72 protein-coding genes and 1 pseudogene (1 of these 73 cut by a window edge) are annotated in these 83,664 nt (G+C 42.7%); 16 read left to right on the forward strand and 57 right to left on the reverse strand.

What is annotated here, in order from left to right:
* Nucleotides 1-198, reverse strand: the 5' portion of a protein-coding gene (locus MKX35_RS31185) for a YlbF family regulator (protein WP_042186485.1). The gene continues 141 nt to the left of window position 1, outside the view; only the first 198 of its 339 coding nucleotides appear in the window; it begins with the start codon at nucleotides 196-198; its stop codon lies beyond the left edge, outside the window.
* Between the two features lie 331 nt (nucleotides 199-529).
* Between MKX35_RS31185 and MKX35_RS31190 the strand changes: the two genes are divergently transcribed.
* From MKX35_RS31190 to MKX35_RS31215, 6 genes are read left to right on the forward strand one after another with little or no spacing between them, the layout of a single operon-like run.
* The gene (locus MKX35_RS31190) at nucleotides 530-1,897 is read left to right on the forward strand and encodes a YheC/YheD family endospore coat-associated protein (protein WP_076283327.1); all 1,368 of its coding nucleotides are present in this window, start codon (nucleotides 530-532) and stop codon (nucleotides 1,895-1,897) included.
* A 10-nt stretch (nucleotides 1,898-1,907) separates the two neighbouring features.
* Nucleotides 1,908-3,086 carry a YheC/YheD family endospore coat-associated protein gene (locus MKX35_RS31195; RefSeq protein WP_052404216.1) on the forward strand — a complete coding sequence of 393 codons (1,179 nt, stop codon included), beginning with the start codon at nucleotides 1,908-1,910 and terminating at the stop codon, nucleotides 3,084-3,086.
* Complete coding sequence (locus MKX35_RS31200; protein ID WP_076283328.1) at nucleotides 3,087-4,460, forward strand: YheC/YheD family endospore coat-associated protein; 1,374 nt, start codon at nucleotides 3,087-3,089, stop codon at nucleotides 4,458-4,460.
* Nucleotides 4,457-5,569 (forward strand): YheC/YheD family endospore coat-associated protein, encoded by a 1,113-nt coding sequence (locus MKX35_RS31205; RefSeq protein ID WP_076283329.1) that lies wholly within the window; start codon nucleotides 4,457-4,459, stop codon nucleotides 5,567-5,569. Before MKX35_RS31200 ends, MKX35_RS31205 begins: the two co-directional genes overlap by 4 nt.
* Nucleotides 5,570-5,594: 25 nt before the next feature.
* Nucleotides 5,595-6,113 carry a GNAT family N-acetyltransferase gene (locus tag MKX35_RS31210; RefSeq protein ID WP_076300901.1) on the forward strand — a complete coding sequence of 173 codons (519 nt, stop codon included), beginning with the start codon at nucleotides 5,595-5,597 and terminating at the stop codon, nucleotides 6,111-6,113.
* On the forward strand, nucleotides 6,095-7,225 hold the full coding sequence (locus tag MKX35_RS31215) for a YheC/YheD family endospore coat-associated protein (RefSeq protein ID WP_076300900.1): 1,131 nt from the start codon (nucleotides 6,095-6,097) through the stop codon (nucleotides 7,223-7,225). The genes MKX35_RS31210 and MKX35_RS31215 overlap by 19 nt, the downstream gene beginning before the upstream one ends.
* A 613-nt stretch (nucleotides 7,226-7,838) precedes the next feature.
* Here MKX35_RS31215 and MKX35_RS31220 read toward each other — a convergent pair.
* On the reverse strand, nucleotides 7,839-8,564 hold the full coding sequence (locus tag MKX35_RS31220; RefSeq protein WP_076283333.1) for an HAD family hydrolase: 726 nt from the start codon (nucleotides 8,562-8,564) through the stop codon (nucleotides 7,839-7,841).
* Between the two features lie 194 nt (nucleotides 8,565-8,758).
* Between MKX35_RS31220 and MKX35_RS31225 the strand changes: the two genes are divergently transcribed.
* Nucleotides 8,759-9,922 carry a YhgE/Pip domain-containing protein gene (locus tag MKX35_RS31225; protein WP_076300898.1) on the forward strand — a complete coding sequence of 388 codons (1,164 nt, stop codon included), beginning with the start codon at nucleotides 8,759-8,761 and terminating at the stop codon, nucleotides 9,920-9,922.
* A gap of 96 nt (nucleotides 9,923-10,018) precedes the next feature.
* Complete coding sequence (locus tag MKX35_RS31230) at nucleotides 10,019-10,528, forward strand: PadR family transcriptional regulator (RefSeq protein WP_042186461.1); 510 nt, start codon at nucleotides 10,019-10,021, stop codon at nucleotides 10,526-10,528.
* Nucleotides 10,529-10,672: 144 nt separating this feature from the next.
* On the opposite strand, the gene MKX35_RS31235 is transcribed toward MKX35_RS31230, so the two are convergent.
* The 6 genes from MKX35_RS31235 to MKX35_RS31260 all read right to left on the reverse strand — a co-directional run bounded on the left by MKX35_RS31235 (nucleotide 10,673) and on the right by MKX35_RS31260 (nucleotide 16,347).
* The gene (locus tag MKX35_RS31235; protein ID WP_042125931.1) at nucleotides 10,673-10,930 is read right to left on the reverse strand and encodes an AbrB/MazE/SpoVT family DNA-binding domain-containing protein; all 258 of its coding nucleotides are present in this window, start codon (nucleotides 10,928-10,930) and stop codon (nucleotides 10,673-10,675) included.
* A gap of 540 nt (nucleotides 10,931-11,470) precedes the next feature.
* Nucleotides 11,471-12,493: a CapA family protein gene (locus MKX35_RS31240; protein WP_076300917.1), complete on the reverse strand. Its 1,023-nt coding sequence runs from the start codon at nucleotides 12,491-12,493 to the stop codon at nucleotides 11,471-11,473.
* 124 nt (nucleotides 12,494-12,617) lie between these two features.
* On the reverse strand, nucleotides 12,618-13,277 hold the full coding sequence (locus MKX35_RS31245; RefSeq protein ID WP_076283335.1) for a class I SAM-dependent methyltransferase: 660 nt from the start codon (nucleotides 13,275-13,277) through the stop codon (nucleotides 12,618-12,620).
* A gap of 153 nt (nucleotides 13,278-13,430) precedes the next feature.
* Nucleotides 13,431-14,453 carry an SDR family oxidoreductase gene (locus MKX35_RS31250; RefSeq protein WP_076300897.1) on the reverse strand — a complete coding sequence of 341 codons (1,023 nt, stop codon included), beginning with the start codon at nucleotides 14,451-14,453 and terminating at the stop codon, nucleotides 13,431-13,433.
* 82 nt (nucleotides 14,454-14,535) lie between these two features.
* Nucleotides 14,536-15,384 carry an NAD-dependent epimerase/dehydratase family protein gene (locus MKX35_RS31255; RefSeq protein ID WP_076283337.1) on the reverse strand — a complete coding sequence of 283 codons (849 nt, stop codon included), beginning with the start codon at nucleotides 15,382-15,384 and terminating at the stop codon, nucleotides 14,536-14,538.
* A 30-nt stretch (nucleotides 15,385-15,414) separates the two neighbouring features.
* Nucleotides 15,415-16,347, reverse strand: coding sequence for an aldo/keto reductase family protein (locus tag MKX35_RS31260; RefSeq protein WP_076300896.1), 933 nt, complete (start codon nucleotides 16,345-16,347; stop codon nucleotides 15,415-15,417).
* A 174-nt stretch (nucleotides 16,348-16,521) separates the two neighbouring features.
* Here MKX35_RS31260 and MKX35_RS31265 point away from each other — a divergent pair, with 174 nt between their 5' ends.
* Entirely contained in the window at nucleotides 16,522-16,866 is a 345-nt protein-coding gene (locus tag MKX35_RS31265; protein ID WP_076283339.1) for a winged helix-turn-helix transcriptional regulator, read from the forward strand.
* Nucleotides 16,867-16,942: 76 nt separating this feature from the next.
* Here MKX35_RS31265 and MKX35_RS31270 read toward each other — a convergent pair whose 3' ends face one another.
* From MKX35_RS31270 to MKX35_RS31315, 10 genes are all read right to left on the reverse strand, one after another.
* On the reverse strand, nucleotides 16,943-17,944 hold the full coding sequence (locus MKX35_RS31270) for an anti-sigma factor (protein ID WP_076300895.1): 1,002 nt from the start codon (nucleotides 17,942-17,944) through the stop codon (nucleotides 16,943-16,945).
* Complete coding sequence (locus MKX35_RS31275; RefSeq protein ID WP_042186445.1) at nucleotides 17,941-18,432, reverse strand: RNA polymerase sigma factor; 492 nt, start codon at nucleotides 18,430-18,432, stop codon at nucleotides 17,941-17,943. The genes MKX35_RS31270 and MKX35_RS31275 overlap by 4 nt, the downstream gene beginning before the upstream one ends.
* Nucleotides 18,433-18,612: 180 nt before the next feature.
* A complete protein-coding gene (locus MKX35_RS31280; protein ID WP_341044540.1) occupies nucleotides 18,613-26,229 on the reverse strand; it encodes an Ig-like domain-containing protein in 7,617 nt (2,538 codons plus the stop codon).
* Between the two features lie 251 nt (nucleotides 26,230-26,480).
* Complete coding sequence (locus tag MKX35_RS31285) at nucleotides 26,481-27,593, reverse strand: response regulator (protein WP_076301121.1); 1,113 nt, start codon at nucleotides 27,591-27,593, stop codon at nucleotides 26,481-26,483.
* Complete coding sequence (locus tag MKX35_RS31290; protein WP_076301122.1) at nucleotides 27,590-30,676, reverse strand: hybrid sensor histidine kinase/response regulator; 3,087 nt, start codon at nucleotides 30,674-30,676, stop codon at nucleotides 27,590-27,592. Before MKX35_RS31290 ends, MKX35_RS31285 begins: the two co-directional genes overlap by 4 nt.
* 168 nt (nucleotides 30,677-30,844) lie before the next feature.
* A complete protein-coding gene (locus MKX35_RS31295) occupies nucleotides 30,845-31,972 on the reverse strand; it encodes a hypothetical protein (RefSeq protein ID WP_076301123.1) in 1,128 nt (375 codons plus the stop codon).
* Nucleotides 31,973-31,977: 5 nt separating this feature from the next.
* Nucleotides 31,978-32,841, reverse strand: a complete 864-nt coding sequence (locus MKX35_RS31300) for an ABC transporter ATP-binding protein (protein ID WP_076301124.1) — start codon at nucleotides 32,839-32,841, stop codon at nucleotides 31,978-31,980.
* Nucleotides 32,831-33,655, reverse strand: a complete 825-nt coding sequence (locus MKX35_RS31305) for a hypothetical protein (RefSeq protein ID WP_076301125.1) — start codon at nucleotides 33,653-33,655, stop codon at nucleotides 32,831-32,833. Before MKX35_RS31305 ends, MKX35_RS31300 begins: the two co-directional genes overlap by 11 nt.
* The gene (locus MKX35_RS31310) at nucleotides 33,652-34,257 is read right to left on the reverse strand and encodes an RNA polymerase sigma factor (RefSeq protein WP_179086755.1); all 606 of its coding nucleotides are present in this window, start codon (nucleotides 34,255-34,257) and stop codon (nucleotides 33,652-33,654) included. Before MKX35_RS31310 ends, MKX35_RS31305 begins: the two co-directional genes overlap by 4 nt.
* A gap of 141 nt (nucleotides 34,258-34,398) precedes the next feature.
* Nucleotides 34,399-35,256, reverse strand: a complete 858-nt coding sequence (locus tag MKX35_RS31315; RefSeq protein WP_076301126.1) for a LysR family transcriptional regulator — start codon at nucleotides 35,254-35,256, stop codon at nucleotides 34,399-34,401.
* A 124-nt stretch (nucleotides 35,257-35,380) separates the two neighbouring features.
* On the opposite strand from MKX35_RS31315, the gene MKX35_RS31320 reads away from it, so the two are divergent.
* From MKX35_RS31320 to MKX35_RS31335, 4 genes are all read left to right on the forward strand, one after another.
* Nucleotides 35,381-35,890, forward strand: a complete 510-nt coding sequence (locus tag MKX35_RS31320; protein ID WP_076301127.1) for a GNAT family N-acetyltransferase — start codon at nucleotides 35,381-35,383, stop codon at nucleotides 35,888-35,890.
* Between the two features lie 363 nt (nucleotides 35,891-36,253).
* Nucleotides 36,254-37,210, forward strand: a complete 957-nt coding sequence (locus tag MKX35_RS31325) for an ROK family protein (RefSeq protein WP_081383106.1) — start codon at nucleotides 36,254-36,256, stop codon at nucleotides 37,208-37,210.
* 74 nt (nucleotides 37,211-37,284) lie between these two features.
* A complete protein-coding gene (locus MKX35_RS31330) occupies nucleotides 37,285-37,902 on the forward strand; it encodes a sugar O-acetyltransferase (protein WP_042186427.1) in 618 nt (205 codons plus the stop codon).
* Nucleotides 37,903-37,968: 66 nt separating this feature from the next.
* Entirely contained in the window at nucleotides 37,969-39,168 is a 1,200-nt protein-coding gene (locus MKX35_RS31335) for an MFS transporter (RefSeq protein WP_076301133.1), read from the forward strand.
* 156 nt (nucleotides 39,169-39,324) lie between these two features.
* Here the strand turns inward: MKX35_RS31335 and MKX35_RS31340 are convergent, their stop codons facing one another.
* Complete coding sequence (locus MKX35_RS31340; protein WP_076301128.1) at nucleotides 39,325-40,077, reverse strand: HAD-IIB family hydrolase; 753 nt, start codon at nucleotides 40,075-40,077, stop codon at nucleotides 39,325-39,327.
* Between the two features lie 80 nt (nucleotides 40,078-40,157).
* On the opposite strand from MKX35_RS31340, the gene MKX35_RS31345 reads away from it, so the two are divergent.
* Complete coding sequence (locus MKX35_RS31345) at nucleotides 40,158-40,847, forward strand: Crp/Fnr family transcriptional regulator (RefSeq protein WP_076301129.1); 690 nt, start codon at nucleotides 40,158-40,160, stop codon at nucleotides 40,845-40,847.
* A 12-nt stretch (nucleotides 40,848-40,859) separates the two neighbouring features.
* On the opposite strand, the gene MKX35_RS31350 is transcribed toward MKX35_RS31345, so the two are convergent.
* The gene (locus tag MKX35_RS31350; protein WP_076301130.1) at nucleotides 40,860-41,201 is read right to left on the reverse strand and encodes a hypothetical protein; all 342 of its coding nucleotides are present in this window, start codon (nucleotides 41,199-41,201) and stop codon (nucleotides 40,860-40,862) included.
* Between the two features lie 147 nt (nucleotides 41,202-41,348).
* Here MKX35_RS31350 and MKX35_RS31355 point away from each other — a divergent pair, with 147 nt between their 5' ends.
* The gene (locus MKX35_RS31355) at nucleotides 41,349-41,525 is read left to right on the forward strand and encodes a hypothetical protein (protein WP_179086756.1); all 177 of its coding nucleotides are present in this window, start codon (nucleotides 41,349-41,351) and stop codon (nucleotides 41,523-41,525) included.
* 71 nt (nucleotides 41,526-41,596) lie between these two features.
* Here MKX35_RS31355 and MKX35_RS31360 read toward each other — a convergent pair whose 3' ends face one another.
* From MKX35_RS31360 to essC, 28 genes are all read right to left on the reverse strand, one after another.
* The gene (locus tag MKX35_RS31360) at nucleotides 41,597-41,950 is read right to left on the reverse strand and encodes a hypothetical protein (protein WP_081383105.1); all 354 of its coding nucleotides are present in this window, start codon (nucleotides 41,948-41,950) and stop codon (nucleotides 41,597-41,599) included.
* Nucleotides 41,950-43,848 (reverse strand): zincin-like metallopeptidase toxin domain-containing protein, encoded by a 1,899-nt coding sequence (locus tag MKX35_RS31365; RefSeq protein ID WP_341044542.1) that lies wholly within the window; start codon nucleotides 43,846-43,848, stop codon nucleotides 41,950-41,952. The genes MKX35_RS31360 and MKX35_RS31365 overlap by 1 nt, the downstream gene beginning before the upstream one ends.
* 415 nt (nucleotides 43,849-44,263) lie before the next feature.
* Nucleotides 44,264-44,737 carry an SMI1/KNR4 family protein gene (locus tag MKX35_RS31370; protein WP_076287098.1) on the reverse strand — a complete coding sequence of 158 codons (474 nt, stop codon included), beginning with the start codon at nucleotides 44,735-44,737 and terminating at the stop codon, nucleotides 44,264-44,266.
* 574 nt (nucleotides 44,738-45,311) lie between these two features.
* A complete protein-coding gene (locus MKX35_RS31375; protein WP_076287097.1) occupies nucleotides 45,312-45,788 on the reverse strand; it encodes an SMI1/KNR4 family protein in 477 nt (158 codons plus the stop codon).
* 21 nt (nucleotides 45,789-45,809) lie between these two features.
* Nucleotides 45,810-47,957 (reverse strand): HNH endonuclease signature motif containing protein, encoded by a 2,148-nt coding sequence (locus tag MKX35_RS31380; RefSeq protein ID WP_341044543.1) that lies wholly within the window; start codon nucleotides 47,955-47,957, stop codon nucleotides 45,810-45,812.
* A gap of 944 nt (nucleotides 47,958-48,901) precedes the next feature.
* Entirely contained in the window at nucleotides 48,902-49,375 is a 474-nt protein-coding gene (locus MKX35_RS31385) for a hypothetical protein (protein WP_076301094.1), read from the reverse strand.
* Nucleotides 49,376-49,381: 6 nt separating this feature from the next.
* Nucleotides 49,382-51,559, reverse strand: coding sequence for a CdiA C-terminal domain-containing protein (locus MKX35_RS31390; RefSeq protein WP_256716438.1), 2,178 nt, complete (start codon nucleotides 51,557-51,559; stop codon nucleotides 49,382-49,384).
* Nucleotides 51,560-51,606: 47 nt separating this feature from the next.
* Nucleotides 51,607-51,984, reverse strand: coding sequence for a hypothetical protein (locus tag MKX35_RS31395; protein ID WP_076287102.1), 378 nt, complete (start codon nucleotides 51,982-51,984; stop codon nucleotides 51,607-51,609).
* A 14-nt stretch (nucleotides 51,985-51,998) separates the two neighbouring features.
* Nucleotides 51,999-54,254, reverse strand: a complete 2,256-nt coding sequence (locus tag MKX35_RS31400; RefSeq protein ID WP_256716439.1) for a hypothetical protein — start codon at nucleotides 54,252-54,254, stop codon at nucleotides 51,999-52,001.
* 109 nt (nucleotides 54,255-54,363) lie between these two features.
* Nucleotides 54,364-54,663 carry a WXG100 family type VII secretion target gene (locus tag MKX35_RS31405; protein ID WP_081383097.1) on the reverse strand — a complete coding sequence of 100 codons (300 nt, stop codon included), beginning with the start codon at nucleotides 54,661-54,663 and terminating at the stop codon, nucleotides 54,364-54,366.
* A gap of 126 nt (nucleotides 54,664-54,789) precedes the next feature.
* Entirely contained in the window at nucleotides 54,790-57,780 is a 2,991-nt protein-coding gene (locus MKX35_RS31410) for a DUF5704 domain-containing protein (RefSeq protein WP_179086752.1), read from the reverse strand.
* A 333-nt stretch (nucleotides 57,781-58,113) separates the two neighbouring features.
* Nucleotides 58,114-59,304 carry a copper amine oxidase N-terminal domain-containing protein gene (locus MKX35_RS31415; protein WP_179086753.1) on the reverse strand — a complete coding sequence of 397 codons (1,191 nt, stop codon included), beginning with the start codon at nucleotides 59,302-59,304 and terminating at the stop codon, nucleotides 58,114-58,116.
* Nucleotides 59,305-59,383: 79 nt separating this feature from the next.
* Nucleotides 59,384-60,364, reverse strand: a complete 981-nt coding sequence (locus tag MKX35_RS31420) for a hypothetical protein (RefSeq protein WP_076301095.1) — start codon at nucleotides 60,362-60,364, stop codon at nucleotides 59,384-59,386.
* Nucleotides 60,351-60,902, reverse strand: coding sequence for a hypothetical protein (locus MKX35_RS31425; protein ID WP_076287006.1), 552 nt, complete (start codon nucleotides 60,900-60,902; stop codon nucleotides 60,351-60,353). Before MKX35_RS31425 ends, MKX35_RS31420 begins: the two co-directional genes overlap by 14 nt.
* Before the next feature lie 14 nt (nucleotides 60,903-60,916).
* Entirely contained in the window at nucleotides 60,917-61,279 is a 363-nt protein-coding gene (locus MKX35_RS31430; RefSeq protein WP_076287005.1) for a hypothetical protein, read from the reverse strand.
* On the reverse strand, nucleotides 61,276-61,806 hold the full coding sequence (locus tag MKX35_RS31435) for a hypothetical protein (protein WP_076287004.1): 531 nt from the start codon (nucleotides 61,804-61,806) through the stop codon (nucleotides 61,276-61,278). Before MKX35_RS31435 ends, MKX35_RS31430 begins: the two co-directional genes overlap by 4 nt.
* Nucleotides 61,807-61,824: 18 nt before the next feature.
* Nucleotides 61,825-62,325: a hypothetical protein gene (locus tag MKX35_RS31440; RefSeq protein ID WP_076287003.1), complete on the reverse strand. Its 501-nt coding sequence runs from the start codon at nucleotides 62,323-62,325 to the stop codon at nucleotides 61,825-61,827.
* A gap of 57 nt (nucleotides 62,326-62,382) precedes the next feature.
* On the reverse strand, nucleotides 62,383-62,889 hold the full coding sequence (locus MKX35_RS31445; RefSeq protein ID WP_076287002.1) for a hypothetical protein: 507 nt from the start codon (nucleotides 62,887-62,889) through the stop codon (nucleotides 62,383-62,385).
* Between the two features lie 13 nt (nucleotides 62,890-62,902).
* Entirely contained in the window at nucleotides 62,903-64,984 is a 2,082-nt protein-coding gene (locus MKX35_RS31450) for a hypothetical protein (RefSeq protein WP_076287001.1), read from the reverse strand.
* Nucleotides 64,981-66,828, reverse strand: a complete 1,848-nt coding sequence (locus MKX35_RS31455; protein WP_081383100.1) for an ATPase, T2SS/T4P/T4SS family — start codon at nucleotides 66,826-66,828, stop codon at nucleotides 64,981-64,983. The genes MKX35_RS31450 and MKX35_RS31455 overlap by 4 nt, the downstream gene beginning before the upstream one ends.
* Complete coding sequence (locus tag MKX35_RS31460) at nucleotides 66,821-67,654, reverse strand: hypothetical protein (RefSeq protein ID WP_076287000.1); 834 nt, start codon at nucleotides 67,652-67,654, stop codon at nucleotides 66,821-66,823. Before MKX35_RS31460 ends, MKX35_RS31455 begins: the two co-directional genes overlap by 8 nt.
* 6 nt (nucleotides 67,655-67,660) lie before the next feature.
* Entirely contained in the window at nucleotides 67,661-68,239 is a 579-nt protein-coding gene (locus tag MKX35_RS31465; RefSeq protein WP_143759602.1) for a hypothetical protein, read from the reverse strand.
* On the reverse strand, nucleotides 68,236-69,285 hold the full coding sequence (locus MKX35_RS31470) for an SAF domain-containing protein (RefSeq protein WP_076208263.1): 1,050 nt from the start codon (nucleotides 69,283-69,285) through the stop codon (nucleotides 68,236-68,238). Before MKX35_RS31470 ends, MKX35_RS31465 begins: the two co-directional genes overlap by 4 nt.
* 21 nt (nucleotides 69,286-69,306) lie before the next feature.
* Nucleotides 69,307-69,654 (reverse strand): hypothetical protein, encoded by a 348-nt coding sequence (locus MKX35_RS31475; protein WP_076301096.1) that lies wholly within the window; start codon nucleotides 69,652-69,654, stop codon nucleotides 69,307-69,309.
* A gap of 21 nt (nucleotides 69,655-69,675) precedes the next feature.
* Complete coding sequence (locus tag MKX35_RS31480; protein WP_076286997.1) at nucleotides 69,676-71,133, reverse strand: hypothetical protein; 1,458 nt, start codon at nucleotides 71,131-71,133, stop codon at nucleotides 69,676-69,678.
* A gap of 27 nt (nucleotides 71,134-71,160) precedes the next feature.
* Nucleotides 71,161-71,412: a hypothetical protein gene (locus tag MKX35_RS31485; protein WP_076286996.1), complete on the reverse strand. Its 252-nt coding sequence runs from the start codon at nucleotides 71,410-71,412 to the stop codon at nucleotides 71,161-71,163.
* A gap of 20 nt (nucleotides 71,413-71,432) precedes the next feature.
* Nucleotides 71,433-72,140: a hypothetical protein gene (locus MKX35_RS31490; RefSeq protein WP_076301097.1), complete on the reverse strand. Its 708-nt coding sequence runs from the start codon at nucleotides 72,138-72,140 to the stop codon at nucleotides 71,433-71,435.
* A 21-nt stretch (nucleotides 72,141-72,161) separates the two neighbouring features.
* Nucleotides 72,162-76,148: a type VII secretion protein EssC gene (essC, locus tag MKX35_RS31495; RefSeq protein WP_076301098.1), complete on the reverse strand. Its 3,987-nt coding sequence runs from the start codon at nucleotides 76,146-76,148 to the stop codon at nucleotides 72,162-72,164.
* Nucleotides 76,149-76,825: 677 nt separating this feature from the next.
* Between essC and MKX35_RS31500 the strand changes: the two genes are divergently transcribed.
* Complete coding sequence (locus tag MKX35_RS31500; RefSeq protein ID WP_143759603.1) at nucleotides 76,826-77,161, forward strand: hypothetical protein; 336 nt, start codon at nucleotides 76,826-76,828, stop codon at nucleotides 77,159-77,161.
* A gap of 242 nt (nucleotides 77,162-77,403) precedes the next feature.
* Here the strand turns inward: MKX35_RS31500 and MKX35_RS31505 are convergent, their stop codons facing one another.
* From MKX35_RS31505 to MKX35_RS31545, 9 genes and pseudogenes are all read right to left on the reverse strand, one after another.
* A complete protein-coding gene (locus tag MKX35_RS31505) occupies nucleotides 77,404-77,538 on the reverse strand; it encodes a hypothetical protein (protein WP_341044545.1) in 135 nt (44 codons plus the stop codon).
* A gap of 481 nt (nucleotides 77,539-78,019) precedes the next feature.
* Nucleotides 78,020-78,487 carry a DUF6985 domain-containing protein gene (locus tag MKX35_RS31510; protein ID WP_076301100.1) on the reverse strand — a complete coding sequence of 156 codons (468 nt, stop codon included), beginning with the start codon at nucleotides 78,485-78,487 and terminating at the stop codon, nucleotides 78,020-78,022.
* Between the two features lie 17 nt (nucleotides 78,488-78,504).
* The gene (locus MKX35_RS31515; RefSeq protein WP_445671593.1) at nucleotides 78,505-79,311 is read right to left on the reverse strand and encodes an HNH endonuclease; all 807 of its coding nucleotides are present in this window, start codon (nucleotides 79,309-79,311) and stop codon (nucleotides 78,505-78,507) included.
* Nucleotides 79,312-79,371: 60 nt separating this feature from the next.
* Nucleotides 79,372-79,509 (reverse strand): hypothetical protein, encoded by a 138-nt coding sequence (locus MKX35_RS31520; RefSeq protein ID WP_341044546.1) that lies wholly within the window; start codon nucleotides 79,507-79,509, stop codon nucleotides 79,372-79,374.
* Nucleotides 79,510-80,688: 1,179 nt separating this feature from the next.
* Nucleotides 80,689-81,228 carry a DUF2247 family protein gene (locus MKX35_RS31525; RefSeq protein WP_076301164.1) on the reverse strand — a complete coding sequence of 180 codons (540 nt, stop codon included), beginning with the start codon at nucleotides 81,226-81,228 and terminating at the stop codon, nucleotides 80,689-80,691.
* 446 nt (nucleotides 81,229-81,674) lie between these two features.
* Nucleotides 81,675-81,911 (reverse strand): annotated as a pseudogene (locus MKX35_RS31530) (IS110 family transposase); the annotation flags it as partial.
* A gap of 181 nt (nucleotides 81,912-82,092) precedes the next feature.
* On the reverse strand, nucleotides 82,093-82,281 hold the full coding sequence (locus tag MKX35_RS31535) for a hypothetical protein (RefSeq protein WP_076287066.1): 189 nt from the start codon (nucleotides 82,279-82,281) through the stop codon (nucleotides 82,093-82,095).
* A 433-nt stretch (nucleotides 82,282-82,714) separates the two neighbouring features.
* Nucleotides 82,715-83,194: a DUF6985 domain-containing protein gene (locus tag MKX35_RS31540; protein WP_076287067.1), complete on the reverse strand. Its 480-nt coding sequence runs from the start codon at nucleotides 83,192-83,194 to the stop codon at nucleotides 82,715-82,717.
* The coding region (locus MKX35_RS31545; RefSeq protein WP_341044547.1) for an HNH endonuclease at nucleotides 83,181-83,664 on the reverse strand (484 nt) is incomplete at its 5' end. The genes MKX35_RS31540 and MKX35_RS31545, both read right to left, overlap by 14 nt.

Here is an 83,664-nt window from a genome sequence, read left to right on the forward strand (position 1 = left end):
CTCCATTTCTTCCTGTGGAGGCATATCTCCGCTCATCATCCGTTGTTGAAGCTCCAATTGGCCATTACGGAAGTTGTCGAGCATCGCCTTGGCTTCAGGATCTGTTTCTACCAGTTTCATCGCGTTGGTGATATCCGCTACCTCAGTGCTTTCTTTAATGGCTTTCGCCAGTTCATGTGCTTTGTCGTGAATACTCATTATGATTCCTCCTAAAAGTTTTGTAAGTCACTACTTCTCGATTCGTCTTCGTACAAAACTCACTTCGAAAGCGTTGCTTAAGTTTTGTTAGCGTTCGCTTCCTAGAGTTACTTCGTACAAAACTCGCACCGGAAGCATACGCTTAAGTTTCCAAATATTGATTCATCCCATGCTTGTTTCGCTTCTTGGGTCAGACTTATGAAATGATGCGGCAAGGTTTTTAAAGAGTAGGTCAATCACCAAGGGTCATATGTCTCCATATGATGAATGATATGTAACCCTTAGCTACCAAATTGCCGGCATCATGCTGCCTACCGGAAGGAGATCCACGATGTCCCAATTCAAGATCCCGGTCCATACGGTCCACACGGGCATCCTGCAGGAAAACGCTATAATGCTTGGCGAACGATCCATGAAAAGACTCAAAATCCCGGCTCACGGAACGCTCCAGCTGGCTTTCGGCTCTTTCCGGCAGGAGGTTACCATTATCCCGGCTCCCAAATCCGAAAGCCTGCGTGTAAGCGAAGGACTGGCGCGGCGGACCGGATGGAAACATCGGCAAACCCTCAACGCCTCATACAGCTCCGTAAGTCGTACCTTGCGACTTGGACCGTTGATCGGTGTACTCGTCAGCCGTGACCATCCAGATAATCTCGACAGGCTGTTTGGACCCATTACCATGTTCTGTCGAGAATTAACAAATGCCTGCCACTCACAAGGCGCCTATGTATATTTCTTTACCCCGGAAGCGCTGGAAACAAGCAGCTCTTCCATCCAGGGCTGGGTATACAACGAGGGTTGGAGGAAAATGAGTCTGCCCATCGCCGATGTAATCAACAATCGGCTAACGACGCGAAAGGTGGAGAATAAACCTAGCGTACAGCATTTTTTGGCGGATGTAAAATCACGGTATGGAACGCATTTCTTCAACGAAAAATTTCTTGACAAGACAGAAGTATTTGAAGCTTTAGCGCAAGACCCTTCATTGAAGCGGTATTTACCGGAATCGCATGCTTTAAACGGTTTTGCCGTTGTAAAGAAGATGTGCAGCCAATATCCAAGCGTGTTTCTAAAGCCTGTACGGGGCAGTCTCGGCAAAGGCATTCTCCGAATCTCCAAAGATGAAGGCGGAGGATACCGTTTGTTATCTACTACCTCAATAGGTACACGCAAGCAAAGCTACCCGACTTTAGCTAAACTGTACCAGTCCATTGCTCCCAAGATGAAGACAACGCGCTACCAGATTCAACAAGGATTACCTTTGATGGAGCTCGGTAAGCGTCCTGTAGATTTCCGAGCACTTGTACAGAAGAATGGTACCGGGAAATGGGGCGTTACCTCCATTGTCGCTCGCACCGCTGGTAGCAATCATTTCGTCTCCAATCTAGCAAGAGGTGGCAGTCTCAGTACTGTCCGTGAAGCCGTTAGCAAGAGCAGCCTTCCTCCAGGTACCAAGGATAGCGTACAGCTTCAGCTTCCAAGAGCAGCACTAGCCATTGCAAGAGGAGTAGAAACCTTTATCCCTGCTCATTTCGGAGAGCTCGGAATCGATCTGGCACTGGATCAATCCGGACGAATATGGCTCTTGGAGGTTAACTCCAAACCTTCCAAGAACGATAATACACCGCTAAACGATCAAAAAATCAGACCGTCCGTCAAGCAAATGATTCTGTATTGCCGCTATTTGGCCGGTTTATAAGGAGGACACAATGACTGAAACAGCTATGGGGTTCCTCGGCATTATGACGGGCCGTCGCCACGGGAATCCTCCGATTGCCGAGCCAGAATTTTGCAGTCATTTATGCCGTGCAGCTCCGCGCTATAACCTTAAAGTCCTCGTGTTTCATCCGGACGGAGTAGCGGCAGACGGGTCATCTATAACCGGTTATACATGGAAAGACGGAAGCTGGCACAATACGACCTCTACACCACCAGATATCATTTATAATCGTTGTTTTTACAATAGTCCGAAAGAAAGAAAAGAAGCCTCGTCTGCACTCTCTTTCCTTCACCGCTCACTACCTTGGTCAAGAGGTCTACCTGATAAATGGGGCGTATACGAGATCTTGAAGCGTAACCGAAGAGCCGCTATTTTACTGCCGGAAACTGTTCTTTATACCGGTACACGCAAGTTAAGCAATATGCTCGCTGAAAGAGAATACGGGGTCTTCCTAAAACCCAAAGCAGGCTCTCATGGCAAACGTACATTACATGCCATACTGCAGAACAGACGCTCTGGAGGAGGCATAAGAGTACGAGGGCGTGATGGGACAAATACACCCTTTCAATATGTATTCAGCTCGCAGGATGAAGGACTGAACTGGATTCATGAATTTATCGGCACACGCCGCTATATTATACAGCCTTATCTGCACCTAACTAATCGTAAGGGGCAACCGTTCGATGTGCGTGTATTGATGCAAAAGAATGGCCTCGGTCGCTGGGATCTTACTGGCATGGCCGTTCGGCTGGGTAATCATGGTTCACTGACTTCGAACCTGCATGGCGGTGGAACTGCGGTTCCTCCTTTGCCCTTTTTGCTTGCAGAATATGGTCAGGACGGAAAAGACATCATGCAGGAGCTTGCTGCAGAAGCTGCATACTTGCCTCCTCTTCTGGAGGCTGCATGCGGTAGGCTTGGAGAACTCGGCCTAGATTTCGGTATTGATTCGAGCGGTCGGATTCATTTACTTGAAGCAAATTCCAAGCCAGGGCGCACGGTATTCCGGCTGACGGGCGACCGCCGGGCTGCTAAGCTCGCCGCCGAGAATCCACTGTCTTATGCGCGCCATCTGCTACTCACACAGCGACGGATACCATCCCTATCTACGGACAGCTCCGTTATAAACGGGAGAATGATAACAATGGTTCCTAAGGAGGATTCATAAATGAGTCTCACTTTTTGCAATGTGCATTTTACTAAGCAGCCCCAAAGAGTTGTATATGTATCAGGTGCACTGATGAAAAGCTTGAAATTAACCGGGAAGAAGAACATTCGCCTTAGACTCGGTAAAGATGCCATCCCGACCATGATCAAGCCCATCAAGCGCGCCGGAAATCATCTATTCCTCGCCACTGGTGTAAAGAGTGCTATCAAGGTTCCGAAATCTGGTGGTATCTATTTACGCAATCTGCAAAACGACGAGGTACAGCTTGGACCTTTGGTCGGTGTATTGACCGATGGGCCAGCATCTCCAAATCAACCCTTCGGTTCTCGCACTGGCTTTATAAAGCAATTACTGCGGGAAGGCAGTAACAAATGTTATATATTTGCCTTTATGCCGCGTGATATCAACTGGCAACAGGAGCAGGTCTATGGTTATTTCTTAACCGCAGGCGGCAAATTCGAACGTAAAATGGTTCCTCTGCCTGATGTCGTCTACAATCGGCTACCCAGTCGGAGAGCGGAGACTTCACCTTATATCAACCAGCTTCGCGAACGCTTTATGCGCAAGAAAATCCCTTACTTCAACTGGAGCTTTTTCAATAAGTCCGATATTTATCGGTTGCTAGAGAATGACGGAGCTGCAAACCGTTACGTACCTGAGACACACAGCAATCCCTCCTCCGAAAAAATGAGAGAAATGCTGGATCACCACCATTTTGTATATTACAAACCTTCCGCAGGCAGCCTGGGTCACGGGATTTACCGACTTACCTATCTGCCGAAAAAAGGATATTTTGCCCGCTACCGCAAAGGTGGAAAAAACGTACTTCTGCGCTTCACTACCTTTGAAAGCCTCATGCGTATGCTTCGGTCACGACACGGTCAAGGCCTGCAAAATTATATCGTCCAACAAGGAATACGTTTGATTGAAATTGATGGCTGCCCCATTGACTTCCGATTCCATATGCATAAAAACGGCAGTAATCAATGGATTGTAGTCGGTATTGGCGCTAAGAAAGCCGGCCGGGGCAGTGTCACCACTCACCTCAAAAACGGGGGGGCATTGCTTACACCTGGGCAGGCGCTCGGGCGTGTATTCGGCAGCCGAGCAGATGAAGTATTACAGCGTGCGAAGAGTACAGCCATTAAGCTGGCAGAATCCTTAGAAATCCAGCATCGTCATTTGCTCGGTGAAATTGGCTTTGATCTCGGCATTGATCAGGATGAAGACATCTGGATGTTCGAGGCCAACGCCAAACCAGGACGTTCCATCTTCCGTCATCCTTCCCTGCGCGCTGAGGGCAAAGCTTCCATCGAGCACATTCTGGAGCATTGTCTATACCTCAGCAAATTCCGCAGGAGGGATGAGATGTGAACACCCATATTCCGGATGAAACAAAACCCGTTATTGCCATACTGACAACCAGCGATAAAGTAAGGCATTTTAATGGCAACCGTAATAATTTCCGGGACATCATTCGCACAGGCAAGGAACTGGGATTTCTTGTCTACGTCGTCACTGTCCGTGACTTGAAGCTTGAGGAACGGATGGTGAACGGTTATGTCCCATCATCCAGCGGAAGAATATGGTACAGCATTCCGGTACCTCTTCCACAAATCATATATAACCGAATTCCTACCCGTGAGGATGAGGAAAAACCTGCTGTCGTACGCAAAATAGCTCAATGCCTGGAACATCCAGGCATTAAGCTATATAATCCATATTTTTTCAATAAATGGAGTCTATTTGAATGGTTGAAAGGCTCATATGCTACCTCGAAGCATGTTCCAAAAACCAGACGTTTACGCAGTGCAAACACGCTTATTGCCATGCTAAATAATCATACCAGTCTCTATCTTAAACCTGAGAATGGCAAAGCAGGTAAAGGAATTATGCGTTTAAAATACCGTGCAGATACCACCTTACCCTATCGTCTGCAAATTCAAAGCGGCAAAAAAAATGTGACCTACAAAGCTGCCTCAGTAGAACGCCTCTGGGCACGGATAGGCAAAGAAAAGGGAAGCTCACGCTATATCGTACAGCAAGCTATTGAACTAGCAACTCACCGAGGACGACCATTTGATCTACGTGTACTTCTGCAGAAAAACGGCAGAGGCGGCTGGGCAATGACCGGCATAGGTGCGCGTCTAGCTGGTGCCCGCAGCATCACTACGCATGTACCTCGTGGCGGAAGTATCGAGGAGCCCTCCACCATGCTGGAAAGCACATTTGGAACCGAAAGAGCAGCCTCTATCTTAAAAAGTGTACCTACAACTGCTCTGTTAATTGCCAGACAAATTGAAAGAGCCTCTGATTCTATGCTCGGGGAGATGTCGATGGATCTCGGTGTCGATGAGAACGGCGGACTCTGGTTCTTTGAGGCAAACTCCCGGCCGATGAAATTTGATGAGCCTGCGATTCGCAAGCTTTCTTTGGAGCGAATCTTTCAATATGGCCAGCACTTAGCACGCCATATCAAATAGAATCCATTAAAGGATGTGACACAGCATGCAGATATCCTCTATCTACGACACTGATGCTAAAAAGTGGAAATCGCGGCTAACCGGACTGCTTGAGTTTATAAGAGAGCATGGGGAGCGTCGGATTACAAACCAAGCTTGCAAGGTAATGGCCCGATTAACTCCAGAACAGTTGTCAGAGCCGGGTGTCTCGCTGCTTGTCGCCACCGTACGCGGTCAGAATGGGCGCCAGCTAGCAGGAGTAAGCTTCGTATCCGGTTTCGGTGAAGAGGCTTGTCTCGTTGCCGTGCATCCCTTATACCGAAATAGGCATACCGGCACCGCCCTTATGGCCGCCCAGTTAAAGCGTTTAGGCCGTCTGGAATGCAGTGTTGCCAGCGATAATACGGCCAGTCTGAAAATGTGTTTCAATGTTGGTCTTGCCGCAGTAGCGCTTACTAGTGGCCCTACTGGCAAGCCAACTTTATTGATCCGGTCACTACAGAATACCGTCAGTACTACAAACTCTCCACAAGAAGGTGAACTCCTGTGCCAGAGCCCGTCTTAGGCATTCTTACTTTGTATATAAATGAAGCCAAGCAGCTTGAAGAAAAGGCCGTGTACCGGAGAATGATCATTGAGGGCAATCGAATGGGCTTGGATGTTTTTGTGTTTACCCCCATGGATGTCCATCCCAGCAAAGAGCAGATCCATGCCCTTGTCTTTGATCCAAAGAGCGGGAAATGGTCACGCAAATGGCGTTCCTTCCCGAACATGATTTATGACCGTTGCCGTATCCAGCGCAGCACGCGCTTTCAACAATTGCTTCGTTTCCGTGAACGCTATAAACATCTGCTGTTTCTGAATCGTCCACTGCGTAACAAATGGACCATACACCAAACATTCTCACAAAAGAGTCGCTTCCGGCAGCATATGCCAGAAACATTACTGTATCATTCCTCTGCCGATCTGCACCGAATGTTGAAGCAGAGCCCGGTACTCTATATCAAGCCAGCAAACGGCACAGGTGGACGCGGTATCCTTAGAATTGAGCGGGTAAAGGACAGTAAAGGGGGATTTGATATTCAAGGCCGTCGCCAAGATCGCCGGATTATTCCACCCCGAAAGGTCTCTGCCTCCCGATTGGATTCCATCGTTCGACAATGGTGTATTGGTGGACGTTTCCTCGTCCAACAGGGGATTCCACTACGTCTGCCTGGTGGACGTTTCCATGATTATCGCATGCTCGTTCAAAAGAATGGGCAAGGCGTCTGGGAACTGACAGGTATGGCAGCAAGGGTCGGTGCGGCGCGAAGCGTAACCTCCAATCTTCATGGCGGTGGGCACGCCGTTCGAGCTGAAACGCTCCTGAAGGAATGGCTGGGTAGTCAAGATAAAACCGATAAGGTTATGAAAACAGCCGAAAGGTTAGGTCTTGATGCCGCTGCCTTCTTGGAAGAAAGTTTCGGAGCCTTATGTGAACTTGCACTGGATCTTGCCATTGATCGAGAAGGAAAAATCTATGTGCTGGAGGTTAATCCAAAGCCTGCACGTGAAGTGTTTGCCCGATCAGGGGACGGCAACACCTATCGCAAAGCACTAGTGCGACCTTTAGAATATGCGTTATGGCTATATAATAACAAAGGTGCCCCAACCACAGCTAAGACTACTGAGGAATAAATTGATACTCAACAACAAAACGACCGCCTCTCTGCAATATGCAGAAAGTGCGGTTGTTGTATGACTTCTGATGTTCTGAGGAACTTATATTAGAAAAAATCGTTGTATTGAAGATTTTGATTAGCTGAGCCAAGGCGTTAGAAAAAAGAAGAGCATAGTTGTACCCACACAAATATGGAGTAAGAGCTGTAAGTCCTTCTCTAATAGATGTTTTATAAACAAAAGATAGCTCACGATACACAACAAAAAAACAGCAATATAAAAAAATAAGGAGTCATAATGAGTAACTATAAATAAGTCTCCGCCACCAATAGAAAAGACTATACCTATTACTAAAAACCACATGCCCACTCCAAGTGCAGCGCTTAAAGCAATAAAAATGAAGCTCATTATCATTTTTTATACTCCTTTAACATGCTTCTCGATTCCTTATCATCACATAGGAATAACCCCTTTCCATGATCTATCGGATCATCCCCTTTGTTTATGTATATCTTTTTAGCTTTGAGCTATTCCTGCATCTGCATTTAGAACCTTAACATTAAAAAAGGCAACCCTCTGCTTAGATGAGGTTTGCCTTTTATTCGTTTACCAAATATAAATCGCGATATTCCTATTCGCTAACCGATGCGTTGTCGTACAAGTCTATCAACTCATCGAAGGAAGTGATAATTACATCGGAGCCCTTTAGCTCATCCTGACGGCCAAAACCTGCATACGCACAGCCGATGACGGTTTGAGCATTTCCCTTACCTGCCTCCACATCGGACGAGCGATCGCCTACCATCCAGGCACTCTTGATTCCATGATTGTCCAGCAAAATGCGTAGCAATTCTGTCTTCGTCGCAGTGCCTTGACCACCCGCACTATACAATCCTTCAAATAACTCTTTAAGCTCATGCACCACAACTATACTGTGAATGTATTCCTCCAGCCCATTACTAGCCACAAACAACCGTACTCCCCGCTCTTTTAGAGCAGTCAGTGTTTCGACCACCTGAGGATACAGTAACGTCCCACCTGCTTCAAGTCCTTCGACCTCAAGCTGCAATAGCAGCTCATCTGCACGGCGGTGCACCGCCTCATCGGCATCAGGCATAACCTTCTTCCAAATATCTGCCAGCAGCATCCCTAAGCCGCTTAGAATAAGCTCTTCAGGCGGTGTTGGTCCTGAGTATAATCCCTCTTCCCGCAAAATATCGAACATTTTATGATATGCAGGTAATAAAAGACTTTCAGTCTGGAACAATGTTCCATCCATATCAAAAACAATCGCTTCCGGCTTGTTCAACTCCGAGTGAACCGCGTTCAGTTCTGTTCCTTGTACCTCTTTACTCATCTGTTGTTCCTCCCCATTCTCTTTTGCTTCAGGTAAGCACATTCATCTGCACGAAATTTCCAGTACAAGCCCTATGATATATGATATCACTTCGGAATGTCCATGCTCTCCACTTTTCTTGTTGCAGTTTATATTTCAACATGGTATATTACAGACTGTAATATACCATGTTGAAATATAAAGGAGAGATAACCATGTCACGTCCATTAATCATGCGCTTCCTCAAGCAGCCCGCTACCATTGTCGGGATTATAACTGCACTGTTGTTCCAAGTCTTTTTCAGCTTAATCTGGATTACAGGGTATGACCATGTAACTGATCGGGTAGATCAGTTGCCCATTGCTATTGTGAATGAGGATGGTGCGAATGCTCAGCCTGTAGTCGATGGTATTACCCAGTCCCTTCAGTTCGTAACCAGACAGGACCTTCCACTAAAAGCTGCCAAGGAAGCCCTTGAGCATAGAGAAATCCGCATGATTATCAATATTCCACAAGGGTTCACCGGAGCGATTAGCAATCCTTCCGCAAAGGCTGAACTCCGGTACCTCGTAAATGAATCCAATCCGCAAATGGTTAGCAATGTTATGCAGACTGTAGCCCTTAAAGTCACGGCTGCCATGAACACTCAAAGCAGTGATACAGCACTAAACCAAACCCTTGAAGCTATGAAGCTGCCGAAGGCACAAGCAGAGATCATCAAAAGTGCGGCAAGCAGCCGAATCTCCGCAAACGTTGAAGTCATCCATCCCACAACTAATTTTGCACAAACTATGGTTCCGTTAATGATTGTTACCGCCTCCTTTACCGGAGCTATGTTACTCGCCATGAATCTCCAAAAAGCATCTTCCAATTTATCGGGTCAATTTGGTAAATGGGATCGCCTTGCAGCCCGTTTTGCCATTATGAGTGCAACGGCTGTATTAACCTCTCTAGTGGGGACTATCATGGTTAACTCGCTCGGGATCCACTCCAGCCATGGCTTTCTGCTCATGTGGCTGTTCGAGTTCACTGTGATTCTCTCCTGCATGATTCTTGCACAGTTCAGTCTGCTGCTACTCGGCGACGCTGGCGCCTGGCTAAATATCGCACTTCTCTCCATACAAATGTTGGCTTCCGGAGCAACGATTCCTCGTGATGTGCTTTCTCCTTTTTATAGCTGGATCGGTCCCTTCTCACCTGCTTACTACGCGGTAAATGGCATGCTCGACCTAGTTATCGGAGGCAATGGTGTATGGAAAGATATGTTCTATCTACTCTGCATTGGTGCAGCAATAGCTGGATTAAGCATTATCCTAACCTTCATTCGCAAGGAAACTCAGTTATCACAAGAACAAGAGCCCGTACCAGCAAATGTGTAATTATTTAGTTTGCCTCCTTGGTTATGCCTTTTCAAATTGAGAGCGAAATGCAGTTGTGATATGGTAGGAGGTGAAAGAGAGGAGCGACAATGATTCATGAATATACAAGATGTCATTCTAGGGATATTAAGTGAAAAACCTCATTCGGGTTATGAGATAAAACGGCATTTCGAGGAATACTTTTCTTTTTTCTTTGATGCCAGCTACGGCACCATCTACCCAACCCTAAGCAAGATGGAGAAGCTGGACCTAATCACCAAAGAATCCATACGGCAGGAAGGCAAACCTGACAAAAATGTATTTACCATTACCCGTGCCGGCTTGGATCAGTTCCATGCTTACTTGCAAACACCGGCTGAAAAGGAAGTTCTGCGTTCAGACTTTTTTATGCATCTGTATTTCGGAGATAAGACCGATAAAGAGAACATAGATAATCTACTTCGGCAAGCATTGATAGAAAAGCAGGCAATGTACGATGATCTTGATCAGAAATTAAAGCAACTAGATTGCAAACTGTCCCCTTACCAAAAGCTGTGTATGGAATTGGGCCTTGTGCAATATGAAGCCTTTATCAAAAAAATTCAAAGTGTGCTGGAGTCTGAATAAGGATCATGTGGGCAGTAGGTTTCCTATTATTCTAGGGGATTTGCTGCTTTTTTTTGTTGTGCTATCATAAAAAAGAACCGGCAGCATGCACAAATTGTGCTTGCTGTACCGGTTCTTTTTTAGCAAAAATGTGTAATCTATCGATTATACTCTGTCAAAGCTGGAAATCAGCTCATCGAGAACATCTTTGCTTACCATTTTACCTTTGAAATTGATGAGGTTCTCTGCGCTTCCGGAGAAGATACAAGTTGGCTCGTATTTTCTAAGAATAATTTTCTCTCCATCTACAAAAATCTCGAGCGGGTCTTTTATGTCAATTCCCATCGTTCTACGTAGTTCAATAGGAATTACGATACGTCCCAATTCATCTACTTTTCTTACTATGCCTGTCGCTTTCATCATCGTACATCCTCCCTTGAATTCACATTAATAATCATTTTTGCTAAAAGCTATGTAGGCTTCTAAGTGATAGTAATGATTACGCTATACTCTAATATTAAAGTGCTATTCATTCCCTGTCAATTTTATTTCTACAAAATATGATATTTATCGACAATTATTCGACAAAAATATGTACACTTTCGACAAAATGCTGTAAAGCGATCCAAATTATTTGTCTTGAAATTAATAAATATCCAACATTGCGATTACAAATCAGCTTGCAGAGTATCCCAATTGATACCCTCATTTACCCAATACATCAAGTCTGGAAACACTCCGACGTATATCAGAGCAAAGAAACGTTTAGTAGAGTTAATACAGACTATTTATGCTTTATGCATCTACTTTTTTCGACAATCAAGCTTTCTACTATGTACTGATTTAATATAAGTATTACATATTATTAATAGAAAGATCAAATATTGGATAAATTTAGTACAATTAATTGAATTTAATTACAAAAAAAACCGACCAGTGATCTCTGGTCGATCTATTCTATCGTTATAATGGCTTCTCCGTAACCCTGCCATTCGCATCAATAATTGCATTATAAGATAGGCTATTCATTAGCTTGATCGTCTTCTTATTATAAGAATCGTCCATGAAGTTCGGCTGTCCACCAATAATTTTGACTGGCGTAATCTTACTAGTCACCTTGGCCTCATTAATCTCAAAATTCACCAGCATCGAGTGAAGTGTCTTTTCTCCACCACGTGTTGAACGATTAAACACAAAGTTTCCAAGTGAATAATAGATCGGTTTATTTTTGTAGTATTCGATGCCCATCAGGCAATGGCTGTGTGCGCCGAGTATGATATCTGCACCACTATCAATCATCTGTTTGGCTAGCTTGCGGGCGTATTGTTCAGGATAATCCTTAAACTCTTCATTCCAGTGAATGTACACAATCGTGTAATCATTCTCCTTAGACATCTTCTGGATAGCCGTAAGCATAGGCTGCGAGGTGTACGCTGAGGCAGCTCCCGGTTTATTGTTGCCGGCATACCAAGAAGGGCCTGAAAGCACTCGACTTACACCTAAGATAGCGATCTTCTTCCCCTTTACCGTCCTTGTATACGGTTTGAACGCTTCCTCTACATTTTCACCAGCTCCTGTATGGCCAATCTTGTTTCGATCCAGATGCACCAATGTATCGAGCATAGCGTCTGTTCCGAAATCTAAAATGTGATTATTAGCCAAAGAAACGCCGTCAATCCCAGCATAGGTTAAGCCACTAAGCACTGCTGGTTTAGACCTAAAGGCAAAGGTTTTCTCTGCTGCCTTCCCTCGAATAGACACTGGCGTTTCCAGATTCGCGAAGGCGATATCTGCCTTTTGCAAGGTAGGTGCGACTTTCACAAACGGAAAGTTCACTCCGTATTTCGCGATCTGATCACCCACAAAACCGTCCAAGAGAATATCACCAGCAAAAGCAAGTCTGATAGGTTCTGAAGATGGCGAAGCTGCACTAGATGCAATCGTCGAAGGGAGAATCAGTGATAATAGAAGTGTAGTAAGTAGCATGCTGCGCAGTACATTCGACCCTAATCTCAAAAAATACAGCCTCCTATCCTCATTATGGAATCTATATTAGCTATTATTCTAGCTTACTGGAAATAGATTACTAATTTAAGGGTAAGAAGACCTGTTATGCCTTTGATTTTTTCAAAACAGCCCGGAAGCATTGTAACCCACCCCACAAATCTGTGGACACAGCATCTGCAGGCAACTCAAAATCCGTCTCCCCCCAATATTGAAAACCAGCCTGCAGCAGCAAATCATTCATAAGATTTAAGTTTACCGTCGGGTAATCAAACGTTAGCACGAGTAGCCCCTCTTCATTCAACGTTCGGTGAAATTCCCGTAAAGTGCCGACCGTATCCTCTAAGGTCAAATGCTCCAGCACTGATATGCAAAAAATAGTGTCAAAGCTCTCATCCTCATATGGAAGAGCCGCAAGATTGGCCTGAGCAAGATGTAAGTTGTTCGTTCTTCTAGCTATAACCTGCTTTGCCGCTTTTTCCCCGATCTCATCAGTAATCGCATCTAGGATGTCCTCCCGGTAAATAACCCTGCTGTCCATATCGCAAGCATAAACCTCTGCACATACCCCAGCTAAATAAAATTTCAAGGGATGAGGAATTCCACAAGCAGCATCCAGCACCACACCATGTGGTGAAATAAAGTTAATACACCACTCATATTCAAAGGGACGGCTCCACCAGGATTCTGGCAAATCATAAATTAACTTCTCACGGCTTGCATCTGAGTTTACAAAAAAACGCGAGACAAAGGGATGTGTTGGCATGGCCAGGACTCCTTTTTAACGGAATTTAAGGTAGTGAGAGTATATTCATGATTTGCTGATTCATTCCATAACCTTACATTGAGCTAGACAAACCCAAAAAAAACGGCTGCTCCCTTAGGAACAGACCGTCTTTAAATATTAACCGTACAAATTTTATGAGTAAAAGGATAGAGGCTTGGCCTCAACTCCATGTTTCTCGATCAAATGATCTAGTAAAGCAGACCATTCCGCATCAACCGTGCATTGATCTGGATGAGCCTCGAACCAAGCAATTGACTGCTTTATCCCTTCAGAGAAAGGAACGGCAGCCTGGAAGTCAGGCACGAGACGTTTGATTTTACGATTGTCAAAAACACTGCTGACCGCTTGATCGCCGATCAAGCCATCCGCCGTCCCTGGAGGGGAGAAGGCTGTGATAAAGTCTGTAGAGATATGAACCACTTTCGGCTCCACACCTGCCGCTTGCCCAATGGCCGCATAGATCTGATTCCAGTTCAACACCTCATCAGAAGTAATATGAATGGCCTCCCCAATCGCTTCCGGATGCCCAAGCAATCCGACGAACCCTTTGGCAAAATCTGAGTTATGCGTCAGTGTCCACAAAGATGTTCCATCTCCATGGATGACTAAAGGCAAGCCACGACGGATACGATCAATCAAGGTCCAAGGATGCTGTCCGCTCGTGAGTGCCGCAGGGATGGCTGTATTTCCGTAAGTATGGGAAGGACGAACAATCGTAACCGGGAATCCGCTGTTCTTGTGTGCTTCCATCAATAGCTGCTCGCAAGCAATTTTATTTCTCGAGTATTCCCAATAAGGATTCTCCAGAGGTGTCTCTTCTGTGATTATATAATTACGCTGTGGCTTCTGATAAGCCGAGGCCGAGCTGATAAAAATGTACTGCTTCGTTTTACCTGTAAACAGGTCAATATCTGTCTGCACATGTTCCGGTGTAAAAGCAATCCAGTCTACCACTACGTCAAATTCATAATCTCGCAATACTTCGGCAGCCTCCGCCGGATTACGAATGTCACCTTGAATCACCTTCGCCCCATCCGGAACGAATTCGCCTCTTTGTCCTCTGTTGAACAAATACAGCTCTATTCCTTGTTCTACGGCGAGCGGGGATACAGCCTGACTAATCAGTCCCGTACCTCCGATAAATAATACCTTCATTTCACACGCTCCTTATAGAGGATGTTCAAAAAGCGTACTTTTTGAACTCTCATTTATAGTAAAAGTAAACCTGGCTCGTCATTTATTCGTTAACGTAATCTCGCCATAAGTGCTTTGGCTGCCAATTCAGCAGCTTCTTCGCCTTCGCATTGCTGAGTAACGACTCATGGCCTTCCAGCGGCTGGCGGAAATCCGTCACCTCTGGATAACGTGCGGCCATTAACTCTCTGCTAGGAACAGCCATACTGGTCTCATCTGCGCATATATTAAGAGCAACTGCGCCCAATCCGTCCGTTTCAATCGCCAATTGGCAAGCTGTCGCTACATCCCGTGTATCAATATAGCTCCACAGAATCCGATCACGCTGCGCGGGATCATGAATGAAGGAAGGGAAACGTTCATACGTCGATGGGTCAATGACATTTCCGATTCTTAGGGAAACGACTTGTATGCCCGTTCTGCGCTGGAACATCTCTGCTGTCTTTTCATTCACAACTTTAGATAGACCGTAGCTGTCTTCAGGAAGTTGTGGATGATCTTCATCCATCGGTACATACTGGGGTCCCAACGGGTTAACCGCAAAACAGATGCCATAAGAGGATTCACTGGAAGCAATAACTGCTTTGCGAATGCCTAGTCCAGCAGCAGCCTCCAGAATGTTATAGGTGGATACTACATTATTTTGAAAGGTGACTTCACTCGTCTTTATATTTGCGGCCGGGATCGCAGCCAGATGCACAACTGCATCAGCGCCTGCAAGTACGCCGTACACTTCACCTAAATTATTCAAATCAGCAATGATCGTTTGGCACAAGGAATCTGGAGATTTTTGCGTATCCACATTCACAACCTCATACCCTTGCTCAACAAAATGCCGGACCACCCATCTGCCGAGCATCCCGCTTCCGCCAGTAACAACTACTTTCGCCATGATCATATCTCCTTTTTTATGAATCTATCTCTAGTTAAGAATCTCTTCAATTTTCTTCAAAATATCCTCGGAAAGTTCTATTCCCGAAGCCTTAACATTCTCTTCGACCTGCTGCGGACGACTGGCACCCACTAGCGCACTAGAAACATTAGGCTGACGCAAAATCCAAGCCAAAGCCAGATTTCCCACAGTAATATTTAGCTCCGCAGCTACCCCGCTTAGTTGGCGAACCTTTTCAATCTTCTCTTCTGTAATCGCCTTTTTCAACCGATCCAGCTTAGCCGCACGGCTATCTTCAGGGATGTCCGCGTTATACTTACCAGTTAACAGCCCTTGAGCCAGTGGAGAAAAAACAACCTGTCCAATGCCACGTCGCTCGCCGAGCGGAATAATTTCTTTCTCAATATAACGTTCGAACATATTATAAATCGGTTGGTTAACCACGATATGATCCAGTAAATAGCGGTCTGCTACAGCTAGCGCATCTGTCATTTGCGCCGCAGTCCACTCACTTACACCGACATAATATACCTTGCCTTGACGAACCAGATCATCCAGCGCACGTAAGGTCTCTTCAATTGGAGTTTCCGTATCAAAACGATGGCAATACATAATATCCACGTATTCTACGCCGAGACGCTGCAAGCTTGCGTGACATTGTTCCGTAATATGCTTGCGGGATAGACCACGATCGTTAGGCCCCGTCCCCATTTCGCCAAATACTTTAGTGGCCAGCACATAGGATTCTCTCGGATAGTTCCGCAAGGTCTCGCCTAGCACTTTCTCAGCAGCACCCTTTTCGTAAACATTTGCCGTATCAAAAAAATTTACGCCTAGGTCGTAAGCGGTTTCAATGGCTTTAACAGCATTATCTCTTTCTACATATCCTCCGTATGTCAGCCAGCTTCCCAGACTAATCTCGCTAACTTTTAGGCCTGTTCCACCTAATCTACGATATTTCATAATAACTGCTCCTTCCATAGTTCCGTGTTATGATTTCGGCAGGTTGCCTAACGCACATATTCATTCTAGAATAGTTTGTATATAATAGGAAGAAGTGAAATTTAGTTTACTATATGATCTCTAGAGTAGTTACTATACAAGAGTATAGTGGCATCAAAAACAGGAGGAGATTCTTTGACAACAGCTAAATCTAGCAATAATCATATCCCTAAAACCCCACTTACTATTGAATGTAATGTAGAAAAAACACTTGAGGTATTGGGCGGAAAATGGGCTTTTCTCGTACTAAGAGAGTTATTCGACGGTACCCAACGCTTTGGAGCGCTTCAGCGAAAAATCACTAATGTCAGCCCTCGTGCTTTGACTAGTACTCTACGCCATTTAGAGGAACACGGTGTGCTAGAACGCCATGTTTTTCCTACCGTACCGGTAACAGTGGAATATTCTTTAACTCCAAAAGGTGAGGATTTGCATCAAATTTTGAAGGAAATGAAGCTATGGTCGGCCAAATGGACGTAGCATAAATGGTAGGTTGTGATATGATCAAAATAGCCCCGGGATCATCGTTCCCGGGGCTTCTTTTTTACTATACGATCTAGTATTTATCCACAACTGCGCCGAGTACTGCCGTATTTACATACGGTTTTCCTCTAAGGCTCTGCAGCTCCTTAGCAGTTCCTGTAACAACAACTCCCAATAGCTGTACGTCACTGGCATCCGGTGCCGCTTTATCCTTTTTCAAATAGTTCGAGATTCGCTCAAATTCTCCGTAATACTTGCCCTCTTTCTGAAGCCCATATGCTAGTGATTGTAAAAAATTCTCTGGTTTCGGTTTAAATAACCCTTCCCAATTGACACCGTAACCGTATACTTGTCTCGCTGATTCCGGTAATGCATATTTATTCGGGCTGCTGTCATTCGTAATAAACTCAAGCTTCTTTTTATTGTCATACGTATCTACCCAATACCACTTCTGTGTCAGCTCTGTTGGCAGCATCTTCTCTACTTCTGCTTGTGTATAGCTTTTATCCAATGAAACTGCCATTTCTACCAGCTTACCAGGTTCCATTTGATCAAGTGCAGGTAGGTCATTCAACACCTTTCCGTTATAATTCACCCCAGGTACGTAGAACATCATTTCCCGCTGTCCATTTTGACTGTTATATCCTCGGTAATATTCATAATTTTGGCTGGTCATTACTGGATCAGGAACATTTATACTAGAGTAACCCCTATTAAGCAGAGAAAAGCGGCTGCTCATACTGAATTCCAGCTTTTTAGTATCCCACACGACAGGTACACCCTCAACAACCTTGTACGTACTCAATTCAACTTTGCCCGATAAAAAGCCTAAATCCAGCTCAGTTCTCAGCTCATGAAGATTAGGACTGCTAATTTCCATCATAATCCTCTCCTCATCCAGACCACGCATCGCTAACCAGCTTGTCAGTTGAGTGATACCGAGCATGCCGCTAAGCAATACAATAATGGTCACGATCAGAGAAATGACCGTATTACGGATCATTGTTTTTCGTTTTGCTTTCTTAATTATTTTTGAAAGGTTTTGATCATCCTTTTGTTCCCATGGAGCCGTCATTCCGCTTCACCTCTGTATTTTTTTTGAAATTGCTTGCGGGCACGAAACAATGCCGATTTGACCGTATCCGTTGTGATCCCAAGGAGCTCAGCTATCTCCTGATAGGACAGCTCCAGCTCGTACTTCATAATAATGAGCTGTTTGTGGAGAGGAAGAAGCTCATCTAGTACACGTTCGATGTCCTCTCGTTTCTCTTTTAACAGCACATGATCCTCCGGCAGTTCCATATCTGGCACATCCACATAATCAATAGGAATGACTATCCGCTTGCTGCGGCGGCACAGATCATAATAACGATTAATCGCCACTTTATATAGCCATGCACTGAATTTGTTCTCATCAATGGAATCGATATACAAAAGCGCCTTATACACCGTATCCTGTACAATATCTTCAGCATCGGCTGCAGGTGCCCCGAGACGAATCAAGTATTTTTGAATTTCTAACATTTTCGGTTGAAGTATCTGATGTAGCTGCCCGGGCTTCATCCTGCACCTCCCTTCGTATGTATAACGGTTAACTTCTCGAAATGTTAGCTGATAGTAGAAAAAACTTATAAAAGAAAAGTTTCGCAAAAAAACCCCCTTACCGCTAACAGTATATAGATACCGTATAGCGTAAGGGGGTTCTCTTTTAAAAAAATATTTATTCACTTATAAAAGATTCATTTATTTTACCTCAGGAATGTATTGCTCTCCACCAATTTGCTGTCTCTCAAAGGAATGGTTCATACTAGCTTCCTGAATGTGTCCGTACGCCCAGTGTTTATCGCTGACGTCTTTCCACTTCTGCTGTGCTCCATGCAATGGTCCTCTGCCCAAAAGTCTGTTAATCATCACAACGGCTTCTGCACGAGTTAATGTCTGATTCGGACGGAATGTTCCATCCAAATATCCGTTGATAATACCAGCTGCTTTGGCCCCATCAATCGCATTTTTTGCCCAATGTCCACTATTAATGTCTTTAAAGCTGCTGGTCCCACTTTGTGCATTATCCAGCAAGCGCTCTACAATGATAGCCATTTCTGCACGAGTAATTAGCTGATTCGGCTTAAAGCTGCCATCTTCATACCCCTTCATTAATCCTTGTGCTGTAACTATACTAATAGACTGCAAAGCCCAATAAGTTGTATCTACATCTTTATAAGATGAGGAAACTTGTGCTTCATTCTTACCCCATAACCGTGCCAAAATCGTTGCCATTTCCGCACGGGTAATCATTCGTTCCGGGTTGAAGCTGCCATCCGCATAGCCTAAAATATATCCTTTATGCGATTCATGGACTACATTTGGATTGTTAGGTTGTTCCTTGTCCGTGCCACTATTTTTAGTAGGATTAGTGATTGTAGTGCCACCGGACGTGTTCGTTCCTTCCGAATTATTCTCTTTATTCGGCTGAGCGGAGAAACTGACGATTTGAAAACGACTGAACTTCGAAATCTCAAATTGGATCCCTTTTGCTACGCCGTTCTCATATTGAATAGTTCCTGATACCAACTCTGTCGTGCCATCCGTATGTTCAATGAACACCTTTAAAGCGTCTAGGAAAGCTTGTCTATTCTCAGTTGGAATGGTAATTCCACTTAATGGGAGAACAACCTTTGTGGTAAATCCACCAAAGTTTGTTTCAATCTTTCTTGGCAGACCCAGTAAGTTAATCTGATTCCCAGCAGCGGCTAAAGTAACCTTAGGATCAGTATTCGCTGCTTTTTTAGCCTCACTATCCTCTTGTGCGTTCTTAATCGGTACAATTCGGAAATAAAGATCTGTACCCTTAGCTGCTGCGTCTATTAAAGCTTCCTGACTCAACTTTACAGAACCTTCATCGGTAAAGATATTCATACCCGCATTTCTGTCAGCCAGTGCCGAAACAGCTGCAGCTGGAATCTCTATGGCAATCTCATCTGCCTTATCATCTGCTTGCTGCTTAATTTCAACAGTTAGCGTCCGGTTGTTAATATCTCCATCCTGAGGATTAAATGAATTCGTCAGACTTTCCACTTTTGAAGGATCAACGATAACAGTATCAATCTTAACCTGATTGCTGAGCGTTGTTCTGAGTATGTTCAGACTCTCCGTGTGAATCGTGTCATTTGCGTTTGCCTTTACATCAGCCGTTCTTCCACTCTCTTGGCGTGTATTTTCTTTTTCCTTCACTATGTTCTTGTTAGTAACAACCAGAAGGAAACTCTTTGTGATGTTGGCGGTACCCTTAGAGATCGTAGCGGTAACAATTACATTCTTATCACCAACTTCAGGTCTGTTCACGGTACCATGTTCCTCACCATCTTTGCTGGATAGCTTAAGAACATCGATATTGGTCGAGGTCCATGTAATCTTCGTTCCATGTTTTCCTGTACCAAGCAACAAGAATTCATTTGTAACTGACTCCCAAGTATCTCCATCCGAGAATTTAAAAGCCTTATCTACCCCTAATGCTTTAGCAGCATCTCTAACAGCATCCTCATCTGACATTCTGACAATGGTCACTTTAAATGTCTTTGTACGCTTCTCACCAGTCTCTTTATCAAGAATCGTTGCAGTTAAAGTGACTTCAATATCACTTTCATCAGGTCCAGGCTGAACTACTTTACCCGTTGCACTAACGACATCCGGTTTACTTGATTCCCAAGTGATTGATGTATTTCCAGAAGCACCTTTTTCAGTCAAATATAACGTTTTGGTCACATGTTTCGCATGATCCCCTGCACCATAGATAATATCCAACTTATTGTAATCATTTATTAGATGACTTAAGGATGGCTTCGTGGCATCCGTTGGGAACGGATCATCCTTATCGTTGATTCCATCGCCGTCTGTATCCGCCTTTTTTGGATCTGTTCCGAGCACGATTTCCTGCTCATCTGTCAGACCGTCGTTATCATCATCTGGATCTAGACTATCTGGAATACCATCTCCATCTGTATCCAGTTCACCACCGTTACCTGGCTTCGTTGGATCCGTTGGGAATGGATCATCCTTATCATTGATTCCGTCATGATCTGTATCTGGATGCTTCGGATTGGTGCCTAGCACGATTTCTTGTTCATCGCTCAGGCCATCATTATCATCATCCGGATCTAGACTATCCGGAATACCATCTCCGTCGGTATCCAACTCGTCACCGACTTTTCCCGGTTTCGTTGCATCCGTCGGGAAGGGATCATCCTTATCATTGATTCCATCGCCGTCTGTATCCGCCTTTTTCGGATCTGTGCCAAGCACGATTTCCTGCTCATCTGTCAGACCGTCGTTATCATCATCTGGATCTAGTCTATCTGGAATACCATCTCCGTCTGTATCCAGTTGACCGCCGTTACCTGGCTTTGTCGGATCCAATGGGAATGGATCATCCTTATCATTGATTCCGTCATGATCTGTATCTGGATGCTTTGGATTAGTTCCGTTAATGAGTTCCTGTTCATCGGTCAGGCCATCATTATCATCATCTGGATCTAGACTGTCCGGAATGCCATCTCCGTCGGTATCCAACTCATCACCGACTTTTCCCGGTTTCGTTGCATCCGTCGGGAAGGGATCATCCTTATCGTTGATTCCATCGCCGTCTGTATCCGCCTTTTTCGGATCTGTTCCAAGCACTATTTCCTGTTCATCCGTCAGGCCATCGTTATCATCGTCTGGATCTAGTCTATCTGGAATACCATCGCCGTCGGTATCCAGCTCACCACCACCGTTACCTGGCTTTGTCGGATCTGTTGGGAATGGATCATCCTTATCATTGATTCCGTCATGATCTGTGTCTGGATGCTTCGGATTGGTGCCTAGCACGATTTCTTGTTCATCGCTCAGGCCATCATTATCATCATCTGGATCTAGACTATCTGGAATGCCGTCTCCATCTGTATCCAGCTCATCACCGACTTTTCCCGGTTTCGTTGCATCCGTCGGGAAGGGATCATCCTTATCGTTGATTCCATCGCCATCCGTATCTGCCTTCTTCGGATCTGTTCCGAGCACGATTTCCTGCTCATCTGTCAGACCGTCGTTATCATCGTCTGGATCTAGACTATCTGGAATACCATCACCGTCTGTATCCAGTTGACCACCGTTACCTGGCTTCGTCGGATCTGTTGGGAACGGATCATCCTTATCATTGATTCCGTCATGATCTGTGTCTGGATGCTTCGGATTAGTTCCGTTAATGAGTTCCTGTTCATCGCTCAGACCATCATTATCATCATCTGGATCTAGACTATCTGGAATGCCGTCTCCATCTGTATCCAGCTCATCACCGACTTTTCCCGGTTTCGTTGCATCCGTCGGGAATGGGTCTTCCTTATCATTGATTCCATCGCCATCCGTATCTGCCTTCTTCGGATCTGTTCCGAGCACGATTTCCTGTTCATCTGTCAGACCGTCGTTATCATCGTCTGGATCTAGACTATCTGGAATACCATCACCGTCTGTATCCAGTTGACCACCGTTACCTGGCTTCGTCGGATCTGTTGGGAACGGATCATCCTTATCATTGATTCCGTCATAATCTGTATCTGGATGCTTCGGATTAGTTCCATTAATGAGTTCCTGTTCATCGCTCAGGCCATCATTATCGTCGTCTGGATCTAGACTGTCCGGAATACCATCTCCGTCTGTATCCAACTCATCACCGACTTTTCCCGGTTTCGTTGCATCCGTCGGGAAGGGATCATCCTTATCGTTGATTCCATCGCCGTCTGTATCCGCCTTTTTCGGATCTGTTCCAAGTACGATCTCCTGCTCATCTGTCAAACCGTCGTTATCATCGTCTGGATCTAGACTATCTGGAATACCATCTCCGTCTGTATCCAGTTCACCACCGTTACCTGGCTTCGTCGGGTCGGTTGGGAATGGATCTAAGCTATCTGGGATACCGTCCCCATCCGTATCTGGTTCAGTCGTAAACGTCCAAGCTGCTTTATCCGTAATTCCAGCGTACTTGTTATCGGCAGCATCCTTAAACGCCCCAGCTGCAACAAGGACATAATATTCTGTACTTGGTTGTAGATAACCCACTTTCACACCGTTGCCAGGCGTTACAATCATTGGATTAAACGTTACGGTGTTACCCAATACATTGACGCCCATAGTACCCGTCTCGAAGCTGTACACGATACTATCGTCGGACTTTTTGCGGATTTCAATTTTCTTACCCCAAACATCCTGAACAGCTGAGCTGAATGTTAGCTTCAGATTTGTATCCGCTACTACATTCATAGCCCCTTTTATCGGCGAATATGCTGTAGCCGTAAGATCCGTCTTTTCTGGAGCTAATCCTGTCGTGAAGTTCCATGTAGTCTTATCCGTAATCCCTGCAAAAGCGTTACCTTTCGCATCTTTTAGTGCTCCGGATTCAACCTGTACATAATATTTCGTATTGTAGTCCAAATATTTTCCGTCATGATCTGACAGCATCAAATAAGGATTGATCCTCACTGTTTTGCCTGAGACGCTAACACTGGTTATATCGCCCATATCAAACGTATAAACAGTACTGTTATCGAGCTCCTTTTTGAGCATAACCTTTTTGCCTGTCACACCTAGTACATTTTCACTAAACGTAAGCTTCAAATCGGAGTCCACTCCAACATTTGTTGCTTCATCAGCAGGAGATAGTGTCGTTACAGTTGGTAGTGTAGTATCCGGTTTGGCTACCATTTCAAAGATCCATGTATTTTCTGCTACTTCCTTACCTACCGCAGGTGACCCTGAGAAATGTCTATATTCCGCAAAACCGTATAGACCTTCATAGCTGTTTCCTGCTATATCTACCAAAGCACCTTGATCAATGGTTACATAGTATTCTCGGCCATAATCCAATTTGGTCTGTTTAATCGTTACTACGTTCCCTGTGATTGTTACTTTATTAGTATCATCAATAGCAATCAATTCTACCTCTTCAGGGGGATGAGATTCATAATAATCTTCAGAATAAAAAGCACTACCCGGTAACATGATTCTAATATATTTTTCTTCCCCCACTAATGCCCTTACTTTCTCGCTGAACGTGACAGTGAGTTCCGTGTTCAGAGGTACTTTTGTTGCATTAATAGCGGGTGCCAAAGAGGTCACTGTTGGAGCAGTTTCATCTGGTGCCACTGTTGTGAAGTTCCATTTCGTCTTGTCACTGATACCTGTATAGCTATTACCTGCGATATCTTGAACGGCTCCAGCTTCAATCTGCACGTAGTACCCAGTACCATACGTCAAATCTGTAGCAGGCTTAATCGTTATTTTGTTTCCAGATACCGTAACTTTCGTAGGATCACTCGCTGTAATCGTCTCTATAACACTGTCGTCTGCCTTGTTAAGAATCTTGATCGTTTTACCAGTCACCTTGATATTTTCGCTGAATGCCAATACGAGGTTGGTATTCACCGGAACATCCTTGGCATCATTGGCAGGAGTCAATCCCACTACCGTTGGCGCGAGTGTATCCGCTGGAGCTGCGGTTTTGAAATACCACGGAGCTGTGCCAATCTCCATTAGTACATTATTAATATACTGTACCGAAGTGACCATCCCAACATAATCATTATTGAAGGTATCTTGGAAAGCTCCACTATCCATGGTCACATAATAATATTTATTATTTGCCATGTTTTTTGCTGGATTGATCGTAACTTTATTGCCTGAAATCGTCACTTTTGTAGTATCACTCGTGGAAATCCGTTCGAACTCGACAGCCTCAGTATAATTGTTAGATGATCCATCCGAGAACATTGTTCCCGGTACCATAATCCTTATAAATTTCCCCCTGCCCGCTCGTACGTTTTCACTAAAAGTTAGAGTCAAATTAGCATCTGTTGCTACATTCAATTCTTTCTTCGCAGGAGAGAACTCTGTTGCTATAGGTGCAGTGGTATCATTACCGGCGCCTGTTTTGAAATCCCATACCTCAGCACCCGTGAAGCCATCCGGCACATGGACTTGGCCATCAAGAATCTCTATCTCTCCATTCAATCCCTCATAGAGATTACCTGCTGAATCCTTAAACGCTGCCGGGTCGATCTTCACGAAATAATTCGTTTTATAATCTAGGTCAGCAGCTGGGTTGATCTTTACAACATTGTTCGAAATCGTCACTTTACTTGTATCATCAGCGGCGATCGTCTCTATTTTGGTTGAGTTTGCAAGCACCTCCGGATATTCGGAACCACTGGCGTTAGAAGTAACTTGTGGTTTCCAAATCGATATATTTTTACCCGAAACGGCCTTTACACCTTCATTAAAGGTCAACGTAAGGTCTGAGTCGACCTTTACATTCTGCGCATTTTTCTCAGGGGCATATGTCGATACTATCGGCGCATCTTTATCCTCTGGACCACCACTATTCCCGGGGTCTGTATTAACAGCTACAGCTACAGGAACCATGAAGGTACCTACCATAAAAGGTCCTGGGCTGAGATTTATAGTTTTTATTACTGTATTTTTTGTTGTATCTATTACACTCATATTGCTAGCACCATAATTAACCGTAAATGCTTGACTCCCATCTTTGGAGAGACCAATTACATATGGCGTAGAACCCACACTCATAGTTGTTTCCACCTGATTCGTTATTGCATTGACAACAGTAACCGAATTACTTAAAGCGTTAACTACATAAACCTTACTCCCATCCGGACTGACTTCTGTTGCGTAAGCTGGACCACCAACAGGAATGGTAGCTTCCACTTTATTTGTTACTGTATCAATCACATCTAAAGTAGTACCTGAAACTGTCGCTACGTAGATCTTGGAGCCCGCGGGATTAACTGAAAGACCATAGGGTGACGAAGATACCGGAATTTTAGAAATCACAGTGTCGCTCTTAACATCCAGTACAGAGACCTCACTTCTACCGGATTGGGTTAAATACAGACGATCTCCAATCACCACCATTGCTACTGGATTATCACTTACAGATATTGTACGTATCACTGAAAGCGTAGCTGTATTGATCACTGAAACAGAGTTACTGGAGTAATTGGCCACATAGGCTTTACTGCCGTCTGAGTTAAATGCAACGCCATGAGGCCACGTCCCCACTGCAATGGTTGAAATCACAGTGTCAGTGGATGGATCTATAACAGAAACAGTCCCATCCGCTCTGTTAGTTACAAAGACCTGGGTCTTATTCGGATTAATGGCGGCGCTATTCGGCTGATTTCCCACCTTGATCTTCGCCTTTTCCACCGATAAATTCGTTAAATCTATTACATCCACTACACCACTCATAAAACTTGTAACATATGCCTTCTGAAATACCGATGTCGTATCCATATCCGCAGAGTCAGCGTAAGCCATTTCTCCGCCTCTAATAAATAGGGACGAGCATATGTTGACCAGTAATACCAATAATAAAATGCTTATAGCCTTCTTGGACCTGACTAATCGAAGCACACTCTCAACTTCTTTCCTATGTATTTTCACTCCCATGTTTAGGAAAATCATATCAACCACAACTCACCAAATTCTCACAAATTGTCGGTTAATGCCGAACAAAAGAAAAAAACAGAGAGATTTCTCCCTCTGCTGTAACTTTTTTCATATGAATATTAGGCCAGATATGCAGCTACATAATCTTTAAACTCTGTTGAAGGAACCATTCCCAGCTCCGTACGATAAGCCGTCTCGAATTTTTCATAAAGCCGTGCGATCTTTTCTTTATTTCCGAGTTTGGCATAAATATCAATCATTTGCTGGTTCATTTCTTCATGCAGCGGATATAAGCTTATGAACTTTTCTAATCGTTGCTCGGCTTTATGCCAGTCCTGAGCAGCACAATCACTGCCCACTAGCAAACGAGTCCAGGTTGTGAAATGCTTGCAATATGCTTCCTCCAGCGATATCTTCCATAGATAAGGCTTTCCATCCAGCAGAGGCCCCTGATATAAGATACAAAGCCGCTCCATTTGAGTAGTGTTTTGTTTCCCTTCAGCCATTTCTAAATGAAACCTTTGATAATCAAGAGCATCATAACTTTCATTTCCGGTCTCCAGCATATAACCATCATTCATTTTACGTATTTCCATGCCGAAGCCCTTTTCTTTTAGCATTTTTTTCAAGAGGTAAATCGTATTATACAGGTTGGATGCCCCTCTCTCATCCTGCATATCTGGCCATAACAAATCAATTATTCTCCATTTACTGATATAACGACCTGCATTACATAGAAAATATGCGAATAATTCCTCTGCTCTGCGCGTTCGAAAATGAATGGGCTTGCCTTCTGAATCACAAACTTCAAATCCGCCAAAACAGCGAATCATAGGCCCCGTTTTCTTTGGCTCTAGGATCAACGCAGGTTTCATTCGTTTAACAAGTCGTTCAGTAACCCTGTGGATCGCTTCGGGAGTTATTGGCTTAAGTATATAATCTAGTGCACTAACCTCGAACGCTTCCAGTGCATAATTCTTGTAGGCCGTTGTAAATACAATTTCCGGTTGATGCATCAGCTTCTGAATTCTGCTTGCCAGCTCAATACCATTCATCTTAGGCATTTCAACATCTATAAACACGACATCCGGTTGTAAATCAGGTATGCACTCCAGTGCCTCTAATGGATTTGAGAAGGCCCCGCTAATGGTATAATCTGGATTACGACCGATCAGTACCTTCATCAAATTCAAAATTGGCTTCTCATCTTCAACAATCACTACACGAATCATCGTGTTTCTCCCTCCATGCCCCCAAGGCTTGCTGGTAAATACATTGTTACTTTGGTCCCAAACCCAAGGTCGGAATGAATGGTTAGGGTAGCTCCGGGTATAGCGCCTAGACGCTTTCGAATGTTATGGATTCCAATACTGCCATCCAGTTGCTCGTCTCCAGTTAATTGATATAGCAAGTCATCTGGCATACCCACACCATCATCTTCGATGATAACTTTCATATAGTTACTACCTGCTTGAACCGTGAGCGAAACTCTGCCCTGACCCTCTTTTTCAAACAATCCATGTCTGATCGCATTTTCAACAAATGGCTGAATACATAAGGAAGGGATTTCAACAGAACGCAGACCCTCATCCATATAAAAAATAAAATCAAACCGTTCTCCAAAACGCGCTTTTTCGATCTCCACGTAGGCTTGAATCAGCTCTAACTCCCGGTGCAAAGGAACAACTAAAGTGGAACGGTCCATATCGAGAATATAACGGATGTATTGACTTAACATGGATAACAAATAGGCGGCTTTCTCTCCATCTGTATAACAGAAAGAGATCACACTGCTCAGTGCGTTATACAGAAAATGCGGTTTGATTTGCGCTTGATGAAAGGCATACTCATTTCGTATCGCTTCTTGTATCGATGTCTTCATTGCAATCAGCGTTTGAATTCTCGCAATCAGCGTTTCTCCATCAAATGGTTTAGTTATATAATCATTCGCCCCAGCCCTGAAGCCAAGCGCAATATCTGTTGGCGCGTCTTTTACTGTAGCAAACAAAATAGGTAAATCCAGAATGGAGTAACGCACCCGCAACGTTCGGCACAACTCAATTCCTGAAATCCCCGGCATCATGACATCTAATATAACTAGGTCCATATTAGGGTATTGCTCCATTTTGTCCATTGCTTCATTCGCTGAAAACGCCGTAATTACATTGTAATGATGCCGTCTTAAAATATTCAGCAGAATATGAATGTTAGAGGCCTCATCATCCACAATTAGGATCGTATATCCACTCTGATCCACTATATCTAGCGAGGTCTGCTCAAAATGCGCGTGCTGCCCCACCCCTGTAGCTGCTACTTCGCGGTAGCCTGGGATCCGCTCGATTTTGGGCAAGGTGAAGATCATTCGAGTGCCTTGACCAACCTCAGACCAATCCACCCGAATCTCACCGCCCATCCGCTCAATTAGCTTTCTGCTAATATACAGACCCACACCCATTCCTGTGTAACCATCTTGCGGAAGTGGTTTATCGACTTGTTCAAAATATTCAAATATGGCGGTATGCATATCAGGGGATATCCCAGTTCCTGAATCTTCCACCGTAACAGATACTGTATTTCCCTTTACATAAGCTTTTATGGTAATAAATCCTTTATCCGTATGCTTGATCGCATTGTGAACTAAATTGTACATGACTTGTCTTAATCGACTATCATCCGCAAGCACCCAAACATCGGGTTCCACCTGATTATCTAATCGCACAGATTTCCCTGCGAGCTCAAACTGCAACACATCAAATACAATTTGTGAAGCCACCCTTAGATCAACCACTGTCTGCTGTAGTCGTAATTCTCCATGCTTCAAAAGACTAACATCAATCAAATCCTGAATGAGCATAGACAGTTTTGTAGAAGTGTCCTTAATTAACCAAAGATTCTGTTTCTGTAATGGATACAGATTATCTTCGCCATCTTCTAATAAAAAGGATGTCATATTCATAATGCCATGCAGCGGAGTTTTGATCTCATGAGAAGTGTTCATCAGAAATTCATCTTTAAGCTGGTTCGAGATTAGCAACTGACGGGACAGCATTTCCGTCTTATCATAAGTATTTGAGAATCGTACAGCTAACATAATATTGAAGAAAACAATAAAACCAATGACTCCGCATTTACCCACCAAATCGGTCTGCAGAACATTTTCAGAGTAAAGACTTACATCAAAGAAAAATATCAGGAGCGAAATCGCACCGCCAATGAACAAAAATAGTTCTTTTCGATCCGTCGTCTGGCTCTGGCTGCGAACATATAAATAGATCATTCTGACTATGATTACCACCATAACGATTCCAAGATAGGTTACAAATAGATACTTCATACGAATGTGTACACCATACGGGAGCACCAAAACCGATACCAGATATAGGACAAATGGAGACAACACAATCTTCATCCTCTTACTTGACATCAACCGGGACTCGACCGAGCAGTAAAACATAATAATGATAATCGAACCGACAAACTGGCTTATTTCCAATAGCTTGTAAGTTGATTCAAAAGGGAAATGGGGTAATAACTGTTGAAATATCTTCTCTCCATATAGAGAATTGTTCAAAGAAAGAATAAGCAAATATAAACCGCTGAGCAAATAGGCCTTTTCTCTACGCCCAACGAAATAGAAGCTGAGATGATATGCTCCAAACATCCCCAGGATCAATATAATTCCAATGTCAGTACCCGTCTGAATACTGTTCAGTTTTGTAATATCCGTGTGCACGCCCAGTGGGATTGAATTCACGATCCCCCCAGTAATAAAGTTGAAGTTAGACACTTGAATTACAATTTCTATCTCTTGGGTATTAGACTGAAAAAATACCGTATACGGAGTATTCCCTGGCTTAAATGACTCACTTTCTGTTGAAGGAACCCCGTCCTCTCCTTCCTGCTTCCCATTGATAAATAACTTTTGAGACATACGGATACTTCTTATTTTCAAACCAAGAATCTCATCCGAATCTTTGACCAACACTTTAAGTCGATAGGTGCCAGCCCCTTTACGGTCCATTCCATCTTCTATGATCTTGCCTTTCCATGTGCCTGGGACAGATAGATATGTAGATTTCTTATCTATACTTTGCTGAATCTCAGAAGGACTCAGTAATTTATTTTCATAAAACTCCCATTCTCCGTCTAGATCAACTAATCCCTGTTTCTCAAAGTCCCATCTCGACAAATCCAGTACGCCCTGCTTGGCCACCGGGGTATCTTGGTCCTGAATCGTTGGGGAAATAATACTTACTAATAGGGAAAAGGCAAGGATAAAAAACAACCCCATCCCAACTATTCCACGATATTTCATCGTCCTCAACCTTCAGGCTCCTCTCACAAGCGAGTAATTCTACCATTCTACCCCGCTGCTCTCACAAAAATCTCTCAAAGCCCCGCCTGTAAGTTACTTCCAGACACTCTAATTGTTTGCTGACGTTACTCAGTATAATCGGCACTTAGGTAGGCGTCTATCTACATTTCAAGCCTTTAATCGACGTTCAAACGCCTTTGGAAGGAGTAGCGTAGCAATCACACCTATAACTATCACCGAAACGATGGATACGGTCAGATACAATATCGGTATACCAAAAATATTATAAGATACATATTTTTCGATTAAGGATGTGCTCATGATTACACCTGATGGCAAAAAATCTATCCAATCACCAACAACACCTGGCAGTGAGAAATAAGGCAACATGACTAAACATGCCGCTAGTCCAAGAGTACTTAGACTGCTCCGAAACAAAGCGGAGATCAGCGCAGTCAATAATAAAAGGCCACATGCTGCTAGCAAGGTTACGGCATATTTTAAGAGCATGCCCTGAAGCTGGGTTAAGTCATATGGGCTCTCTACAAAGTAACTATTCAAGGGCGCATTCCAACCCACGAAACCAAATGGCAAACAAGAAAATAATACACATACACCGTAAAAAAGTGTCACAAATCCACCGGTTACTATAAATCCCGCTAACAATTTTGCAGTAACAATCTTCAATCTTCCATATTTACTGGATAGAATAAGTGAATCCATTCTATAATTTGCCTCACCGGAATATAGTGGTGCCAAAGCGAAGACTAGAATCAGACCTATCAGAATATTGCCTACACCCGGGATTGAAAAAAATCTGTACAGAGATCCCCAGTCATTTGTCACATAAAATCCGGGTGGCCGAATTCCTTCCAGCATTGAAAGTCTTTTCGTAACATCTTTTAATACATATGACCCTTGATCCTGCCTCTCCAGCAGAGCTTTCTGCCCTCTTAAATCGTTCAAATTTTTATTGAATAGATCCAGACTATAAGCCGAAGCTGCATAACGCTGCTCCAGAATTCGAGTCATTTTTTGCTCTTTAGATCCCACGCTATCCTCGGCATATTCTTCTTTAAGCCTTGGTGCGTATTTAAGAGCTAACTCTGGTTGAATCGGTCCCGTATGTGCAGCGATAACTTCGGGTTTTTCCTTATTTACAACCAACAGACTATTTGTACCGGATGGATAGAAGCTGATAAAATAGAAAATTGCAATCGCCAAACCTCCTGCTATGGAAATCCAGACTCTAGGAATCATGATTTTACGGAACTCAAATATAATCAGACGTCTCATGCGAATTATCCCCTCCGAAAGTAGTGCATATATACATCCTCTAGTGAAGGATTCACTAACCTTGCGTCCTCACATGGTGGATCTTTACTAACTACCCGAAGCGCTAATCCGTTATCTGTCTGCTGTACGTTAACCACAGTACCCTTTTCTTCGATTTGAGCGAGCATCCGTCCAGGGACATCTGCCTCCCAAACCTCCCCTTCCAAATCAAAGGTCAAGTCCTTAATCGTTCCTTGACGGAGTAGCTCTCCTCGCCCCATCAGAAGCACCTGCTTGGCGATATGATCGACATCGGAAACGATGTGGGTTGACAAAATAACAATACGCTCAGCTGAAATTTCAGAAATCAGATTTCGAAATCGCACGCGTTCCATAGGATCTAACCCTACCGTCGGTTCATCCAGAATGAGAATGCTCGGATGATTAAGCAAAGCTTGAGCGATGCCGAGTCTACGCTTCATGCCGCCGGAATACTTTCCGCATTTTTTATCCATCTCTCCAGATAGATTCACCGTTTGAGCCAACACCTCTATACGGTCGCCTGCCTCCTTCTTGGACAGCCCCTTTAGTGCGGCAACATAATACAAGAAATCGCGAGCTGAAAAATGATTGTACATCCCCAGATCTTGTGGCAAATAACCAATCTGAGCCCGGTACAAATCCCCCATCTCATCCTTGTTCTGTTCATTCAACAGTACCTTTCCACGAGTTGGATATAGAACATCTGCTACAATACGCATCAATGTCGTTTTTCCTGTTCCGTTGGGACCTAGAAGGCCATACACACCAGGAGACATAGTAAGGTTAATGCTATTCAGAATCCGCTTCTTGCCGAAATTATGTTCGATACCCTGCAGCTTAAGCTCCAATCAGAAAACCTCCTTTTCTCAGCATTCTGGATTGAAAGATCATAGCCACCGTAAAAATAGCTACTGACAGAATAGTGAGTCCCATCAATCCAAGTAATTGGACGGAGGTTGCCCAGTTCGCTACCACTTCTCCTGAAAAGAGAAGCATCCAAAAAAAAGGCAGCATGGAGAGCACAGTCGTCAGATGTCTAAAATTACGGATCTGACCAGACAATACTAACGCTGCAGCCCCATTGATTAGAATCGGAATGAACCATAACAGTGTCGTACGGAACACCAGTTCATGATCCCTTACTGGGAATGCCATTGCGGTAACACTAAGGTTAAGCAGTATTGAAATCACACCTGCTATAAGGAAGCGTGCTTGTACATACTTATGCAGAGGGATTCGAAAGCTCCGTGCAAGTTCACCCATCCCACAGAGTGTATTACGCGCCGTATAGGAGACGACCACCAGTAAAGGCATGCAACCCACAATAGACAAAATAAACATAGGACTGACCATCTCTGTAACACTTAAAGCTAGATATCCAATTACAAACAAGATCACTCCAAGTACAAGCTCTCTCCACCATCCTTGTGAAAAAAGAATCTTTATCTGTTGCCGAGCCGATAGAGGAACTGGAGATTCCTGCGCCCGTAAAGCTCGCTTGGAGCTTCTCCATCGATTCATTGCTTCTTCTGCAAAACCGTCAAGTAGCGGCGGTTCAGGAATATACTTAATATGAGTCAAGATCTCATTCAGTTCCTCTGACGTCATCTCGTGCTGTAAATTCAATTTCATGTAATCTTGTTCATTACGTTGAGTGCTCATTTCTTTACTCCTTTCTTAAAAGGGTGGGATAAAGCATTTGGCTTGGTCTGCTTAAGTAGCTCACGTAGTTTTAATAAAGAGCGGCTCACCCTAGATTTCACTGTAGATTCCGGTTCATGGGTTATTGCAGCTATTTCTGTAAACGTAAATTCATATTTATACCTTAATAAGAGTGCATCTCTTTGATCGTCTGGAAGTGAGCAGATTGCGGCGTATACCGTTTTAACCTCTTCACGAAGTAATATGCCTTCTAAAAAATCTTCGTCAACTGTGATCTCATCAGATATGCTTTGGTTCAACTCTGCTTGCCGAGTACTTTTACTGCGAAAATAGTCAATGCAGACATTTTGTGCGATTGCCATCAGCCAAGCTCGAAAGCTTCCGTGTTCATTTTGATAGCTGTCGAGCTTAGCCCATGCTTTTTCATATACGGTCTGTGCAAGATCCCAAGCTAATTCATCATTATGTATTTTCCATCTGATAAATCGATAGACATCACTATAGGTATGCCGAATTAATAACTCCACGGCTGCTTCATTCCCTTGCTGTGCTTCTACGATCCATTTGTCCTCGCTAATTTCATTTCCCCTCCAATCTTTCACTCTACTACATATAACGAAATCACCTATGAACTAGACGCATCCTACTATGTACATTTTTACTAGAATCCATAATTCCACATAAAAAAGCCACCCAGAACATGGTTCTGACTAGACTAAAATAAGATACAATCCAGATACAACTTACCTATCCACCCCAAGCATCTCCAGCCCAAGCCGTACACGAATATCTTCTGCATTCTCAGTTAAATAAAGAGCGTAAGCCTTTATAATCGGCGTGTCTAACTCACATTGAAGTTGAAATAGCTTCTGTTGATCGAGATAAGGTTGGGCTATAGATCGTGGTAGAAATCCAAAGCCTGCTCCTAGTAGCAGCATGTCCAGCATAATCATTGAGTGATCGGTCTGAAGTGTCGGCACATAGCCCGCTCCAACGATACTAGTAAACCATTCCGGAAACGGACCTCCCCACTCTAAATGACAATACTCCCGCTGAAAAAAATCCTCCCTGCTTACAGGCGTTTCTCTTAATCGTGTGGAGACCAGAATAATCTCATCTTCAAACAGGAGATGTCTGGTCACCTTAGGATGTTCCGGCGGGTCATATTTAATAGCAACCTGGACTATTCCATCCAGCAAAAGATCACGGATCATATAGCTAGAATCAATATAACTTAGGAATTTGATAGCTACCTTGGGATGATCACGTCTAAATGAAAGAATATGCTGCAGGTAATAATAATGCCATACGGACCCGGGTCCACTCAAAATGATATAGTTCTCCAGTTCTTCGGATAGAGTTACCTTACTCTCTTCAAACAAACGAAGCATCCGCTCAGCATATGGAACAAAAGATATCCCTGCCTGCGTTAAGCTAACATTCCGGTTATCACGAGTAAAGAGCACCTTGCCCACGGAGTTTTCTAAAGCTTTTATTCTTGCAGTAACAGCGGATTGGGAGATATGTAGATGTTCTGAGGCCTTGGTGAAATTTCGAATTCTGCATACCGCCAAAAAAGCTTCTAATTGAGATAAGTCCATGGATAACACCCTCTATGATTCAAAATATTAATGATTAAGATCTATAAAATTCGTTATACAAATTATATGTATTCAGTTATGATTTCGCTATATTTTTAAACTTATAAGTGCTGGAGGAATTTATATGGTTAGCAATGTCAGAATCGAACAATTATTTACGATTAAGGAATCTATTAATGAGCTTTCAAAGCTTCTAATACAGGTGGTGGAGGATGGAGCCTCCATTGGTTTTTTACCACCCTTAGATCCGTCAGACTCTACATCATATTGGCACAATGTTTTGGCGCCCGATGTGATTCTTTTTGTCGCAACAATGAATGATATTATCGTGGGAAGTGTACAACTACATTTATGTACAAAAGCAAACGGAAGACACCGAGCCGAAATCGCAAAGCTAATGACACACCCTAATTATCGTCGTAATGGTATTGCTCGTTCTCTTATGGAAAAGGCTGAAGAAAGAGCTAAGCAGGAAGAACGATCGTTATTAGTGCTTGATACAAGAGAAGGCGACCCTTCCAACCTCCTCTATACTTCAATGGGCTACATACAAGCTGGACGTATTCCGAGCTATGCGATATCAGCAAATGGTGAATTACATGCCACGATTTTTTATTATAAGGTTATCGGCTAGACATTTTGAACTTAAAAACATTCTAAAAGGAAGAGTGGCGGAGGGGAAGCTTGGAACTGTAGGAGCGATAGCGCCCGCCTTTGTCTCCGGAGTTCAACCGTGAAACACGGTATATAGTCAAGAAATCTGAGGACAACAGCGGCCGGAAGTCCAAGCATTCACCGCAGTCACACAATTACCTTAATAGAAAAATCTTAAGTTCAACTAATATAGACAATTATAAAACACCAAGTTATAGTATTGATAATACTTTTAATAACTATTTTCAAAAGTCTAGAGGTGAATAAAATAAACCAAATCGCAAACAATTCTATTCGTGTTAAAAAGATAAATCAGGAGCTCATCAAGCAAGCCTTGAAATCGATGAAAGAAGGAACCAAATCAACGATTGCAACCGCCACCGGGTTAAGTATTGCCACTTGCGGAAATATTCTGAATGAGCTTATGGAGACAGGTGAAGTCATTGAGACGGAGCTGGAGGCTTCGAATGGAGGTCGGCCGGCCCGAAGATTCATCTATAATGCCGATTTCTCCTACATCGCATGCATCTATGCCAAAATTGAAGATGGCCAACAATCCTTAACCTATGCAGTAACGAATTCTGTTGGCGAACGTGTAGATGATGGATATATCAAGGCTGAGAGTATTGACGCTACAACCATTGATCATTTAGTAGGCACACTAATTCAAGCCTATAACAACATCAAAGCCGTTGGCATTGGAATCCCGGGACTGGTTCACCGAGGCGTCATCAATATTTGTGATATCAACACTTTAATTCATGCTCCCTTAGAGTCACTCCTCAGAGAGAAATACGAGGTTGAAGTCACAGTTGAAAATGACATGAATCTAACCGTTTACGGATTCTATAAACAGCAGGATTACGAAGAGGATAAGACCATCGTCGTGTTGACCTTTATCAAAGGTGCCTTTCCAGGTTCAGGGATGATGATCGACGGGCATATCCACAAAGGCAATACTAGATTCGCGGGCGAAGTCTCATTTTTACCGTTTGGAATCTCGCGTGACGAGCAATTCATTCGTTTGGGGCAGACAGAAACGTTTATCCCATTGGCAGCTCATACCATCGCTTCATTGACGGCAGTTATTAACCCTGAGACGATTGCGCTCACAGGTGAACAAGTTAGACAAGAGGATGTGCCACATATCTATCAAAGTTGTCTGGCGTTCATTCCAGAAGAGCATATGCCTCATCTAATTGTGCTGGATCACCCTGATGATTATTACATGAACGGATTAATTGCGATCACGCTGGAAAGCTTGACCTATTCGTTGCAGCTGGTTGAGAAGCGCCGGTAAGTATTTTTTATGACCCTAACATTTGCATTATCGATTAGATCTAAAACCAACAAGAACTTCAGGAGGAATTACGAATGGCAACAAACAAAGAGAATATGATTGCAGGAAAGCTTTACATGGCTGGTGGAGAAGAATTAGCTAGAGATAGTAAAAGATCCAGAATGCTCACTCGTTTATTTAACAATACGACGGAAGAACAAGGCGAATATAGAGTAGAATTACTTAAGCAATTATTCGAGTCTACAGGTGAATCGTTGCATATTGAGCCACCTTTCCGCTGCGATTATGGCAGCAATATTACCGTCGGAAATAACTTCTACGCCAATTTCGACTGCATTATCCTGGACGTAGCAAAAGTAACGATAGGTGAGAATGTTCTCTTTGGACCTAGAGTAAGCGTATATACCGCTGGCCACCCTATAGATGCGGACGTTCGTATTAGTCTGCTCGAATTCGGTACACCGATTACCATTGGAAACAATGTCTGGGTTGGCGGAAATGCCGTTATCAATCCCGGGGTAAATATCGGCAACAATGTAATCATCGGCGCAGGCTCCGTCGTGACTAAAGATATCCCTGACAATGTAATCGCAGTGGGGAATCCTTGCAGAGTGCTAAGAGAAATTACAGAGGACGATAAACAACACTGGGAGAAGCTTAAAGAAGAGTACTACAGAGACATCGAGCAATAAAGATACCCGATTCTGGAGGTTCTCACGTTGAAAAAGCGTTTTGGCGGATTTAATAAGGTTTATGCCATGCAATTGGCAACGATCTTTTTGGGGTTTATTGTGTTTGGGATATCGGAAAATATTAAAGGGCCAGCCATTCCAAGAATTCAGTTTGACTTCAGTCTGGACGAAAAGCAGCTGGGTACCCTTCTATCCCTAAACGCACTAGGTTATTTGATCGCCTGTTCCTTCACAGCTGTATTGGTTCGTAAGTGGGGGATCAAGGCTGTCAGTATTATCGCTTTCGCATCCATGATATTCTCTGGCGTTCTAATTTACATCTCCCATAGCTATCCCCTCTTCTCGGCTTCATACTTCCTGATGTATATTGGAAACGGAATGCTTGAGATTGGACTTGCCATTCTGGGAGCACGTATCTTCGTTAAAAATACCGGGACGATGATGAACTTATCCCATTTCTTTTACGGGTTTAGTTCCACGTTAGCTCCACTAATGGCAACAGGGCTGATGACAGTAAGTATATTCGGTCATACTCTGGATTGGCGCGGAATGTATCTAATAATGCTTAGCTTATCTTTACTGCCTATTGTATTTGCCTTACGGAGTACGTTTCCGGGTGACGATCTTCCACATGAGGACCGTATTCCCTTAAAAACGCTTGTCCGTGATCCTGCTTTATGGCTAATGGTTCTTATCCTTTCCTTCGGAGTAGTGTCGGAGCTTGCTGTAGGCGGATGGCTCGTAAATTTCCTTGAAAAAGCATACCTGTGGGATACGGTTACTGCATCTGGGATGCTGTCTACCTTCTTTCTCTGCTTCTCGTTAGCAAGACTCCTACTCGGACCCGTTACTGATAAAATTGGATTTAACCTATCGCTTATCATCTTTTCAGCCTTCTCTGCCCTGTGTACGTTTGCCGCAATTTTGGGTGGAGAAAAGCTCGCATTTCTATTTGCCGCTGCAGGAATCGGGATTGCGATGATTTATCCTACGGTTATGGCTTTTATCGCGAAAAGATATCCACATGGTAGCGACACCGCCATCACATTTACAGTCACATTAATGGGAGTGGGTAGCGTAATCGGCAACTATGCTATAGGTGCTGTGATCGAAGGCGTGAAGCGGCTTTACGGTGCAGAGACGCAAATAGGCTTATTACGCGGACTTCAAGCCGGTTATGGTTTTATCGGATTATGTGCAGCGATATGCGCGATATCCGGTTGTATTCTATATCGTTATTTACATCGCCGCCAAGAACTTATCTAACCTCATCTATATTACTTAAAAAACCTGTCGATTGAATCGGCAGGTTTTTTGGATTTGAACTATAGTTTCCCTGTATGTGCTGCACTGTACGATGAGCTAAGATCATGTATGATACGCGTAACAATGGCATCTGCTCTCGCGATTCCGCCAAGACACCTACTGCAGCCCACTCATCAGCCCCAGTATTTTTCTAACAATTTGTTCCTCTTCGTTGCTCACCTTTTCCGTTGCCAATTCACCAAGCTCTGTGTGTTCTCCAACACAAACTGAATGAGCGGAATGTCTAAACATTTCTATGTCGTTAGCATCGTTACCAAAAGCAATAAATCGCTGCATTTCTACGCCTAATTGTTGTAATCCTGTCCATTTATTTATGCCTTTAGGGCTAATATCTATAATGTCCTCTTGACCATGTCTATAAATCACAACAGGTAGTTTATGTAGCTGATCTAATAACTGTTCCCCGTTTAGGCTTCTCAAAATAACTACTTTCACAAGCTCATCCAGCTCAGATGGACTTACATTTTTGGCGCGTTGTTCTGGATCTACATTTCTCCGAATGGGATGATCATCAGAACCCGAATATGAATAATCCCAGTGACTGTCAATCAAATAAGCTGCATTAAACTCTTCAATTAATTTCAAGAGGATGTCCGAAGTTTGCGCGTCAAAATGTATAGTCGAAATAACCTCTCCACCTTTTGCAATAAACGCACCATTCCCGCCAACCATTGAAAAATGATGCATATGTGCAGGCAACACAGGCAACAAATCACGAATAGGTCGGGCTGACGCAAAAATAACCTCATGACCTTTGTCAATTAAAGTATCCAAGGCTTGTACGATTCGTTTACTCAGAGGTTTGCCGCTAAAACATATGGTTCCATCTAAATCAAAAATAAATTTCATCGTCTATATCCTCCCCTTTTTCTCTATAATAACGAGTTCGTATATAATAGAAAGGACCGATGTCCAAAAAGGAGTACGCAATGAAAACTATTCAGGATCCAAATCTTATAGCACATTACATTACACAATTTAATCTAAATCTAGTATTCACGATATCAAAACATGCTTTAATTCAGTTACGTGTCTATGAGCAGAATGAAATCATTTTGCATGAGGGCGATGAGCTGGACGGAATTTATTTTCTAGTGGAGGGGCGTACTAAGGTCTCTTCTAGTGTGGGAACGGGAAAATCCTTGTTATTACGGTTCTGCTCACCCTTGTCATTATTCGGGGACATTGAATACGTGCAGGAGGTTGTGGTCCAATCCCAAGTGGAAGCGGTACAACAAACCTCTCTCTTATTTATCCCGAAACAAAAGGTTGAGTCTGACCTAATGGATAACCATAGCTTTAAAGATTTATTGCTGAAACATCTTTCTTACAAGCTTCTAACCTGCACATCCGCATCACGGACGAACTTACTAGGCGCTGTCGAGGAAAGGTTTGCAAGTTATCTATTAACGATACAGCTCCAACGGGAGTTTGGAAAAGAAATTCAGACACCCTATATCCCAGATATAGCATCGTTAATTGGGACTACTCCCCGCCATTTAAACCGTGTCATTCAGCGACTCACCGACATGGAGATCTTATATAAAGTTAAGCAAGAAATTGTAGTACTCGACTGGGATCGTTTGGATGAAATGTCTAACGGAATAAGATTTGAATAACCTAAAAGCCCATCATTTAATTCGGATAAAATGATCGATGTCATCATAACGGATATCGATCTTTTCTCCGTTTCTTTTGACAAGATTTATATACAGAGGAGCTGTATCAACACTTCCGCCACCAACTAATACATGGTAGTCATCATTGATTTCATATTTGCGGATGTACAAACCTGAACCGACGTCTTCAAAGGGATAACCTTCAAAATCCTTCCACGACAACGCCTCGCCTTGCTGAGCTAGATCCCGTACTTCATCCATTGACAATATCGCAGCTTTTTTATCATTACAGGCTGAAAGTATAATCGTCAAAGCAAACAATAACAGCATTATCAAGTTACGCTTACCTCTCATTCATAAACCTCCCAACTCTATATTTTGTTATTTATAGGAAAATATAAGGTAATAATATCATAGCTTAGACTAGATGTTAAAAAGGAGTAAAGCCCTTTTGGGGGTGCTTTACTCCTTTTGAAATCTTTAATTGGGAGGGATATTGGATTGGCACCGCAAGCTACAACACCGGAAAATGAATATAAAAAAACAGGTCAGTCATGGTGGTATCTGACCATAATCGACCTGCTAGACGTAACGCTATTGCGTTATTTAAGTTATAAACCTAAGCATTGCCGTGCGTACAAACAAAATAGTAAAAATCTTTATATAGGTAATATATGAGATATATGTGTCATTGTTTGAATGATGGATTGAGTCGGCAAATGATTGATTCCCCTCGAGTTTAGACTCTTTTACTCATCATGATCTTCATCAAAGATAGCTTCAAACTCTTCATCGCTATAATTTCTATTGCTTGGTATATGATAACGTTGAGGTATCCCGTTATGATCTAGCACATGATCAACAGCACCGTCTTCATCAGAAACAACGAAAGTAATTTCGTCATCACCTTCATAATCTTTAGGAGTTATATCCGCCAAAACAAGCCACACACAACCCTTAATTCTATAAAACTCATTATAAAATCTAACAGACTTTTCTATATCATCATTTATAACTCCATACAGTTTAAACTTATCCTTATAATCTCGAGCTATCTTCAAAGCTTGGTTAGCTGTTAGATTAGTATTTATTCTTTCTTGCATTATTCATCAAATCCTTTCCAATTCGATAAAGGCCATTGTCCGTTCCTTAGTTTGAATATATATCTTTGTGCTTCATATATTTCTTCAATACTAAATTCACCTTTATTTTTCATAATTTCTCTATAAACATACTCTTCCTTTTCTAAAGTCGTTAATTTCATATAATTTTCTTTTCCAAGTTCACCATAGTGCTTAGCGTGATAAGATTCATGAACTACACTTAAGTAAGAAGCATCAGGTCTTAATACGATCTGTCCAGTATTTGGATTGAAACCTCCCACAGCCTTTTCAGGTAGAATAGTTCCCTTCTTATCCATAATAACTTTTATATTATTTAAATTCATTTCGCTTTTAAACTTCTTTATGTCTCTGATACTCATAATTCTTAATCCATCAGTGGTTAATTTATTTTGTCCACTAACAGGCATTTCTTCCCATAATTTAAAATCAATAGTCTCTTGCACTAGATCTATTTCTTTTGGAAGCTTTGGCTTTAGCAATCCGCCTTCTGTGGATAATAAAGATTTTTCTACCGGACCATACAACAGAGTTACCATTCCCAGACTGTTGAGCCAATGATCCGCTGACCATGCTTCGTCTGGATTAAATGCTCCTTTCGCCATCTCCACTGTTCCCAGTGTTAACCAATCCGCAAACTTCTCCTTTGAATCAAACATATGCTCTGATCGATCTTTGGCTGCTTCATATATCCCGACCGGGATATCTCCTGTTATCCCTAATGTTAACCAGTTGAAAAAGTCATAGGGGGAGTCTGTGGCCTTATCCGCACGAGTTCTTAATGTACCTACAAAACCCGTTCCAATCTCTTTAAAACTGTCTATCGATTTATAAAAGGCATTTTTAGAATCCTCGGGTTTTGCTTGAACCTCCGGTTTATTCGTTCTAAACAGATTATAGGAATCCAGTTGGGCGACTGATGAAGTCAATTTTATAACATCTCCCCAAGCCTTTCCACCTTGGTTTGTAATCACGTGTGCACCCAGACTTACTCCAGTAGCAATCATCTGTTCCATGGTGGTTTGAATGCCTTCCAGTTGGCCTTTTGCCCAGGCTCCCTTCTCCCCTTTTTCCATAGCCGTCCGTAGTAGCAACTGATATGCTTCACTCTGCACTAGTGGTATGCTTCTACTAGTAATCGACGGATCATAATCACATGCCTTAACCGCCGGCATTTTGAAATAAGTGCTTAGATCCTTACCCTCTTCGTACTGAACTTCGTCTATACCCAAGGATTCCAGCTTCTTGCGTGCGTCTTCCGCCAGCTTATGCATTGCGTCCATTTGAGTCTGATTTCCAAACGCTTGATATACCTTATAGGCGGTTTGCGCCTTCGCGATCTGATCCCGCGCCAGGTAGATATCCTTCAGCTTGCTTTGCGCGGCTATGGAGTCGATCGTTCCCAATCCTGAATTTTTAACAGTTGCTTGGAGCTTCTGCACCATAGGATCCCTCTTCAACTCATCCCAACCCATCAGAGTAGCAACCGAGGTGATCAGATTCGTGACTGCTTTCTGAGCCGTCGTCGGGATAGAAGAATTCCCTATTGCACTTCCGCCCCCAAACCTATCGAACATACCCCCAAGAACACCGAACTGCTGAAAAAGTTGATTTGCCTGCCGCTTATTCTCATCCTGTGCGCCTTGAACACCTTTTATCGCGCCTCGAATGATGTCTTCCAATTTTTCCGCTTCTACCGTCAGTTCGTTGATAAGCGTCTGAGCTCGTATCAAATCTGAACCCAGCGGAATACCACCCCAGTTATTGGTCTGACCTCTCAGCTGCAAGTACAGCCGGTTGGTATCTTGGCTTACCAGTCTGATTTTTGTCTGCAGGCGTTCGACTTCATCTTCTTTAAATACCATTTTGTCCAAAGCCATTTATGACCTCCAGTTCTTACACTTAGACCATCCAATGCACTACTTTTTTCGACCCCTCAGGTCTTTATGTATTACTTCATCTTTAAAAACTTAAGTATTTGGAGCGCACACCTAACCTATATATCGGCGTAACTTCCCAATATTTTACTTTAAATCCTTTCTTTTATTTTTTTAATTCTAATCACTGCTGTAAGAATAAGTAGATAGCAAAAAAACAGGTTGATTATAGTAGTAGCTCCCTATAATCAACCTGTTAACTGAACGCTATAGCGTTATTTACGTTATTCTTTTCGAGCATTACTGCACGAACAAACGAAATGCCTAAATCTTTATAGAAGTATTACATGGGTTTTATGTGTTGTTACTGGTTAAATCATAGGTTTATTCGACACTTTTTGATAGCCCTTCATGCTTTCTATTCAGATAACATTGTTAGAAATTCCTCGAAACTGTCTGCCACATGATAGCTGATTGGATCAAGTTCACCAGAATTTTCATGATCCCACACACAAACCTTAGGATTATTTCTAGATTCACAAAAATCTAAACATAGAAAATCACCAGCAAATAGAATCGCTATTGGTAAAATATCAACTCCAATCAAATCCTCGTTATCGGTAAGCCTATCTTCAATTTGAGTTAGTGTTACATCAATATCATACATTCCTAACTGATTATCTCTGGGTGTTTTTAATAAGCATAGAAATCTGTCTATAGCATAGTCATGATTATTACATTTAAAACTACTATTTATTGGTCTACCACCGTTATTCACTTCTAAAAATGAAACAAAATCATTTGGTAACTTGATTCTCCAGAATCCTTCTTTTCTTTTAAACAGATCTTCCGTTGGTAATGGTAGTATTATTGTGTTTGGATCAACCTTCATTTTATCCCCCCTCAATTTTCACTTTATGATTATGATTGAAATAAAAGTTTTAATTCAATTAAAAGATTCACTTGTCTTTGGGTATCCTCAGCCCGAAACGTCTCCTTACCTGTCTATGTCAACTGGTCGTCACCAGATTTGTTTATGCACGATAACCATCGCGGCAAGTAGTCCATTCGTTGTTCGTTGTGGACAATATGCAGATAAGTCCTGACAATATTAATGGTCGGGCTATCCATCCTAGAAGGTGCGATGGTTTAGACAGCTTATCTATCGGGGCGGCGTATTTTACAATTGCAAGTAAATTTGAAAAAAACGCAAGAAAACGAAGATAACAAAAAACAGGTCAATTATGATGGTATCTAACCATAATCAACCTGTTCAACGTAACGGAATAGCGTTATTTAGGTTATAAAATTAAAGCATTTGATGTGCGTACAACCGAAATGAAGAAATCTTTAAACGGGTATTACATGGGTTATTTGTGTTATTGGTTGAATGATGGATTTATTCGGCACTGGGTAGCCCCACCCTTGAATGGAAGCAAAAAGGCGTAAACAAATTTTTGCAAGACTCATTCGGTTAACATATTTAGAAACTCATCAAAGCTGTTACTTGTAAAATAAGTTACAGGGTCTAAATCTGAAGATTCTTCATGATTCCAAACGCAAACAGATGGCTCTGTTTCATCAGTATTTCTATAGTCTAAACACACAAAGTCACCTGCAAATAGAACAGCTACTGGTAATAACTCAGTACCTACTAAGTTTTCGTCTGAAACAATTCTCTCATCTAACTGAGTTCTAACTACTCCTATATCGTAGAATTCATCATCCCTCTCCCCAGTTACCTTCAAGATACTTAAAAACCTATCAATTGCATAACTATGATTGTTACACATAAAACTATCTTTTACAGGAGAAGCACCATTAAATTTTTTTATAAATTCTTTATATTCATCCGGCAATTTAATTCTCCACTTGTTTTCTTTTTCATTCAGCAGAACATCATCCGGCAATGGATATATTATAGTTTCATCCTTAACTTCCATGTCTCTACCTCCTAAAAAATATTATCTCGGAGCGTCAGCCCACATACCTGCCGTCCGCCCACCATTGTGAGGTGTAATATTGTGAATACCAAATGGAACAAGTTCCATTTTACCAGGGATTTCCGTATGATGCCACGTCATTCCTCTTCTCGTGCCACCTATCTGCTCATCTAACCACTTAAACTGTTCTTTATCCGATAACTTCCAAAATTTTTCTGGTAGCTGAACAGTCTCTTTAACTACACCTGCACCGGCAAAATCAGCAGATCCATATCTCATTCCATCAACTTTTGTAACCTTTATTTCAGGAATATGTCCATTTGCTACTGCCATTTCTTTTATCTTTCTTTTTTGAGCAGCAGACAAGCTATCCCCACCAGGGATAGTATCATCCCAAGACCAAGGTTTGTTTGAATCAACTTGTTCTTTGTATATTTTTGCATAATCTTCAATTACTTCATTAAATTTCTTATTTCCTTTTATAAAGCCATCTATATTTTTTAGATTTGCTTCTCCCGTCCCCTCAACCGCCTTCACTTCCACATCCTTTATTGAATGATTACTCTCACTCTTCCCTTCCATCTTCTCTCTTAAAATCCGATCCATTTCATTCTTAAAATTGATTTGCATCGGAGTCTGTGGAAGTGCCGGGGTATCTACATCTAGATTATTTATCTTAAATTGAAAACCTTCATTTGTGCTGAATGCCGGCAACGGTTTTTGTACCTCAAAATCTTTTACAGAATCTAACCCTTTTGGAGGCTTTAGACCTCCGCTTCCTGTAGGAAGCAAAGATTTTTCTACCGGACCATACAACAACGTTACCATTCCCAGACTGTTGAGCCAATGATCCGCTGACCATGCTTCGTCTGGATTAAATGCTCCTTTCGCCATTTCCACTGTTCCCAGTGTTAACCAATCCGCAAACTTCTCCTTTGAATCAAACATATGCTCTGATCGATCTTTGGCTGCTTCATATATCCCGACCGGAATATCTCCTGTTATCCCTAATGTTAACCAGTTGAAAAAGTCATAAGGGGAGTCTGTTGCCTTATCCGCACGAGTTCTTAATGTACCTACAAAACCCGTTCCAATCTCTTTAAAACTGTCTATCGATTTATAAAAGGCATTTTTAGAATCCTCGGGTTTTGCTTGAACCTCCGGTTTATTCGTTCTAAACAGATTATAGGAATCCAGTTGGGCGACTGATGAAGTCAATTTTATAACATCTCCCCAAGCCTTTCCACCTTGGTTTGTAATCACGTGTGCACCCAGACTTACTCCAGTAGCAATCATCTGTTCCATGGTGGTTTGAATGCCTTCCAGTTGGCCTTTTGCCCAGGCTCCCTTCTCCCCTTTTTCCATAGCCGTCCGTAGTAGCAACTGATATGCTTCATTCTGCACTAGTGGTATGCTTCTACTAGTAATCGACGGATCATAATCACATGCCTTAACCGCCGGCATTTTGAAATAAGTGCTTAGATCCTTACCCTCTTCGTACTGAACTTCGTCTATACCCAAGGATTCCAGCTTCTTGCGTGCGTCTTCCGCCAGCTTATGCATTGCGTCCATTTGAGTCTGATTTCCAAACGCTTGATATACCTTATAGGCGGTTTGCGCCTTCGCGATCTGATCCCGCGCCAGGTAGATATCCTTCAGCTTGCTTTGCGCGGCTATGGAGTCGATCGTTCCCAGTCCAGAATTTTTAACAGTTGCTTGGAGCTTCTGCACCATTGGATCCCTCTTCAACTCATCCCAACCCATCAGAGTAGCAACCGAGGTGATCAGATTCGTGACTGCTTTCTGAGCCGTCGTCGGGATAGAAGACTTCACTATTGCACTTCCGCCCCCAAACCTTTCGAACATACCGCCAAGAACACCGAGCTGTTGAAAAAGGTGATTTGCCTGCCTCTTATTCTCATCCTGTGCGCCTTGAACACCTTTTATCGCGCCTCGAATGATATCTTCCAGTTTTTCTGCTTCTACTGTCAGTTCGTTAATAAGTGTCTGAGCTCGTATCAAATCTGAACCCAGCGGAATACCACCCCAGTTATTGGTCTGACCTCTCAGCTGCAAGTACAACCGGTTGGTATCTTGGCTTACCTGTCTGACTTTTGTCTGCAGACGCTCGACCTCATCTACGTTAAATGAAAGCTTCGTTGTTGACAATACGTTCCTCCTTAATCCAAAATTAACGAATCACAATTCATTTCTCACATAAAACTAAGTAGGATTAACGGTTGTACACATCCTCGCTTCACCTTTATTAACCTATTTTAGAGTTACACCGCTACCTACTAGCTCCATACCTAACTGCTCAATTTTTAGTTCTTGTTGTAACATCACTTATATACCTCCGCTAACTCACTCCTATTAACCGTGTTAATATATTCGCCACCTTTGTATTGCGCGTAGATATTCTCTTTCACTGTATCCCCACTTCACTTATATAATGGTTCCTAAAGTAGTTTTACAGATGACAAGTTATGCTCTATGTAATTCAATATATTGCTAAATATATTAGATGTATCCTTTTATTATCGGATTATTATCCCGTAAATTATATATATGATTACAGTGAGATTATCTAGATTTGTATTTCTTACATGTTCAGCCCTACTAAAATTTTTCTTAGAATTTCCAGACTATATTTTTGGTCAAACCAGTCAGCATAAAAGATATTCTAACCTTTATATTTCGAATGGTCGTCATCAGTTAGTTTTTACTATGTAATTATCGTAGCAATAGATGTTGTTAATTTTTTTACCGACCTTACTAAGGTTACTAATCTATCCATCGTAAATGTCCTGATTTATGATTTTCTTTCTTACCTTAACTATCGCTCAAGGGTATCCTACAGTTCCAATAAATTTTGAAAAAACCGCAGATAACAAAGGTCACAAAAAACAGGTCAATCATAGTCGTATCTGACCATAATTGACCTGTTTTTATGTAACGCTTTAGCATTATTTAGGTTATACTGGTCAAGTATTATTGTGCGTTCAAACGAAATGAGGAAATCTCTATCGGGTATTACATAGGTTAAGTGTGTTACTGGTTTAATGATGAGTTCATTCGATACTGGGTAGTCCGTTAAAGTCGGATGAAATACCCTATTTTTTCAATTTTTCTTCGATATAAGAATGATCAAGTAGACTAAGTAGACTTGGGGTTAAGTACTTTATCTGGTATTGATCCAAATCACTATTGACAATTAACTGACCATTCTCTTTTCTAAGTAGCTGATCTGAACCATTTTCTAAAAACAACAGATTCCCACCACATTGTTTTATAAACTTCCCTATAACTTTAATCAAAGCTTCTAGTCCTTGATAAAAGGTGTTACCAAATAACTGACCCCTAATGCAAATATTAACATCTAAGTCATAATGATTTCTAACAAAATTTATGTCGGAAATATCCTCAAGTTCAAGAGCCAATGAAAAGTATTCAGTTCCGATAACTATTTCTTCTTCATCATTGTGAATCGATACCTTTTCGTTCAAAATGTTAATTATTATTTTTTCAATAACTTCTGCCAATGATTCACAACTCAAATTAGATTCTAAAAACAATTCAAAATCCATGCATATCTATCCCCCAAATATCCGTGTGATTTTACCATCAACCACAATTAATAATTCTTGCAAGTTCTTTAAATCTCCGTTTGGATTAGCTTTCCTTAGAACCCCTTCAGTGATCTCAGTTATTTTTTCTGAAGTGAAACCATCTAAATTAAGTACAATTCTCTCTGCCTGTGATTTTGTCTTTGTTCTAATATTTCTTAAAATATTGTCCACATTTGTATCTATTGTAGGTGCATAACAGTCAAATACTTCACCTTCAATTAGAAAATCTGGATTTGATGATTCCTTTATACCACGTCCATTTCCACCATTTACTTCATCTAACATTTCAATGTCATATCCCTGATCTGCAAAGATATCTGCTGTTTCAATCTCTTTCTTAACACCATGTGAATCACCTTTAGTATAATTCCCTTTTGGTTTACCTCCATTAGATAAAGAAGGTTCGGTCAGGTTAGCTCCCCCTTTACCCGTCCCCTCGAGAGCCTTTTTCTTCTCTATCTCTTTAAGTAATTCCTTCTCTTTCTTTAAATACTCGCCGTAATTTGAGGTTTCTCGGGCGGCTTTACTTTTCCAAATGTTCTCCAATACATTCTTTTTGATCGCTTCAAAATTGGGTACCTTTATCTTCGACAGCTTCCCACTCACAAATCTCATCGTACTTGCAAGTACTTTGCTTCCCGCCCTGATCGCTACATCTCCCGCACCTGCAATTACGGTATTGATACCAATCGCACCTATCCGTTCACCCAAGCTTTGCTTTCCATCATCCCGATAATCATTAATGGTATCAAATGCTTCTCCTATCGTACCACTGATTGCTCCCGATACCATGGATTTCAATAAAGTTGGTGAGAACTTCCCTAGCATGCCTGGGGTCTTTACTGCTTTTAAATACTTAAACGGTAGTCCTATGCTGATTAGTTGCCCTGCAAATTGCCCAGCCTTTTTCCCGTACGGATCGTCCATAGGATCTACATAACCCTTCGGTTTCGGTCCTACAATCCAATCGGTGATCGTTCCTGCCATTCCAAACGACGCCGTATCGATGGCATGGGTCAGGATACTACTTCCGCCTTCTAAAATATTGGCAATTGTCTGATTTCCAACGCCACTTCCCAGTAGACGGTTTTTGTCCGCTACCTCCTTCTCATGTTTTTCATAATAGGCCTTTGTCTCTGCAAATCTCCGATCCTGTTCCTCTATCGATAGGTCGAACCAGTACGTACCTTGCAATCGCTTGATTACTTCAGGATTATTCCGATTTAAGATATCCTCATCCGAAACAAAATCATGTGGGTCATATGATCCTATCGTAGACTGTGGCTTCATCATTGCCAATTGTTGCTTCGCCCAGTCCCCCTTCGTGCCTTTCTCCATCGACATTCGTAGCAGAAATGCATATTTTTCATTCTCCATAAGTGGTACACTTTTGGTGGTAATCGACGGATCATAATCACACGACTTGACCGCCGCCTGCTTGAAATAGCCGCTTAGATCTTTCCCCACCTGGTACTGAACCGCGTCGACTCCCATGGATTCCAGCTTCTTGCGTGCGTCTTCCGCCAGCTTATGCATTGCATCCATTTGCGCTTGGTTCCCGAATGTTTGATATACCTTATAGGCGGTTTGCGCCTTCGCGATCTGATCCGGCGTTAGGTAGATATCCTTCAGCTTACTTTGCGCGGCTATGGAGTCGATCGTTCCCAGTCCTGAATTTTTAACAGTTGCCTGGAGCTTCTGCACCATAGGATCCCTACTCAACTCATCCCAACCCCTCAGAGTAGCAACCGAGGTGATCAGATTCATGACTGCTTTCTGAGCCGTCGTCGGGGTAGAAGACTTCCCTATTGCACTTCCGCCCCCAAACCTTTCGAACATACCGCCAAGAACACCGAGCTGCTGAAAAAGTTGCTTTGCCTGCCGCTTATTCTCATCCTCTGCGCCTTGAACACCTTTTATCGCGCCTCGAATGATGTCTTCCAGTTTTTCCGCCTCTACTGTTAGTTCGTTGATCAACAGTTGAGCCTTTACTTGACTTGATCCGAGTGGTATACCACTCCAGTTACTAGCTTGACCTTTCAACTGGAGATACAACCGATTGGTGTCCTGGCTCACCTGTCCTATTTTCGTTCGTAGGCGCTGAACTTCATCTGCATTGAATATCAGCTTCGTCGATGCCATATATTCCCTCCCTTAACTGAAACATGCTTATAATGCCTCAAGGACATCTATAACGGTTTCCGGGAGATGCTTAATTCCACTTCAGTTTTTTGAATCCACTTTTGGTACACACCTCTATCTACCATTTTCATGCCCAGTTGTTCGCAAATTTTATAATCCATGTTAGTTGCAATAATTAACAATTTATCACCTGAATCCTCAGTGACGACAAACTGGTAATTCTGATATGTCGCTTGATAATATTTCTTATATATATCTGTCAACTCAGTTCTCTTAACTTTTTTGATGTACTTTATTCCTTTGTACAAAACAAATCCTCGATTTAGAACTGCCGGGTCATCCGAACGCAAAACTACTTCTTGGTCATTAACGACTCCTGCTTCATACTCGGTTCCATTGTATATAGCGTATATATTTTCCTTCATAAAATCTCTGCCTCCTAAGGATTAACTTTTATAAACTGCCCTAAGATCACATCGTAAGTGGCTAATAAGACTTCTGAACCTTTTTTACTTACTGTGTATAATTCCGCCCCATCAAAAAGGGACAAATATCCATCACACTTATACTCTGGAATCGACTGTCCATTTGTCGCTTTAGTAAAGCCATTTCCAGTAAACGGTTGTGGCTCGGAAACAATCCCTCCCATTTCATTGCTATATGGAATTTTTATATTTGAAGACTCTGGTGTTTTAAATCTTATGACCCCTAAGACTTCATCCGTTGCAGCATTAAATTTTGTGTCAGTGTAATCTAATCGTAGGCTCTTATAAATGTTCATATAATCTTCTAACTGAGTTACATCTGATGCCTTGGTAATATAACCTCCTACTTGGCTATATGTTCCTTCAAGATATTTTGAAATGTCTTCATTAGGTATAACCTTTTGCATTATAGTCGTGTTATCAGGCATGGGTATACTCTCTCGTATGGACTTCATCATAATTTTTTCACTATTGGATAACAAACTAACATCTTTAAGACGGAGGTCATTAAACTCTCCAAGAGAAATATTATGTTTAGACAAAAGTGAATTAATTTCATTGGTAAAACCAGAAATGTCCTTTAAATTCCCTTTGTTAAATCCCCCCGCGTCTGATACTGCCCCTTTAACTCCATTCTCTATCTGAGTTGCTTTCGTCGGCAGCTTCCCGCTCACAAATCTTACCGCACTGGCAGCCAATTTGCTGCCTACCGTAATCAATGCATCTCCCGCACCTGCAATGACCGTATTGATTCCGACTGCCGTTATGCGCTCTCCTAAGTTTTGCTTTCCATCCCCCCTGTAATCATTGAATGCGTCAAACGCTTCGCCCACGGTTCCGCTAACCGCTCCCGCTACCATTGACCTCAATAAGGTTGGTGAAAACTTACCTACCGCTCCCCCAGTTTTTATTGCATTTAAATACTTTACAGGGAGGCCTATACTGACCACTGTTCCTAAAAACTGCCCGGCCTTCTTCCCATACTGATTATCCAGCGGATCGACATAACCTTCCGGTTCCGGCCCCATGATCCAGTCCGTAACCGTCCCGGCCATTCCAAACGACGCCGTATCGATTGCATGGACTACCATATTGCTTCCGCCTACGAGAATATTGGCCAGCGTCTGATTGCCTACACCACTTCCCAGCAGACGGTTTTTGTCTGCCGCTTCCTTTCCCTGCTTTTCGTAATATGCCTTGACCTCTGCAAACCTCCGGTCCTGCTCCTCGACCGAAAGCTTGAACCAATACGTCCCTTTCAGCCGTTCTATCACCTTGGGGTCGTCCCGGTTTAAAATGTCTGCTTCCGACACCGCGTTATACGGATCAACGGGTCCTATCGTAGCCTGCGGCTTCATCAGCTCCAATTGTTGCTTGGCCCATTCTCCCTTCGGTCCTTCCACCACCGCCATTCGTAGCAGAAATGCATATTCTTCCTTCTCCATTAGCGGTACACTGCTGGTCGTGATCGACGGATCATAGTCACACGCCTTCACCGCGGGCTGTTTGAAATACGCACCCAGATCTTTCCCCGCCTGGTATTGGACGGCATCCACACCCAAGGATTCCAGCTTTTTGCGTGCGTCTTCCGCTAGCTTATGCATTGCGTCCATTTGAGTTTTATTTTTAAACGCCTGATATACCTCATAGGCTGTCTGCGCCTTTGCGATCTGATCCCGCGCCAGGTAGATGTCCTTCAGCTTGCTTTGCGCGGCTATGGAGTCGATCGTTCCCAGTCCAGAATTCGTAACAGTTGCTTGGAGCTTCTGCACCATAGGATCTCTATTCAACTCATCCCGTCCCATCAGAGCAGCAACCGAGGTGATCAGATTCGTGACCACCTTCTGAGCATAAGTTGGGATCGAAAACTGCCCAATTACACCGCCTCCCCCAAGCCTTCCGAACATACCGCCAAGAGTGCCAAACTGCTGTATGAGCTGTTTCGTCTGGCGCTTATTCTCATCCTGAACACCTTGAATACCCTTTACTGCAAGACGAATAATATCTTCAAGCTTTTCAGCCTCAACCATTAATTCGTTGACGAGCACTTGAGCCTTCATCTGGTTTGACCCCAGTGGTATGCCACTCCAGTTACTAGCTTGACCTTTCAATTGGAGATACAGCCGGTTGGTGTCCTGGCTTACCTGTTTTATTTTCGTCTGCAGGCGCTCGACTTCATCTACGTTAAATGTAAGCTTCGTTAACGCCATGTGCTTCCCCCTGCTTGCTTCTAATAAAATTAGCTATGCAGCACTCTGCATAGCTAATTGCATTCTTATGTAGTGGAGCTCATGAAGTTTGTTTTACTTAAAAACTATACTAGAATTTTTGCGAATTCTTAACCGCATTTGAAAGCTCTTTATACTTTGTAGATACAGTATTCATATGATCTCCAAGATCCTGAAGTGATTCTGCAAACTTATCAAATGTCGGTTTCAATTTTTCCACCTTATCTGTAAAATCCCTTGCCGCCTCATCCTCCCAAACACTATTAAGATTTTTCATTGTAGTCATAACTTTTTTAATCAATGCGTCTACTTCCGTACCGTAATTTTTAATAATTTTTGCCTGTCCAGCCAATCCATCATAACTCAATGTAACTTTACTTGTTGCCATCATTAATCTCTCCTTTTAGTAATTGTTTTTTATATAAAAATGAACTTAAAAAATGCTTTTTCAAACCTATAAGATCTTTTAAGTTCATTATTATAACTCCAGTTTCCTTATTAGTTATTATTTCAAGTTCTATCTACCCTGCCCCTGATAATCATTTCGTACAGAGTAATCCGATTCAAACAGAATGATATCCCCAGAGGAAAAAGAGAACGTTTGCCCCATTTCATCTGTGCTCCCAGTCATCTGACCTTCAATCGCCCACATGTTAGCAATCGGTGCCTTGTAGCCTAAAATACGAGTGTCTGCATCTCCATTTTTAGTCGTATAGATTTGGAAATTCACCAGAATATAACCACCAGTGACGAACTCCTTCTCATGCCCATCTAATGTGCCTCCATATTGATTCGCCAGAGTGACGATGTTTGTTCCCTTTGGCAGGATATATGGTGCAATCGGCAAGTTATACTCCCCGTACCAATGCTGTACGCTGCGGACGGCTGTGATCGGATTAACTACATCCGGGATGTCGGTCGGGCCGACTAAAGTTCGCGATTCAAAGGGCAGGACTTCCATGTCGTAGCCGTAAGCGATTTTGGTTTTTCGCTTTAGATACTGTTTGTAGAACTTAAACCAAGGCGTCTTATCTCGCTCCGCTTGAGTCATTATATAGTTGTACTCATAGCTAGCTGCTGTCGATAATTCACCATTTGATATATTCCGCAAGCCATCCGCCAAACGATAGGTTCGGGTGTACCCCAGCTTGTCCTTGGGGGAGCCGACGCCAATCATCTTATTCTTCGAGCCTGAAATATCATAGTACAGATCGACGGGTGTCGCTGTGCCTCCAGTTTTCGGAATAAAATAGAAGCTTGGCTCGATCCGGATATTCTCGCCCGGCTGCCACAGGTTCCCGATGGTCCGGAAGTCAAACAGGAAGGAATAGCCGTTATGTGGTACCGTCCTTTGCTCCGTGGGGTGAGAACCCTTGCGGATCGGCAGCTGCCACTGTGGCTGTCCACTTAAAACGGTTGGTATGCCATTCTCATCATTTCCGCCCGTATAATACATCGCGCTGCTATGTTCAAATGTCCCAGCGCCAGTTCGAAACACCTTCTCAAACCGGAAATCCCCAATGTCCCAGATCCGAAAATCGAACAGACGACCGACCACACCCACATTGAAGCTCTCCGATGCGCAATAATTCATCCAATTACCGTTCAAGTTGACCTCGCAAAGATCCGAACTATCTGATGGAGCGTTAATCGCCCAAGACTGTGTCAGAATCGTATAGTTTCCTTCATCGACCCAGGTCGGCATCATAAAGGTCATGAATGGCGTTCCTACCGGAATGTAGATCCAGGTGTTCTCCGGGTAATATTGGCTCCCTTGAAATACACCGAACGGAAATTGAATCCGCTTGTTTTTCGTGTATTTGGTATAATCCCGGTTGCCGTATCCAGGGATATTGAGATGCTGGCCACTCTCCGTAAAATGAATGGTGAACGGCCGATCCAAGATCAGCACTGCCCTAGTCATATCCGGAACCATCCTCTGATCGAATGGACGGTTATCGTCAGGGAGGAGTGAGTAGTTGACGACCGGTGTGTGCACGGTGACGGAGTTAATCGGAGAGATCAAAAATTCCTGATCTCCGTTTCCCTCTACGTTCTCCGACAGCATCGTATAATAAATGATACCCGTGCTGGTTGTATTCTGCCGATTGAGTAAACCGCTATTGATCATCAACTGCCCCTCGTAAAGCACCTCGTCTCCCATGATTTGCGGATCAGGAATCCTCCCTGGGGTGGGCCCGGTCTTGTTAGCGACGGTATCATCCATAATCGTTTCCCCGTTAAATACTAGACGGTCATTCTGCACCTCAGGATCTTTGGTCTGCATTTCCGCAAGGTCTGTCAGCACGTCTGTATCATCAACATCGTTAGGACCCGGTTCGTGGTCTCCACCATCTACCACTTCTGGCTTGAATTCTATCCCTCCCGTATCTTGGGGAACAACATGGTCTTCTACTTCTGTACTATTGCTAAGCTCGACCGTCGGCGAACCATAATTATTAGGATATAGAGTGACTTCTCCTCCAGGCAGCGCATAGTTCTCCATCTGGGCACGATCGATTTGATAAACAGCTAACTGATCTACCTGCCAGTAAGCATATTCTTTTGGAGTCAAGTCAAAGGTATAGGTTTTATCAAATTTCCCTGTTCTAGGAAGTGGCGATTGAGGAATCGATGTTCCATTCGGTCCCGGAAGATTCGGCTGCGCTTCCTCCCACTTCGTCGGATATGTAACTTTTACACTGCAAGAATAACGAATCTGACCTGCCATATTGGCGAAGGTATGTTCAAATAAATAGTCCTTTGTCCAGGCATTGGCATATAGATTCTCTGATGTAGGGATTCCCGATGACACATCAAAATGACGTCCATTTGCCGCGTCGTCACCAAGAATCACTCCGTTCGCATTGGGTTCCATAAATGACGTTTGCGGAGCAGCGATCTTGTTTGGCGGTTGAATGGTGTATGTGCACTCGCCTGTGCCTTCCCCCGGTTCAGGCGGGTCATTGTCTTTTTTGTAGCTAGCTACCATATTGACTCCGCCTACATAAACCTTAAAATTACGCTGAATCACAGCAGGATCATTCGAAGCCTTACTTTGAATATATAATTGTTCACCTGGCCTTAGGATCGGAGAAAGCCAGGATTTGGTGATGGCATATGTCTGCCCCCCATAGATAACTGTCTCGGGGAAAGATTTGATTACATTATAGCCAGCTTTATAATTGCCTATTTCTTGAGTCCTCACCACCGTCCCGTTCGACAGCTTCAGAGTCATATTAACAGGATAGTCTTTTCCTTTAAAGGTTATAGCGACATCGAAATATTGCCTAAAATCTTCGGGGTGAGCCCAACTCTCTGCATGTTTTATTTGATATAGCGTATGGAAGGGTCCTGAAACCTGGGTGGGGTTATTTCTGGGACCCGTCACTACCCGAATAATGGCGCTAGCGTATAACGGGGTGCCTTCAGAAATATTTTGTTCCGCTTTAGCTTGTTTAATAGCCTGGAGCACTTCGGTTTCAGTCCACTTGAAATTTGTAGTCACTATCCCTCCTGCAATAGTTTCTGAAGTCACATGTCCTCCACCATTATCCTGTAATTTAAAATGTTTATTAGCTGCTAATTTGGTAGGATCACATTGTACTTCACCTCCATAAGCTTCAGAGGACGCACACGTTGGCTCGGTATGAATATACCAGCCTACTGTTTGGAACCTTATACTTGAGGTGGCTTCATTGGAAGTAGTTGTATATAAAAAACCCCCATTTTCAAACTTGGCATATGGGACAGCCTCAACAAGACTAGTCAAAGGCGAAAGCAACAAAGAAATTAGTAGAATAAACAGTATGCAATGGAGACATTTACGTCGCATCTTTCATCACTTCACTTCATGCAGGGTAGTATTTTCAAACAAACTGGAGAGTCCATCTAAATTCTTAGTTTCACCGTAAGCACCATCATAGCCAGCACCATCATAATAGTTCGAAGAAATAGCTATATCAGCATAACCTTCATACCAGACACCCTTCTTTAATTTTCCAGAGAGTCTGATATCAGCAAGTTTGAGATAAGTATCATTTAACAATTCTTTATACTCTATATAATTATTTATTCTGAACCGGAACTTGGATCGAACGAACCAACCAAAACCGGAATCATATACCATTGAAGGCTCTGGATCGATTGATCCCTCTATTTGAATCTTGTTCTTTTCCACCCATTCGGCATACTCTTTAATATTCTGCTCACGGTAAGAAATCGCCTGATTCTCGTACTTAAAGGATTCTTTTGCATAACTTGCCGGATCAATCGTTTTGTAATCCACGTTCAACCGTAAATCATACCCAATCTTCATACGGTTGATGATCTTGGCCATATCTTCACTTGTTATCTTTTTGCTACTATACATTAGCGATCCGGTCATTGCATCCTTGGGATCATAGAATGTTATGGAATTTTTCATTTCGTACATTTCATTTGGGATGTCTTCCAGAATGTATGGATAATTTTTATAGTTCTTAGGTAGGTTTGTCGTACGTATATTCCTTCCAAAATAATCAAGTTCCCCTAAATCTTTACCCGGCGTGTGAATGTACACGCTTTGAGTAAACTCGTCCACCTCCACTTCTGCGGATAACAGATCAGAGACAACGGTTAATGGAATCATCGTTATTCCATCTTTTTGTACAACCATGGCACCAAGCGCTACTGGTTGCTCGTTCACTTTCGCAAAAGAAGAACCTACTGTCAGCACAATTTTGTTTTCTTTTTGCTGCAGAGTTAACGTCTTGCTTGCTGCATTCCAGTTGGCTTGTGTGCCGAGTTTTCCTGAAATCATGCGGAATGGGATCATTGTCGTCCCATTTTCTGAATAAGGATGTCCCTTTGTCAGTGGATATTTAATGCCGTCCATGATGACGTTTACTGCTTTGGCAGCTGTTCCTGCCGCTCCCGCTGTAGTAATTAACAACACTAAGCTTGCGAACACACACATGACTATAGTCATGCCTCTTCTTGCCTTATTTGATCTAATAATTGCAGATAGACTATTAAATTTAAAATTCCTCATGTTCTCACTCCTCCACAATGAAACTTTTTTTAATCCAATGACCCTATTCTCCATACCAAATCTTTTACTCCCACATCTATCACTTAACCGCACAATCCTCAATAAAATACCCTTTTCGAGCGGCCTCCTCTGGATCGAACAGGCTTTCTATAACAGTAACCCCCGAGGGTACACAGCTTTCTCCGTAAGCAATATGTCGCCCAGCTGAATTCCGGGTACCTACCAGAACCTTTCGTCGTATTACTGCCCCACTACCTAAGGAATATGCATCCAGCAGTTCTCCCCCAGGAAGTGGATAACCTTGAATAAAAGCCATGATCCCTACATCCTGTATGGATTGCTCCTGCAAGCCGCGGGGAAGGGTGAACTGAATCGACAAGCCCATTCGTTTCACCAGCTCCAAATGTCTGTTAATGGCTGTTGCCAAGTCTTTTTCAACGAGTGATGTGATCGTACTCTGACGTATTTCGTGAAATAGTTCTATAGAGGTCAGAGGATTAAGATTGGTCTCAGCCGCCAGAGCTGTATACTCCCCCTCATAGAATTCATTAGAGCTAGTATCATACACCCGCGCATTGTCATCCAAAGTGAAATAAAGCAAATTTCCGTTCCGAAGTTTATAGTAATAGGGACGCTCAGGCCAACTCACAGGCTTAAGTTCATCCTTCCCATCAACACTGGCTGTGTCGTCCAGAGTAACCAACGTATAGCCGCTATATCCAAACATCACCAATGCGGGTATATGCATTTTTAAATTGTTCATTTCAGTCTGGTTGTTCTCCAGCCCAAATTTCAAAGCTAAATTACTGTAAAAAACACTTAGCACATCCTGATCCAGTTGCAGCTGGCGTTCCCGCCCATAGTGCACTGCTGTGGTAGTAGGCTGCTGTTCCAGTCGTGACAGATAATCACCAGCATCATCCACTGCGGCTTGAAAATCATCCGAATAGCGTTTATACATGTCCTGATTGAAGACCTGAAGATCTTCTCGAGTGTCGCTCATAAGAACAAGAGGAATGACCAGAATTAGAAAAATAAGCACAACACTAAGGGGCTTCACTTCGTACCATCCCCCCATACTTCAAATTGACCGGAATCATTTCACTATGAAACAAGAGCGATCGCATCCGTGAGGCAAGTGTCGTCCCTTCAGATTCCAGTCGGACATTGAACAGATCGCCTACATGCATAGTAAACCTTCTACCTGGATCATCTGTAGCCAGTAAAGGTCCTGAACGCGGATATAAGATTTCCAAAATATCCTTGCTGAAATATCCGTCATATCGGACACTAAAGCTGTTCTGGAATGTAGAATAATCATCAGGATTCGTATATAAAGGCTGTAAATTCTTTTTGTAATACTCCATTTGCACTTTGAAAACACCATATGAAGCATCCAACGAATGAAGAAACAGCTCATAATCGGAAGTATCCACGTATCCTTTAGCACGAACGGTATCCACGAATTCCACCACAGCCGCATTGGCGGCGAGCTTAGTATTCCTTTCTACAACTTCGGATTGACGGAATGCCGGATAGACTCCGAACACAAATGCCAGCAAAATAATAATAATTACACCTTTCAGCGCGTCTGCCATACGGCTCCTCCTTTCTAGCGGGTGGCGGAGATTTCCGTAATCATCTCATCGGTTCGCGTGACTCTTAACTGATAAGCAGCATCAGGCACTCCACGTAAATCCACTGCTGTAAGGTCCGTTTCCTCATTAATTGCAATGCCATCGATATATAAAATATATTCCCCCTCCAATGCTGGAGGGATCATACCGATGACCTGCTCACCGCTAATTTTGTTCAAATCACCTGTCCCTTTGTAAGGTGCCACTGCAACTGTCGGCAGCTCATAGTGCCTGTTTGGAACAGCACTCTCCATCTCCAGCCGCAAAAACGTAAATCCGCCTACGGCGAATAAAATCCAGGCAAAGAGGGTTAGGAGGAATTGGGTGCTAGTTTTCATTTAGCCTCATTTTGATCAAATACAATTAATCGGACCTCACCATTGTTGTCCCTATGTACGTTAGCCCTGAATAATGAAAGTGTATTTATATTATAATTTTCATCATTTTTCAAATCCTCGCTCTGATCCAGCATTTCCGAAACACTGTGTGATTTTGCCGAATTATTCTTAACAAAACCACCAGTGGGATTCTCATCAGTCTTTCCTGTTTCAGTATCATAGTAAGTCTCATAAGTATTTTTCGCATAGAATCCTTTGTCATTTATTCCTGTCTTAATAAGTATAGAAAACTGAGGGCGACCTTTAAATTTCATAGCCGCATTAATAACATCCTGACCAGAGACATTCTTATTGTCATAGCTATTGAACTCCGCTTGATTAATCATTTGAGTCTGTGCCAGGGTCTGCTCCTGAGCGCGGATGAAATAATTATTAATGACCAGATAAATACTTACACCTGCGGCAATAATCAAAATAGTCACTATAATTCCGATAACCCATTTAAGTCCGGTCGAAATATTTTCCATATTTTCTCTCCTTACCCCTTATTTGGGCTGTGTAAATACAATCAGCCTAACCTCTTCGTTCTTATCTCTGAAAATTTCAGCCTTGAAGCGCCCAAGCGTATTAATGTTATATTTATCATCTTCTATATCCATCATTTGAGAAATAGTTTTAGAAACGCCTGTACCCGGAGTAGTAAAATCTAGCACTCCCCCAGATGAAGATGGAACTGCATACTTAGCTCCATATGTATTCTCCGCATAGAATCCTTCTGTATTTTCCCCTGTTTTAATAAAAATCGCGAACTGTGGACGTCCCTTATACCGCATTGCCGCATTAATCACATCCTGGCCGGATACATCCTTGTTATCATAGCTGTTGAATTCCGCTTGATTAATCATCTGGGTTTGGGCCAGAGTCTGTTCCTGTGCGCGGATGAAATAGTTGTTGATAACCAGATAAATACTTACGCCTGCAGCAATAATCAGAATGGTAACAATAATGCCGATAACCCATTTAAGTCCGGTCGAGATATTCTCCATGATGTTTCCTCCTCACCTTATTTGAAGCTAGTTTTTATTTTATTGCTCTTGACGCATCTACTCCGCTACGAAATAAATAGCTGCAATCCGCTCATTTTTATCTTTGATCAGCTTCGCCTTAAATCTGGCTTGCGGACTAATATAATATCTTCCTGAAGCCTCCGAGAGTTCTTCTACATCTACACCTCTAGTGTCAGGTCCCTCTTTGAAACTCCCACTGGAATAATCGAACGCACGGCAATAATCTTCTCCGTTTGGATTCATGCTAAATCTTCTATATGTCTCATCTTGACCGTTGACATAAGGTCTCTCTACGTATAGGCAAAATCCCTGCTGCGATTCGTACCTCCGATAAGCCGTAAGAATCTGGGATCCGCTGACAATCTGATTGTCAAATGCGGAATATTGCTGCTCCGAAAGCTCCCTGGCCTGTGCCGCCGCCTGGCTATTCGCCAATTCGACAACTGGCTGTGTCTTCCCCCACAAGAACAGACCGGATGATATAATGGCCAGCGTGATCAGAATCGATATCGTTGTTTTCAAAAAGCTTGCTATATTCTCCATGCCTGTATCTCCTTCACATTTTGCCAGTTACAACAGTCAGGTCACCCAGCTGCTGGAAGGCCATATAGACGAAGGGAAGCAGTAAATATAAGGTGAACGTTGCCTGCATCGGCAAGAACCCGAACATTTTACCCAGTGTACTTTTCCTGCTGATGACCTTCTCATAGTGCTCCTTGCGCTGATCCATCGCGAATGCCCTCTCCGCATCCATATCATCAAACGCCTTCTTCACCGGAATCAGATCGGCTGCCACCTGCAAGCGGTCTGCGAGCCGTTCGAGGGGAACGAACCGCGCGTCCTCCTTCAGATTCTCAATGGCGCTCCAGCCTCCAGCCTCATAATCCAGCATGCAGCGCAGCAGCTGCCGCTCAAAAATATAGCTGTAACGATGCAGCCACTCTATCATTTCGTACACGCTGATATTCGGAAATTGAGACAACATCATAGAAAGCGTATTGAAGCCATCCACCTCATTCTGCATTTCCCACTTTCGCAGCTGGGTACGAATGATTAAATAAGCGTCGGGAAGATAGAAGCCGGCCACCGCCAGCCCAAAGGCTAGTAGCAGCTCATACCATTTGTAAATTTCCGCATGATATTGTTCAACCCTGTTCACTAACTGTGCAGCATAGGTATTCTGATTCAGACTGTTCTGCACAAAAGACTTGTTCTCAGCTTTCTCCTCAATGTAGGACAACATCTGATCCGGTGTAATATCCTTCGCTACCAGTTCTCCAATTAAAGTCTGCTCAAAAGCGTACCGTTCCTCGCTCAGCATCTTCTGAGATTCTGTCTGATTGCCCCCTGTTGTAATCTGCTTATTGGGGTGCAAAATGTTGTGCTTGATATTGGCATGGATCGAGAATTGAAGCGATACGATCAGCATAAAGATAACGACTGCCGCTAGTGTTTTCTGCAGAAAGAAGGCATGTTGCGACAACCCAGAGTTAGCATCCTTCAATTTGCCGGCCACCTTGAAATGAAGAGGCTCATGTTCTGCCGGTGTGATCCGATCCACCAGTTTGAAAATCCATTTTTTCTTCAGGATCCGATTTAACCACTTACCCTCATCTTTGATTGATTGAGTATCTTCATCCACACCCTTGAGAATCCGCAAGGCAATAAACGATATTATGAACGTGATATAAAGTAAGATTAAAGAATATAACCCCCAGGCCGAATTGTAGTAATTAGATACAATAGGAAACATTCCCTCCGCCCAATTGCGGATTGGATCCAGCATGAATACCGGCGAAATGGCTACAAAAACAATACCGTATAACAAACGATCGATTCGCTCACGCCGATTAATATCCATATGAATCTCTTCTCTAATATTGCCAAGCATCGATAGATAAATCGAACGCTCCCCTTTATGGATATCCGCATCGCCATATTCACCTATTTTGTAACTCACTCCAGCTAGTTGCTTCATATAACGGTTAGGTGCAATCTCATAATATTTCTGCAGTTCATCTTCCGGGTCCACCGCTGCCAGAATTCCAGCAATCTGCCGAGCATGCACGGCTACCATTGGTTTCGAACGTTCCGCAGAATTCTCCAAGCTGACTTGCACCATATGTGTCTGATGATATTCATGGCGAATATCCAGAATCATGGACGATTGGTCATATAACATCTGCTTCACTAAACGCCCAATGAAGAGATCGCTAAGGACACCTCCAAGATAAACTGAAACTAGCATAATAGTCGCACGGCTTACCCAGGATGAAGTCCAGAGGAATGAACTCAACGAAATGATCAGAATACAAGCAACAATCATTAGCGTCAGTGCAGCCGCGCGACTTCTGATCATGATTTCATTGCCTGCGTGAACCAAGGTCAGACGCGAGCGCATCCGGTGAAGAAGTTTCTTAACTAATGGCAGTTCATCAAGTACCGGATAAGTTTTATGGGCCTGCTCCAACCATCTTTTTTCCTTAGTTCTCGTTGGCAGCAGAGCCTTTAGTCGCCTTTGCTCTTGATATTGTGTTCCCTTCAATTTACGCTGCACTATATTAAGCAGCACAAGCAGGATAACCAGTAGCACTCCCGAGGTTCCCAAAATAATCAACAATAGTTTTTGCAGATTCATGCGGATTGCCCCCAATACTTCTCAAGAAATGCAGTGAATTCTAGTGCATCCTCTTCATCCATATTTTTGCGCATTTCATCGATTTTGCGGCTGCTGATCGGATGTTTGGCCACGTATTCTCCGGCTTCCCACATAATTACATCCTTATAATCATAGGAACGTCGATCTGTCATCCGGCCAAAATATTCGGTCACGGTATCCATAAAAGCATCCAGCTTGTCCGTAATATTCTCAGGATCCTTGTAGTTCTGAGGATATTCGAACTGGGGATCTGCCGGGATAATCTCTGTAATCCGTTCGATATATCTTTTCCCAGCACGCAGTACCAGATGGACGTTGAAGCCAAGCGCCTCAACAACCTGAACCTCAGCAATTTTCTCATTACTGAAAGCTCCCGATGCAATAAGACTATTACGCAAAGCGCTGACCAAATTGGGCAGTGTTTTGCCGTGGTGTGTAAATAATGTATATTCAGAAGCTACCTGGGCTGCCTGAATCACATAACTGACCACGCTATGAGTAGCCGCCTCACCGACGATATTCACAGCGCCATCCGTTTTTTTCTGCACATCCAGCCCATCCTGCCCACTAACGGAGGGGGTTTCTCTGAAGGATAAAATATTTTTACCCGGGTACATTTTTCTCGCCCAGATCTCGAAGGAAGTCTCCTGAATCCGGATATTCTTCGCATCAATATATTTGATCAGTGCCTTAAGCAGCGTTGTTTTCCCCGAGCCCTGTCTGCCAGTGATAGCAGTGACCTGATGGCCCAGGATGAGAAAAACAAGCATATCAATCGCAAGCTGTGCCCCTTGATCTTGGATTTGCTGATCCAATTCCACGAGTGAATCGTTAAATTTGCGGACAAAAAAAGCCCAGCTTTCAGCCATTTTGGGCCGCACAACCACGACCCGGCTGCCATCAGCCATATCGTTGATGATATAACCCTTGGATTCATTTAATTGCCCGGGGTTACCAAACCCATAGATATTTTGGCAAACCCGCTTAAGCTCCTTCTCAGAACCAAAACTTAAGAATTCCAGGTGAAGCGACTTTCCGCGGTAGAAAGTCCACACTGCATCATAGGATTGTGGTATGAAATGCTGCTGCTTCGTATATTCCAGAAAATCTGTAGTCTGCACGACATCAGGAGGCATGCCACTTGTTCCTCCATTGACTCCGTCGATGTTCTGATCTCGAAGCTCATCAATAACGCCGAGCCCCTTATAAATTTGATAAGCTCTCTGAACAATAATTTCAATCTTGTCCTGGATGGACAATCTCGGCTGCTCGGACTGATAAATATGGCGAATCTGCTCTTCGGTGATCTTATACCCCTTAGATCCATCAGGCAGTTTTTGCAGTGTATCCAGGCTATATTTGCTTACTATTACATTAAATGCATTCTGACCATGATCTTTTTTGAAAACATAAAGCAAGATATCGAAGCAATCCTGTGAAGTCAATCGATTCGTATGGCCGAAGCTGATAATCTTATCTACATTTCCTTCATCCAGACCGTAGGTCTGAACCAATAGATCCTTCATATAAAGCTTCACGTATTTCTTAGCGGATAGATCGCCGTGCATGCAACTTCGGAGCGCCTTCTGCAATTCCCTTCGCCGCGCCTTCCGACGGTTGTATTCTTCCTCACTTGGGCTTCCTTCATAAAGAGACGCAGCTATAATCTCCTCAAATGCCCTTCTCAGAAACAGCACGATTTCATTCATATCATATTTCAGTTGGACGGAAGGTGGAGCAGCATCCTTACGTCTGCCCAGCCATAAGTACAGGAACACTCCAATAGCTATCAGGACTACAAAGATCAGAATCAGATTAATCATTCGCAGCATCCAATTCCGATACTGGAGAAATCTCCAGCATCCGGAGAATGAGCTGTCCCATATGTCGTACCGCCTCAGTGAAGCTTCCGTCCTCACTAAACTCCAGAAAACGGGATTTAGCTTCTCTTGCCTTCAATAGAAACTGAACAAAACGCCGTTCATTTTGAGCATCCATATAACCAATATGATGTGGGATAACACCTACTGCTTTTTTCTTCAATTCATACAGCTTAATAATTCTCTCTTTATTGAACCTGGAGCTACGCTCATAAGCCCCAATACAATAGAGGACTGGCTTATGACTCGGCACAGGAGTTTTGTTTTTATTCAAAAAATAGGAATCCAGACTTACCTGATTCTGATTTAGGTTAACCACAATCAAATCTGCCTGCTCCATAACCAGAGACACAACATCCGGATCATCTTCAGAGGAAAGGTCCACAAATAACAAATCATAAAACCTGCGATAATCCTTGTAGATATGCGGAAGCAAGAGCTTTGTCTCATGTTTCTCAGTACTCATAGATCCCCTAAGCAGTTCCAACCGATCCTTAAGAATGGACTCCGCATGATCTCTAATTCCTTCAGGTGTAAGCATTCCACACTGCACTAATCTCTCAATCGCATCCATTCCGCCGGTGGTCTGCGCAGACTGAAGCGTTGTTCTTGTCTGTGAGAACAAATGCTCAAGCACCCCTTGCTTCAAATGCGTATGTGTCATTAAAACGCGGATATGATGATCTAGCGCTATGGTAGCCGCAACAGCTGCCATATTCGAAGTTGTTCTCCCCTGCCCTTGAGCAGGTCCCCAGAAAGCCACTAGCACAATTACCTACCCCCGTTTCCTTGCATACTGCCACAGCTTCTTGATGTCTTGCTTTGGAACATCGCAAATTTCAATCAAAAAGTCATTTACAGCTTCAGCAAAATCCTTATCTACCTTAAGATCCACCCTTCCATCATGGACCCAATCAATTCTTCGCTCCGGACTACTGATGTAACTGATCTTCGAAGTAATCACCGGATAATATTTATCCACATACTTCAGTCCAAGTCCGCATTCTTCTTCTATGACAAGCAGTACAGTAGGCATCCGTTTCTGATCCAGCAACATATCTACGTTCTCCATAGCCTGACGTTCATATGTGGTTGCTAAAACAATAATCTCCTCCTCAAGACCCTCAGGATACCCATGATGCCAGTCATACAGAACGATATCCGGTTTGTCAGCTACGGTTGAATCAGCAATCTTTATACCAGACACTTCGCCTTCAAAATACTGATAATTCCTGCTGTTATCCGAAATAATCATGACATCGTTGTTGAAATAACTTTTCAACAGAATAGCCGCTGCCAGTATGAAATCGTGCTTCTCGCAATCCCCTGCGACAACAATGTGCAAATCGGTCACTCTCCTTCCAGCAGACTGTCATCTGTGGCTGCTTCTTTATTCGTCACACCCGTTGAACTCTGGTCTGCACTTGAATCGATCGGCGCTTGATTGGTCCGATCTATCACTCCGTTCACGGATTGGCTGTCATCAACTTTCGCAGCCTCCTCTGCTGCCGCCGCTCCCTGCACAGCCTTTCTCTGGATCACACCACTGCCGCTTGGTGCCTGTGCTCCCACACGAATTCTATCTTCATCCTCCATAACTTCGAGCCGTTTCTCCAGTTCCTTACGAAGATTGGCAGCAAGACTCCACTTGGCCTGATCTATAATGAAAGGATTATCCTTAATTACTCCAAGTACATCCAGATTAGGGACATAATTGACTACAGGTTCAGGCTGAAGCTCCGGTTCTACGTACTGTTTCATATACAGCTCTGCGTTATTTATGTATGCATCCACCAGGGCAGCTTGCAGGAGCTGTGCTTCTTCTTCATTGTCATTAAAAAATGTATATTGATTCGCTAAATCTACGTCCTTCAGCGACTTCTTTCCTACGACTATGTAATCCTCGCCATTTGGGAAAACTATCCGAATATCTACGACATCTTTTTTCGTTAACCGAAGCGGCAGTTTAATATATTCAGTCTCTTCTTTTCGTTCTGAAGGCTCCAATCTCGCTTCATCACGTACCATTTCAGTAGTTACCGCTGTACCTGACAATGCATCAATCTTCAAGTACTTACCTACGATTGCTTTAGACTCGCTGATCAGATTATCCGGTGAGGAGAATTTGGGTAGCTTCTCTTCCATTACATCCTCAGCAGTAATCACCTCTCCAGCTAGCTTTGGAGATATCAGCACATAGGCTGTCTGGGATTGGTCCATATAGCGCTGCAAAACTTCATCTTTATCATTCAGCTGTTCTTCGTAAGCTGCCCGCTCGTCGATCAGCTTAGCGTTATAATGGCGATAAGTTGCAAACCATACCCCGGATGTGGCAACGGCAACAAGACAACCTGATAGGATCGTATATCTCAGAATTTTTTTCCGCTTACGTATTGCCACTTCAAGACCTCATTTCCATCCCTATTTGATTTTCCCTTTCGATTTTGCGGCCGCGGCCGCCGCTGCTGCCCGCTCGGAGGCTTGTCTCTCAGCTTCCTTAAGTCTGGCTGCCTCCGCTCTCTCTTCCTCCACCTGTAATTTATCTGCATATTTCATCATATTTGATTCAATTTGGGCTATGGCGGCTTTAAATTCGTTCATTTTCTTTATCCATTCCTCACAATGCTGCTTAAACTCTTCCCCACCTAAATCTACCCAATAACCTGACACTCCCGTGATTGCTGCTCTCATCTTATCGCTGCACTCCTGGGCAGGGGAGAGAAGTCGATGGCAATCAAAAGCAATGCCCCTTACCATACCTGAATTCATACCCAGCCTCCTGATTGATAATTACCGGCTCTCCGGAACAAATGAAAATCCTATGCCTATTAATAACAAGGTCACAAACAAAACCGTCCCAACAATTCCCCAGAGCAATGTTTGCTTGCGAAAGAGCTTTTTCTGAACGGTCAGCAGCTTCATTACCCACTCGACAGCCGCTTTATCTGGATACAAAGGATCTTGATGTGCAGGCATCAGAGTCGTTTGAATTTCTGCAAAATCCTTTTTCAACATTTGTAATACTTCCTGATGTCCATTTTCCAGCAGTAACCTGCACCGCTTGCGCTCAAAAGGGTTAAGGGTGTTCAGCTTCTCTTTCAGCAGTTCATACTTCCACATAGCCCCGTTGCCTACCAAAATAGGAATTTGCGAGTTCCACCACAGCTCGAGTCCGCTGGTGCCCTTCCGCTCCCGATGGATATCCACCCATAGAATGATATGCGTGAACTCACTGGCCAAAAGCTCCGAAATATCCCACGAATACCCTCTGCGATAGAAAGTGACTCCTTCATATTCGAACATGGTAGAAACCGAATCTTCTTTCTCACCCTTAAAAACAATCTGTTCAAGCGAACTGATTTCGGGTCTGTCATCTCCGCATACCAGAGGCTTCCAGCCCAGTTCTGCCAGACCCGCAGCCAGCAGAAATGCCGCCGCACCTACATCTTCTTCCCCTCCGACACCACAAACTCCGATAACAAGTGGTACATTGCTGCCCAGAATTCTCGCACTCACTGCTGGCGTAGATTTCTCTTCTACCGGAATAGATTGTTCCAGACTCTCCAGCGTTTCCGCTTCGGCTAACGACGGGGTCTCCTTTCTGGCCGGAGGCCCCGGTCTAGGCGGAGTTGATCCTGCTGAAGAGCGAGGAGCAACGGATGGTCTCCTGTTGGCGGCATCCGCTACATTGCTGGAACCGGTCACTGGCTGTGGACGGGTAAGCGACTCCACCGGTCTCGGAGGAGCAGACGGTGCCTCTTCCACTGCCGCGCCAGAAGCTGCTCTTGATGATGAGCCTTTAAACGAAGAAAAAAGGCCTTTCTTTTTACCCAGGATATGATAATAATCTCTTGTAGTTTTTTTCTCTTTGATCCAATTCAGAAGATCATCGCCCTGGAATTCCGTAGTGAACTGAAGATCATGTATGTTCATATTTACCAGGGTCCGTATAAATTCAATATCCGTTTGCAGCGCCGGGTCTAACTGAACGATCAGCCGCGTATGTTTAAGATATTTACGGATCAGTGTCATGAAACTGATAATATCCGCAGCCTTGACCGGTGTGCCCAGACCCGCGCCGCCCTCCATAATTACAATGGATGAAGGATCGACTTCCTTACTACTGAAACCACTTATAAAACTATGTAATGTAGAATGTTTACCGGAAATTACATAACCCTCATGCTCCAGCGACCTGGATAGCAGCATTATAAGTTCAGGTGAGCAGACTAAGTGTACGCTTTTCATAGGAATCCTCCTTTACGATCTCCCAGTTCAATAGGGCAGAATACGAACTATGGCTCCGTCCCCTTGTATAATCTCTGCGAGAACAGCATGTGGCCCCAACTCAATCCATTCTTCGCCCGTACGGCTAGCTTCACATTTAAATTCCCAGTTATCCGGAAGCCAGTTGGCTTGCTTAAGTAGCTCGATACATTGCCCTGTAGAAATAGAAAGAGAGACTTCCAAATCCAAGTACTTCTCTCTTTCACCTTTAAATACAAAAGTAGTCAGTGCAGTTGACATAGTCTGATCCCCCAGATTTGTTAAACTTCTTGCAGCCAATTACATAATTCATTTACTACTGTAGACAAGGATTGCGTGGTTTGACTGGCGTCTTCTTCCACCCCACGCAGCAGCCACATTTGATCTTCATGAATCATCAGGTTCAGTTCGCGAATCACCTGTGCCTCCTCGGTAATACATTGGATTTCTGCTAAGGAAGTTATGAATGCACCTGCTTGAAGAGACTTCCCCACCCACGTTTCAAGATCTACTTCTTTATTTATCGCTTTTTGTAATTTATCTTTATCGCTCAATTCCCACACTAAAGGGATTCTCTCAATGACCTGATACATCAGCTCATGTAGTGCATAAATCTCCTGAAGCTTATAGGTGTTACTTTCCGGCTGATACTCAAGTTCAAACCAAACTTCATCCTGAACAAAATAGAAGACCTTGCAAGTCAGCTGATTTGTATGCATAAGCTGGCAAAAATAAGATTTGCAGCTGGATGCAATAGCGATACCTCTATGAAGCACTTCATTCACTTTAGCGAGCCCCACAAAATCAACCTCTAAATATCCCTTCACTTCCAGCGACCTCATCTGAGTATCCATTAGGGAGCGTATATTACGCCCCGATTCGTCTTTGAGATCGATTTCCAGACCTGGAAAACTAGTTCCTCCTATCAAAGCAGTCAAATAGATAATTTCTAAAGGATGCAATTCAAACATTTCACGAGCCGGCTTCATCGCTTTTTTTCACCTGCTTATCTATAGTTCTGTAATCATTTTAAGGCGTGAAATGGCCCCCTCAGTTAGCAGTATCGCTTCAGTATTATCCAATACCTCGTTCAGCTCATGGTATTCCATACTCTCGAGTAGTGGAGCATAAGACAAATGATCATTGGGTCTTCCATCGGACAACAACGCATGTCCACTGTTAATCAGTTCACCCGCAAAATCAGTGACCAATTGCATTTGATTCAGTTCAAACGAATCGCTGCCGACCAGCAGCATTACACCAAGTCCACCGCCAAACCTCGCTATCCGCTCCAAATGATCCAGTGAATCATTCTCCATCAGATCAAAAGCGGACTTAAGATGTGGCATTACAATGACCAGAAGCGGATACTTAGACAGAATATACTCCGCCTCGTCAAATTCTTCACGATTTTGGGCATCTGCAAAAGCTTGCCGGGCATCATTTTTCCTTAGTTGCAGCTGATCCACTAAGGATTGTGTGAGCTGTAAAAACTCTTCAGCTGTACTCATATAGCGCGTAATCGTTGAACTAGCTTTCAGACTCGGTATACTGACAACACCACTGTCAAACAGATGGAATTCCATATTTACTTCACCTGCTGATTTATCAAGAGCTTGTATTAAGGCGTTAAATCTAAAGTCCACATGCTTTTGAGTAGTATAAGACACTACAAAATTGCTAACCTGCTTTACATTAATCTCTACCGGAAGTGTAGTATCCCAATCCAGCCCGAGCGGTACCAGATAATTCCCCTGCGGTTGTTCCTTCGGCACACGTTCCAAAAGCTCTGCCAGTGAAAGCTTGTCCGGGATCACTGAAATCCCCACAGGGTTATTCACTCCTGCCACTGCTTTCATCTCCGAACTAATCTGGCGGAGAGAGGCAGCAATCTGATCATCAGAGCTGCCATCCACAGGAAGCGCGGTATGAAATTCCAGAATCCGGTTATCTTTGAGCAGTCCGCGCCCTACGGTATTCGTTGGCTCCATCCCTTCTGTTCTGCCCAGAATACTGGAATAATCCAATCTATCAGACATTTGATATACTAGAGCCTGCTTAATATTCTGGCTGATTCGGTAAGGATAAGAGTTTACAGCATTGGCAGCGAACACGAAGTATATCCCGTAATTACCGCCTTCACGCACCAACTTGGAAAGCTCTAAGATAAAGTCATCATATGCTTCTGAGAATCCTGTGTAATTATCGAGCAGAATAACAATGTAAGGAACCTTCTCTCCAGTGGCCGCACTGTACGAGACCAAATTGCTGATTCCAAGCTGAGAAAACTTACGTTTGCGTTCATCCAATTGGGACAACAACCAACTGATCAGTTTTCCAAGCTTTTGTTCGTCCTCTGGAAAAATAATATCCCCTACATGTGGAAGCTCGTGGAATACTCCCAAGGTACGTGTACCAAAATCCAATATATAGAAATGAACGTAATCAGGTTCATATTTCAAGGCGAGGGACATGATAATTGTCTTTAACAGCGTTGTTTTACCGCTGCTCGGCGCTCCATAAACCAGTAAATGTCCATCCTGATTAAAATTAATATCCAGATTGTATTGCTCCTGATCTGACGGATTATCAATTCGTCCAACGGTGGCAATAAGATTCTGATCTGGCTGCTTCCATGATTGCCCATCCCAGATATGATTCTGATCCACAACATCTGTTAAAGTCATGGTCTCCGGAAGTGGAGGCAGCCACAGCTGAAAGGCCTCTCCGATCGATTGCTCAGCAGAAATGGCAGCTATATGATTAACCACTGCCTGCAGCTCACTCAGTTGCGAGGCATGATCACTGTTTTTCGCCTTCGGAATCAGGGCTCTGCGTTCACCACTTAGTGAAACGATATCCATCTTTGGACTTCCATCCTGATCTGTCTCCCCTGCTTGATAAGGCGCTCCGCTCCAGGAGGATTGGAACAAAGTGAATACCTCATTATTACCAACTTGCAAATATCCACGGCCTTTTTCTTTGATCTCTGCCGCCTCCGTGCGTTTTAGCATCTCCTGACTATCCGAAGGTGTCTGCACCTTCAGACATAGCTTAAATCTGGAGTTACTCCAGATCTGGTCATCAACTACGCCAGAAGGTTTTTGTGTTGCCAATATTAAGTGAATCCCCAAGCTTCTTCCGACCCGTGCCGCACTGACTAGCTCTTTCATAAATTCCGGTTGATCTGATTTAAGTTCTGCGAACTCATCTACCACTATGATCAAATGCGGCAAGGGAAGGTTAACTTCTTTATTACGGTAAAGAACGATGTAATTATCAATGCTGGTCACTCCGGCTTCACTGAACAGTCGCTGTCTCCGCAAAAGCTCACTTTTGATGGAGGCAAGGGCCCGATTGATCTGATTACCGCCAAGATTGGTGATTGTTCCCACCAGATGTGGAAGTCCAAGAAAAGCATTAGCCATTCCTCCACCCTTATAGTCGATCAGTACAAAAGCAATCTCATGCGGATGAAAGTTCACTGCCAGACCCAAAAGTAGAGACTGAAGCAGCTCACTTTTCCCCGATCCGGTAGTGCCGGCTACTAGACCATGTGGACCATAGCTTTTTTCGTGCATATCGAACAAAAGAAATTTCCCGCCTGCCCCGAGCCCCAGAGGAATGGACAATGTACGGTTAGCCTGGTTTTTTGACCAGCGCTCCATTACCTTTAGAGCCTCTACCTGCTCAACCTCAAAGCTCTCCAGAAAAGTCACCATTGGTGGGATATAGCTGTTATTTTGACCTTCCTTAATTCTGAGCGGAGACAAAGAACGGGCAAAAAACTCTGAATTTTTTTTATCCAGAGAATCGGCAGAAAAATAATCCGCTAAATGACTTAACAGCTGATTAGTATCTTTTCGAACCATCCCCTTACCATCCTTGATTTCCAGAATCGCCTGGGAATTCAGCGGCAGCGCAACATCAATCTTTTCCGATGTAAAAATGCTGGTCACCCCAAGTGAAGCATTACCCGAGAGCAAATACTTCATCATATCCGTGCTGTCCCACAGTTCAGGAGCAAAAACCAGAAAAACATAATGCGGGGTCTGCATTGGCTGTAGTCCATAACCATTCGTGCTGTTTTCTTCTCTTTTTCTAAGCTCTGGAAGTAATTCATCCGCAATATTGGAGGCATCAAAGGATGTTGTAGCCAAGCTTCTCTGGCTTCGATTTTTATTCCATGTATGGGGCAACCATTTCAACCATTCCCAGTGCTGCAGATCATCAGGCTGCATCACGCATATTACTCTTACATCATCGTAGCCTTGGTGTGTTGTTAAATGAACTAGAACACCATTGAGGAAATCACGAACCTCCTGCTGTTTGCCGTATATTCCGAGCGTATTAATATTCCTTAGCGGTATGTAGACCGGAATATCTCGCACAAAATACATCTCTTCGCATATTTTACTGGCGATTTCTTCAAGAGGGTTGTCATCGTCAATCGCTTTCGCTTTCGAGCTATATATTGGCACCAGAGCAATCGGCTGGATACCAACACCAACCCTGAGATTCAAAAAGTCATCTTCAATTCCGGTTTTTTCCCACAACTGCTTGCTTCTCCCCCGTACGATTTCTACGCAGGATTGAATACTTGGATGGATATATGTATAGGCTTCTCGTTGCGTACTGGCGGCACTTTGTAAATCATTACGAACCTGGAATAAGTAGTTGAGATATTTCTTTTCAAGTTTTTTGTTCTGTTCATGATGTTTTTTCACACTGGATTTATAATTCAAAATTGAAACCATGACCGTCAGAACAGTCATACCCATGGTTGATATCAGCATGGTAAACGACCTGGTCAATGTTGACATAAATATAGAGATGACTAACATCCCGATGGGGGGGACTATAATCGTCAACCATGAGAAGGTTGGTTTTCCCGATGGCCGGGCAGGATCCTCCAAAACCAATTCACCTTCCGGGTAATTTGGTTTAATTCGAGGGGTTCTTTGTACCTGATTAGTTAGCATTTCTTGAGCACTCATCTTTTTCATCACCACTGGATAGGAATTTTGGATTAACAAGAATAAATAGTGTAAATTTTAAATAAAAAATAAATTATTTTCCAATTTAGGAGATACATACTGCATTATCGGTTCGACGACTAAATAGTTTATATTTTCCATAACATTTTTTGCTAAAATGGTTCAAAGCTCCCCAATAAATTACCATTATTTTCATAAAAGTAAAATTACTAGTGTACATAGATCCAGTTCTAAGGTCACCTCATCGCACTTTCTTTTTGATATAATTTAAGACATTTGGCACATTTACTTTTTTTATTTCTTTTTGTTCATCTTACTTCTCAGGACTAAAATTACGAGTTTTTTGTATCCAATATTCCATTTTAGACCCTATGTATTAGACCATTTCTACCAAACTGGAGAGAATTCATACATTTGGAAGGAATTAACCCGTGAAAAAAATAGGAAATCCCTGCTAACTCGAACTATTTCCCGGTATCAAATCTCATATATGTTAAAGCAAATTCAAACAGACAACCTCGTAAGAGGCTGCCTGATGTAGTGTTTACGGGCAGAATGAGATCATTTTACGTGAGGGGGTTGAGCTGGACGGAATTTATTTTTAAGTTGAGGGGCGTATTAAGGTTTCTTCTAGTGTGGGAACAGGAAAATCCTTGTTATTACGGTTCTGCTCACCCTTGTCATTATTCGGGGACATTGAATACTCGCAAGAGGTTGTGGTCCAATCACAAGTGGAAGCCGTACAGCAAACCACCCTCTTATTTATCCCGAAACAAAAGGTTGGATCTGACCAAATGGATAACCATAGCTTTAAAGATTTAATGCAGAAACATCTTTCTTACAAGCTTCTAACCTACACATCCGCATCACGAACGAACTTACTAGGCGCTGTCGAGGAACGACTTGCAAGTTATTTATTAACGATACAGCTACAACGGGAGTTTGGAAAAAAAATTCAGACGCCATACATCCCAGATATAGCCTCTTTGAATGAGACTCCCATCGCCATTTAAACCGTGTCATTCAGCGGCTCACCGACATGGAGATCTTATATAAAGTTAAGCAAGAAATTGTTGTACTCGATTGGGAGCATTTGGATGAGTTATCTAACGAAATAAGATTTGAATAACCTAAAAGTCCATCATTCAATTGAGGATAAAATGATCGATGTCATCATAACGGATATCGATCTTTTCTCCGTTTCTTTTGACAAGATTTATATACAGAGGAGCTGCATCAACACTTCCGCCACCAACTAATACATGGTAGTCATCATTGATTTCATATTTGCGGATGTACAACCTGAACCAACGTTTTCATAGAGATAACCTTCAAAATCCATCCACGACAACGCCTCGCCTTGCTGAGCTAGATCCCGTAATTCATCCATGGACAATATCGCAGCTTTTTTATCATTACAGGCTGAATGTATAAATCGTTAAAGCAAACAATAACAGCATTATCAAGTTACGCTTACTTCTCATTCATAAACCTCCCAACTCTATATTTTGTTATTTATAGGAAAATATAAGGTAATAATAACATAGCTTAGACTAGATGTTAAAAAAGAGTAAAGCCCTTTTGGGGGTGCTTTACTCCTTTTGAAATCTTTAATTGGGAGGGATTTTGAATTGGCACTGCAAGCTACGACACCGGAGAATGAATATAAAAAAACCAGGTCAGTCATGGTGGTATCTGACCATAATCGACCTGTTCTATGTAACGCTTTAGCGTTAATTAGGTTATAAATTCTCAAGCATTATTGTGCGTACAAACGAAATGACAAAATCTCTATACTAGTATTACATAGGTTAAGTGTGTTACTGGTTGAATGATAGGTTTATTCGGCACTGGGTAGCCTCCACAAATACTCAAAGTGCCACATCTTGGTATCCCACCCTAGCTACTTCTTCATTAATTAGACGTATACCAACCCCATTTTCTTCATCCCATGTACAGTCAAATGTTAGTCCAATATATCTGGCTTCAAATCGTCTTGCAGACGGTACATAAATCCCAACTAGCATAATACTTTCAAGAAGTTTATCATTTGTCTCAATTAAAGGGTACTTTTCATTATATGAAACGTCATACCCGAGTTCAGATCGCTTCAGTTTGTAATAATCTAAAATTGGTTTCAGAATACTTTGCTGAGTAGCCCCCCAATTTTCTTTCAAAGTATTATATGAAGCATACTGTTTTTCACTAAATTCGCCATCTTCTTCACCATCTACCATCAAAGCAATATTGACTTCTCCTCCGAAAAACTCAATTGTAGTATCCTTGCTCCACATATAATCAAATTCAAGTTCACCGAAAACTGTATCATTAATTTTCAATTTGAGAAATCCCCCTTCTATTTATTTGCAAATCTGCCCGGTTCAAACGCTCCTGCGTTTATCTCTCCAACGCCACCTAGATGTCCGAATTTGCTGTTAATTTCAGATGGTACAAGTTGAATTGTTTTCCCATCATTTAATTCGTGCCAAGTTAGCTTTAATTCTTCGCGAATATCTGCAATGTCTCCTGCTTTAATTTTTCCTGGGGTTAACCCAAATTGACTAGCCAACTCAGGTGAGTTATTAAGTTGTTCAGCCAATTTTATATCTGCTTGTTTAAAATTCGCAGCTCTAGCTTTAGTTCCATTACTACCAACTCCGCCCACCATGTGATCAATTTCCAGTTGTGCTTTTGCTACAGTCGAAAAATCAGGTACTCCGTTCTTATAATTTATACCATCAATACCTGCTTCGTCTAATATCTTCTTCAAATCAGGATCTGGTGGTGGTTTTAAAATACATTTTGTTTCGCCCCTTTGCCCCTCAAAACTAACCGTTTTATTATTTGGTGATGGCGTTTGATTAAGTCTCGATTCATATGAACTGGAAAATTCAGTTTGCTTGAAGGCAGGTGGAGTATCAACTTTACCCGTCCCATCAACCGCCTTCACTTCTATATCCTTTATTGAATGATTACTCCCACTCTTCCCTTCCATCTTCTCTCTTAATATCCGGTCCATTTCATTCATAAAATTGATTTGCATCGGGGTCTGTGGAAGTGCCGGGGTATCTATATCTAGATTATTTACCTTGAATTGAAAACCTTCATTTCTGCTAAATGCCGGCAACGGTTTTTGTACCTCAAAACTTTTTACAGAATCCAATCCTTTGGGAAGCTTTGGACCTCCGCCTCCTGTAGGAAGCAAAGATTTTTCTACCGGACCTTACAACAACGTTACCATTCCCTGACTGTTGAGCCAATGATCTGCTGACCATGCTTCGTCTGGATTAAATGCTCCTTTCGCCATCTCCACTGTTCCCAGTGTTAACCAATCCGCAAACTTCTCCTTTGAATCAAACATATGCTCTGATCGATCTTTGGCTGCTTCATATATCCCAACCGGGATATCTCCTGTTATCCTAACGTTAAACCAGTTGAAAAAGACGCCCTACTCTTAATAGTGACGGTATCTAGATGCGATTATTGTTATTTCATCCTCCCTATCGGAGCGGAGTATCCTACAGTTGCATAGCATTTTGAAAATCCTGTGAGAAAGAGAAGATAACAAAAAACAGGTCATTCATATAGTGGTATCTGACCATAATCGACCTGTTCTATGTAACGCTTTATCGTTATTTAGGTTATAATTGTAAAGCATTATTGTGCGTACAAACGAAATTACGGAATCTTTATATGGGTATTAAATGGGTTAAGTCTGCTTCTGCTTAGCCGCCCGATTCATTCGGCACTGGGTCGGGGGCTACTCATTTACAGACTTCGTCAAGAAAAAGGTCACAACACGACGGTTAGCTTACATTGTGGCGTCGTTGTTGGTTATGTTTAAGCTCTTGTTGTTGGAGTTGTAAACAAGATTTGATTATTTGTTTCTATCTAAGTCATGGTACGGGTTAGAAATGTTCTCGCTAACTTATGCAATATTGAACTTTTGTTTGATTTCCATTAATCGAGCTTCAACCTCATCCTTAACAATTGGATTCCGTATTAAATAACTACGTCCTCTCTGAAAGAATTTTTTAGGTGACAGAAAAACCCGATTGCCCGAAACGTCATCCTTACTGTTCTATGTCAACTGGTCGTCACCAGATTTATTGACTTGCACAGTAACTATCGCGGCAAATATCCAGATTGTTGCGGACAATTTACAGATAAGTCCTGACAATATTAATAGTCGATCTATCCATCCAAGAAGGTGCGATGGTTTAGACAGCTTTTCTATCGGGGCGGCGTATCCTACAGTTGCGTAGCATTTTCAAAAAACTGTGAGAAAGCGAACATAACAAAAAACAGATCAATTACGGTGGTATCTGACCATAATTAACCTGTTTGATGTAACACAGTAGCGCTATTTAGGTTATAAAATTAAAGCATTTGTTGTGCGTACAACCGAAATGAAGAAATCTTTATACGGGTATTACATGGGTTATATGTGTTATTGGTTGAATGATGGATTCATTCGGCACAGGGTAGCTCCACCAAGGAAAAAGCCTCAACTAACATTCGCTAATCAGGCTGCACCTTTCTAAAAGGTAATTTCATTTCCTAAGTTTTGTTTCTCTTTGTCTAGGAAAGAATTAAATAAGTTGACTAATCTAGCTACGTTCTCTTCATGTGAGTATAACAATGGATTGTACCCATCTTTAGGAGTTAGATAATTAATGAAGTCCTCCATGTCCTCTGGATAATCCATATCAGCATACACTTCAGCAATCTTGTTTAACATTTCCTCATAATCATCTTGATACGTAGTCTTTAAATAACTCAGGATACCCAATCTCCATTTTCTTTTTTCAACTTGCCAAACATCTGAATCTGGAGATAATTCATTGACAATTGACTCTTTTAATACATTCATCAGTAATTCCTCACAATCAAAATCATATTCTCCCCAAGCAAGCTGAATAATATTTTGATTGTTTGAATCTGGATGACTAGTTAAAAACTCAATTGCATACTTAGTTATGTCACTGTTACTAACTAAGCCAAGTTTTAATCCCACATAAAGTGTTGTCCAATTGTAATTTATTTTACTTTTCTTGAAAATATCTATAGAAAAACTCATTATTATCACCTTTAACCTTAGGGTCTTTGATTTGGAAGTCCTGTTATTTGGCCGTTAGGAATAAACCTTCTGTGCGTTACTCCCTTTGTTGGATCGACAATCCACTCGAATATTCCATTTTGGTCTTTAATAGTTGTTATTCTTTCATTGATTCGTAGGTCTTTGTTATATACGTCTTTATAATCGTAGTACTTCATACCACCTTTGATTTGATACAATTTCCTTTTCACTCCGTCACCACTAACGAATTCAAATTCCTTAGCATATGGAGTGTAATTGTCAATTATATCATTAAACCCATGCTGACCATCTGGTTTCTTTAAACCACTGCCAGAACGTGCATTATCAAGTACTGGATGGGATATATCTTTACCCGTCCCCTAAGTAGTAATCTTAAACTCTACTAAAGGAAAGGTGATAACTGTTTTCCAATTACCACCATTGTATCATCCGGCTTTTAATTCCGTTAGAGGACTCGCCGCCCTGTATTCGGTTTTGTTCTTCATCATGCTGTAGATGATGTTTACAAGTCTTCTCATGACGCATATGAGGGCTTGCTTCTTGGTCTTGCCTTCTGCTTGCTTCCGTTGGTAGAACTCGTAGAAGACGGGATTCCGTTGCTTCTTGTTATCGCCTTTAGCTACTTGGATTTGTTGAACAGCTAGGTTATGGAAGATTGCGTTTTGACGCTATGAATACATTGCTCATCGGATACGGAAAATCATAGGCTAACTCACATCGGTTGAAATAAACCTCCTGAGAATGGTTGTACAGAGCATCAAGCAGTCTTTGAAACTTAATTAAGTGGTCTGGGTGGGTTTCAATTTGTAGTGAATACTTTCTTGATTTCTTCTGCCACCAAGGTTAATACCGCAGATAAAGATAAGCATCCTTATTCCTTAAATTCCAATGGTATACATACCCTTTGTGCCGAATGGTAGGTTTAATATCAAACCATTCTCGGAATGAAAGTGCCAGTTGGTTGTAAAAGTTGACTGTTACTCCATGATATTCAACGGCGACTTTATCGACGGAAAGTTGTACATTGTTCATGCGTCCCCCCTCCGGCAAAACTTTTGACGGATTTGCCGCTTGTATTATAGGAATGAGGGAGTCGGTGGCTAGCCTTTAACACATGACCTTCCCGTTAATAGATTTCCGTCCTTACAATAACAGTAGTCGTCTTACTCCATTCATAAGTTGCGACCAAGTCCTTTCACCATATCTATCGTTATGGTAATGTACATTGTTGCGATTCATTTTGAAAAAACGCAAGAAAGCGAAGATAACAAAAAACAGGTCAATCATGGTGGTATCTGACCATAATCGACCTGTTCATTGTAACGGAATAGCGTTATTTAGGTTACAAAATTCGAGCGTTGAAGTGCGTACAAACGATTTAAAGATATTTTTACACGGGTATTACAAGGGTTATATGTGTTATTGGTTGAATGTTGGGTTCATTCGGCACTGGGTAGCCCCCAAATTATAAAACAATATCTTGAAAACCAACCTCGACTATTTCTTCATCCTCAAGTTTTACCGCAAGACCATGCTCAGGTTCCCACGTGCATTCAAGTAACAAACCAACTTGTCTTACATCTTCATCAAAGACCATAGGAAATATCAGTTGCTTAGGTTCAACAATATTAGCTATCTCGTCCTTTGTGGATATGATAGGAGCCATCTTATCAGCGAATTTTTCACCGAGTCGCTGTCTGTAATCTTCGTAAACTTCTAAATAATAGTTCAATATAGCATCCTCAGCCAAGTTCAAAAGACGTTCTTTGTCATTAAAAAATTTATGATAAGCATTGACCTGTGCATCTTCAAATTCTGCATCATCTTCTGCGTCAATATTTAATGTTACAGTCTTTTCATGTCCAAACAATGTAATATTGATATCCCTCTTCCAACCATAGTTGTAGGCTAATTCTCCAAACGTTTCATGTTTAATTGTCTCCATTGATTCCACCCTCTATTAGTTTTTGTTCGGCTTTACCTGCCTCGGAAACTCCACCTAAATGACCAAACTTACTATTTATTACAGAAGGCACTAGGTCCATAGTCTTCAAATCATTATCCTCGTGCCAAGTATATTTATTTTGCTTACGCCATTTCTTTACTTCCTTAGGGGTTACCCCCCATTTTTTAGCTAACAGTTCATCAGCTTTTTTAAAATTAGCGTCTCTATCAATAGACATGCCTTCTATCTCAACTCTTCCTTTCGAGACAGGAGAAAAATCAGGGACAGCATCTGAGTAATCAATGCCTTTCTTATCAACTTGACTTAGGATTTCATTGACTTCCTCATTCTCATGAATAAATGTAGATTCACCACGTTCTCCACTCCATTTTCCATTATTTACTGGTGTTTGTGCAAGTCTTTCTTCATAAGTACTGTTAAAGGTTCTAGTTGCACTCTTCTTCGAAACT

Source organism: Paenibacillus sp. FSL R5-0923 (genome assembly GCF_038009145.1).
Classification (GTDB): Bacteria; Bacillota; Bacilli; order Paenibacillales; family Paenibacillaceae; genus Paenibacillus_AQ.

Bases quoted from the DNA above. Each gene is read 5' to 3' on its own strand.
- MKX35_RS31360 (WP_081383105.1), bottom strand. From the start codon at position 41,950: ATGCAAGAAAGAATAAATACTAATCTAACAGCTAACCAAGCTTTGAAG.
- MKX35_RS31370 (WP_076287098.1), bottom strand. From the start codon at position 44,737: ATGAAGGTTGATCCAAACACAATAATACTACCATTACCAACGGAAGAT.
- MKX35_RS31285 (WP_076301121.1), bottom strand. From the start codon at position 27,593: ATGATTCGTGTAGTGATTGTTGAAGATGAGAAGCCAATTTTGAATTTG.
- MKX35_RS31270 (WP_076300895.1), bottom strand. From the start codon at position 17,944: ATGACGGCTCCATGGGAACAAAAGGATGATCAAAACCTTTCAAAAATA.
- MKX35_RS31315 (WP_076301126.1), bottom strand. From the start codon at position 35,256: ATGGACTTATCTCAATTAGAAGCTTTTTTGGCGGTATGCAGAATTCGA.
- MKX35_RS31540 (WP_076287067.1), bottom strand. From the start codon at position 83,194: ATGGAGACAATTAAACATGAAACGTTTGGAGAATTAGCCTACAACTAT.
- MKX35_RS31280 (WP_341044540.1), bottom strand. From the start codon at position 26,229: ATGGCTTACGCTGACTCTGCGGATATGGATACGACATCGGTATTTCAG.
- MKX35_RS31375 (WP_076287097.1), bottom strand. From the start codon at position 45,788: ATGGAAGTTAAGGATGAAACTATAATATATCCATTGCCGGATGATGTT.
- MKX35_RS31475 (WP_076301096.1), bottom strand. From the start codon at position 69,654: ATGAATTCAGGTATGGTAAGGGGCATTGCTTTTGATTGCCATCGACTT.
- MKX35_RS31340 (WP_076301128.1), bottom strand. From the start codon at position 40,077: ATGAAATTTATTTTTGATTTAGATGGAACCATATGTTTTAGCGGCAAA.
- MKX35_RS31390 (WP_256716438.1), bottom strand. From the start codon at position 51,559: ATGGCATCGACGAAGCTGATATTCAATGCAGATGAAGTTCAGCGCCTA.
- MKX35_RS31330 (WP_042186427.1), top strand. From the start codon at position 37,285: ATGGCAACAAACAAAGAGAATATGATTGCAGGAAAGCTTTACATGGCT.
- MKX35_RS31320 (WP_076301127.1), top strand. From the start codon at position 35,381: ATGGTTAGCAATGTCAGAATCGAACAATTATTTACGATTAAGGAATCT.
- MKX35_RS31325 (WP_081383106.1), top strand. From the start codon at position 36,254: ATGAAAGAAGGAACCAAATCAACGATTGCAACCGCCACCGGGTTAAGT.
- MKX35_RS31425 (WP_076287006.1), bottom strand. From the start codon at position 60,902: ATGGCAGACGCGCTGAAAGGTGTAATTATTATTATTTTGCTGGCATTT.
- MKX35_RS31385 (WP_076301094.1), bottom strand. From the start codon at position 49,375: ATGGATTTTGAATTGTTTTTAGAATCTAATTTGAGTTGTGAATCATTG.
- MKX35_RS31290 (WP_076301122.1), bottom strand. From the start codon at position 30,676: ATGAAATATCGTGGAATAGTTGGGATGGGGTTGTTTTTTATCCTTGCC.
- MKX35_RS31485 (WP_076286996.1), bottom strand. From the start codon at position 71,412: ATGTCAACTGCACTGACTACTTTTGTATTTAAAGGTGAAAGAGAGAAG.
- MKX35_RS31455 (WP_081383100.1), bottom strand. From the start codon at position 66,828: ATGATTAATCTGATTCTGATCTTTGTAGTCCTGATAGCTATTGGAGTG.
- MKX35_RS31235 (WP_042125931.1), bottom strand. From the start codon at position 10,930: ATGATGAAAGCGACAGGCATAGTAAGAAAAGTAGATGAATTGGGACGT.
- MKX35_RS31195 (WP_052404216.1), top strand. From the start codon at position 1,908: ATGACTGAAACAGCTATGGGGTTCCTCGGCATTATGACGGGCCGTCGC.
- MKX35_RS31480 (WP_076286997.1), bottom strand. From the start codon at position 71,133: ATGAAAAGCGTACACTTAGTCTGCTCACCTGAACTTATAATGCTGCTA.
- MKX35_RS31405 (WP_081383097.1), bottom strand. From the start codon at position 54,663: ATGATGGCAACAAGTAAAGTTACATTGAGTTATGATGGATTGGCTGGA.
- MKX35_RS31220 (WP_076283333.1), bottom strand. From the start codon at position 8,564: ATGAGTAAAGAGGTACAAGGAACAGAACTGAACGCGGTTCACTCGGAG.
- MKX35_RS31295 (WP_076301123.1), bottom strand. From the start codon at position 31,972: ATGAGACGTCTGATTATATTTGAGTTCCGTAAAATCATGATTCCTAGA.
- MKX35_RS31210 (WP_076300901.1), top strand. From the start codon at position 5,595: ATGCAGATATCCTCTATCTACGACACTGATGCTAAAAAGTGGAAATCG.
- MKX35_RS31250 (WP_076300897.1), bottom strand. From the start codon at position 14,453: ATGAAGGTATTATTTATCGGAGGTACGGGACTGATTAGTCAGGCTGTA.
- essC (WP_076301098.1), bottom strand. From the start codon at position 76,148: ATGAGTGCTCAAGAAATGCTAACTAATCAGGTACAAAGAACCCCTCGA.
- MKX35_RS31415 (WP_179086753.1), bottom strand. From the start codon at position 59,304: ATGAGGAATTTTAAATTTAATAGTCTATCTGCAATTATTAGATCAAAT.
- MKX35_RS31240 (WP_076300917.1), bottom strand. From the start codon at position 12,493: ATGCTACTTACTACACTTCTATTATCACTGATTCTCCCTTCGACGATT.
- MKX35_RS31350 (WP_076301130.1), bottom strand. From the start codon at position 41,201: ATGAGAGGTAAGCGTAACTTGATAATGCTGTTATTGTTTGCTTTGACG.
- MKX35_RS31525 (WP_076301164.1), bottom strand. From the start codon at position 81,228: ATGAGTTTTTCTATAGATATTTTCAAGAAAAGTAAAATAAATTACAAT.
- MKX35_RS31440 (WP_076287003.1), bottom strand. From the start codon at position 62,325: ATGGAGAATATCTCGACCGGACTTAAATGGGTTATCGGCATTATTGTT.
- MKX35_RS31395 (WP_076287102.1), bottom strand. From the start codon at position 51,984: ATGAAGGAAAATATATACGCTATATACAATGGAACCGAGTATGAAGCA.
- MKX35_RS31445 (WP_076287002.1), bottom strand. From the start codon at position 62,889: ATGGAGAATATAGCAAGCTTTTTGAAAACAACGATATCGATTCTGATC.
- MKX35_RS31260 (WP_076300896.1), bottom strand. From the start codon at position 16,347: ATGAAATATCGTAGATTAGGTGGAACAGGCCTAAAAGTTAGCGAGATT.
- MKX35_RS31230 (WP_042186461.1), top strand. From the start codon at position 10,019: ATGAATATACAAGATGTCATTCTAGGGATATTAAGTGAAAAACCTCAT.
- MKX35_RS31245 (WP_076283335.1), bottom strand. From the start codon at position 13,277: ATGCCAACACATCCCTTTGTCTCGCGTTTTTTTGTAAACTCAGATGCA.
- MKX35_RS31490 (WP_076301097.1), bottom strand. From the start codon at position 72,140: ATGAAGCCGGCTCGTGAAATGTTTGAATTGCATCCTTTAGAAATTATC.
- MKX35_RS31345 (WP_076301129.1), top strand. From the start codon at position 40,158: ATGAAAACTATTCAGGATCCAAATCTTATAGCACATTACATTACACAA.
- MKX35_RS31430 (WP_076287005.1), bottom strand. From the start codon at position 61,279: ATGAAAACTAGCACCCAATTCCTCCTAACCCTCTTTGCCTGGATTTTA.
- MKX35_RS31450 (WP_076287001.1), bottom strand. From the start codon at position 64,984: ATGAATCTGCAAAAACTATTGTTGATTATTTTGGGAACCTCGGGAGTG.
- MKX35_RS31365 (WP_341044542.1), bottom strand. From the start codon at position 43,848: ATGGCTTTGGACAAAATGGTATTTAAAGAAGATGAAGTCGAACGCCTG.
- MKX35_RS31520 (WP_341044546.1), bottom strand. From the start codon at position 79,509: ATGTTTGATTCAAAGGAGAAGTTTGCGGATTGGTTAACACTGGGAACA.
- MKX35_RS31505 (WP_341044545.1), bottom strand. From the start codon at position 77,538: ATGGATGAATTACGGGATCTAGCTCAGCAAGGCGAGGCGTTGTCGTGG.
- MKX35_RS31335 (WP_076301133.1), top strand. From the start codon at position 37,969: ATGCAATTGGCAACGATCTTTTTGGGGTTTATTGTGTTTGGGATATCG.
- MKX35_RS31535 (WP_076287066.1), bottom strand. From the start codon at position 82,281: ATGAACAATGTACAACTTTCCGTCGATAAAGTCGCCGTTGAATATCAT.
- MKX35_RS31225 (WP_076300898.1), top strand. From the start codon at position 8,759: ATGTCACGTCCATTAATCATGCGCTTCCTCAAGCAGCCCGCTACCATT.
- MKX35_RS31435 (WP_076287004.1), bottom strand. From the start codon at position 61,806: ATGGAAAATATTTCGACCGGACTTAAATGGGTTATCGGAATTATAGTG.
- MKX35_RS31305 (WP_076301125.1), bottom strand. From the start codon at position 33,655: ATGAGCACTCAACGTAATGAACAAGATTACATGAAATTGAATTTACAG.
- MKX35_RS31190 (WP_076283327.1), top strand. From the start codon at position 530: ATGTCCCAATTCAAGATCCCGGTCCATACGGTCCACACGGGCATCCTG.
- MKX35_RS31200 (WP_076283328.1), top strand. From the start codon at position 3,087: ATGAGTCTCACTTTTTGCAATGTGCATTTTACTAAGCAGCCCCAAAGA.
- MKX35_RS31255 (WP_076283337.1), bottom strand. From the start codon at position 15,384: ATGGCGAAAGTAGTTGTTACTGGCGGAAGCGGGATGCTCGGCAGATGG.
- MKX35_RS31400 (WP_256716439.1), bottom strand. From the start codon at position 54,254: ATGGCGTTAACGAAGCTTACATTTAACGTAGATGAAGTCGAGCGCCTG.
- MKX35_RS31275 (WP_042186445.1), bottom strand. From the start codon at position 18,432: ATGAAGCCCGGGCAGCTACATCAGATACTTCAACCGAAAATGTTAGAA.